This is a genomic window from Asticcacaulis taihuensis (genome assembly GCF_900100255.1).
GTDB classification, from domain to species: domain Bacteria; phylum Pseudomonadota; class Alphaproteobacteria; order Caulobacterales; family Caulobacteraceae; genus Asticcacaulis; species Asticcacaulis taihuensis.
In genome coordinates, this window is sequence record NZ_FMTS01000001.1 from 1,364,902 (window position 1) to 1,471,759 (window position 106,858).

Sequence of the window (106,858 nt, forward strand, 5' to 3'; positions counted from 1 at the left end):
CCGCGCGGCCAAAGGCGGCGATTGCGTCGGCGATATCGGCCTCGCTCATCGGCGCACCGACCGTGCCGCCATTCACACCGATGCCGGAAGGGGAATCCATCGGCGTCGGACGATAATCGGGATTGTTGCCGAACGCCGCGCCCGTATGCCAGATCTGCGGCGCAATCTTGCCGCCCTTGGCATGAACGGCCTCGACGACCCTGGCCCAGCCATCCAGCGCTTCGCCGTAGATATTGGGGATATTGGCTTCGTTCTTGGAGGCCGGACGCTCGATAACCGTGCCTTCGGTCAGGATCAGCCCGACATTGTTTTCGGCGCGACGCTCATAATAATCGGCCACCGCCTGGTTCGGCACACCGCCCGGCGAGAAGTTCCGCGTCATCGGCGCCATGACGATGCGGTTTTGCAGGGTCAGGTTTTTCAGGGTGAAGGGCGAAAACAGGGTATTGAGGGACATGCGGCAACTCCGTAAGCGTATCAGTTGCTGATATGGTTACGGTATGCTGCGGTGCAAGATCACATGGCTCAAGAATGTGCGGCGCCCCCTAATCAGTGACCTTCTTTACGAATTCCGATTTCAGTCCCATCGCCCCGATACCGGGCACCTTGCAATCAATATTATGATCGCTGTCGACCAGGCGGATATTCCTGACCTTGGTGCCGACCTTGATGACATCCGAGGAGCCTTTCAGCTTCAGATCCTTGATGAGGGTGACCGTATCGCCATCCTGCAACACCGCGCCATTCGCATCGCGGACCACGAGGCCGCCCTCATCCGCAGCTTCCGCCGCACCGTCAGCGGTGCGCGGCCATTCATGGGCGCATTCCGGGCAGATCAGAAGTGCCCCATCTTCGTATACATAGGTGGACTGGCATTTGGGGCACGGCGGCATTTCACTCATAACAACACTCACTATTCAGAGGGTGAACAATTCAGGCGGGGCATCACTTCAACGCTTTCAAAACCCGCTCTGCGATATTCTTGAACCGCGTCGCTATATCGCTCTGCGGCGCCAGCGCCGTCACCGGCTTGCCTTCATCGCAGCCCTTGCGCATGGCGGGGTCAAGCGGCACCTCACCCAGGAAAGGCACGTTCAGCACTTCGGCCATGCCTTTCGCGCCGCCCCGGCCGAAAATCTCCATTTCCGAGCCATCCGGCGCCACCAGATAGGCCATGTTCTCGACCACACCCAGCACCGGAATGGCCGTCTTGCCGAACAGGGTGACGGCGCGGCGGGCATCGGCCAAGGCCATTTCCTGCGGCGTCGAGACCACCACCGCCCCGTCGATCAGGGTTTTCTGGGTCAGGGTCAACTGCACATCGCCGGTGCCCGGCGGCAGATCGACCACCAGCACGTCGAGCGGCGCTTCCGCCGTGCCCCAGCGGCTCTGCGTCAGCAATTGCGTCAGGGCCTGCGAGGCCATCGGCCCGCGCCAGATCATCGCCTGATCGGGATCAACCAGGAAACCCACCGAATTGACCTTCAGGCCATAGGCTTCCAGCGGTACCATCAGCTTGTCCGCGCCAAATTCCGGTGGCTGGCGCAGGCCCAGCATGACCGGCGCCGAAGGGCCGTAGATATCGGCATCGAGATAGCCGACGCGTAAACCAAGCTGCGACAGGCCAATGGCCAGCCCCAGCGACACGGTCGACTTGCCGACCCCGCCCTTGCCGGAACCGACGACGATTACCTTCTTCACATGATGCGGCCGCACGCTGGCCACTGGCGCCTTGGGGCGGCTGTCTTCCACTGCGCGTTCGGAAAGCTTGGCGGAGGGCTGCTTTTGCGGCTGCGGATTGGGGGCCAGTTCGGTCGTCAGCACCACCTGCGCCTTGGTTACGCCCTCAAGGCCAGCCAGGCATTTTTCGGCCGCCAGCCGCACCGGGTCATATTGCGTCACCAGATCCTGCGGTACTTCCAGCATGAAACCGACGCGCTCCGGGGAAACGATCAGGCCGCGCACCAGACCGGCATCGCTAAGACCCTGACCGCTCACCGGATCGATGACGGTATTCAGCGCGGCCAGGACGGTTTCCTTGTCAGTCATGGACTATCTTTCAGGGAAGCTTGGTTGTAGAAATCGCGTTCCACATAGGCTCTAAGCGCCGCCAGTTAAAGTCCAAAAGCCTGCATGATGCAAAATGACGCGCCTCTTTACCTGCTGGCCGGCCCGACCGCTTCGGGCAAGTCCGCAAAGGCGCTGGCTTGGGCGGAAAAGACGGGCGGTATCATTCTCAATGCCGACTCGATGCAGCTCTATGCCGATGTGCCGACACTCACCGCCCGGCCGGACGCGGCGGAAGAGGCCCGCGCGCCACACCGGCTGTATGGCCATCTCGATGGCCGCACACTCTGGTCCACCGGCGACTGGCTGCGTGCTGCCCGCCCCTTCATCACCGAAGCGCTGAGCGGCGGTCCGCCCCTGTGCATTGTCGGCGGCACCGGTCTCTATTTCAACGCCCTGGTTCACGGCCTGGCGGAAATCCCGGATATTGACGAGGGCGTGCGCAGCGAAGCACGGGCGGCCTATGACGAAATGGGCGAGGACAAACTGCGCGCCCTGCTTAAAACGCATGACCCACAGGCCGAGGCGCGCATCATGGCCAATGACCAGCAGCGCCTTTCCCGCGCTTACGAGGTCTGGCTGCAAACCGGCCGGTCACTGACCTGGTGGCAGACCCATACCGTGCCGGAACTGGCGCCGGAGACCTACAGGCTCGACATCCTCCATCCCGACCGCGCCTGGCTTTACGAACGCTGCGACCGCCGCCTCCGGATCATGCTCGATCACGGTGCGCTCGATGAGGTCCGCGCCCTGATGGACAAGGGCCTTGAGCCAGACTGGCCGATCATGCGCGTGCTGGGCCTGATGGAGTTTGTGGCCTGTCTGAAAGACGAAACGACGCTGGAAGACGCCCTGACCCTGGCCCGGCAAAAGACGCGCAACTACGCCAAACGGCAATCGACCTGGTTCCGCAACCAGTTCAAACAACCGGGATAAGTCTTCAGCCCCGCTTGCGCCCCTGACGGGAAAGAGATACCATTTCTCCGGACAAAACCTGTGGGGGGTTCCATGACATTGAAACTAGACCGCCGTTCCCTTTTGCGGCTTTCCGGCGCCGTATCCGCACTCGGCTGTCTGCCGCTCACCGCGCGGGCCGATGACAAGGCTGCGCCGGCTTCCAGCGGGCCGCCGCCGATCGAGGTCTATGCCGCCACGCCGCAGGTCGATAACATCGCCCTGTCGCCCGATGGCAAGCGCGTCGCCGTCATCAGTCAGACCGGCGATGACAAGATGCTGATCTATTTCGATGTCGCCGAACCCACCGGCAAAAGCATTCGCCTGGGGCCAGCGAAGATCCGCAACCTGTTCTGGGGCAGTAACGATCACGTTGTCATCGTCGATTCGCAGACCACCTCCCTGCCCCAGTTCACCGGCAGTAAACAGGAACTGAGCCTGGCGCGCGTGCTCGATCTGCGCACGGTCAAGCTGCGTACCCTGTTTGATAAGGAGGATGATTTTTACGGCATCGTCATGGGGCCGGTCTATCGCGTCAAGATCGACGGCGTCTACCAACTGATGGCGGCGAATTACCGTATGCAGGGCGAATACAACTACTGCCTCTATCAATTCTCCCTGGATGCCGGACGCGGCAAGCTGGCCTATGAATCGTCGCGCGATACGGAAGGATATGTCGTCGCGCCCGATGGCTATCTGGTCGCCTATTCCGAATTCGACGACATGCGCAAGGAATGGCGGCTCTATTACAATATGGCCCCGCGCGGCAAGATGGAGAACTTCAAGGTCATCCACCGGATGAAGGAAGCGCTCGACTATCCCTCGCTGGAGGGCCTGGGCCGCGACTGCGCCTCCGTCGTGGTCTATTTCAGCAAGGGTGAGGCCAAGGGCGAATATCACGAGATTTCCGCCGAAGGGGTGCTGGGGCCTTCGCTCGATACCAGCGACTATATCAGCACCTCACCCCTCTACCATCCGGTGACCCGCCGCCTCGCCGGCTTTTCCCATCATGACGACTGGGTGGGTTATGACTACACCGACCCCCTGCTGAAAAAGATAGCCGATGCCCTGCCGGAACTGATGGGCGATGACTACCGGACCGCCATCGTCGAATTTGCCGAAGACCCGCGCAAGATGATCCTGTACGGCGAAAACGCCGAGGACGCCGGCACCTATTATTTCGCCGATCTCTCAACCGGCGCGCTTCAGGTGCTCAGCCAGAATTACGAAGATCTCCCGGTCGAATGGATCACCGAGAAGACCGCCATCACCTACAAGGCGGCTGACGGGCTGGAAATCCCCGGCTACCTCACCCTGCCGCACGGCAAGCCGGCGAAAGACCTGCCGCTGATCGTCCTGCCGCACGGCGGCCCGCAGGCGCGCGACTTCATCGGCTTCGACTGGCAGACGGAGGCCCTCGCCTCGCGCGGCTATGCGGTGCTGCAACCCAATTTCCGCGGCTCCGGCGGTTACAGCAGCAGCTTTGCCAATGCCGGGCATGGGGAGTTCGGCCGCAAGATGCAGACCGATCTCTCAGATGGCGTACGCTACCTGGTCAAGAAGGGCATGGTCGATCCGAAGCGCGTGGCGATCATGGGCGCCTCCTATGGCGGCTATGCGGCCCTTGGCGGTGCCACGCTCAATCCCGGCATCTATAACTGCGCCGTATCCATCGCCGGCGTCAGCGATCCGAAAAGTTTTATCAGTTTTGTGGCCGAAAAAACCGACAGCCGCAGCAGTTCCAGCGTCCTCTACTGGAAGCAGTTCATGGGGGATCCGCATACCTATGATGAAATTTCTCCGGTCAAACAGGCAGCCAGAGCCTCCTGCCCGATCCTGCTGATCCACGGCACCGATGATACCGTGGTGCCGATCGACCAGAGCCGGCGCATGGAAAGTGCTCTGAAACATGCCGGCAAGCCGGTCGAATTCGTCACCTATAAGGGCCAGGATCACTGGGAAACCGTCGGCTCGTCACGCATCGAAATGATGAAGGCGGCATTGGCCTTTATCGAAAAACATAATCCGGCGACTTGAATAGAGGCTGCCATGACTATTTCATTCAACCGCCGGCATTTGCTGGCAGGCGCTGGTGCCGCAACTCTTACGACCATGGTTGGAGCGAATGCTCCCGCGCTGGCCTCCACTCTGCCGCCTGCGCCTAAGCCAGAAGACTGGGCCAAGGCGGAAAATATCCGAAATGTCTGCCTGTCCCCCAATGGTCGCAAGATTGCCTATCTACAGGAAAAGGGGGGCGTCAAATTTATCATCGAACATGACCTGGACATCAAGCAGAGTCAGGCATTCAATATCGGCGTAGCGAAAGTATCTTCTCTATCATGGATAGACGACAGCCACCTGTCCGTAGCGACCTTCGCGACCGGGAAAATGGAACGCTTCGCCGGCGGAAGACAGACCTTCACCATCGTTAGCGTCTATAATATTGCCACCCCGGCTATAAATACGCTCTTTGCGGACCTGCCGGGCTTTGAGAGCTTTGTGACGGGTAACGTCAACGTTATCAATTACAAGGGTAAGGCGCAGATCACAGCGTCGAGTTACAAAACAGGGTTCGAGGATGACGCGCACTATCTCTACCGCTTCAATCTGGATGGCAGCGGTGCTTCGGTCATGGATCGGGGGACCGTTGGCACCCGAAGCTGGATTATGACGCCGCAGGGTGATCTCGTCGCCCGCACAATCTATTCCGACAAGTCAAAAACCTACAGCATCGAATACAATACCGGCGGCTGGACGGAGATATACAGCCTGAAATGCGACATTGACCGCCCCTATGTGGCTGGCCTCGGTCGAGACGGTAAGGCATTGGTTGTCTTCATGCCGACGGACGACGGCGAAGGCATGTATTATGAAATGGCGCCCGATGGCAAACTTTCGGCGCCGCTTGTCAAAAGCGCTGTCAACGAAACCCCAACCTTTGACCCTATAACCTTCCGCTTGAACGGCATCCGGACATATGATGGCTGGTCCCATTACAACTACTTCGCTCCGGTTGATCAGGACATTGTCAAAAAGACCGAAAAGGCCATGGAAGGCTACCGGTTCGTCATAATCGAAAGGGGGATCAATCCCCTTCAGGTGATCCTATACAGCGAAGGATCAGACGACGCGGGCACCTACTATTACATTGATTTTCGTACTGGCGAAGTGGTGACAATCGGCTATGCCTACCCCGACATTCCAATCGAATGGATAACCAGCAAGTCCGAAATTACCTACAAGGCGGCCGATGGTACGCAGATAGAAGCCTATCTTACCCTGCCCCCCAATCGAGAGGCAAAAAACCTGCCTTTGGTCGTTCATCCGCATGGCGGCCCACAGGCACGGGATGGGGTAGGTTTCGACTCAGAAGTCCAGGCCTATGCCTCGCGTGGTTATGCCGTTTTGCAGCCCAATTTCAGAGGATCAGAAGGCTATGGCATCAAGTTTACCGAAGCAGGTTACGGCCAGTGGGGACGGAAGATGCAGACTGATCTGTCAGACGGTGTTCGTTATCTTGCCAGCCAGAGCATTATAGATCTAAAACGTGTTTGTATCAGCGGTGCCTCTTATGGTGGCTATGCAGCCCTGGCAGGCGCCACGCTCGATACCGGCGTCTACAACTGCGCGGTCGATGTGTCGGGCATATCCGATATCCGCGAATTCCTCGACAGCAAACGACCGGCTGACGCCATGTATGTGCCGGCATCTTATCGCTATCTGCAACGCTTTCTGGGTGATGAAAAAACGCTCGATGAGATTTCGCCGATCAAACATGTCGATAAATGCAACATCCCGGTGCTGATTGTTCACGGAAAGGACGACACCGTGGTCGAGTTTTCACAAAGCGCCAATATGGCGAAAGCCTTGAAAGCAGCCGGCAAAGACGTAACCTTCCAGCCTTATGAGCATGAGGATCATTGGCAGACCAACGAAGCCGCTCGAACAGACATGTACAAGACGATTATTGCCTTTATCGAAAAACATAATCCACCAGCATAATAAAAAAACCACCGGATTGCTCCGGCGGCTTTGTTGTTCGAGCTAACGCATCTTATAGTACGTTTACGGCGACCTTCTCCTCGGCGCGCGTGATCAGCGGATTGCGCAGGCCGTAGGCATAGGGCGCGGCGGTGATTTCGAACACGTCGCCGTCCTTCGTCTGGACGCCATCGGCGAACGACGCCGTGGCCGTGCCGAAGCAGTGGACATGGACATCGCCCGGCTGGCGGAACAGGTCGTACTTGAAGTGGTGGTGCTCCAGATTGGCGAAGGTGTGGGACATGTTGTCCTCGCCGGAAATGAACGGCTTTTCCCAGATCACCTCATTGCCGCGCCAGATGCGCGAGGTACCGCGCACGTCCTTCGGCAGTTCGCCGGTCAGGATTTCAACGCCGAGCGAGGCCGGGCGCAGCTTGGAATGGGCCAGCCACAGATAGTTCTGCTTCTCGGTGACGTGGTCGGAAAACTCGTTGGCCAGGGCATAGCCGATACGGTAGGGCGCACCGTCATCGCCGATAACGTAGATGCCGGCCATTTCCGGCTCCTCGCCACCGTCTTCTGCAAAAGAGGGCGATTGCAGCTCAGCGCCGGGGCCAACCAGTTGTGTGCCATTGCCCTTGTAGAACCATTCCGGCTGGGCGCCGACCTTGCCCGCTTCCGGCTTGCCGTCCTTCACACCCATCAGGAACATGCGCATGGAATCGGTCTGTGTCTCCGCAGCCGCCGCGGCCTTGTGCATCTTGTCACGGCCTTCCGCCGAACCCAGGTGGGTCAGGCCGGTGCCGGTGACATGCAGGTGGGCGGCATCCGGATGATCGATCGGCGCCAGCACGCGTCCTTCGGAAAGCGCCAGGGCGACATCGACCTCCTCGCCGAGCCCTTGAACTGCGACCTGCGCATCCAGCGATTTTTTGGCGGCGATCGCTTTGCGTGCCAGTTCATAGGTGGAGGTGACGCCATTGATGGCCCGCGCAGAACCGTCGTCCTGCCCCGCCAGAACGCGGCGTTCGCCTTCCTGGGTAACAATCTGTATTAGGCGCAAGGTCATAACGATTTCCTCCTTTTGCGGGTGTGTTCGATGCCTCACCCGCCATTAACTCAGACAAATAACCAATAACAGCCGCTACTTAGCTTGTAAATTCACTTTGTCAAACAGACAATTCAATGTCATGTGTGAATCATGAGGAAACCTATATCGAACATGCCGCAGGACGAACGGTCTACAGGCAGCCGGTTGAAGATCAGCAGCCCCCGCCCTCTTCGCGGCGAAGCCCATAACCTCGCCACGCACGGCCATACCATGTATCAGGGCCGCCTGCATGGCGCTCTGGCGCACCGGCTGGGCGTCGATATCCTGCGCGGCACGTTCAAGTCCGGCGAGATCCTGCCCAATGAAATCGAATCGAGCTCCAAGCTCGATATCTCGCGTTCGGCCTACCGGGAAGCGATTCGTATCCTGGCCGCCAAGGGCATGGTCGAAAGCCGCCCCAAGACCGGCACCCGCGTCACGGAACGCGAGCGCTGGAACCTGCTCGACCCGGAAGTGCTCGGCTGGATGTTCGAGACCGAACCGAGCCAGGATTTCATCAAGGCCCTGTTCGAGTTGCGCCTGATCACCGAGCCGGCCGCCGCCGAACTGGCCGCCATCCGCCGCACCGACGAACAGGTCGAAACCATGCGGGCGGCGCTGGAAATCATGAAGCGCGACACCCTGCAAACCGAGACGGGCCGCCGGGCAGATCTTGAATTCCATCACGCCCTGATCCAGGCCACCGGCAACGAAGCCCTGGCCTCGCTTTCAAGCTCGATTGAAGCCGCCGTTTCCTGGACCACACGCTACAAGGCCCGTCGTAACGCCCTGACCCGCGACCCTGTGCCCGACCATGAACGCGTTTTCGAGGCGATCGAACGCCGCGACGCCGGCGGCGCGCGCTGGTGCATGGAATCACTGATCCGCATGGCGCACGAAGATACGCAAAAAACGTTTCACCCTTAAAAGAGAGTGGCGACGCGCGCAATCCCTCTGTCCGCGCGGCAGATTTGATGGTTTTTGTGCTTAATTTTGTACGATATATGCTTTTTTTATTGTCCGACTAATGTCCAGGCGATATGACAGGGCACGATAATCATAAGCGCACGTCCGCAATGGACGCCCGCCCTGCAGGAATGAACAACCGGCGCCCCAAGGCGTCACAAAACGGTTTCAGAGAGGATGTCCCGAATGTCAGTTACGAAAAAGATGGTGCTGGTCGCCAGCCTGAGCGCCCTGAGCCTGGGCGCCATGCTCAGTCTGAACGCGTGCAGCAAGCCCGCCAGCAAGGACAGCGCGGCGACGGCCACGGCCGGCGTCACCGCCACCCGCGGCGATTTCGGCAAGCTGTCCGACGGCACGGCGGTGGAAAGCGTCACCCTTAAGAACACCAAGGGCATCACCCTCAAGCTGATCACCTACGGCGCCGCCATGCAGAGCCTGATGGTGCCAGACAAGGCCGGCACCCCGGCCGATATCATCATCGGCTACGATTCGATCGAAGGTTACGAAAAAACCCCGAACTATACCAATGTCACGGTCGGCCGTTACGCCAACCGCATCGCCGGCGGCAAGTTTACGCTTGACGGCAAGACCTACACCCTGCCGCTGAACGACAAGACCAACACCCTGCACGGCGGCCCCAAGGGCTGGGACAAGCACAACTGGGCCATCAAGGACGTGACGCAAGGGGCCGATTCCGCCTCGGTCACCTTTACCCTGACCTCGCCGGACGGCGACGAAGGCTTCCCCGGCACCGTGGTGGCCGAAGTCACCTATACGCTGAACGAAAACAATGACGTCGCCATCAGCTACAAAGCCACGACCGACAAGCCGACCGTCATCAACCTGACCAACCACGGCCTCTATAACCTGGGTGGCATCCCCGCCAAGCGCCTGGCTACCGATGCCGAGCTTAAGATCGAATCCGACGCCATCCTGCCGGTCGACAAGGCTCTGATCCCGACGGGCAAGGAAATGCCGGTCAAGGGCACGCCGTTCGACTTCACCTCTCCGGCCGTGGTCACCGACCGCGTCAAGATGTCCGACCCGCAGATCACCCTGGCCAATGGCGGCATCGACCACAACTACATCATCCGCGGCGGCGTGACCCCGACCCCGAAACTGGCCGTCACCCTGGAAGACAAGACCTCCGGCCGCGGCATGACCATCTCGACCACCGAACCCGGCATCCAGATGTATACGGGCAATTTCCTTGACGGCAAGATCGTCGGCAAGGGCGGCCAGTCGCTGACCAAGTATCAGGCCATCGCCTTTGAAGCCCAGCGCTATCCGGACAGCCCGAACCATCCGGCCTTCCCGACCACGCGCATCGATCCGGGCCAGACCTATACCCAAACCACCGTTCAACACTTCTACACAGTAAAGTAAGCCGTCCCTATGTCCGACTCCGCCACGCCTAAGCTCCGTTCGCGCGCCTGGTTCGACAATCCGTCGAACCCGGACATGACGGCGCTGTACCTCGAACGCTACATGAACTTCGGTCTGTCGCTGGAGGAACTGCAATCGGGCAAGCCGATCATTGGCATTGCCCAGACGGGGTCGGACCTGTCTCCTTGTAACCGCCACCACATGGTGCTGGCCGATCGTATCCGAGCCGGCATCATCGAGGCGGGCGGTATTCCGCTGGAATTCCCGGTTCACCCGATCCAGGAAACCGGCAAGCGCCCCACCGCCGGCCTTGACCGCAACCTGGCCTATATCGGCCTGGTGGAAGTGCTCTACGGCTACCCGCTCGATGGCGTCGTGCTGACCATCGGCTGCGACAAGACCACCCCGGCCTGCCTGATGGCCGCCGCCACGGTCAATATTCCGGCCATTGCCCTCTCCGTCGGCCCCATGCTCAATGGCTGGTACAAGGGCGAGCGCACTGGCTCCGGCACCATTGTCTGGAAGGCGCGCGAACTGCTGGCCGCCGGCGAGATCGACTATCAGGGCTTTATCAAGCTTGTGGCGTCGTCCGCGCCATCCACTGGCTACTGCAACACCATGGGCACGGCCACGACCATGAACTCGCTGGCCGAAGCCCTGGGGATGCAACTCCCCTATTCCGCCGCCATCCCGGCGCCGCACCGCGACCGCCAGGAAATGTCTTACCTTACAGGCAAGCGCATTGTCGGCATGGTCCATGAAGACCTGAAACCCTCAGACATTCTGACCAAGGAAGCCTTCATCAACGCCATTCGCGTCAACTCCGCCATCGGCGGCAGCACAAACGCGCCGATCCACCTCAACGCCCTGGCCCGCCATATCGGCGTCGATCTCAAGGTCGAGGAATGGCAGACCTATGGCGAGGAAGTGCCTCTGCTGGTCAATCTGATGCCGGCCGGCGAGTATCTCGGCGAGGATTATCACCATGCCGGCGGCGTGCCTGCCGTCGTGAAGCAACTGATGAACCAGGGCCTGATCCATGAAAATGCGATCACCGCCAACGGGAAAACGATCGGCGAGAACTGCGGGAATGCGGCCATCGAAGACGAAAAGGTCATCAAGCCTTACGGTCAGCCGCTGAAGGAACGCGCCGGTTTCCGCGTCCTTTCCGGCAACCTGTTCACGTCGGCCATCATGAAGGTGTCGGTGATCTCGCCAGAATTCCGCCAGCGCTATCTGTCGAACCCGAACGATCCGGAAGCTTTCGAGGGCCGCGCCATCGTCTTCGACGGCCCTGAAGATTACCACCACCGCATCGACGATCCGGCACTCAATATCGACGAACACTGCATCCTGTTCATGCGCGGCGCCGGCCCGATCGGCTATCCGGGCGCGGCCGAAGTCGTCAACATGCGCTGCCCGACCTACCTGATCAAAAAGGGTATCCATAGCCTGGCCTGTATCGGTGACGGCCGCCAGTCCGGCACCTCGGGTTCGCCCTCGATCCTGAACGCCTCGCCGGAAGCGGCGGCGGGCGGCAATCTCGCCCTGCTGGTCACCGGCGATCGTGTCCGCGTCGATCTGAACAAGGGCACCGTCAATGTGCTCATCTCGGATGAGGAACTGGCTGATCGCCGTGCAAAGCTGGAAGCCGCCTGCGGCTACAAGTATCCGGAAAGCCAGACACCTTGGCAGGCCATGCAGCGCCGTACCGTCGGCCAGATGGACACCGGCGCCTGTCTGGAAGACGCCATCGAGTTCCAGCACATCGCACAAACGCGCGGTCTGCCGAGAGACAACCACTAATACCGCAACGGCGGTTATTCCAAGGAACTCGCCGATGTCGCTTTTCAAAACCGCCTTGTTGACGGCCGCGCTTTTCATGAGCGCGGCCGTTTCCGCATCTGCCGACAGCTTCCCGGTAAAGATCGAGGTCGATGCTGCGAAGACCACCGGCCCCGTCGAGCCGATCTGGCGCTTTTTCGGCGCCGATGAGCCCAACTATGCCACCATGAAGGACGGCCGCCAACTGATCGGCGAATTGGGCGCCCTTTCACCCGGCCAGGTCTATTTCCGCGCCCATAATCTGCTGACTTCCGGTGATGGCACGCCCGCTCTGAAATGGGGCTCAACCAACGCCTATACCGAGGACGCCCAAGGCCATCCGGTCTATAACTGGACGATCATCGACCGCATTTTCGACACCTATCTGGCACGTGGCGTCAAACCCTATGTCGAGATCGGCTTCATGCCCGAAGCCCTGTCGACGCAGCCGGAACCTTACCAGCATAACTGGCGGCCCGGCAGCGGAAACTTGCGCACCGGCTGGGCCTATCCGCCAAAGGATTACGGCAAGTGGGAGGAACTGGTCTACCAGTGGGTGAAACACTGCGTCGAGCGTTACGGCCATGAGGAGGTGGCGAGCTGGTACTGGGAAACCTGGAACGAAGCCAACCTGCCGCAATATTACTGGGGCGGCACCCGCGAGGAATTCTTCAAACTACATGAGGTGAGTGTCAAAGCTGTGCGTCGCGCCCTGCCCGAGGCCCGCGTCGGCGGCCCTGACATGGCCGGCGCCAATGACGACTTTATGGCCGCCTTCATGGATCACATGGAAAAGACCGGGACGCCGACAGACTTCCTGTCCTTCCATGCCAAGGGTGGGCCTGAATTTGTTGATGGTCATGTGCGCATGGGACTTGCAACCCAACTCAAGGCCGCTGATCACGAATTTCGCGCCATCGCCGCATCCCCTGCTTTCAAGGACAAGCCGATCATCATCGGCGAGTTCGATCCCGAAGGCTGCGCCGCCTGCCAGGGACCAGCCAATGCCTACCGCAACGGCACCATGTATTCGAGCTATACCGCCGCCACCTTTCCGCGCGTCGCCGAACTGGCCCGGCGCCGTGGCGTCAGGCTGGAAGGCGCCCTGAGCTGGGCGTTCGAATTCGAGGACCAGCGCTATTTCGCAGGCTTCCGCCAACTGGCCAGCAATGGCATCGACCTGCCGGTGCTCAATGTCTTCCGCCTGTTTGCCCAAATGAAGGGCCAGCATCTGGCGGCCACATCGGATCATGAAACGCCGCTGGATACGGTGCTTTCGGACAGCGTGCGCGGCGATGCTGATGCCAAAACTGACGTAGGTGTCACGGCAGCCCGTGATGGCGACACCGTGACCGTTCTCGTCTGGCACTATCACGACGACGATGTCGCCGGGCCTGATGCCGCAGTATCGCTGGCGCTGAACCACTTGCCGGCATCTTTCAAAAAAGGGGCGATCGTAACGCGCTACCGCGTCGACAAGGACCACGCCAACAGCTTTGCCGCCTACCAGACCATGGGGACGCCACTGGCGCCGGACAATGCGCAATATGCCGCCTTACAAGCCGCCGCCGAGCTTAAGCCAGACGCACCTATAGCCATAAAGGACGGCCGCCTGACCTTCGACCTGCCGCGCCAGGGCGTCACCCTGCTGGTGCTAAAACCGGCGTCTTAAAGCGAAAGCTCCTCCCCTCTTGGAGGGGAGGTGGCGAGCAAGCGCTGCCGTCAGGCGAAGCGCGTCGAGACGGAGGGGTAAGCCCCTCGCACCGGCTGCCCCGCTCCCCCCAAGAGAGCAAGGTCTTTAGAAAGAATGGCTTCTTAAGCCGTTTCGTCCTGCCGGAGCGTCAGTACCTCCACGCCCGTGACGGTCACCGCCACGGTATGCTCCCACTGCGCCGACAGCTTGCCGTCGCGCGTCACCACCGTCCAGTCGTCGTCCAGAGTCATCGTCTTCGCGCTGCCCTGGTTGAGCATGGGCTCGATCGTGAAGGTCATCCCCTCTTTCAGGGTCTGGCCAGTGCCGGCGCGGCCGAAATGCAGGATACTCGGCTCCTCGTGCATGTCCCGGCCGATGCCATGGCCGCAGAAATCCCGCACTACGCTGTAGCCATGCGCCTTGGCGTATTTTTCGATGGCATGACCGATATCGCCCAGCGTGGCCCCAGGACGCACGGTACGAATACCCTTCCACATGGCCTCCTGCGTCACGCGCACCAGCCGCTTCGCTGCCACAGATACATTGCCGATCAGATAGGTCTTGCTGGAATCGGCGATGAAACCGTCCTTTTCCAACGTAATGTCGAGATTGACGATATCGCCGTCCTTCAGCACATCCTCGGCCGACGGCACACCGTGGCAAATCACCTGATTGATCGAACTATTCAGTACATAGGCAAAGCCGTACTGCCCCTTGCTGGCCGGACGCGCCTTCAGCTCATCGACGATAAAGCGCTCAACCTGATCATTGATACCGAGTGTCGACCGCCCGATCAGGATTTGCCGGTCGAGCATATGGAACACCTCGGCCAGCAGTCGGCCGCTTTGCGCCATCAGCCGCATTTCCTCAGGCGTCTTGATCATGCGCCAACCCATCTATGCGAACACCCGCGCTGCGGAACTGTTGGCGGATAATCTCATTGAAGGTCAGGCCGGGATTGGCCTCGGCGATCATGCCGATGCGAATCCAGAATTCCGCCTGTGCATTGATCGACCGGCACATGACGCTGCCCGCCTTGCGCACCTCCTCATGGAGGTCGTCGTCTATCTTCAGAATGCCCATCAAACGATCTATATATGATTTATATACATACCGTATAAGATTTCCGCCATTTTCGCAAGCCAGGGCCAGCGAACAAAAAGGCTTAAGCGACCGGCGCGCTTGATTTTATTCGACGTACATATTGACACCGGTGTCACATTCGCGCCTATTGAAGGCATAAGTTAAGTAAAGAATACAGGGATATGCCATGACGCCTGCCAGCGCTCCGCCCTCATCCGGCGCTCAGAAACCAAGCCACTACCGCTGGACAATCTGCGGCCTGCTGCTGGCGGCCATCGCCATCAACTATGTCCACCGCCAGATGATCGGCGTCCTGAAAGGGCCGCTTTCCGCCGAAATGGGCTGGACCGAAGAAGGCTATGCCGACGTCGTGTTCTGGTTCCAGGCCGCCTATGCCCTGGGCTTCCTTGCCTGGGGACGCATCCTCGATAAAATCGGCGCACGCATCGGCTATACCCTCGCCTTCTCGGTCTGGACACTGGCCCATATGTTCACTGGCGCGGTGACCTCCGGCCTGCAATTCACCCTGGCGCGCGTCGCGCTCGGCATCGGCGAATCGGGCAGTTTCCCGTCCAGCCTGAAAGCGGTGACCGAATGGTTCCCGCAGCGCGAACGGGCCCTGGCCACCGGCATCTTCAATGCCGGCTCCAATATCGGCGCCATTATCGCACCTTTGATCGTGCCGATGATCGCGCTTTCCGCCGTCAGCCTCAATTTCGGTTTCGGCCCCCTCAATCTGCCGGGCCTCGACTGGGGCTGGCGCGGCGCCTTCTATGTCACCGGCGCGCTCAGCCTGATCTGGGCCGTGGTCTGGTGGATGATGTACCGCCGCCCGACCGAACACGCCAAGGTCAATGCTGCCGAACTGGCTCTGATCCAGAGCGATCCCGCCGATCATGTCGATAAGGTGCCGTGGTTCAAACTGCTGTTCGTGAAGGAAACCTGGGTCTTTGCGCTCGGCAAGTTCTTCATCGATCCCATCTGGTGGCTGTGGCTGTTCTGGCTGCCGGATTTCTTCCAGAAAAACTACGGTCTCGATCTTAAATCCTTCGGACCGCCGGTCATTGCCGTCTATCTGCTGTCCGATGTCGGCTCAGTGGCCGGCGGTTGGCTGTCCTCCACCCTGATCAAGCGCGGCATCTCGGTGAATGTGGCGCGCAAGGTGACCCTGCTCATCTGCGCCCTGTGCGTCCTGCCGGTCCTGCTGGCCCAGGGCACCAGCAACCTGTGGGTCGCCGTGCTGATCATCGGCGTGGCCGCCGCCGCTCACCAGGCCTTTTCGGCCAATCTCTATACCCTGCCGTCAGACCTGCTGCCGCGCTCCGCCGTTGCCTCCGTCATCGGCATTGGCGGCATGGCCGGCGCCGTCGGCGGCATGTTCATGTCGAAATTCGTCGGCTACATCCTCGACAAGACGCATAACTATTCGATCATCTTCATGATTGCCGCCTTCACCTATCTGGTGGCTTTTGCCGTCATTCATCTGCTTAGCCCCAAACTTAAGCGCAACACTTCGATTGGCCAATAGTACTTCTATAATCAGTAGCGCTTCTTTAAAATCTGTGTATTCCTTTAGGTTTAGGGGAGAGTCTCAGGCCGGCGGCGCCTGCGGCATCCCCTGACAAGGCCGCGAAAAGCGGCAGATTACGGAGGGGTTGTCGTGTCTATTCGCGCGCGGATTCTGATCCTGGTCGGCTGTTTCGCCCTGATGGCGTTTACCGTTACCGGCCTTGGCCTCCTGACCATCAGCGACTACAATCGCATGATGAAGGACTATGACCACGCCTATGACAGCACCTGGCGCGGCGAACGCTTCAACCACCTGATCAGCAATGTCGTCATGGAGACACGCGGCATCTATATCGCGGTCGATGACAAGCAGCGCGACGGCTTCCTCAGCAATATGGCCGCCGATCTCAATGAGATGGAAAGCTTCATCCACCAGTGGCAGGTCGATGCGGCACCGGCCGAAAAGGCGCAGATCGATTCCCTCGCCGCCCAGGCAACGGGCTTTATCAGCCTGCGCCGGCATGTGATCGAACTGGCCAGGCGCGGCGATATTAAAGGCGCCGAAGCCCTGAGCACCAGCAACCGCGCCGACCGCATCGGCTTTCAGACCCAGGTCGAAACCCTGGTGCAGAAGACCCGCAAGGATCTGGCCGCCGCCAAAGCCGAGGCCGACCATTTCAACAAACGTCGCGCCAGCGATTTCCTGCTCACCGCCCTGATCGGCATCGCCATTATCATGGCCATGTCACTATGGATCGTGTCGCATTTCATCACCGCCCCCCTGCGCAACCTGGCTTCGGCCATCATCCGGACTTCCAAGGGCGAATATGATCAGGTCATAGAAGAAACCGACGGTCAGGACGAGGTGTCCTCGGTCTGGCGGGCCTTGGCCGTGCTCAAGGAGCGCGCTCAGGAGGCCGAGCGGCTGGCTGCCGCCAAGGCTGCCGAGGAACACGAGAAGGAACTCAAGCTTAGAGAAATCCTTCTCGACTAGCGCGGGCTAGGGCTTGTCGACCACCATCTTGCCGATCGGCGCCAGGGCCAGTTGTGCCAGTTGGATGTCCTTGAAGGCGAAGGGAATCCCGATGATGGTCACCGCCTCGGCAATGGCCACCAGCACATGCGACAGGGCGATATACCAGCCGGCGAACACGAACCAGATGACATTCAGGAAAACGCCCAGGCACCCCGTGCCAAGGTCGCTTTCGCCGGTATGAGCTTCCCGATCGACGATCTGACGCCCAAAAGGCCAGAAAACAAAGCCGGCGATCCGCCAGGCGGCGAAAGCCCAGGGCAGGCCCACTATGGTGCAGGCCAGGACCAGCCCGCCGAAAAGCCACAGGCAGCCCGATATAAAGCCACCGAAAATGAACCACAGGATGTTGAGCAGCAGCGTCACGAAAGCGCCTCCGGGCTGGAAAAATACCGGGTGCAGTATGCCCGCCTGTGCGCGAACGTCATCTTAAATTTCCGTCACTTAAAAGATCGCCACGGCTAGCCTTCCGCGCGCACCCGGTTACCTGTGATCACAGAACCGTGCGATGGACTCCGCACCTGATGAGGCATATACTTAAACGAGACTGATAGCCTTCGCACCCGCAGTACGAAAACCTTGAAAACGCTTCAAAATGCGCACGAAGACTACGGCCCACCCACCTCGTTTACTTGAGTTTGCGAATTAAAGTCTCAAGTAACCGAACAGTACGGTACGGTAATTGGAGATATCCGAATGCCAGATTTTAACATGTCTTTACCGGAGCCCTATGCCCATGGCCGACCTGATCAACCTCAACAAGGTTAGAAAAGCCAAGAAAAAACAAGACGAAAAAAGCAAAGCCGAGGAAAATCGTATTGTGTACGGCATTTCAACCACTGTTAGAAAACAGGAAAAGCTAAGGCAAAAAAGAGATGCACAAAAACTTGGACAGAAACGCCTCACAACCGAGGCTGACAATAAAAAAGGTTGACGACATTCAATAAAAGACCCCAGATTAACTTCACTCACCAGCGTGAGGTTAAATAATACCAGAGGTCATCATGAATAAACTGACCCCAGTGAAAGCCGGAGGCCCATCAGGCGTTTCACACCAAGCGGAGGCATGTCTTCATGAAATCGGAGGAAAACAATGCCTGGTCTAAAAAAACGTTCCGTAAACCTCGCCGGCCATGCCACATCGGTCGCCCTGGAGCCCGAATTTTGGGCGGTTCTGGAGACAATCTCGAAGGACCGTCGAATCAGCCTGGCCGCCCTGATAGCCGAGCTTGACTCCAAGCGCGGGGAGAGCCTGCTGGCTTCCTTCTGCCGTTTGTCGGCCCTCGCCTATGTGCAAAACAAGGGCGGCGCGGCGCGGCGCAAAAAATCTTCCGAAGGCTGAGAAACCGCCAAACCTCACTTCCGTATCGCGGAAAAGTTGAGAACGGCGGTATTTTTAAACTCCGGGGAATAACAAGGTTACGTTAAATGAGGCATCCGCAGCCCGGATATGTCAAAGCCGGGTTATGGGATTGCTGACCACGCGTTCACTTTTTGTGCCAATTCCGGTGATCATGGCCATTTCGCACTTGGCGCGGCCCGCAACTGCGATTAACTGAGGGGCATGACCACATCGCCCCCAAACGTACAAAGCATCAGCCAGATGGCTGCCGCCCACCCCGATTTTTTCACCGGCCTCAACCCGGAGCAGGAGGCGGCTGTCCGCACCGTGCAGGGGCCGGTCCTGGTTCTGGCCGGCGCCGGCACCGGCAAGACGCGCGTGCTAACCACGCGTATCGCCCATATTCTGGCGCAAGGTCTGGCCCGGCCGTGGGAAATCCTCTGCGTCACCTTCACCAATAAAGCGGCGCGCGAAATGCGCGAACGGGCGCAGAAGCTGATCGGCGCCTCGGCCGAGGGGCTGCAAAACCTTGGCACCTTCCACTCGATCGCCGCGCAAATTTTGCGCCGCCATGCCGAACTGGTGGGGCTGAAATCGAGCTTCAATATCCTGGATGACGACGATCAGGTCCGTCTGCTGAAGGCGATCTTCGAGCAGGAAAACATCGATCAGAAGCGCTACACGCCCAAATCCTTCGCCTGGCATATCGACCAGTGGAAGAACAAAGGCCTGACGCCGGACAAGGTGAAAGGCGGGGAGGGCAGCGAATTCGCCGGTAATCGCGGCGTCAAGCTCTACCAGATGTATCAGGACCGCCTGCGCATCCTCAATGCCTGCGATTTCGGCGACCTGCTGCTGCACAATCTCGACATCCTGACCAGACATCCAGACATTCTGGAAACCTATCACCGCAAGTTCAAATATGTGCTTGTCGACGAATATCAGGATACCAACGTGGCGCAGTATCTCTGGCTGCGCCTCCTGACGCCAGCCTCCCGCAACCTGTGCTGCGTCGGCGATGACGACCAGTCGATCTATGGCTGGCGCGGCGCCGAGGTCGACAATATCCTGAAATTCGAGCGCGACTATCCCGGCGCGAAGGTCATCCGTCTGGAGCGCAATTACCGCTCGACCCGGCACATCCTCGCCGCGGCCGCCGGCCTGATCAAGGCCAACACCGCCCGCCTCGGCAAGACACTGTTCACCGATCAGGAAGGCGGCGAGAAGGTCCAGGTCCAAGGGCTGTGGGATGGCGCCGCCGAGGCCCAGTTCGTCGCCGAGGACATGGAGCGCCTGCATAAGGGCACCCGCGACGCCAATCCGCGCAAATGGTCGGACATGGCGGTGCTGGTGCGCGCCTCCTTCCAGATGCGCGCCTTTGAAGAGCGCTTCGTCATGCTGCAAATCCCCTATACGGTGGTCGGCGGCCCGCGCTTCTTCGAGCGCGCCGAAATCCGCGACGCCATCGCTTACCTGCGCCTGATCCAGTCGCCCGACGACGACCTGGCCTTCGAGCGCATCATCAATGTGCCCAAGCGCGGCATCGGCGACGCCACGGTGCAAAAACTGCTGCAACAGGCGCGGCTGGCCGGTGTTTCGGTGATGACCGCCGTGCGCGACCTGATCCAGACCGACGAACTGCCGGCGCGCGCCAAGACGCCGCTGGTCGGCTTCATGCGCGATTTCACGCGCTGGCTGGATTTGAGCAAGGATATGCAGGCCAATGTCCTGCTCGACACCATCCTGACCGACAGCGGCTATTACGACATGCAGCGTGCCGACAAGACCTCCGGCCAGACGCGGCTCGATAACCTGAAAGAGTTGGGCGACTCCATGGCCGCCTTTGACGATCTGTCGGCCTTCCTGGAGCATGTGTCGCTGGTCATGGACCTGGAGCGCGACAATGGCGGCGACAGTGTGCGCCTGATGACGCTCCACGCTGCCAAGGGACTGGAATTCCCGGTCGTCTACCTGCCCGGCTGGGAGGAAGGCATCTTCCCGTCTCAGCGCTCCATGGATGAAGGTGGGCTGAAGTCGCTGGAGGAAGAGCGCCGCCTCGCCTATGTCGGGATCACGCGCGCCCGCGAACAGGCGCGCATCAGCTTTGTCGCCAACCGCCAGGTCTATGGCCGCTGGACCAACCAGATTCCGTCGCGCTTCGTCGATGAACTGCCAATCGATAATGTCGAGGCCACCTCGCAGACCGGCTATGCCTCGCAGGGCTGGCAATCACAGCAAAGCCGCTGGGACAGGGCTGGCTATGAGCCGAACTACACCAAGAAAGAAAAGCCTGCCTATGGTGGCGATCTGGCCGGCGTCGATATGAGCCGGCTGGAGCCCAAGGCCCGACCGACCCCGCATCGCCAGCCCGCGCCGGCCAAGCCTTCCGCCAAGAATTTCAAACTGGGCGAGCGCGTCTTTCACATGAAGTTCGGCTACGGCCTGATCGTCGAGATCGAGGGCAACAAGCTTATCGTTAATTTTGAGACCTCGGGTGATAAAAAGGTCATAGACAGCTTCGTTGAGCGGGCATAAGGAAGAGGTTTGCACCTGCGAAGACGGTACCGGGGGGTACGTCGCTCGCGGAGGCAACGGAGAACCTGATGCCCGATTCACAAGATCCTGGCGCGAGACAACCTGCCCCTCCCCGCTTCCTGCTGTTTGAATATTCCGAACTGAACCCGGCCATGCGCGCCGATCCACACGCGCTTTTCGATCCGCAGCGCCGTGAGCGCCCGGTCGAGCACGACGGCATGATCCCTGCTATGCTGATCAGCGCCTATGGCGTCGGCCGCGAAAGCCTGATGGACCGCTCGCTGTCGCGCAATTTCGATGACGCGGCGCCTGAAAATCCGGTCATCGCCAATGTCCGCCGGCTGAATGCCGCCATGGCTGCCGAATTCGGCAAGCACGATTCCATGCTGACGCTCGATGATCCGGACCACGGCCGCGTGCGCGGTATCGTCGCCGAGGCCTTCCTGAAACGTGCCGCCGGCGCGCAAGGGCTGGTGGCGCAGATCATCGATGCGCAGATAGATGCCCTGGCCGGCCGCGAAACCTTCGATGCCGTCAATGATTATGCCGCCCGCATCCCTATCCAGGTGCTGGGGACGATCCTTGGATCGCCGCCGGAGATGTTCGAGTCGCTCAAGGTCTGGACCGAGGCCGGGCAACTGGCTTTCGACCCGACCAAGTCCGCCGAACAGGAAAAACTGGCGCTTGATGGCCGCCGCGGAATCTTAAGCCACTTCAAGGAACTGATGGAGGCCCGCCGCGCTGCACCCCAGGATGATCTGGTCAGCGACCTGCTGGCGGCGCAGGCCAATGGCGCACCGATCGACGACAACGAAATCCTGTTCAACCTGTTCGCCCTGCTGGTGGCCGGCCACCTGACCACGGCCGACCTGATCGGCAACGGCATCTACCTGTTGCTGACCCACGATGAGGCGCGTCAAGCCATCCTCGCTGATCCGAAGCTGATCACCGGCGCGGTCGAGGAAATCCTGCGCTATGAGCCGCCGATCTCGTTCTCGGCACGCTTCGCCAAGGCGGATGGCAAGGCCGGCGGCTGCCCCTACCACAAGGGCGATGCCCTGGTTGTCAGCCTGATTTCGGCCAACCGCGACGAGGATCGCATCGATGATCCGCACCGCTTCGATATTACGCGCCGGCCCAATCCGCACCTGTCGTTCGGCGCCGGCGCCCATATCTGCGTCGGCGCGCCCCTGGCCCGAATCGAAGGCCAGACGGCGATCCTGAAACTGCTGCAACGCTTCCCGCACCTGCGCAAAGTCGATGACAGCCCGCCCGATTGGCGCGTGGTCCCCGGTGTGCGCGGACTGGCGAAGCTGGATGTGATCACCGAATGATCCGCACGGCCCTTCTGCTAACGGCCGCCTTTCTGGCGTCCCCGCTTCAGGCGGCGGAATCCGATTGGCGGACGGCCGATCCGCAGAATGTGCTGGTCATCGATACCGAAAAGGGTCGGATATATGTCGAACTGCACCCGGAAATGGCGCCGCAGGCCGTCGAGCGCGTCAAGCTGCTGGCCCGGCGGGGCACCTATGATGGCCTCCTGTTCCACCGCGTCATTCCGGGCTTCGTGGCCCAGACCGGCAATCCGAACAATCACGACAGCGGCAAGACCGAACTACCCAATCTCAATCCGGAATTCCGCTTTCGCCTGAATGCCGCCATGCCGCATACCGTGGTGGCGCGCCCGGCGGGGCTCAATGAAGGCTTTATGGGGGCCTTGCCCTATATCTCGGTCGATGAAAGCCGCATGAGCGCCAATCCCGACCAGGCGGTCCATGCCTGGGCCACACACTGCACCGGCACGATGGGCATGGGCCGCGATGATGCGCCGGTCGATTCCGCCAATTCGGAAATATATTTCATGCTGGCGCCTACCCAGCGCCTGGACCACGAATATACCCTGTTCGGACAGGTGATTGCCGGTGGCGAGGTGCTGCAATCCCTGGCCGCCGGTGAGCCACCCGCGCATCCGGATTCGATGATCCATGTCCAGGTGCTGGCGGATATGGCCAGGGCGCCGCGCATTGAGATACTGAAAACCGACAGCGCGGCCTTCAAATCCCTGGCCGATCAGGTCCGCGCGGTGAAAGGCGCGGACTTTGCCATCTGCGACATCGCCGTGCCGGCGCGGGTGATCCCGTGACGGAGTGGATTACGTCAGGCAAGGTCCGGGCGCGGGAAACAACGGACGGCATCGAGATCATGATCGACGGCTTGACCACCCAGGCGAAATATTACAAGCCCCTGGTCTATGAATTCTTCCGCAAGGAATGGCGGGGGTCGCGCGCCGCCTGGGGCGATTACGCCGTCGAAATCCGTATGGAGCATATTGGCGATCCGCCCTGGATGGACCTGGACAATCTCGCCAAGGCCCTGCTCGACGCCATCAAGGGCTTTGTCTTCCACGATGACAGCCAGGTGGCCCGCCTGCTCGTCGAACGTCATCCCGGAGACCGCGAGCAGATTCATATCCGGGTCTACGCGCTCAAGCATCAGGTATGACGACATTATTAAAGTCCTCCCCTCTTGGAGGGGAGGTGACGCGGCGAAGTCCGCGGCGGAGGGGTAAGGCCACGAAGGCCAACGCAGGTTGTTACCCCTCCACCGCTTCGCGGTCCCCCTCCCCTCCAAGAAGGGAGGATTTTGGATATGACTTCAATTACGAATCTTCCGCCTTAAGCAGCCGCGTCAAAGTCTGGGCATTGCGGATCGCATTGGCGTCGTAATCGTTATTGAAATAGGCCCAGATGCGTTTGGCGCCGCTGGCCTTTATGCGCTCTGCCCAATCGGCGAGTTCGGCATCGGAATAGTCGTAACGATACCACTTCTCCGGACCATGAAAGCGGATATAGACATCGTCGGCCGTGCGGATCATGTCATCCGGCAGTTTCGGCCCGCTGCACGAACAGAAGATGACGTCATTGGCACGAAAAGCGGCATAGACCGCTTCGTTCCACCAGCTTTCATGGCGGAACTCGACGACATTGCGCCGGCTGTGATCGAGCTGAGACACGATCCGCTCAAGCCTTTCCGGCGCATAGTGGAAACTGGCCGGAAACTGGAACAGGAAACAGCCCATGCGTTCGCCGAGCAGATCAGCGATATAGCCGAAGTCCTCGATAAGGCCCTGCACATCCTCGAACCGGCGGATATGGGTGATAAGTTCGCACGCCTTGACGGTATAGACGAACTCCCGCCCCTGGGCCTGTCTGAGCAAGGTTTTGACCGTATTGACCGTCGGCCAGGCATAAAAGGGCGCGTTCAGCTCGACCGTATCGAAGTGGTCCATATAGTAGGAAAACCAGTCTTTCGTCGGCATCTGGGTCGGGTAGAACTTGCCGCGCCAGTCCCAGTAAAACCAGCCGGAGCAGGCGATGTTCAGCGCCGGTGGGTGAGACGGAACCGGCTTGATGGCGGTATCGGCCAGGCGCGCTATGCGCATCTTCTCCGCGCGCATGGCATTGGCGGCGCGCTGCTTCGCCCGGCGGTCGGCTTTTCGTGACCGCCGTTCTTTCGGCAACAATTTTGGTTTTTCGGTCGGGCTTCCATCCATGGCGTCAGCATTGGACCACCGCCATCAGATTTCAATTATGACTGCTACCAGCTCCACGGCTCCAGCGCCCCCCAGATGGTCAGGATGAAGATATAGAACAGCCAGTAGAGCAGCATCAGGCCGTGCGCCACCTTCTGCCAGGTCGGCCAGTCGTCGCCGTAGCGCCCGCGGCCGCTGTAGACGAGGTAATAGGTCGCCACCTGATAAAGGGTGCCGAGCATGGCCACGAAGGCCAGCGCCGAGGCCAGGCGCACCTGCCCGGCCGGCCAGTGGGTGAACAGGCTGCCGGGATTATCGGCCAGGGCCTCATGCCAGGTGTGGAAGACGAAGATGGCCGCCAGCCACAGCAGCGACAGGCAGGCCGAAATGACCGTGGCGCGCCCCTGTTCCTCGGTCGGGTGCTCATTGCGCCCCGGTCCCTTGGCCAGCATAATCCAGACAAAGATGCAGGTGGCGATCATGATCGCTGTCAGCAGGGTCACGACCGACGGATTATACCACCAGCCGACACGTTCATAGCGCGCCACATTGCTGGCCGTCTCGAAGCCGGAAACGTGCGTGCCGTTGGCATTGAACAGGAAATGCAGCCCGCCGGTCGCCGATGCCGGACCGGAATCCTCCGCATCCTGCGGTGTGAAGAACCCCGTAGCCGAGGCCGGTACAAAGGCGGACAGACCATTCTGCGTATCCAAGATCAGCCGGCCATCGCCATCGACCGTAACGTCAACCGTATTGAGCAGGCGGGTGACGGCCCCTTCCAGACCGCCATAAGCCCGGCGGGTCGAGACATACTGTCCGGCGATTGCCCGATAATAGTCACGATGCTGGGCATAGGCATTGGCCGGAGAGGGCATCAGCGGCGGCTTGACCGTATCGCCGCTCAGATGATCGAGCAGCAGGTTCGGATAGCTGGCGGTCAGGGCCGCACCGGTCTGGGTATTGGCGGCGATGAAGATGCCGAGGTTCATTTCCGGCACGATCACCATATTGGCATTGAACCACAGGGTCGCGCCGCCATGACCATAGGTGGTGAAGCCCGCCGGCGCCTGGCGGATCATCAGGCCCGACGCCCAGCCATTATAGCCTTCCGGCATTTTCAGCAGGGGCTGGCGGAAGGCACTGGCGGAATCGGCATTGAAAAGCTGAATGCCGTCGATCTGGCCATTGCCGAGCATCATGGCCATCAGCCGCGCCATGTCCTGAGCGGTCGAGGAAGCGCCGAGCGCACCGGAGAGCGGAATGGCGTGCTCGAAGGGCTGCGCCTCATAGGTGGCGCCATCCCAGACAAAACCATCGGAAAGGTCCTGCGTCAGTTCGGCCGATAACGGTGTCGGCAGGTCTTCCAGATCGAGCCCCTGCGAATTGTAGGGCTCGCGCAAGGAGGTGTGGCTCATGCCGAGCGGCTGGAAAATGCGGGTTTCCATCAGGGTGGGCACGTCCTTCGCCCGCGCCGTCTGTTGCAGGGCGCGGGCCGCCAAGGCCGCGCCGAAATTGGAATAGGCGGAAAATTCACCCGGCTGGCGCACGCGCTTTGGCCGGTGAACGCGGAAATAGCTGTCCGCGCCGATCAGGCGCGAGCCATTGAGCTGGAACAGGTGGCCAAGGCTGGTGTCCTCATAGCCGCTGGTGTGATCCATCAGTTCACGCAGGGTGATCGGCTTGAAGCGGCGGTCCTCGCTGTAGACATCGGCCGGCAGGTAGTTGCCGATCGATGAGTCCATCTGGATGCGGCCGGCTTCCAGTTCCTGACGGGCCACGATCCAGGTAAAGGTCTTGGTCACCGAGCCGATGCGGAACAGTGAACTGTTGGGATCGACCCGACGCAAGGGCGCCAGGCGGTCATAGCCATACCCCTTGAGCAGCAGCGGCGTATTGCCCTGAACGACGGCCACCGTAGCGCCCAGCACATGATCGCGCTGCATCAGGGTGCGCACCACGGAGTCGGTAAAGGTTTCAATGTCCTCCGCGCTGATCGGCGTCGCGGCCGTGCGCGGCGGCAGGGCGGAGGCTGCTACCATCGGCGCGGCCGGTTTCACCACGGCGCCGGGAACGGTTGTCTGGTAACCGATGGGACCATTCGCCGGAACCGCCGGCGCGGGCACGGGCGGAGCCGGTGGTGCAACGGGCTTCGGTTTCGGGCGCGGCCTGACCGATGCTGTGGCGCTGGAAGACGCCGCCTCGGAAGCCGGCGCCGGCACATAGGGCTTGAGATCAAGGCCCGGCGGGCTGGCAGACGTAGCGGCTGGCGGCACGGTTTCCGGTGCAGCGGGCTTGACATCGGCGGTGGGCGGCGTGGACTGGGTAACCGCCGGGCCGGCGGCGGCACAAACCAGACCCAGGGCCAGCAGCAAGGCCGCCGTTTTGCTCTTTGGTCCAAATCTGTGAACGATACCCCGAAAAGCCATCTTCGATTCAATCCCGGAACGCGCATTCGTCTGTTATGCGAATTTAGGCGATTCTGGTGACAGGCGTAGCGTCTTTTTCGGTTTGCCCGCTTATTTCTTGCGGAACTGGTCCAGCGAGACGATCTTGGGAGCGTCCCCATCGGGCTCAGAAGCTGCGGCGTCCTTTTTGGGGCGGTCCGCCGGCGGCGCCAGTTCGGTGACGATGTCGCCGATTTCCTCGCTCTCGTCGATATCCTGGCCCAGATCCTGAGACAAGGCCGCCGGATCATCGACCTCGAACTCCAGCATGAATTGCGCGTGCGGATCGTGGAAACGGGTGATGGCGTTATAGGGCACGGTCAGGATCTTGGGCGCGCCGCCAAACGTCAGGGTGACACGGAAGAAGTCATCGGTGACGCGCAGGTCGCGGAACTGGTGCTGCAAGACTATTGTGATGTCGTAGGGATAGCGCGCTAGCAGGTCGGCCGGGATCGAAACGCCGGGCGCCTTGGTCAGGAAGGTGATGTAGAAATGATGCTCGCCTGGCAGACCTTCCACCGAGGCGGCCCGCAGCAGCCCCTGCTTGATCACGCCGCGCAGGGCGTTCTGGGTCAGGTTGGCGTAATCCATCTGGTCGATGATCATCTGATCTTCGGACATGCGTTCGGGGCCTCTGCAAAACTCGTATTGTGCGCTGCGTTCAGCCTTAGCATGACCGTCTGAAAACAAAACCGCAAATTGCCGTGAAGCGGCAAAAAAGCCATATCCACATCTTTCATACGGATTTTATCCCTCCACAACTTTTGGTTAACCATTGGTTGAGTAAATACAACTCAAATATCAGCGTTTTTATAAAAAACGTTAAAGTAAGGAGTACCTCGCAATGGCTAATGACGACATCTATCAGCATCGCCTTGATTTCGCTCGGATTACGCCTGAGGACACCGCCCTGTTGCGACAGATATGGCCCCGCATCGCGCCCGCCCTGCCCCGCATCCTGACCGCCTTCTATGCCCACATTACGCGCGAACCGCATCTGGCGGCGATGATCGGGACGCACGAAAGCCGCCTGCAGGGCGCCCAGAGCCGCCACTGGCACATGCTGTTCACCAGCGGCTCAGCCAGGACTATTTCGACAACGCCCTGCGCATCGGTCAGACGCATCACCGCATCGGGCTGGAACCCAAATGGTATATCGCCGGCTACCAGTTCGTGCTCGATGAGCTGACGGCCACCCTGACCGCCACCTATCGTTTCAAGCCGAAAACCCTGACCAGAGCGCTGATCGCCGTTAACAAGGCGGTTTTTCTCGATCTCGATATCGCCATTTCCACCTACCAGGCCGCCAGCGAAGGCGCCATACTGGAGAAGGCACGCAGAACGGAAACCGCGATCGATCAGTTCCGCGGCGAATTCGAAACCATTGTCAGTCAGGTCTCGGAACGGTCGTCCAGCCTGCAATCGACCTCGCGTGACCTGGGCCAGGTGGCCGACAGCGCGCAGTCGACCTCTGAAACCGTGGCCGATGTCGCCAGCCGCGCCTCAATGGATTCCCAATCGGTGGCCGCCGCCGCCGAGGAACTGACCAAGTCGATCCAGGAAATCAGCAGCCAGATCAGCGGCGCCTCGGCCGGCATTCGGTCCGTGGTCCATATGGCGGAAACCTCCAGCACCGAGGTCAGCCAGCTTTCGGGCGCGGTCGACAAGATCGGCGATATCCTGGGCATGATCCAGGGCATTGCCTCGCAGACCAACCTGCTGGCTCTCAACGCCACCATCGAGGCTGCCCGCGCCGGTGACGCCGGCAAGGGCTTCGCCGTGGTCGCCACAGAGGTCAAGGCCCTGGCCGATCAGACCGCCCGCGCCACCACCGAAATCTCTCAGCATATCAAGGAGATCAGAGGATCGACAGATCGCGCCGTCGCCTCGATCGGCGATATCGTCAATGCGATCACCGATGTCGAAGCTTCCAACACCTCTATCGCCGCCGCCGTCGAGGAACAGAGCACGGCCACCAACGAGATCGCCTCAGCATTCAGCATGTGTCGGACGCCTCGTCCAGCCTGTCGGAGCACATTGTCAGCCTGAACAGCGCCGTCAAACAAACCCAGATGGCCACTGAATCAGTGGATGAATCCGCTCAGTCCCTGGCTGCGCAGTCAGGCGAACTGACCCGGCATGCCGAGCAGTTCTTCGTCAATCTGCGGGCGTCTTAGGGCGCGGACTTAACCAGCCGTCCGACGTCAGCCAATCGATGATTGCCCATTGCCAGCGATCACGCGGCATTAGAAACAAGCCATGCTGGCCTTTCTCAAAAAACCGCGCTTCAACCGGTACGCCCGCATGGCGAAGCGCTTCGAGATAAGCGATACTGTTGTCGATATCCACCAATTGGTCGTCGGCGGCGTGAAGGATCAAAGCCGGCGGCGTTTCGCGCGTCACCTGTTGGTCGTTGGAAAAATCCTTCACCAGCGCGTCGGAGGGCGAAGGCCCCAGAAGCGCATTGCGCGAATCCATATGCGTAATCTTCGCATCCATGCTGATAACAGGATAGACAAGCACCTGAAAGTCGGGACGCAGACTGACATGCTCAGGATTGGCGATATAGGACTTCTGGAAATGTGTCGCCAGTGTCGACGCGACATGTCCGCCCGCGGAATAACCGACGACGCCCACACGCGCCGGATCAAGATTCCACTGGCCGGCGTGCAGCCGGATAAACCGCAGCCCTTGCTGCGCGTCCTGAAGCGGCCCGATGGATTTATCCGCCATCGTCAGATCACTCGGCAACCGGTATTTCAAGACAAAGGCGGCAATGCCATGATCCACGAAATATTTTGCCTGCTCCACGCCTTCATATTCGAAGGTCAACCCCGCATATCCGCCACCGGGGATGATGAGAACGCTCGCCCCCGTGGCCTTCACCTTGGCTGGCAGATAAACCTGAATTGCGGGGTGGGAAACCTTCTGTATCCAACCCGTGTCTGCGCCGGTCTCATTGTCGGGGCCGGGCTTTGAATTGGGAATGGCGCTATCGCCATATAGCGCAAAGGCTTGCATTTTGGCGGGAAATGAAGCGGCGGGATCAGGGGGCGCCGCCGTTGCCGGCATGGCAAAAACCGCCGTAGCCATAATGAAAAACGCTGTTTTCAACCCCATGATCCCTGGCCCTTCGATAGCTGATTATTAGTTTTGGTAAAGGCCACTAATACAGATACGGGTGACGGCATCAAGACAATGCTCATGTCGTTTTTGATAAGGTGGCGGGCAGGTGGCAGCCTTCTGTTGCAAGGCGCCAATTGGAAGCGCCGTGACTGAGCAGGCGCGAGTGGCAGCCTTCTGTTGCAAGGCGGCTGCCGGGCCCCGCCTAGGAGGCTTAGTTCCTAGGAGTTTAGGTGGATTAGATCCGCCGCATTACGCAGCAAGAGCTTGATCCGAAGCGAAGTTATCGTTCGCAGTTATAAAATGAGGCGATCACAGAGCCTCACACTGAGGGAAAGCTTCACCTTTACACGCCTGTCGATGCTGATCGGCCCCATAGTCCCTAAGCCTGGGAGGTAAATGGTGGAGCCGCCGGGAATCGCACCCGGGTCCAGTTCGCTTATTACGTGGGCGTTTATCCCCATAGTAGGGCCGAAACCCGACACCCTCAATATAGGCGCTTCGCGTGGCGAGGGGAAGAGTGTGGCCAGGAAAATTGTCCTTATGGAATTTTTGTCACGGATGCGTGAAGTCGCGGGGCAAATTTATGCGCCCTGCCCTAGCTTCCGGATATCCAAACTCAAGCTGAGGAACTCCATCATGTCCCGTTCTAGCCATCTTCGCGCTGCCGCTGCCTGTGGCGCAATCTTCGTAATGTCCATCGGCGGCCTGGCCGCCTGCAGCAAGACCACCACCGACAAGGTCGAGGACACCACCACCAGCGTGGTCGCCGACGCCTCGGCGGCGGTCAGCAGCATCGGCGCCGACATGGACGCCAACAAGACGCAGGATTTCGTCACCAAGGCGGCGATCGCCAATATGTTCGAGATCAAGACCAGTGAACTGGCGGTGAAGACCTCTAAAAATGCCGATGTCCTGGCCTTCGCCAAAATGATGATCAAGGATCACACCGCCGCCGGTAAAAAGTTTGAAACCGCCGTCGCCGCCACCTCCGGCCTGACCCCACCGGCCGCGCTCGACGACGATCACCAGAAGAAGCTGGACGACCTGGCCACCAAGACCGGCACCGATTTTGATAAGGCCTATGTCGATATCCAGCAGAGCGCCCATTCGGAAGCGGTCAGCCTGTTCGACGACTATTCGAAGAACGGCAAGGACGCAGCCCTGCAGACCTTCGCCACCAACACCCTGCCGACCCTACAGGCGCACAAGGACAAGATCGACGCGTTTAAGGAATAGTGAGGGCGCCCTCTTACCTCTTAAAGTCCGCCGGGCAGCGGCGCCTGCCGATTGACCAGACCGTCTTCACGCAGTTCCCGCCAGAAATCCGCCGGCACCGTCTCGGTCAATGCGGCCCGATCCTCCGCGATGCGGCCGGGGCGGCTGGCGCCTGGAATGACGGCCGCCACCGCCGGATTGGCGAGCGAAAACTGCAGCCCCGCTGCTTTCATGCTCACGCCGTGACGATCAGCGATCGCCTTAATGCGCGCCACCTTGTCAAGAATGGCGGACGTGGCCGGCGCATATTCGAAATTCAGACCGCCCACCAAGGCGCCGGAACTATAGGGACCGCCGACCACGATGCTCATGCCTTTCTCGAGAGCCTTCGGCATGACACGCTGAAGCGCCCGATCGTGATCCAGCAGGGTATAGCGCCCGGCCAGCAGGCTGGCGTCCGGACGCGGCTCTTCCAGTTCCATCAGGAGTTCGATCGGTTCCACCTTGTTGACGCCCAGCCCCCACGCCTTGATCACGCCCTCATCACGCAGGCGATCAAGCGCTTTGAAAGCGCCATTCCGCGCTTCCTCGAACTTCTCCAGCCAGCGGTCGCCCCAGAAGTCCTGCGCCAGGTCATGGACGAAGGCGATCTCGATATGATCGGTCTTCAAACGCTTCAGGCTGTCTTCGATGGAGCGCATGGTGGCGTCGGCCGAATAGTCATTGACGATCCGGTTGGCGCGGCCGTGCTGGAAGACGCCCGCCTTTTCGCCCTGTTCGCGGGCGCTGACGTCCTCAAGTTCATCGAGGATCACCCGGCCCACCTTGGTCGAGATCACATACTGGTCGCGCGGCTTGTCCTTCAGGGCCTCGCCCATGCGGATTTCCGCCAGGCCGGCGCCGTAGAAGGGGGCATTATCATAATAGCGGATGCCGTCATTCCAGGCGGCTTCCACGGTTGCCAGGGCCTCCTCTTCCGGAATGTCGCGGAACATGTTGCCAAGCGGAGCGGCGCCAAAGCCGAGCTTGTCCGGCAAAATGTCTTTGATGGCCATGGAAATATCTCCCTGAGGGACGGTCGTAAGGATTGGCAGCTCCGAAAATGGGGTGCCCACTGGTGCTTTGCCACCGCAGCGGTGCAGATATTTCCATATGGCACACCGACGCGCGCCTATGCCGGAATAAAAGCGCCCGCCTTCTGTTCAGAAAGCGGGCTTCAGTTCTCAGGCAAAGGCGGCGCCCGCCGGGGTGAAGTCAGGGGAGGTTGACGCGGCGGGCGCCATCATGCCGCCTGAGGGGCATCAGGCGGCAGAGGACGTACTGTGGATCAGAAGAAGCCAAGTTTGCCCGGCGCGTAGGAGACCAGCAGGTTCTTGGTCTGCTGATAGTGGTCCAGCATCATCTTGTGCGTTTCGCGGCCGATGCCCGATTGCTTGTAGCCGCCGAAGGCCGCCCCTGCCGGATAGGCGTGGTAACAGTTGGTCCACACACGGCCGGCCTCAATACCTCGGCCGGCGCGATAGGCCATGTTCATGTCACGCGACCAGACGCCGGCGCCCAGGCCATAGACCGTGTCATTGGCGATCTCGATGGCCTCTTCCACCGTCTTGAAGGTGGTGACCGAAACCACCGGGCCGAAGATTTCCTCCTGGAAGACGCGCATTTTGTTGTGGCCCTCGAAGATGGTCGGCTTGATGTAGAACCCGTTATCAAGGTCGCCGCCCAGACGGCTGGCCTCGCCGCCGGTCAGCACCTTCGCGCCTTCATTGCGGCCGATCTCCAGATATTTCAGGATCTTGTCATACTGCTGCTGGCTGGCCTGGGCGCCGATCATGGTGCCGACATCGAGCGGATCGCCCTGGGCAATGGCCTCGACGCGCTTGATGGCGCGTTCCATGAAGCGGTCATAGATCGATTCCTGCACCAGGGCGCGCGACGGACAGGTGCAGACCTCGCCCTGGTTCAGCGCGAAGAAGGCGAAGCCTTCCATGGCCTTGTCAAGGAAGGCGTCGTCCTCCGCCATCACGTCGGCGAAGAAGATGTTCGGCGACTTGCCGCCCAGTTCCAGCGTGATGTTGGTGACGTTGTCGGCGGCATAGCGCATGATCTCCTTGCCCACCGCGGTCGAGCCGGTGAAGGCGATTTTGGCGATGCGCGGACTGCGAGCGAGCGGCGCGCCGGCTTCGATACCGGTGCCGGAGACGATATTGAGCACGCCCGGCGGCAGCAGGTCATGGATCAACTCAGCGACCACGAGGATCGAGGCCGGGGTCTGTTCGGCGGGCTTGAGCACCACGCAGTTGCCGGCGGCCAGCGCCGGGGCCAGCTTCCAGGCCGCCATCAGGATCGGGAAGTTCCACGGAATGATCTGGCCGACCACGCCGAGGGGTTCATGGAAATGATAGGCCACGGTGTCATTGTCCAGTTCGCCGATCGAGCCTTCCTGCGCCCGGATGCAGCCGGCGAAATAGCGGAAATGGTCGATGGCCAGGGGGATATCGGCCGCCGTGGTTTCGCGCAGGGGCTTGCCGTTGTCCCAGGTCTCGGCCTCGGCGATCAGGGGCAGGTTGTCCTCGATACGCTGGGCGATCTGGAGCAGGATGTTGGAGCGTTCGGTGACCGAGGTGCGGCCCCAGCCGTGCCGGGCGCGATGCGCAGCGTCAAGTGCCAGTTCGATATCCTCAGCCGAAGAGCGCGGCACTTCGCAGATCTTGCGGCCATTAACCGGCGAGGTGTTGTCCATGTAGCGGCCCTTGACCGGCTCGATCCACTGGCCGCCGATATAGTTGCCGTAACGGGTCTTGAAAGGCGCGCCGGCCTCGATAATGCGTTCGAATTTGGTCATGTTCAGTCTCCTTGCCTGTTCGGTGGTTATGAACCGAGGCTGCGCGCCTGTGCGGTGCAGCAACAAGCGCGATACAGCGATGGATGGCCGCTCAGACCCGGTTTTGGATCGCATTTCGGAGGGTGTGTCGCGCCGCACGACAGGATTTTGCCGCCTGTCGCAGATTGCGACACCGCCGGCGCGTTTCGGATCAAAACGGACGTGAAAACGCAGTTTGGTCTTGCCTATTGCCGCCAAAAGGCATCTTCTTTCCCTAAAGACAGGGAGTAGAGTTGAGCGCTGCCGACCCATTACAAATCCAGAAAGCCCGCGAGGTCTTCTTCGCGCGCAAGGGCCTGCCTGTCGATCAGATCGGCCATTCCATCCTGCGCTCGTGGATACGCTGCGCCGACATGGGGCTGGACGAACGCGCACCTCCGGCCATCGATGCGCCCAGCGCCTCTGAAATCCGCCTGCTGCATGAAAAGCACGAGGCCCTGCGCCGCATTTCGCGCCCCGAACTGGATGCCCTCTATTCCGAAGCCCGCGAAATTTCCGGCATCGTCATCCTGACCAATGCCAGGGGCGAAATCCTCGATGCCGTCGGCGATCCCGGCTTTGCCGACAAGGCCGCGCAGGTGGCCCTGCGCCCCGGCATATTATGGAGCGAGGATGGCACGGGCACCAATGCCATCGGCACCGCCCTGGCCGAACGCCGCGCCGTGGTGGTCAATGGCGGCGAGCACTATTTCCAGAGCCATCAGGTTTTGACGTGTTCGGCCACGCCGATCATCGATCCGCGCGGCGCCACCATCGGCGTGCTCGATATATCGGTGCCGGCCAGCCAGCAGAGCGGCCATGTGCTCGGCATGGTGCGCATGGCGGTGGAGCAGATTGAGCACCGCCTGTTTCGCAACGGTTTCGATGGCTGCCGCACCCTGCGCTTCCAGACCGACCCAAACCTGCTCGGCGCCGCCCGCGAAGGCATACTGGTGCTGAAAGACGGCATAGTGGTGGCCGCCAACCGGCGCGGCCTGTCCCTGGTGGGCCGCACCTGGGACGGCCTCGACCAGCTCCATGTCGAGGAGATTTTCGACACCAATGCCGCGCATCTGGCGTCCGGCCGCCTGAAGGCGCAGGACGGCCGCGAATTCTTCGCCCAGTTCGAAGGCGAAAGCCTGGGGCCAGCCTTGAGCACAGCCCCGCAGCAGAGCCTGGAAGATATCGAACTCTCCAGCATCCGCCAGGCGCTGGAAGCCCACGGCGGCAATGTCAGCGCCGCCGCCCGCCATCTTGGTATCCACCGCAGCACAATTTACCGCCGCATTCACAGCGTGTAGGCGCCGCTTGAGCGCTTCCCGCCAAATTTCTTCTGAAGTTTGGCAAGCGCGACTGCGCGCCCGCCTTGACGCGTGCTAACGCTTCGCTTCTTGAGCACAGTGCGAGGCAAGCCCGCGCGGCGCCTAAGCGCATACCCAAGCGCGCAAAAAATGTCGCTTAGCCGGTTACATCTCATTCATGAACCCCTTTTAATTTGATTTCAGGGGGGGCTTCCTTCACTTTAGCGTCAAGTTCGATCGCTACTGATCGATATTTTCCGGCTTCGGCTCACCGCAACGGCCCTGTTCTGGCGCTTCTTATTCCGCGACAGTGAATGGGCCAAACGCCGCAGCCTTTGGAGGTTAGAGTATGCGTACCCAGATCATTTACCCGGCCATAGGTGCGGCCAGTCTGATGGCCCTGCTGGTCGCCACCGGCGCCGCCGCCCAGTTGCGCCTCCTGAGCGATGGCCCGCAGATCGAACTGCGCGACATGGTCGCCCGCGTCGTCGTCACGCCGGAAGACCGCAGCGATATCGATATCCGCGTCCGTTACGGCAGCGTGAAAGTGCCGACCCTGATGGTTTCGCAGCGCGGTTCCACCACCGTGCTCAATGGCCACTTAAGCTCCGGCCGCCAGCCGAATTTCAGCTTCCGCATCAATGTCAATGACGATGACCAGGTATCGAGCCGCAACGGCAAGGTCCATATCGCCGGCATCGGCCTGGTCAATGTCTCCGACCTGCCGCTGGTCTTTGTCCGCGTGCCGGCCAATGCCGTGGTCAAGGATTCGGCCTATACATTCGGCCGTGTCTCGCCCAGCAAGAGCCTGGATTTCATCATGAACGGCGGCGGCGAATGGGCCATCGAACCCGTGGCCGGACCGCTCAATATCATCAACAGCGGCCCCGGCCGGATCTCGGTCGCCAGCGCCGGCGACAGCATCGTCGACAATATGGGCTCCGGTGACATCAATCTCGGTACGGTGCGCAATCTCCAGGCCGTCCTGACCGGTTCCGGCAATTTCAATGTCGAGCAGAGCAGCACGACCGCCCTGCAAAATCAGGGCGCCGGCGATGTCAGCATCAAGCGCAGCGGCGCGCTGAAGGTCCAGCTCAATGGCTCCGGCGACCTGACGCTCGGCGATATCATGGGCGGCTTGAGCGTCGTCAATAACGGCTCCAGCGACATCGCCGTCCAGCGCGTCGGCGGCCCGGTCAATCTCGATATTTCCGGCTCCGGCGACGTGTCGATCGCCGGCGGGCAGATACCGGCCTTTGTGCTGCGCGGTTCAGGCTCCGGCGATGTCAGCTATGGCGGCATCACCAACACCGTCAATGTCGATACCAACGGCTCCGGCGATGTCAGCATCATGAAGGCCACCGGCGCTGTGGTCACCAAGGTGGTCGGCTCCGGCGAAATGCACATCGGGCATTAAACCGTTCTGGCCGACAGTCTGCAATGAGGTTCCGTTTAAGAAGGGGAATCCACAGATTGCACAGATGAGCACAGATTAAGGAAGACAGAATTTCCCCGGAAGTCCGCGCTTATGTTCAGACGCTTAAAAGGCGCGAAGCGCTCAAAACAGGCTGGTCCCGGCACACCGGAAAACCAGGCAAACCAATCCCCTTCCTTTCTTAATCTGTGTCCATCTGTGCAATCTGTGGATTCGCTTCTTCTTTACGCCCTTAGGCCACGAGGCCCGCACTCAGGCAACTTATCCCCATATTCCAGCCATGGGATAGGCTATGCCCATGACACAGACACACACACAGACACAGGCGCACCCACACCGCCCCGACGTGCGCCGCCGCGCCGAACGCCTGATCTCCGCGCTTGACGCCACGCCCGCGCCGCAAACCCTGCCTGATATCATGCGCGCCGCCGGCACGCTGATGGTGATTGACCGGCTGCTCAGCCAGCTATGGAAAACGCCCCCGGTCAAATCCGGCCGGCAGCCAATGGCCGAGCCCGTGGACGTGGCGCCAACCGTGCCGGATGACGCCCCCTCGCCTGACATAGCCACCACGCCACCGCTAAACCGACGCCAGCGATGGCTTCAGGCCGCACAGGAACGTAACACCCGCTCGAATGGCAAATCCTTTATCCGCCGTGAAACCAGTTCCTTCCCCCTCTCCCCATGACAATGGGGAGAGGTGGATGCCCCCTTGGATATGCGCCATTCCGTCATCTTCACGGCGCTTAGCCCCCGCCTAGAGGGAAATCAGCCTCGTTGGCACTCATAAAATAAGTCCAAGTGCGACAGCCTGTCGCACACATTTTATCCGAAATTACCGCCTGATTTTCGGAAATTTTCCCAACCCGCGCAACCACACGCATAACTCTTGTTGCGCCGCACAAAGAATTTCAAATATTAACGTTTTGTAATTTTAACATGTTGAATTTGTTCGATTATTACATCTCATTCATGACATGGTATTAATTTGAACTATGCACGTTGAAGGCGCATATGAGGGTCATCGCAGCAAACACACAGGAGATTTTAGCGATGACTGCCCAACTCTACACCGCCACCGCCCTTGCCGCCGGCACGCTCTTCATGATCGCCGCCCTGCTCACCATCGGCCAGTTCTAAACCCTCCCGAAAGGATCACTCCCATGACCAATACCTATGTACCCCTCGCCACCGCCTCCGCCCTCGCTGCCTTCACCCTGTTCATGGTGATCGCCCTGGCCACCGTCGGCCTGTAAGCCCCTCCCCCTCAGATAAGGAAACAGATCATGTCCCTCTCTATCCCCGCCGTATCCGGCCTGGCCGCCTTTACCCTGTTCATGCTGGCCGCCCTTCTCAGCGTCGGTCACATCTAGGCGCTACTGTAATCAAGCGTAAATAAGGCGCGGAGAGCCCAGCTCCCGCGCCTATTTCTTTGCCTGAATGGCAGTTGAAGCCGCCCGCAAGATCAACCCGGATGGACCATGTTTTCCGGACGGACGAACTGGTCGAACTCCTCATTGGTCAGGTAGCCGCCACCGACGGCTTCCTCGCGCAGGGTGGTGCCGTTCTTGTGGGCGGTCTTGGCGATCTTGGCGCAGGCGTCATAGCCCAGCTTGCCATTGAGCGCCGTCACCAGCATCAGCGAGTTTTCCAGGCCGCGTTTGATATTGTCGAGGCGCGGCTCGATGCCAACCACGCAGTTGTCGGTGAAGGAAATGGCTGCATCGGCCAGCAGGCGCACGCTTTGCAGGAAGTTATAGGCCATCACCGGATTGAAGACGTTCAGTTCGAAGTGGCCCTGCGACCCGGCAAAGGTCAGGGCGGCGTTATTGCCGAAGATCTGCACGCAGACCTGCGTCATCGCTTCGCACTGGGTCGGGTTGACCTTGCCCGGCATGATCGATGAGCCCGGCTCGTTTTCCGGCAGGGCCAGTTCGCCCAAGCCCGAACGCGGGCCGGAACCAAGGAAGCGGATATCGTTGGCGATCTTGAACAGCGAGGCCGCCACCGTATTGATGGCGCCGTGCGAGAAGACCATGGCGTCGTGGGCGGCCAGAGCCTCGAACTTGTTCGGCGCCGTGGTGAAGCCGAGGCCGGTGATCGAAGCGATCTTCTCGGCCACGCCTTCGGCAAAACCGATGGGCGCATTCAGGCCGGTGCCGACGGCGGTGCCGCCCTGGGCCAGTTGCATCAGCTTCGGCAGGGTCTGCTGGATGCGCTCGATGCCGTTGGTCAGTTGCCGGGTATAGCCGCCGAATTCCTGACCGAGGGTCAGCGGCGTCGCGTCCTGCGTATGGGTGCGGCCGATCTTGATGATGTCCTTCCAGGCCTCGGCCTTGTCATTCAGGGCATTGCGCAGGGTTTGCAGCGCCGGCAGCAGACGGTGAACGATCTCTTCGGCGCAGGCGACGTGCATGGCGGTCGGATAGGTGTCGTTCGACGACTGCGACATATTGACGTGGTCATTGGGGTGGACCGGCTTCTTGGTGCCCATCTCGCCGCCCAGGATCTCGATGGCGCGGTTCGAGATCACCTCGTTGGCGTTCATGTTCGACTGGGTGCCGGAACCGGTCTGCCAGACGACCAGCGGGAAGTGCTCGTCGAGCTTGCCTTCCATGACCTCGTTGGCGGCGGTGATGATGGCCTGGCCGATGGCGGGGTCGAGCTTGCCGAGCGCCATATTGGTTTCGGCGGCGGCGCGCTTGACGATGCCGAGGGCGCGCACGATCGGCAGCGGCTGCTTTTCCCAGCCGATCTTGAAATTGCCGAGCGAGCGCTGGGCCTGGGCACCCCAGTACTTCGAGTTGTCGACCTCGATCGGGCCAAAGGTATCGGTTTCGGTGCGGGTGGTTTTGGACATCTTGGGGGGCTCCGTGGGAGGTGTCGGATCGGATGGGCCGGCTTGAATGGCGGAGGTGGTTTCCAGTTCCGGCGTAAAGCTGGTGGCGGTGATCCGTCGCTTTTTCTTCGAACCGGACAACCAGTCTAACAACCCCATAACGCCCTCCATAACCGGCAAAAAACGTGCGCCTATCCGTTATGTCCGCAAGGGTCAAAGCGCAACGACTTTATGCGTAACGGGGTATATTTTCGAGTCAATCCTTGTACCTCCCCACCTTTGGTGGGGAGGGGGACCATGAGCCAAAGGCGAAATGGTGGTGGGGTTTCTTACTTTCTTAAGTGAAGCCAGAAGCCCCACCACCATCCGGCTTCGCTGAAGACGCTTCGCCGGCCGGTCCCCCTCCCCGGCATAGCCGGGGAGGTATAAGAATAATACGGGCTCCTACCGATAGCGGTAGCGTGTAATTGCCATGAACATCTGTGTAATCTGTGGATCAAAAAACAAACCTTCGTGCGCGTTCCGGCGCTGGCAAGAAGAGGTATCCACAGATTACACAGATATTCTTTGCCCTCTCACGCTACCGCTATCGCCAGAGTGCGGTTCAGGTCAAACCGTCTCCGCCAAAAACCCGCCCGTCTGCCGCGCCCACAGCCGCGCATAGAGCCCGCCCGAGCGCACCAGTTCGTCATGCGTGCCGGTCTCGATAATGCGGCCACCATCGATCACCACCAGGCGGTCCATGCGGGCGATGGTCGAGAGCCGGTGCGCGATGGCGATGACCGTCTTGCCCTGCATCAGTTCCAACAGGCTTTCCTGGATCGCCGCCTCGACCTCGGAATCGAGCGCCGAGGTGGCTTCATCGAGCACCAGGATCGGCGCATTCTTCAGCAACACGCGGGCGATGGCGATGCGCTGACGCTGCCCGCCGGAGAGTTTGACGCCCCTCTCACCAACATGGGCGTCATAGCCGCTGCGCCCCTGGCCATCATTGAGATCGGGGATAAAGCCCGCCGCATGAGCGCGCGCCGCCGCCCGGTCTATCTCGGCCTGCGAGGCGCCCGGTGAGCCATAGGCGATATTATCGCGGATCGAGCGGTGCAGCAGCGAGGTATCCTGCGTCACCATGCCGATATGGGCGCGCAAACTCTCCTGATTGACCCCGGCGATATCCTGGCCATCGATCAGGATATGCCCGCTTTTCAGGTCGTACAGCCGCAGGAACAGGTTGACGAGGGTCGACTTGCCGGCGCCGGAAGGCCCGACCAGCCCGATCTTTTCCCCCGGCGCGATGGTCAGGCTAAAATCCTGTATTGCCGGCAGGTCGCCGTAAGCGAAGCCGACATGCTCAAAGCGGATTTCGCCCTGGCGCACTTCCAGCGCCGGCGCCGCTTCCACGTCCACCACCATATGCGGCCGCGAAATGGTCTCGATGCCGTTCTGCACCGAGCCGATATTCTCGAACAGGCTGGTAACCTGGAACATCACCCAGTTCGACATGCTGATCAGCCGCTGCGTCAGGGCGCCGATCAGGGCGATGGCGCCGACTGTGATCAGGCCCTGGCTCCACAGCCAGATGGCCAGCGCCGCCATGATGATCAGCAGCAGGGCGTTGATGACGGCCGTGCTGTTATCCAGCCCCGTGATCAGCCGTTCCTGCACCTGCCACTTGCGGCTGTTGGTCAGCAGGCCTTCGCGTACATAGTCGTCCTCATGGCGCGTGCCGGCGAAGAGCTTGACGGTCTGGATATTGGTGTAGGTATCGACAATGCGCCCGACAAGAGCCGAACGTGCCTCCGCCCCTTCGCTAGCCGCAACGCCAAGCTTCGGCACGAAAAAGGCGCAGACGAGGCCGTAGACGACACTCCACACCACCAGCGGGATCACCAGCCGCCAGTCGGCCTGAAAGAACAGCACGATGGCGCTGCCGAAATAGATGACGACGTACAGCAGGGTATCGCACAGGGTCGTCAGGGTATTGCGCACGGCAGACGCCGTTTCGACCACCTTTGAGGCGACGCGGCCGGCATAGTCATTGGTGAAGAAACCGATCGATTGTCGCACCACATGGCGGTGCGATTGCCAGCGGATCAGGTTGGGAAAGTTGCTGGTGATCGCCTGACGCAGGAACAAAGAATGGATAAAGCCAATCAGCGGCCAGGCGATGCCTATGATCACCGCCATGCGGATAAAGTCATGGCCATGCGCGCGCCAGAGGTCAGCGGGCCTGGTGTGGGTCAGGTAATCGACGATATCCGCCATGAAGCGGAAGACCGCCACCTCGGTGATCGTATAGAGAAAGCCGGCGATCAGTATGGCCAGGAACAGCGGCCACGCCTGTTTGAGAAACTGCCAGAAGAAGGGCAGCAGCTTATCGGGCGGCGGACCGTCTTCATGAGGACCAAACGGATCGATCATCCGCTCGAAGCGGCTGTAGAGGGCATTGATCAGGGACATGCCCTGCATATGCGCTTACCTTAGGCAAAAAGAAACCCCGCCGAAGACAGTCGTAAATACTTAGCCTTCCCCCTCTCCCCATAAATGGGGAGAGGACGACAAGCAAGGCGAAGGCGTAGCCAAAGCCTTAGATTGTCGGGTGAGGGGCTGTGCCCGATTGCAAAAGGCCCCTCACCCGGTCGCCCTCACTTCGTTTGGCTCACTTTCCCCTCTCCCCATTTTATGGGGAGAGGGGAAAGTGAGCGAGGAGTTGGAGCCAAAAAGAAACCCCGCCAGAGATACTGACGGGGTAACTTCAAAATTACGGGTGCAGCGCCAATAAAGGCTTGCGACCCTGCTACTTGGCGCCAAAGAGACGAGCCCAGAAGCCGGGCTTCTTCTTGGCGGCGGTGGCCGTGCTGGAGGCGAAATCACTGGCCTTTTGTGTCACCGAGGCGGTGACGTCATCGGCCTTTTTGGCGAGATCATCGATCATCGGCTTGGCCGCTTCAACAGCATCGTCGATCTTGTCCTTGGCAGCATCGACAGCGGCTTCGACCTTGGCGGCCGCGTCCTTGACCGCCGGTTCGGCAGCGGCCTTCAGATCGGCGACCTTTTCAGCCACATCGGCCTTGGCTTCGGCGGCAGCGGCCTTCACAGTTTCGACAGCCTTGGCAACCTTGGCCTTGGTTTCGCTGGCGGTCTTCTTGGCGGCCGGTTTGGCCTTGGCCGGCGCGGCGGCAACCGCCTTGACAGCCTTCGCCTTGGCAGCGGTAGCGGCCGTCTTCACGGTCTTGACGGCGGCTTCAGCCTTCTTCTCGACCTTTTTCGCTTCGGCAACCACCGGCTTCTTCACATCGGCAACCATCGATTTGGTGGCGGCAGCCGCCTTCTTCGGCGCGGCCTTCGCAGCAGCGGCGGTCTTGGTCGCGGCCGTCTTGGTGGCGGCGGCCGCCTTGGCCGGCGCGGCTTTCGCGGCGGCAACGGCCTTCTTGGCGGCCGGCTTTACAGTCTTTTGGATGGGGGCCGCGGCCTTTTCCACCGGCGCCTTGCGCGCCAGGGTCTTCTTCACGCCGGCGTCGGCCGGGATGTCTTTATTTTCACCAGTCGTTGATTTTGTGGTAGCTCTCGCCATCGTCTGTCCTTAAATGCCCCGTTCAGGAGTGCGCACCCAGCGCGCATTGGAATGAAGTTACCCGAATCGGCTGTTCAAATCAAATAAAGCCTATTCCTAATCTTAACGCAGAGCAATATGACCTATAATCCGCAGCAAATCATCGCCCGTGGCCCCCGTCTAGTCTCGGAAAGCGCCGCCGAAGCCATTGATGGCGACGTTTTGCTGGAAGGCGCCACCTATTCGATCCTGGAAGAGGATGAAGACCGCAATATCTGGCGCATCGACGCCTTCCCGACCACCGAGGAAGAAGACGCCCGCCTTCAGGAAGTCCTGGCCGGCTTTCCGGAGCTGACCGTCACCGCCGATCAACTGGCCGATGCCGACTGGCTGGCCATGGCGCTGTCCGGCCTGCCGCCGGTACGCGCCGGGCGCTTCTTCGTCTACGGCATCCATGATCGCGGCCGCGCGCCGGATAACACGGTCAACCTGCGTATCGAGGCCGGTGCTGCCTTCGGCACCGGCCACCACGGCACCACGGTAGGCTGCCTGATCGCCTATAACGACCTGCTGAAATCGAAGCGCTTTGACCGCGTGCTCGATGTCGGCGCCGGCACCGGCGTGCTGGCCATCGCCGCCGCCAAGACCGGCACACGTGTCGCCGTCGGCACCGATATCGATCCGGTTTCGGTCCGCATCTCGAACGAAAACGCCAAGCTCAACAAATGCCATGCGCGCTTTGTCTATGCCAATGGGCTCGATCACCGCCTGGTGCGTTCCGATGCCCCCTATGACCTAGTCTTCGCCAATATCCTGGCCCGTCCGCTGGTCGGCCTGTCCATGGCCATCCGTGGCGCCTTGAAGCCGAAGGGCCTGGTCATCCTGTCGGGCCTCCTGCGCACCCAGGAACGCTTCGTGAAAGCGGCCTATCACAGCAAGGGCTTCCGCACCGTCCGCCGCATCCATCGTGATGCCTGGTGTACCCTGGTGATGCAGAAGGTCTGACTCTCTCCTCCCCTGCGAAGCGGGGGAGGTGGCGCGGCTTGTCCGCGACGGAGGGGGCCTGCCCCTCACATCACATAGCCCCCTCCGTCAGCGACACCGGCTCTTCGAGCCTCGCGCTGCCACCTCCCCCGTACTCTTCGCTACAGGGGAGCATATTTGCTCAAAAACCACAGTTCACGGATCATTTCCCACCGCGCTTGAAATTGTATGATTTTCCGGCAAAATAAATAAATCAAATAAAAGAAACCCGCCAAATGGGTTTTACCGGGAGAGCGCCAATGTTCATGCAAAAAATCATCACCGCCACACTTGCGTCCGCCGCCCTGCTGGCGGCCGTCCCTGCCCTGGCGCAGGAAGCCAAGCCAGCCCCCATGGTCATCTATGACGATGAGCTGAAAAACGACTGGCAGAACTGGAGCTGGGGCGTCACCCTGCAAATGTCCGTGCCCGCCGGCCAGGTCAAGCCGATCAAGGTCGAGGGCACGCCGTGGTCGGCGCTGGACCTGCACCATTCGGCTATTTCGACCAAGGGCTATACCAAGCTGACCTTCTATATCAATGGCGGAACTGATGGCGGCCAGCAACTGATGGTCAAGGTCAAGGCGCCCGGCGGCGTGGCCATCGAATCCAACTATGCCATCGCGCCAAAAGTGAAGACCTGGGAAGTCGCCGAGGTGCCGCTGAAGGATATCGGCGCCGATGACAAGATGATCGAGGACATCTTCATTCAGGGCGGCGCCGATGCCTACAAGCCCTATTACATCACCAAGATTCAGCTTGAGTAGGCTTTAAGATCATTTGAAACGACGCGGCGGCGGTCTATATAGGGGCATCAGATGAAGAGGCCCGACCATGACCGCCGATACCGCTCACTTCCAGCACTTCGATGTCACCACCCAGCCGTCGCAGGGCGTGGCCAATGTGGCTGCCCTGCGTGTCGAAATGCGGAAGATGGGTCTGGACGGCTTTATCGTCCCCCACGAGGATGAGCACCAGAACGAATACCTGCCGGACGCCAATGAGCGCCTGGCCTGGGTCTCCGGCTTTACCGGCTCGGCCGGCGCGGCGATTATCTTCATGGACCGCGCCATCCTCTTCGCCGATGGCCGTTATACCCTGCAATCGCGCGAACAGACCGATCCGTCGGTCTTCTCGGTCGAGGATTTCAATGCCAGTTCGCTGGCCGATACGGTGGCGAAAGCGCCGCGCGGATCGGTCATTGGTTATGATGCGGCCCTCATCAGCCCGTTCAGCCTCCATGCCCTGCAGGCCGCCGCCGACGGCGCGGGCGTGACGCTGAAATCCGTTTCGCCCAATCCGCTTGACCTCGCCTGGGGAAGTGCCCGCCCGGCGCAGCCCATGGCCCTGATCGTGCCGCAGCCGCTCGAATATGCCGGTGTCGCCTCCGCCGATAAACGCGCGCACCTGGCCGCTACCCTGAAAGCCAACGGCATCGCCGCCGCCCTGATCACCGCGCCGTCGTCGCTGGCCTGGCTGTTCAATATCCGCGGCGGCGATGTCATCCGCTCGCCCCTGCCGCTCGGCCAGGCCATCCTGAAAAGCGATGGTTCCGCCGACCTCTTCATCGAGCCCGCCAAGATCAGCGACGGCCTGCTCGAATGGCTGGGCAATGAGGTCAGCGTTGCCGGCCCGCAGGACGTGACCAAAAGCCTGAAAGCCTTCGCCGGTCAAAATGTGCTGATCGACGCCAATCTCTCCTCGGCCTACTGGCTGGAGGCTATAAAGACCGCCGGCGCCGCCCCCCTGACCGCCGATGATCCCTGCCTTTTGCCACGCGCCTGCAAGAACGATGTCGAGATCGCCGGCACCACCGCCGCCCATATCCGCGATGGCGCACTCCTCACCACCTTCCTCTACTGGGTCGCCACCGAGGCGCAGGACACCCTCCCGACCGAGATCGAGGTGGCGCAAAAGCTGGAACAGATCCGCAAGGCCGGCCCAAAGAACGAAGGAACGGATATCCGCGACCTGTCGTTCGACACCATTTCCGGCTTCGGCCCGCATGGCGCGCTGCCGCATTACAAGGTCAATGTGTCGAGCGATCTCAAGACGGCGAAAGGCAACCTGCTGCTGGTCGATTCCGGCGCCCAGTTTCTCGATGGCACCACCGATGTGACCCGCACCGTGGCCATGGGCGCGCCAACCGCCGAACACAAACGCATGTTCACCCTGGTGTTGAAAGGCCATATTGCCCTGGCCACCGTGAAGTTCCCCGCCGGCACCACCGGCACGCATCTCGACGCCCTGGCGCGCCAGTTCCTGTGGGCCGAGGGCTTTGACTACGACCACGGCACGGGTCATGGCGTCGGCGTCTATCTCGGCGTCCACGAAGGCCCGCAACGCATCGCCAAGGCCTTGAACCGTTACGCCCTGCAAACCGGCATGATCGTTTCCAATGAGCCGGGCTTCTACAAGGCGGGCGAATACGGCATCCGAATCGAGAACCTGCAATATGTCACCGAGGCGGAAATCCCCGCCGGTGGCGAACGCCCGATGCACCGCTTCGAGAACCTGACCTGGGCGCCGATCGACCGCAACCTGATCGATGTGTCGCTGCTCACCCCCGCCGAGCGCGCCTATATGGATAGCTACCACGCGCGCTGCGTGGCGTTGCTCAGCCCGCTGGTTTCCGACGAAGTACGCGGCTGGCTTATCGAGGCATGTAAGCCGTTGTAGTATCCTTCTCCCCTCTCCCCATGACCATGGGGAGAGCCGGGCGGCCGGTGCCGACGACAAGCAAGGCGAAGCCGCAGATTGTCGGGTGAGGGGCTTGTAGCCGCCTGAGAAATGCCCCTCACCCGATCGCCTTCACTACGTTCGGCTCTCGTCCTCTCCCCACTATGTGGGGAGAGGGGAATTATTGTTGGCTCACGTCAAATAGAGCGATCCAGATCGCGTTTCATTTCATGCACGATCTCGTCACGCAGTGACGTAAAATCTTGCACGCGATCCTTCTTGTAAAACTCGTAGGCAATCTCATCAATTTTCCTTGGAGAGATCAGCCTCATTACTTAATTGCCAATAGAAACCTTCTGCTTGGTTTCCTCATTAGTGTTGATGACACTATTCTGTAACGCCTCCAGATATCCGGCATAGACGTTCAACTTTTCCCGATATTTGAAGTGCTTACGATCAAACCTGTCTTTCAGATAGGTTGTGAGCAAAGAGCCTAAGCCCAAGCCACCTATCAGCGCTATTCCCGTGCTGAAAATCTGAGATATATCGCCACTCATCAGTCTTCCCCTATCATCGCCAGCCACTCGTCCTCGGTGAGCGTGGTGACGCCCAGTTCGGCGGCCTTTTTCAGCTTGGAGCCCGCGCCGGGGCCGGCCACCAGATAATCCGTCTTGGCCGAGACTGAACCGGCCACCTTGGCGCCGAGGCGCTCGGCCTGCGCCTTGGCCTCGTCGCGCGTAAAGCGTTCCAGCGAACCGGTAAAGACGACCGTCTTGCCGCTGACGGCATGATCGCCGGCCACGGCCTCGGCATCCTGCACTTTTAACTGCTTAAGGAAGCGCTCGTAAATCTCGCGCTGATAGGGATGGGCGAAATAGCTGACCAGAGCACCGGCGACCACCGGACCGATCTGGTCCTGGTGCGAAATGCCTTCGCGGGCTACTTCGTCACCGCCGGCCGCCGCCACCATCACCTCATGGAAATGACGCTCGCTGCCATAGGCCCTGGCCAACAGGCGGGCGGTGGTTTCGCCGATATGCTTGATGCCCAGCGCGGCGATAAAACGGTCCAGCGGCAGATCGCGTCGCGCCTCGATATTATCGAACAGCTTATCGATACCGGCGAAGGCACGATCAGAGTCCGACAGGGCCTTGGCGGAGCTTTCGCCCTTCTTTTCCTGACGCAGGGCCGACTGGCGCTTGCGCTCTTCCAGCACGGCGGCACGGACCTGATCGGCCCGTTCATGCAGGCGGAAGATATCGGCCGGTTCGCTGAGGATTCCGGCGCGGTGAAATATTTCGATATTGCTTTCGCCGAGCCCCTCGATATCGAGCACACGGCGGCTGACGACATATTTCAGGTATTCGATGCGCTGGTGCGGACAGGCCTGGTCGCCGGAACACTTGCGCGCCACGCCTTCCTCGCCCTTGGCATTGGTTTCGCGCACCACCTCGGTTTTCAACGGGCACGGACAGACGGTAGGGAACTCGTATTTCGGGGCATTCGCCGGCCGTTCGTTCAGCTCCACGCCGACGATCTGCGGGATGACATCACCGGCGCGCTGGACGCGGACCATGTCGCCGATATGGATATCCTTGCGCTCGATCTCGTCGGCATTATGCAGGGTGACATTGGTGACCACCACCCCGCCGACATTGATGGGCTCCAGCCGCGCCACCGGAGTGAGCGTACCCATCCGGCCGACCTGGATATCGACGGCCTGAAGGCGGGTCAGCGCCTGCTGCGCCGGGAACTTGTGGGCGATGGCCCAGCGCGGCGAACGCGACACAAAGCCCAGACGGCGCTGCCAATCCAGCCGATCGACCTTATAGACCACGCCATCGATATCGTAGCCGAGCCCGGAGCGTTCCTTGCCGATATGATCGTAGACTTCCAGCAAACCTTTTGCCCCCTCGACGCGCCGTGAGTTGGGATTGACCTGGAAGCCCCATTCGCGGAATTTTTCCAGCGCGTCGGATTGGGTGGTGACAAAGTTTTCGTCGCTGACCTCCCCCCACGCATAGGCGAAGAAGCGCAAAGGGCGCGCGGCCGTAATGCTGGCATCAAGCTGACGCAGTGCGCCGGAGGCCGAATTGCGCGGGTTGGCGAAGGTCTTGGTGCCTTCCTCGATGGCGCGGGCGTTCATCTCGGCGAATTCCATCAACGGCATATAGACCTCACCACGGATTTCGATGCGGTCGGGGAAGCCGGCGCCGTTCAAATGATGCGGCACATCCTTGATGGTTTTGGCATTTTCGGTGATATCCTCGCCGGTGCGGCCATCGCCGCGCGTGGCGGCGCGCACCAGTTCGCCCTTCACATAGAGCAGGCTGCACGACACGCCGTCGATCTTGGGCTCGGCGGCGAAGGAGATCACCTCGTCTTCCGGCAGGCGCAGAAACCGGCGGATACGGTCCTCGAAATCGGTCACATCTTCGGCAGTGAAGGCATTATCCAGCGACAGCATGGGCACGCCATGCTGAACCGGCGAGAACTTGGCCGAGGCCACGCCGCCGACGGTCTGGGTCGGGCTGTCCGGCGTTTTCAATTCGGGAAAATCGGCTTCCAGCGCCCGCAGCTCGGCTTCCAGAGCGTCATAGTCCGCATCGGTCAGTTCCGGCGTTTCCTGGTTATAATACAGGTCGCGGTGATGCCTGATCTGCGTGGCAAGCTCGGCATGGCGGGCGCGGGCGTCGTCGATAGTCATGAAGGGCCTCTGGTCGTTTCGCCCTTTCTACTGCCACACTCACCCCAGATTGTCAGTATTGTTCCACGGTTCATCCCCGCGTGTTTCCAGGCTGCGCCGCGTAAGCAGATAGCAGAGGATGATCAGGCAATAGAGCGCACCGACCACCAGGCCGAAATTGATATAGCTGTGCAGTTTGCCGGCGAACTCCGGCGTGAAGCGGTATTGCAGGCCATAGGTATGCAGGGTGACACCGACGCAGATGCCCACAGTCAGCAAGGCGCTGTAGGCAAAATGAACGACAAGCAGGATAATCTCGCGGATAAACCTGAGCATGGCCGCCTCCTGGCGCTCTTTCAAAAGAGCCCGGCTATTATACGCCTTCCGGGGCCTTAAGTCGAATGGCGGCCGCGCGGGCTTCCGGCGTGATCTCGGCGCCGGAAAGCATCCGTGCCAGTTCCTCCAGCGCGGCATCGGGCTCCAGCACGGTTACGGTCGAGCGCACGCTGTCATTATGCTCGGCCTTGGAGACCTTGAGGTGCTGATCGCCGCGCGCCGCGACCTGCGGCGAGTGTGTCACCACGATCACCTGCTGGTTCTGCGCCAGGCGCTTGAGCCGCAAGCCCACGGCATCGGCCACTGCGCCGCCGACGCCCTGATCGACTTCATCGAAGATCATCACGGGTCCGATGGTATCTTCACCGCCGCGAGACGCCAGCGCCGCCTTCAGGGCCAGGGCAAAACGCGCCAGTTCCCCGCCGGAGGCAATGGCGCCTAGACCACCCCATTCCGCGCCCGGATTGGTCTTGACTTCAAATTCGACCACATCGCCGCCGGTCTGGCCATAGCGCTCCGGCTCCAGCGGCCGCAGGGCGACACGGAAACGCGCCTTGTCGAGCTTGAGCGGCACCAGCTCGCTCATCACCGCCGCCGCCAGCGCCTCGCCGGCCTGTCCGCGTTTGGCGCGCAGAGCCTCGACAGCGGCATGGAAGGTCTTCTGCGCCGCGTGCATGGCGATGGTCAGGCGGCTTAAATGCGCATCCAGATCCTCGATCTGGTTCAGGCTGGCGGCAATGCGTGTGCGTTCTTTCGGCAGGTCTTCCACCAGCACGCCAAGCTTGCGGGCCATGGCGCGCAGGGCAAACAGACGCTCCTCGACGCGATCAAGCTGCCCCGGCTCGACATCGAGGCTATCCGCCGCCTGATCCATCAGGGCCAGGGCCTCATCGGCGGCAATCAGGGTGCGATCGAGCGCATCGGCCGCCGCCGTCAGCCGCGCCAGCACCGAATCTTCCGAAGTAGCCCCGGCCTGCATGGCGCGTGTGCGGGCATGATCGAGCGCCCGGAACGCCTTGACCAGCCGCTGCGACAACTGCTCGCCGCCCACGGCACTGCGTGCCTCGCTGATATCCTCTAGCGCCCGTTCGCCAGCCCCCAGCAGGGCGCGCTCCGAGGCCAGGGTCGCCTCTTCATCAGGCTGCGGATTGAGCCGGTCCAGTTCCTGCAAACGCAGGGTCAGGGTTTCCAGTTCGGCCTTATCAGCGCTGGCGCGTTTCATCAGATCGCGGTGTTCGTCGCGGATCGCCTTCAGCGCCTTCCAGCTATCGGAAACCTTCGCCAGTTCCGGCCCACAGGCACCATAACTATCCAGCATCCCCAGGTGCGAGCGGGCATCGAGCAGGCCCACCGTTTCATGCTGGCCGTGGACCTCCAGCAGGCTGTCGCCCAGCGCCTTGAGCACCGCCACACTGACCGGCTGATCATTGACGAACGCCTTGGAACGGCCATCGCGGCCGACCACGCGGCGCAGCAGCAGGGCCTCACCCGGCTCCAGGGCCAGCCCCTTGTCTTCGAGGAAATCATACAAAGGGTGGGTTGCCGCAATCTCGAATTCCGCCGTCACCGACGCCTGCGGCGCGCCGGCGCGGATCAGGCCGCTATCGGCGCGCGCCCCCGTGGCCAGGCCCAGAGAATCGAGCAGAATCGACTTGCCCGCGCCGGTTTCCCCGGTCAGCACGCTAAGGCCCTGCCGGATATCCAGTTCCAGCCGGTCAACCAGGACCACATCGGCAATCGTCAAACGTGTCAGCATCGGGCACCGAATCAAGAAGGCGACTGCCGATTCACCGGCAGCCGCCCCATACAATCACACAAATGAGAACAATTCAAGAACTCAGATATTTCGTCTTAATTGAACTTCCAGAAACTCAGCCAGCTTTTTTTCTTTTTCAGGTCCGGCGCCTCCGGTCCCTTCTTGCCCTTCGGATCGGGGGCAACGGCCGGCGTGGCGCCCTTTTCCTTCAGGAGCTTGTAGGCCGCCGAATACCAGCGGTCGCCCGGATAATTATAGCCCAGCACGGCGGCGTCACGCGTCGCTTCATCGTGCAGGCCCATCATTTCATTGGCTTCGACCAGGCGATAAAGCGCTTCCGGCGTATGGCTGGTGGTCTGGTAATCGCTGGCCACGGTCTTGAAGCGGCCAATGGCGGCCAGCGGCTGGTTGTCGTTCAGATACCAGCGGCCGACATCCATTTCCTTGCCGGCCAACTGATCCTGCACCATGTCGAGCTTGATACGCGCGTCCTTGGCGTATTCGCTGTCCGGATAGCGGCGCACCACATCGGTCAGCAGGGCCTTGGCGCTATCGGTATAGCCCTGGTCGCGGCCGACATCGACGATCTGTTCAAAGGCGCAGATCGCCTTCATGTAATAGGCATAGGGCGTCAGTTCGCTGCCCGGATAGAGCTTGATGAACTGGTCGGCGGCGGTGGTCGCCTCAGCATATTTATCGGCTTGGTAATTGGCATAGATGGTCATCACGATGGCGCGGCGCGACCATTCGGAATAGGGATGCTGGCGCTGGACTTCCTCGAAATAGGTGACGGCGTCGGACCAGCTCTTTTCGTCCAGCTTCTGCATACCGGTCTGGTAGAGCAGTTCCACCGGACGCTCCTCATAGACCAGATGCTCTTTCGGTCCCTTGCCGGCGCAGGCGGTCAGACCGGCTACGGAGACACTGGCCAGCAGGATAACTATGGCCGATTTCTTGAGAAGCCCCACAACGCTCAACCTATTCATCCTCTTGATGACAGCCGTTCGACCGGCCGTAAAATCTTTGTTCGAGGATACATCTACACGAGCGCAGCGCGCGCGCCAACCGTAATTAACCAGTCAGCCGACATCCGCCAGAGCCGCGCCGCGGGTGACGATGCGGTAGGCATCCGGACGCGACAATAGGGCACGGACCAAGGCATTATTAAGGCCGTGACCGGCGCGGATTCCTTCAAACCTGCCAAGAATGGGCATACCCAGCACATACAGGTCGCCGATGGCATCGAGGGCCTTGTGGCGGACGAATTCGTCGGCGAAGCGCAGGCCGCCTTCATTGAGGATCACGTCGCCGTCGATGACAATGGCATTATCCAGCGAACCACCGCGGGCCAAGCCGGCCTTGCGCAGGGCTTCGACGCCTTCGAGGAAGCCGAAGGTGCGCGCCGCCGACAACTCGTCACGGAAGGACTGCTCGGTGATGGCGAGATCAACGACCTGGTGGCCGATGGGGGTGCCAGGAAAGTCAATTTCAAAACGGACTTCAAACTGGTCGGCCGGCTTAAGCGAAGCGCGCTTGTCGCCTTCGATGACCTCGACCGGCTTCAGAATCTCGATGACCTGTTGCGGCACGGCCTGGCGGCGGAAACCGGCCTGGTCGAGCAGTTGCACGAACGGCAGGGCCGAGCCATCCATGATCGGCACTTCCGGACCATCCAGTTCAACAATGACGTTATCGATGCTCAGGGCGGCGAACGCGGCCATGACGTGTTCGATGGTCGAGACGGAAACGCCGGCGGCATTGGTGATGACGGTGCCCAGGGTCGTCTTGGTGACATTGTGGGCCAAGGCCGGGACGCGGTTATCGCGGTCGGTGATATCGGAGCGCACGAACACGACACCGGCGCCGGCAGGCGCCGAACGCACGACCATACGCACAGGCACGCCCGTATGCACGCCGATGCCGGCGATGATGGCCGCATGGGCCAGGGTCTGTTCGTTCTGATCAGGTAACATGACGCTCACCTTCTTGCCGCCCCCGCGTACATAAAATCCGGCGCAAAAAAAATGCGGGCGCATTTCTGGCCCGCATTCGATATCTCATTTTTGACGCCCGTTCACAAACGAACTTCTATTTCCGTTTGTAACGCCTTGCTTAACAAGCTTTTAATTAGCGAGGCGCCTTAAGAAAGAAGGGATTTCCAGATCGTCCTCCGTATCCATCGACGGCTGGACTTCCGAGCGCGTGGCCGGATTGAGATTCGTCTTGGCCTGAGCCTGGCCGGGCACATAGCGATCGGCTTCGTCCTGGACAGGCGCGGATTGGGCCACCGGCGCGGCCGGAGCGCTCTGGCGTTGCGGGAACAGGCCGCGCCAGAAGGATTCACGGCCTTCGTCTTCGGTGTTCAGACGCGGCGCGGGGGCCGGCTGGCTGGGGCGCGGGGCGGCAGTATGGGCGTAAGGGTTCGGGCGCTGGATCTGCGGTGTCACAGCAGGGCGCGGGGCGGGAGCCGGCGCTGAAACGGCCGGTGCTTCCTCATCTTCAACCATCGGATCGACGATCCGGCTGATGACGCGCGGTTCCTGTGACTGGACCGGGGCCTGAGCGGGCGCAGCCGCCGGCGTGATGGTCGGCTGCGTCGGACGCTCTTCAAACAGGCTTGAGCGCGCGGCTGGCTGGACAGCGACAGGTCTCACCGGTGCCGAGGCGCCGGGTGCGGTACGAGCCTCTGCCGCCTGGACAGGAGCCGGTGCAGGGGCTGACGCCACAGGCGCAGCGGCCGGCGTTTCGGTGCGCGAACCATAGCCAAGGCCGAAGGTCGGCGGCGGCGTAGTGGTTTTCGGGGTCGAATTGGCGTTCGTCAGCGGCGTTTGCAAGGCCACGCCGTCCATACCGGTGGCGACGACCGATACGCGCAGCTTGCCTTCCAGGTTCGGATCGAAGGCGGCACCAAAGATGATATTGGCTTCCGGATCGACTTCCGAAGAAATGGCATTGGCAGCTTCATCGACTTCATGCAGGGTCATGTCGAGACCGCCGGTGACGTTCACCAGCACGGCCTTGGCGCCCTTGAGCGAGGTTTCGTCGAGCAGCGGGTTCTGGATGGCGTTCTGCGCCGCCAGCAGGGCACGGTCTTCGCCGGAGGCTTCGCCGGTGCCCATCATCGCCTTGCCCATGTCGGACATGACCGAACGGACGTCGGCGAAATCGAGGTTGATCAGGCCCGGCAGAACCATCAGGTCGGTGATCGACCGCACGCCGGCGTGCAGCACCTGGTCGGCCATGCCGAAGGCTTCGGCGAAGGTGGTGCGCTCATTGGCGATACGGAAAAGGTTCTGGTTCGGAATGACGATCAGGGTATCGACATAGCGCTGCAACTCGGAAATGCCGGCATCGGCCAGGCGCATCCGGTGACGGCCCTCGAAGGTGAAGGGCTTGGTGACCACGCCGACGGTCAGGATACCGCGCTCGCGGGCGCATTTGGCGATGATCGGGGCCGCACCGGTGCCGGTGCCGCCGCCCATGCCGGCGGTGATGAACACCATGTGCGCCCCTTCGAGGTGCTCGGTGATCATGTCGGCGGATTCTTCGGCGGCGGTCATGCCGACTTCGGGATGCGCACCCGCGCCCAGCCCCTGGGTAATACCGACGCCAAGCTGAATGCGCGCCTCGGTGCGCGAAAACTGGAGCTGTTGGGCGTCAGTATTGGCGACGACGAACTCCACGCCTTCGAGGCCGGCTTCAATCATGTTGTTTACGGCGTTGCCCCCGGCTCCGCCCACTCCAAACACGACGATACGCGGCTTCAATTCTGTTGCGCGCGGCGCAGAAAGATGAATTGCCATGTTATCCAGTGAACCTTTCATGATCTCTCCCATTCGGTTCTCCGTCCGGGACGAACGAATGAGTTTTCCGATCCCCGATGCCAGGGTCTTATGAGACTACAACTATGCTTAACGAATAGTTACCCGATAACTTGAGTCGGCTAAAAAGGAACCTGTTTTGGTAAGATTTTTTAACCAAAGTTACCGAAGTATGACTTTTTACACAGGCATTGAGTCAGAAAGGAGTCACGCGGGTTGCGTTTTTCGCGCGGAGGGTGAGCGCCCCTTTCCAGAGGATTAACGCATCACCTCTGGAGACGGTATCCGCTTAGTGATTTGCCCGTAAGTTCATACGCCCCGCCACCAGGATGGGGAGGTACAAAAGGATGGGGGAATACGATTTCCTTTACGCCCCCAGCAGGCGCTCCAGCCGGGCCGCCGCGTCGGTTATGGCGAAGGCCGCCTTGCGTTCCATTTCATGCGCACCGGCATTCATGCGGGCATTGGCGGAATTGGCCTCGTCCAGTTGCAAGCGCAGGTCCTGCATTTCATCGATCATCAGCAGCGCGGCCATCAGGAACAGCCGCACCTCGCCGATCGAACCGACATCCGACACCACCATCTCGACATGCTCGTCAAACTTGCGCGCCAGTTCCTGCACGCGGCCTTCCTGGCCGTCGGCGCAACCGACCGTATAGGGCTTGTTGTTGACGCGGACCGTGACCTCTCCCATTACATCACCCCACTGACAAGCTGACGGATATTGGCGGCGGCGGCACCCAGAGCGGCATGGGCGGCGGAAGCCGCGGCCGCCAGTTCGGCATTGGAGGTGCGCGCCTCTTCCAGTTCGGCCAGCACCCGCTCATACTCGTCATTGGTGCCGGAGCCGGTGAATTCCGGCAGCGGTTCGCCGGATTGCAGCGCTCGCACACGCGCTTCAAGAGCCTCCAGCGCCCGGTCGAGCCGATCAACGGCGATACTCAGGCTGCTGCCCGTCTGATTCGGTGCCAAATGACTCTGAGAATGCTCCATAACCGCTTTCCTCCGATATGCGCCGCGCTTTCTATCGATTCGTCCGTTTCCGGACCAAAACCGGTAAGAATCGTGCGCAAAACGCATTAAATTCTACACTTAGCCGGCAAGTTCGGCTAAAGGCACGGCAAATCTCCGTACTCGTTAACACTTTAATAGAGACTCACCCATGTCCACAAGCGCTGTTGCAGCCGCTCCCACAACAAAGCCCTCCGGTGTTCTTATGGCGGATGCCATCCGTGTCCTGTCGATGGAGGCGGTGCATAATGCCAAATCCGGCCATCAGGGGATGCCGATGGGCATGGCCGATGTCGCCACCGTCCTGTGGACCAAGTTCCTGAAGTACGATCCGAAGCATCCCGACTGGGCCGACCGCGACCGCTTTGTGCTCTCCGCCGGCCACGGCTCGATGCTGCTCTATTCGCTGCTTCACCTGACCGGCTTCAAGTCGGTCTCGATGAAGGACATCGAGAATTTCCGCCAGTGGGGCTCCACCACCGCTGGTCACCCGGAATACGGCCATACCCCCGGCGTCGAATGCACCACCGGCCCGCTTGGTCAGGGCCTGGCCACCGCCGTCGGCATGGCCATGGCCGAACGCCATCTTAATGCCCGCTTCGGTGACGATCTTGTCAACCACAGGACCTGGGTCATCGCCGGCGACGGCTGCCTGATGGAAGGCGTGTCGCACGAAGCCATTTCGCTGGCCGGCCGTCTGAAGCTGAAGAACCTGATCGTCCTGTTCGACGACAATAATGTCACCATCGACGGTTACGCCACCGTAGCCGAAACCGGCGACCAGCTCGCCCGCTTCAAGGCCGCCGGCTGGGCCGTGAAGGCCGTTGACGGTCACGATCACTCGAAGATCGCCGCCGCCCTGCGCTGGGCCACCCAGCAGCAGAAGCCGGTCATGATCGCCTGCAAGACCGCCGTGTCGCGCCGTGCCGGCCCTAAGGAAGGCGACAAGCACGGCCACGGCTATAACCTGATGGACGATGAGATCAGGGCCGCCCGCGAACATATGGACTGGCTGGCCGCGCCCTTCACCCTGCCGGAAAACATCAGCAAGGCGTGGCTTGCCGCCGGCCGCAAGGGCACGAAGGTCCGCAAGGACTGGGATGCCCGCGCCAAGGCAAACCCCAAGGGCGCCGAACTGGCCGCTGTCATGAAGGGCGACCTGCCCGCCAACGCCTTCGAAGCGCTGGATGCTCACATTGCCGATGCCATCGCCACCAGGCCGGCCGACGCCACCCGCTCCTGCTCCGGCAAGGCGCTGGCAGCGCTTACCCCAACCATCGACACCATGATCGGCGGCTCGGCCGACCTGACAGGCTCGGTCAATACCCTGGTCAAGGGCATGACCGCCTTTGATATCGACAACTACGCCGGCCGCTACGTCCACTACGGCGTGCGTGAATTCGGCATGGCCGCGGCGATGAACGGCATGGCCCTGCACGGCGGCATCCTGCCCTATGCCGGCACCTTCTTCGTCTTCTCCGACTATAGCCGCCCGGCCATCCGCCTTGGCGCCCTGATGGGCGCCAAGGTCGTCCATGTCATGACGCACGATTCGATCGGCGTCGGCGAAGACGGCCCGACTCACCAGCCGGTCGAGCACCTGGCCTCCTACCGCGCCATGCCCGGCCTGCACGTCTTCCGTCCGGCCGACATGGTCGAGGCCGCCGAATGCTGGAAGGCTGCGGTGAAGGCCAAGGGTCCGTCCATGCTGGTCCTGTCGCGCCAGAAGGTGCCGGCGGTGCGTACGCAAGCGGGTGATCTCTCCGCCAAGGGCGCTTACGAACTGGTCGCCGCTTCTGGTGAAGCCCGTGCCACCATCTTCGCCTCGGGCACGGAAGTCTCCATCGCCGTCGCCGCCCAAAAGCAACTGGAAGCCGACGGCATCCCGACCCGCGTCGTCTCCACGCCGTCGTGGGATGTCTTCGACGCGCAACCGGCCGCCTACCAGGCGCAGGTCATCGGCAAGGCGCCGGTGCGCATCGCCGTCGAAGCCGCCGCCCGCTTCGGCTGGGAACGTTTCATCGGCGAGGACGGCCTGTTCGTCGGCATGTCGAGCTTCGGCGCCTCGGCCCCGGCCGACCGCCTCTACAAGGAGTTCGGCATCACGGCTGAAAACGTCGTCGCCAAGGTCAAGGCCGCGCTGTAAGCAGTTACACAAACAAATAAAAAAGCCCCGTCCGGAATTCGGACGGGGCTTTTTTATTTTCTGCTTTCCATAAGGCGCCGATTGATGCCTCCGAAACAGGGCGACCTGCCCTGTTTCGGCAAGCGCGACTGCGCGCCGCGCACGTTTGCGCGTAAACTTCTTTCGAAAGAAAGAGCCGTGACAGCGGCGGCTGTCACGGCTCCGATCTGTCATGTCCGCTCCGGGGAGATACGGACATTACAGAAGCCTTTTAGCGTCCCTGCTGGGGCGCCATATCCTGACGGTGATGGCGCCAGCCCTTATGGCCCTGCGACAATTCCGTGGCGTCAAGGAAGCCGTCATGGTTGGCGTCGGCCTTGTCGAAGCGGGCTTTCGCCATGGCTTCGCTTTCGGCCCACGACACCTTGCCGTCCTTGTCGGTATCGATACGGGCGAGCATTTTAGCCTGGCGTTCGGCGCGATGCGCCTGCCAGCCGGCCTTGAGTTCGTCCTTCGTTACCTTGCCGTCCTTATTGGCGTCGATCTCGTCAAAAGTCTTGGCGAGGCGGCCTTTAGCCTCGCTCTTATCGAGCGCGCCGTCCTTGTTAACATCGAGTGCATCAAAGCGTTGGCCGTGATGCTTATGGTTAGTCGTATCCGTAGCGGTCTGCGCCAGCGCGCCGCCCACAAGGGCTGCACCAAGCGCCATGATAGAAACAAACGTCAGTGTACGTGACATGAGTTGAGTTCCTGAGTGGATAGAACGAACAGTCCCCATTCGTGCCGTTATCCAGTCAAACGGAAGCGGTGATATTTTCCGTCGCAAAAATTTTTGCGGAATTTTTTCATAAAAAAAGACCGGAGCTTTCGCTCCGGCCAGGTGTGCCATCCACGGCAACTTTTTCACCGCCCAGCGGCGAAATTACAGGACTATCTTTCCGGCGGTGGGACCGGCGGACCATCTCCCTCAGGCCCGCCTTCAGGCGGCGGGGGCGGCGCCTTCAATTCGGTCTCATCGAGATAACCATCCTTATTGGCATCCATCCGAGCAAAATGGGCCTTCATCGGCGCGCTGAATTCCTCAAGGCTGATCCTGCCATCCTTGTCCGTATCAAGCTGTTTGAGATCAGGCCCATGGAAAGGCATGGGACCGCCCCTGCCTCGGGGGCCGTCATGTTCACGACCGCGCCAGTGATCGCCATCGGGTCTTTTCGGACGGAAAGCGTCGAATTCGGCCTGACTGATCACGCCATCCTTATTGGTATCGATATCGCTGAAGGCCGGCCTGGCCGGGCCATCGGTCTTCGGGGCATCCATTCCGTCCGCCAGAGCCGGCAGGGCGCATATGCCGGCGAGTGTCAGGGACAGGCCCAACCAGTGAACAGGCTTTAACATGCTGTTTCTCCTCGTCATTTCATCAAAGAGCGAAATATCGAACGCTCTTCACAGATCGTCAGAATGCGCCCGACATATTGCCCGCCGATGTCAGGCACGGCCCGAAATCAGGCCAAAATAAGATTTATTATGACAGCGGCGACATCGGAAAGCCGTAAGCCTGCGTCATTGCGGTCACAGGTCTTTTTCCTTATCAGCGCCCGCAATCACGAGTATCGTCGCCATGTCATCAGCCATACAGTCCGCCATGCCCCAGACCGTCACCGCTGCCCCCACGCGCATCCTTGTCGTCGATGATGACGCCGACCTGCGCGAACTGATCAGCGGTTTCCTGAGCCAGAATGGTTTCGAGGTCCAGACGGCCGCGCAAGGCCGCGATATGGAAAAGATCCTGGCGCGCGGCGATATCCAGCTGATCGTGCTTGATTACATGATGCCGGGTGAAGACGGCCTCAGCATATGCAAGCGGATCAACGAACAGGGTGGCCCGCCGGTCATCATGCTGTCGGCGCGCGGCGAAGAGATCGACCGTATCGTCGGCCTCGAACTCGGCGCCGATGACTACATGGCCAAGCCATTCCATCCGCGCGAACTGCTGGCCCGCATCCGCGCCGTCATGCGCCGCCGCGAAGCCCGCAACGGCTTGAATGGTTTTGGGGGAGAAAAGTCGCCGATCACGCATTTCTTCAACTGGCAACTCGACAATATCAAGCGCACGCTTGTCCGCCCGGATGGCATCCAGGTGGCGCTTTCCAATGCCGAATTCGAACTGCTGCGCGTCTTCCTCGATCGCCCCGGTCGGGCGCTTTCCCGCGACCAGATTCTCGACTACCTGCACGGCCCCAATACCGACAGCTTCGACCGCGCCATCGATGTGCAGATTTCCCGTCTGCGCAAGAAGCTGAGCGACGATGCCAATGAAGACATTATCCGAACCATCCGCGGCATCGGCTACATGTTCAAGCCGTTAAAGTAACCGGAACCACCTTTGAGCCCCTTGTCCGCCGCCCCCTCGCGCACACAGCTTATCTCCCTGCCAATCTTCTGGCAGGTGATGGGCCTTTCACTCGCCGTGCTGGTACTGGCACTGGTCATCCCCGTGCTCGTGGTGCTGAAGGCGCCCGAACCGCCGCCCTCCGGCTACAGCCTGACGGAGGCGGTGACCGCGCTCAAGACCGGCGAGGTCCGGCTGCAGAACGGCCACCGGCTGAAGGCCATCACCGTCTCCGCGCGCCCGGCCTTTATCGACAAGGCGCCGGACGCGACGGATTCCCGCGCCCTGCGGACCTATAATTTCCAGGCCGGCATTGCCCAGAAACTGGCGGCGGAACTGCATGTGCCGACGGATACGGTCTTCGTGCATATCCAGCCGCATCGCCGCTTCGATGGCGGCCCAAGAACCTTCGCGTTTCAGCGTGACGGCTTCCCGGCCGCCGGTCCGAACGTCATGACATCGCAGGCGCCGCCCAATGACTTCCCGCGCCTGGATCAGGGCCCGGATCAGGCACAGGGTGCGCACGAAGGGCCGGCCAGCGATATGCCGCCCGCCGACCGTGCTTTCAATCCCGGCTTTGGCGGCAATCGTGTGGTGACCTTCAACGGCGAGACCCGCGCCGATATCTTCTATCCCGCCTTCAGCGCCGCCTGGCAACTCAAGGACGGCACCTGGCGCGTCATTACCCCGCCCAGGGAACTGATCGCCCCCTGGCAGGAGCGCCTCCTGCTCGGCTTCGTCCTGACGGCCCTGCTGATCCTGCCGCTCGCCTGGTGGCTGTCGCAGCGGCTCTCCCGGCCGATCATCGCCTTTTCCGAAGCTGCCTCCAAGCTGAGCGTGGAGGACAATGCGCCGCCCGTGCTTTCCGTCGGCCCGCGCGAGGTGCGCGCCGCCGCCGAGGTGCTCAATGAAATGCAGGCGCGCATCCGCAAGCAGGTGGAAAGCCGCACCATGCTGATGGCGGCCATCGCCCACGACCTCAAGACGCCGCTGGCCCGGATGCGCCTGCGCATCGAGGATGTCCCCGCCCCCCTGCGCGAAAAGCTGAATAACGACATCGCCCACATGGATGGGCTGATCCGCAGCGCCATGAGCTTCACCAGCGCCCACAAGATGAACGAGACCCTGCGGCCGCTTGATTTCTCGGCGCTGGTCGACTCCTTGAGCGACGATCTGTGCGCCGTTTGCGATATGGACCCGGCACGGATCGAGGATAATATCATGGTCCGGGGCGACGCCGTGGCGCTGAAGCGTATCCTGATCAACCTGGTCGAAAACGCCGGACGCTATGCCGGCGGCTGCCGCATCGAACTGGCGCGGCGCGGCAACAAGGCGGAACTGCGCGTCATCGATAACGGCCCCGGCCTGCCGTCCGAAGCCCTGGAAACCGTCTTCGAGCCTTTCTACCGGCTGGAGTCCTCGCGCAACCGCGATACCGGCGGCACGGGCCTCGGCCTTTCGGTGGCGCGCGCCCTGACCGAAGCGCAAGGCGGCACACTGACGGCCACCAACCGCTATGAGGGCACAGACATTGTCGGGCTGGAACTATTGATGGTCCTGCCGATATTGGCGCGCTAAGTCGTTTCAAATCCGACTATAAAAATGTCGCTTACGACCTTGATTATAAGGCCCTGATCTGGAATTTCTGTGATAACGTTACCATATCCTGGTCAGCGCGAAATAAGGCTTGACTTCAAAGCCTTGAGGCTAAAAAACCACCGCGCAATTACAGCGATTGGTGCTGCTATCTCATAAAAGGATTTCCCCATGGCTTTACGTGTCGCCATCAACGGTTTTGGCCGCATCGGCCGTCTGGTTCTGCGCTCGATCATTGAGCATAACCGCACGGACATCGAAGTGGTTGCGATCAACGACCTGGGCCCGGTGGAAACCAATGCGCACCTGCTGCGCTACGATTCGATCCACGGCCGGTTCCCGGCCAAGGTGGCCGTCGAGGGCGACAGCCTGGTCATCACCGCCAATGGCAAGACCTATGCGCCGATCAAGGTGACGGCGATCCGCAATCCGGCCGAACTGCCGCATAAGGATCTCAAGGTCGATATCGCCTTCGAATGCACCGGCATCTTCACCAAGCGCGACACCGCCGCCGCCCACCTGGAAGCCGGCGCCAAGCGCGTCATCGTCTCGGCTCCGGCCGACGGCGCCGACAAGACCATCGTCTACGGCGTCAACCACGATGTCCTGACCAAGGATGACCTGGTCATCTCCAACGCTTCCTGCACCACCAACTGCCTGGCGCCGGTCGCCAAGGTGCTGCATGACCTTTGCGGCATCGTCAACGGCTACATGACGACGATCCACTCCTACACCAACGACCAGCCGTCGCTCGACCAGATGCACAAGGATCTGTATCGCGCCCGCGCCGCCGCCCTTTCCATGATCCCGACCTCGACCGGCGCCGCCAAGGCCGTTGGCCTCGTCCTGCCGGAACTGAAGGGCAAGCTGGACGGTTCCTCGATCCGCGTGCCCACCCCGAACGTCTCGGCCGTCGACCTGGTGTTCAATGCCGGCCGCGACGTGACGAAGGAAGAGATCAACGCCGCCATCAAGGCCGCCGCTGACGGCCCGATGAAGGGTGTTCTGGCCTATACCGACGAGCCGCTGGTCTCGCACGACTTCAACCACGAGCCCGCCTCCTCGACCTTCGCCCTGGCCCAGACCCAGGTCATCGAAGGCAAGCTGGTGCGCATCCTTTCGTGGTACGACAACGAATGGGGCTTCTCCTCGCGCATGGCCGACACGGCCGTCGCCTTCGGTAAGTTCCTCTGATAAGATTAGCCCCGCCGGATCGTCTCGGCGGGGTTTTTCTTCACGGACCAGGTCATGGCAATCAAAGAGCAACTGTCAAAGGAGGACCAGGCCCTGCCCTGGCTGATCGGAGCTTTTGTTGCCGGTGTGGTGACCATGTTCACTCTCGTGATGCTTGCTCTCAGGTTATATGTTGATATTGACCACCCGTATGTGGTTGTCGCCATTGTCCTTTGTCTATTTTCGGTCCTGACCTGGATTTGTCGTAACCGGGCTTCCGTTAAACCCTCAGTCGCATCACAGGTTCTGATCGTTATCGGCCAATCCTTACTTTTGACAACCGGCGCCGCCGGTACTTTTTACTTTCTAATGTCCATTTACCCGCCGAATTAATACCGGCGACGGCACATCCAGAGGAATCTGCCTTCCATGACCTTCAAGACTCTCGACGACGTTTCTGACCTCAACGGCAAGACCGCGCTGGTGCGCGTCGATTTCAACGTGCCGGTCGAGAATGGCCGCATCACCGATGACACCCGCTTGAAGGTCGCTCTGCCGACCATTAAAAAGCTGCTCGACAAGGGCGCCACGGTGGCCCTACTGGCCCACTTTGATCGCCCCAAGGGCAAGGTCGTACCGGAAATGTCGCTCGGCTTCGTGGCCCCGGCGCTTTCCGCCCTGCTCGGCCAGGATGTTGCCTTTGCCGGTAGTCTTGATCAGCGCTATGCCGGCCCGGCCAGGGTTGTGCTTTATGAAAACGTCCGCTTCCATCCCGGCGAGGAAAAGAACGACGCCGGCTTCGCCAGGCAACTGGCCGCGCTCGGTGATATCTATGTCAACGACGCCTTCTCCGCCGCCCACCGCGCCCATGCTTCCACCGAAGGCGTGGCCCACCTGATCCCGGCCTATGCCGGTGAATCCATGCGCCGCGAACTGACTGCGCTCGATGCCGCCCTGGGCAATCCGCAGCGCCCGACGCTCGGCATTGTCGGCGGCTCCAAGGTCTCCACCAAGCTCGACCTGCTGAAAAACCTGGTCAGCAAGCTGGACTACCTCGCCATCGGCGGCGGCATGGCCAATACCTTCCTGTTTGCCCAAGGCTACGATGTCGGCGGCTCTTTGTGCGAAAAGGATCTGAAGGACACCGCTCTTGAGATCATGGCGGCAGCCAGCGAGGCCGACTGCCGTCTCCTGCTACCGCTCGATGTCGTGGTGGCGCAGGAATTCAAGGCCAATGCCGCCAACCGCACGGAGGATATCGGTTCGCCACTCACCGATGCCGACAAAATTTTCGACGCCGGCCCCAGGACGGTCGATGAACTGTGCAAGATCATGGCCGGCGCCAAGACCCTAATCTGGAACGGCCCGCTCGGTGTGTTTGAATTGCCACCGTTCGACGCCGCAACCGTCGCGGCCGCGAAATTTGCTGCGGAGCAAACCAGATCAGGTAAGCTGGTCGCCGTGGCCGGTGGCGGCGATACTGTTGCCGCGCTGAACCACGCCGGCGTGACCGACGACATGACGTTTGTCTCGACCGCCGGGGGCGCCTTCCTCGAATGGATGGAGGGCAAGGTTCTGCCGGGCGTCGCCGCGCTGGAAGCGTAATTGGAACAATAGTTGCAGGGCTATTGTCGCATTTAAAATTTATGTCCGGACGGTTCAAAACAGGTCAAAGACCACGCCGTTCGGGCAGTTTACCGGCCCCGCCACAGGGCCATTTCACAACTAGCCAAAAAAGGGAAAATAATGGCTCGTATAAGTTTGCGTCAGTTGCTCGATCACGCCGCCGAAAATAACTATGGCGTGCCGGGCTTCAACATCAACAACATGGAACAGGGCATCGCCATCATGGAGGCGGCGCGCAAGACCGCGTCACCGGTGATCCTCCAGGCCTCGCGCGGCGCCCGTGCCTATGCCAACGACCTGATGCTGAAGCGCATCATCAATGCGCTGGCCGAAATCTACCCGGAAATCCCGCTCTGCATGCACCAGGACCATGGCAACTCCTTGGGCACCTGCGCCTCGGCCATCCAGCACGGCTTCACCTCGGTGATGATGGACGGCTCCCTGAAGGCCGATGCCAAGACCCCGGCCGACTACGACTACAATGTCGATATCACCCGCAAGGTCGTCGAGATGGCCCATGCCTGCGGCGTCTCGGTCGAGGGCGAACTGGGCGTGCTTGGCTCGCTGGAAACCGGCATGGGCGAAGCCGAAGACGGCCACGGCGCCGAGGGCGTCCTGTCGCATGACCAGCTCCTGACCGATCCGGATCAGGCCGTCGATTTTGTCGCCAAAACCGGAGTCGATGCGCTCGCCATCGCCATGGGCACCAGCCACGGCGCTTACAAGTTCACGCGCAAGCCGGATGGCGAAGTGCTGGCCATGCACGTCATCGAGGCCATCCACAAGCGCCTGCCCAATACCCATCTCGTCATGCACGGCTCGTCTTCCGTGCCGCAGGAATTGCAGGACGAGATCAACGCCTATGGCGGCGCCATTCCGCAGACCTGGGGCGTACCGGTCGAGGAACTGCAAAAGGCCATCAAGATGGGCGTGCGCAAGATCAATATCGATACCGACCTGCGCCTGGCCATCACCGCCGGTATCCGCAAGACCATGTCGGAAAACCCGGCCGGTTTCGATCCGCGCAGCTATTTCAAGCCGGCCTATGCCCTGATGCAGAAGGTCTGCGAAGACCGCTTCGAGCAGTTCGGCACCGCGGGCAATGCCCCGAAGATCAAGCCGGTCTCGCTGCAGAATATGGTGCAGTTCTATTTGTAAGGATCACTGGCTTTAAGCCTACGAAAGGCCACCGCATCGCGGTGGCCTTTACTTAGGTTTGCGACAAGGCCGCTATGGCGCTACAGGGTGGACATCAAATGTGCAACTTGGGCGCCTTATCGAAAGCGGACATTACCGACTGGCTGCGATCGAAAACATCGAACTCGGCCTTACAGGTCATAATGCCTAATTTGGCGAGTTGTTTACCAAGCAACCTTTGCAGGCAGAAACTCGGCGAACAGATCGTCGTAATAGGGCTTTAGCTCTGCCAGATTCGGCTTGGCATGACCTTTCGAGTACAGGTCGTACTTGTTGAATTTCAACACCCATTCCAGCATGGCGCGATCCTTGTCATTGCACAGGTGATCGTAAGCGCCATGCTTGTGCCAGGGATAGAAGGAATGGAAGCGCAGCATATAGAGCGCTTCATCCGGCAGATAAGGCTTCATCACCTCGGCAATATAGCCATCGTGGCCGAATGACATGTGCACAGTCTCAAGACCGCAATTGGGTTCGTAAATGCCATATTTGGTCTGGTATTCCGGCACATTACGATCCGGGTTGCCGGCAAAATATTCGTGAAAGACAATGTGCTCCGACCAGGCGCAGCCCACGGGATAGGTATCCCCAACCACGCCCCATTGCGGTTCACCCCACAGGCAAAGGCATTTGCCCAGGTCGTGCAGAAAGCCGGTCAGGATCATCCAGCGTGGCAGTCCGTCACGGCGCATGGCCTCCGAGGTTTGCAAAAGATGATCGGTCTGGGTCAGATCGGTGTCCGGATCGCTCTCATCGACCAGAGCATTGAGAAATTCCGCGGCCTCCCATATCGACTTCTGCCCCCTTGTCAGGCCGAAATATTCGGCCTCCTTGCGCAGAACATAGTCAACCGTCATCTGCTCGTGATTATGGCGATAAAACTGAGCGACGCCAGGCACGGCCGCCGCGTCATATTGACGAAATTCGTCCTCGCTCCTGCCTTCCTTATAGCGGCTGTCATCGGCAGCCTGTGTGGCGTTTGCACCCATAATTACGTCTCCTCTGATCTTATCCGGTTTTGTCTACGTTATCGCTTACGTATTTTAATTTCGCAAGGTGTGATAAATTTCAAAAGCCTCTTTGTGCGTTACTAATCACGCCTTGACACACCCTACGTAATGGGTAACGTTCCGTGGGTGCCCAAACCTTCCCACTGAGAGAACGGACGGGCCACAGGAAATGAGGAAACTGATGAACGAACAGCAGACGACCAGGTCGTCCATAGCGCGCGCGGTATTCACCGATATTCAATTCTGGGTTCCCGTACTGGTTCTGGCCTGCGGCATCCTTCTCCTGGCGCTCATCCACTGAAACGTGCCCCCTGAATCCGTATAAAAACTTGGGAAAGAAAGGACCGCCATCATGGCGTCTTCACAAAAGACGGCTGCGGGAGCGGCCAATCCGCAACACATGCTGGGCGTCTTATGCGGCCTGGCGGCCGGCGCCTGGCTTGGCGCGGCGGAAGCGCCGACCAAACTGGTCACGGCGGGTTTCTCTCCTTTCGCCATCTCTCTGTGTATGGTGGCCGGCGTCTTCGCCGCGCGCTGGACTTTCCCGACCCTGATGAAAGGCACAGGCTTTGTGTTTTCGGACATCGCCAGCAAACCTCACCTTATCGTCTGGGCGCTTCTGGCGGGTGCGCTATGGGCTGTCGCCAACACCCTGACCGTATTCGCCATTCGTGATGTCGGCCTCGCTACGGCCTTTCCTTTGTGGAACACCAATTCCCTGATCGGTTTGTTATGGGGCTGTCTGCTGTTTCGTGAAATGCGGGGGGCAGGCGCGCGCACCGCCGGCAAGGTGATATTCGGCACCCTGGCCATTATCGCCGCCGCCATTATGCTGGGCTTCAGCACGCTTCACGATCCGGGCGCGTCACCACACGCGATCCGTGGCCTGGCCGCGGCCGCAGGCGCCAGCCTGATGTGGGGCACCATGTATGTGCCTTACCGCAAAGCCTATCTGAGCGGCATGAATCCTCTTTCCTTCGTCACCATTTTCACCTTCGGCGAGTTGGGCACCATGCTGGCCCTGACCTGGTTTTTCGATCGCGGCTCGCATTCCTCGGCCATGCAGCTTATTCATAGCCGGCAGGTGCTGTTTTGGCTGTTCCTGGGCGGCTTTGTGTGGGTGATTGGTGATCTGTTTCAGCAATTTGCCACCAAATATCTCGGCATTAGCCGTGGCATTCCCTTGTCCAACACCAATCAGCTATGGGGACTGGCCTGGGGCGCGCTTGTGTTCGGAGAACTGGCCGGCGCCGATAAATTACATCTTGGCCTCGTCGCCGGCGGTTCGCTGCTTATGATCTTCGGGGCGCTGGCCATCAGCACGGCGTCGGCCGGCACGAACGAGATGAGCCGCCGCGACGAAGCCTTGCGACGCGAGTGCGACCGCTATGGCCTTGATTACCAGGAAACGCTGAGGGCGCAAAATGGCGACGAGACCAAGGGGCCGCGCGCCCGGCGCTGGTGGGACTGGGTCATAGTGACTGCCGCTGTCGGGCTGTTTGCCTGGCTGGCCGCCGATGCGGTTGTACCGCCTTTGGCGATGAATTGGGGCTGGGTAGCGGTCCTTTGCGCCATCCTGCTGGTGGCGCTGGCGGCAGGCTGCTGGGCACTGTGGACGCGCACGCGTTTCAGTTAGGCAATTCTGGCTCTGGCTCCTGGCGTCTGGACGCCGTTACCGAAGCGTGTGAATAGACCTATCAACAGGTTCAACACACTTTAAAAGTTCCCTCAATGGTGGTCAGGCTCAAAGACATAGCCCGCGATCTCGGCGTTTCTACGGTTACCGTCTCAAAGGTATTGCGCGGCCGGACCGACATCGGTCAGAAAACCCGTGAGCGCGTTCTGAAGCGGATGGACGAGCTGAACTACCAGCCCAATATGCTGGCGCGCGCCCTGGCGGGTGGCCGTTCCTATGCGGTCGGGTTGGTGGTGCCGGACCTGGTCCACCCTTTCTTCGGCGAATTCGCCCGATCACTGGCCGGGGCGCTGCGTTCGGAAGGTCTGGTGCTGGTTCTGGCGTCTTCCGAAGAAGATCCAGATATCGAGGAACAGGAAATCCAGACCCTTTTGACGCGCGGCGTCGATGTCTTGCTGGTCGCTTCCTGCCGCCCGTCAACGCACCCCCCCAAGGCTTTGACCGAAACCACCACGCCCGTTGTGCTCATTGACCGTCATTTTCCAAAATTGCCAATGGATTTCGTCGGCACCAATGACCTCATGGTGGGTGAAGTGGCGGGGCGCCATCTGGCCGGCATTGGCCGCAGACGGATCGCCCATATTGGCGGGCGCGGCATCAGTCCGACCGCAGACCGGCTCAAAGGCTTCCAGCGCGCCCTGGCCGCGGTGGGTATCGAACTGCCCAAAGAGTATGTCGTGACTCGTGAACGCTTTGAAGAAAGCGGCGATGCGACCGGCTACCATGCCATGCAGGAATTGCTGTCCTTGCGCGAACCGCCTGACGCCGTCTTCTGCTACAATGATCTGTCAGCCATTGGCGCCATGGACGCGGCGATGCAGGCCGGTTTGCGCATTCCGCACGATATTGCCTTCATAGGCTGCGGCAACCTGCGTTATGCCGATTATCTGCGTGTACCGCTGACCTCCGTTGACCAGAGCAGTCACCGGCTTGGAGACATGGCGGCGAAACGCGTTCTAGAACTGAGCACAGGCGCCGGCGGCGCGCCGCAAACCCTTCGCCTAGAACCGCGGTTGATTGTCCGTAAGTCAACCGTTGTCTGAGTACGATTTTTACAATTATAGGGCCTCTCAGGAACTTGACGGACCGGACCCAGCCGGCTTGCCGCGCGTTTCGGACAGGCGTACACTCCGGCAAAAGTTCCGCACTCCCTTTCCGGCGCATAGACGAAGTGGTCCATTCACAAGGAGCACAGTCATGCGTCAACCCGATCCTCAAAAACTCGATGCGCTCGTTGGCCGGATGGTCGGCGAGTTGGGCGCCGCCGTCACCGGCGCTACTGTCCTGCTGGGCGATCAGCTCGGTATCTACAAGGCCATGGCCGATGGCGTGCCCGTCACGCCCGAAAGCCTGGCGCGCAAGACCGGCTACAAGGAACGCTACCTGCGCGAATGGCTTTCCGCCCAGGCCGCGGCCGAATATATCGATTATAATGACGAGGACAGCACATTCAGCCTGTCCCCCGAACAGGCCATGGCCTTCGCCGATGAAGACAGCCCCGCCTTTTTCGGCGGCGCCTTTGAAATCATGCAGTCCATCTGGCTCGATGAACCGAAGATCGCCGAAGCCTTCCGCACCGGGGCGGGCGTCGGCTGGCACGACCACAGCCAGTGCCTCTTCCGCGGCACCGAACGCTTCTTCCGGCCGGGCTACAATGCGCACCTGATCGAGGAGTGGATTCCGGCGATCGACGGCCTGAAAGACAAGCTCGAACACGGCGCCAGGGTGGCCGATGTCGGCTGCGGCCATGGCGCTTCCACCATACTGATGGCCAAGGCGTTCCCGACCGCGAAACTGACCGGCTTCGATTATCACGGCCCCTCCATCGAACGCGCCAGGGCCGCCGCTAAAGAGGCCGGGGTCGATGATCGCGTCACCTTCGAGCAGGCGTCGGCCAAGGACTTCCCGGCCCGTGACTACGACCTCGTCGCCATGTTCGACTGCCTGCACGATATGGGCGATCCGGTCGGGGCCGGCAAGCATGTCAGGGAAACCCTGGCGCCCGACGGCACCTGGATGATCGTCGAGCCCTTCGCCCACGATACGCTGAAGGAAAACCTCAATCCGGTCGGCCGCATCTTCTATGGCGCCTCCACCATGGTCTGCACGCCGGCCTCGCTGTCGCAGGAAGTCGGGCTTGGCCTGGGGGCGCAGGCTGGTGAAATCCGCCTGCGCAAGGTGGCGATGGATGCCGGCTTCTCGCACTTCCGTCGCGCCACCGAAACGCCATTCAACATGGTTTTCGACGTGCGCGCCTGACCTAGCGATTGACTCCGGGGGCTCTATGGGATTTAGCAGGCATGAGTTTTCCATAGGCCCCTTCCGTGCAGCTTCAGTTCAAACGCCGCTTTTCCATGGCCCATCGCCTGCGCTTCGATGCCAATTCGAAGTGCCTGACGCCGCATGGCCATAACGAATTTGTCGTGGTCAGCCTGCAGGCGCGGGATGCCGGCGCCATGCGCTGGGGCAATGCCAACTACGCCGCCAGCTTCGCCGATCTGAAGCGCCACTGGCACCGCTTTGTCGATGACAGCCTGGACCATGCCTTTCAGCTTGGCCATGATGATCCGATGATCGGCTATTTCCGCCAGCACGAGCCGGACCTGCTGCCGCGCCTGCTGGTGATCGAAGGCGACCCGACCACCGAGGCGGTTTCTGCTGCGCTCTATATGAAGCTCAACGCCATACTGGCGGCGCACCTGCCCGATTTCGAATGCGTGCGCTTCGAGATCGAGGAAACCCCAACCAACAGCGTGGTGCTTGGTCCGGCCGATATCGCCGCCTGCCCGATCCGGCTGGGTGAATGGTGCCATCGCGCCGATATGAGCCTGAATGATCTGTTATCCCCTGAAGCCTGGGATCACTTAACATGAGCCTCACCTCCCGCCGCGTCTTCGTCAAAGGACTGAGGGTCGAGGCCGCTATCGGCATCTATGACCATGAGCATGGCCGCACCCAGCCTTTGATCATCGATGCCGTTTTTGATCTCGGCCTGCACGCTATCCACGGCCTGAAAGATACGCTGAACTATGAGCTGGTCGGCCAGATTGCCCGTGAGTTCATCGATCGCGGCCATATCAAGCTGGTCGAGACCCTGGCGGAAGACATGGCCCGTACGCTGGTGGCCCTGCCCCATGTCCGCCGCGTCGAGGTGTCCATTTCAAAACCGGAAGCCCTGGCCGACGCCGATCAGGCCGGCGTCTGCGTGGTGTATCAGAATGACTGAACTGGCCTACAAAGATCACCTGCGCCTGATGGCGACCTATAACAGCGTCATGAACCAGCGCCTGATCGCGGTCATCTCACCGCTGCCGGATGCCGAACTGCTGGCGCCGCGCGGGGCCTTCTTCGGCTCGATCCTTGGCACGCTGAACCATCTGGTCGTCGCCGACCTGATGTGGCTCAACCGTTTCCGACCGCAGCCCTATGGCGAGGTTCTGGCGCCGCTCGACGCCCTGCCGAAGCCAAAGGTGCTGGCCGACCTGCTTTACCCGACGCTTGCCGAACTGAAGCCGGTGCGCGAAGAACTGGACGCCCTCTATATCCGCTTTATCGATCAGTTGAGCGACGCCGATATCGCCGCGCCGCTCAGCTATCGCAACAGCAGTGGCCAGCCCTTCACGAAACCGGCCGGCCTGCTTCTCAGCCACGTTTTCAACCACCAGACCCACCACCGCGGACAAATCACCACCCTGCTCAGCCAGATGGGCCTGGATATCGGCGTCACCGACCTGGCGCCGCTGGTGCCGAATATCGAGATTTGAATATTGCATTGCGGTATGTTGCGGGCCGTATTAGGCTCCAGAGAAAGCCAGCCGGAATAGACCACAATGACCGCCAAGCCCCCTGCCGAGACGACCCTGAGCGGCCTGAAAGCCTTTCTGGCTGATCCGCGCCTGACCGCCTACCTCAACTATCTACTGATCCTCTTCACGATCATGACCTTTGGCCTGACCGCGCTTCTGGCCATGCTGGTGGCCAATTTCGCCGAGGACAAGGCGCCGGAGTGGATCAGGAGCCATTACGAATTCCAGAAGCGCACCTTCTGGTACGGCATAGGCCCGGTCCTGCTGAACGCGGTTGCTTATACCTTCGTGCAGAAGAACCATATCACCGCACCGGCGATCACGACTATCATGCTGCTACTGCTGTTGTTCTGCCTGGGCTATACGGTCGGCCGCGCCGTGATGGGGTTCAACCACCTGCTGCATCAGCGCCCGATCCCGAACCCGAAAGCCTGGCTGGCTTAAGTTCGGAAAACGCTTAATCCACCACATCCGGCGGCGGCGTTTCCGACGCCGGCGCTTTCGCACCACCGCGATCGACGCCCGCCATGCCGAAGAGATTCATCTTGACGCCGTCATTGATCACGTCACCCGGCTTCTGATCGGCGGCACAGGCGCCCAGACGCTTCGAACTGACCACATAATTGGTGACCCGGTTCATCTGGCTGCCGCCCGTGGTTTGCGAGCGGACAGTCATGTCATAATGGCTGTTGAAATCACCGGTGACCGAACCGGAATATTCGGTCACGACACCGGCGCCCATGGCGCATTCGGCCAGCACGCCCCAATTGCCCTCACCTTGCGGACTGAAGGTCTTGGTGGTGCAGGTATCGCCTGACAGGTCAGTGCCAAGGATGCCCAGGTGCTGGTCGGTGACCGCATCGATACATATCTTGAGCACCTGCGGTTTTTCCGGGCTGCCTTCTTCCGAAACGGTCGTCTGCCAAAGGCCTGGCTTACGTGCCGGCGGAGGCGGCGGCGGTTTAGGGGCCACAACCGGTGCCGGTGCAACCACGGGCGGCGGCGGCGTTTCCGGTTTCTTGTGACAGCCTGACAGCAAGGCCATACCCGCCAGCAGGATGAGACGGCTCATAACGCCTGCATTGACCTGGAACATCTTTTCGCTTTCCCGTCCGTCTCATAGGATTGCACAAGGCAACCGCTCGGCGGGCAGGACACATCAGCTTTCCGCCCGCGGAAGGAGAAAGACTATGGGAAAACCATCCCTTGCACCAGTCTTATAAACGGTGCCTGGGGAATTTTATTCGATGCTTAGCGCTGCTTTTAGCGCTTCCGGGAAATGACCTGGAGGGTTTGCAGGGTGCGCGGCAGTTCGTCTGCCAGACGCCGGCAGATTTCGCGGGCGCCGATCGAATAGACCTCGCCGCCATCGGCGATTTCGAGCGCCGCCTTGGCAGTGGCGTCGAGCAAGACTTCAAACTCGGCGATCTGTTCGCGGGCAAGCGCGCGGGCTTCTTCCTGCAAACGCCGGACACGCTGGGTGCGGGTTTCGCGGACCTGCGCCATGTCTTCGGGGAAATTGGCCTTGTGAGTGACCGGCGTAGGCAGGCTCATCACCTTGTCGCCATCGATCATCTGACCGAGGGCGATTTCCTTAGGCGCCGGATTTGCCCCTAAAGCGACCTCCTTGGAGACCGGCGGCACCACATTCAATCTAGTCCTACGCATCTCATTAACCCCATTTGACAAACGCAACACGAGTCAGTGTTCAAAGACAACCATATGTCTCAAGCGTCAGGCTGTGCAAGAAGAATGCCAGCCCGAACTGTCCATTATTGCGCCAATCGACCGGCACGCACTGGCAGCCCACAATGAAGGGTCTCTCGAAATCAAATAAAAATCCAGTGGGAATGTGGCGTGAATGCGTCAAAAGCGCATGATTTGTCCACAGGCGTTGCTCTTATATAACGCTATTCAGAGTGGAAAATTCCACATTTCCGGTATGAAAGAATTACTCGTTATCCAGCATGTCCTTGGCAAATTCCAGATCGAGCGTCTTGAGCCGCTTGATCTCGTCGCGCAGACGGGCGGCGGTCTCGAATTCGAGATTGCCGGCGGCCTCGCGCATCTTCGCCTCGAGATCGCGCAGGGTCGCCTGGAAGTTGGAACCGAGGAACGGCTTGGCATCCTTTTCCGCCACGCCCATCGGCACCTGGACGCGATCGCCCTTCTCATACGGGCTGTCCAGAATATCGGCGATGCCGCGCTTGACCGATTCCGGCGTGATGCCATGCTCGGCATTGTAGGCAAGTTGCTTTTCGCGGCGGCGATTGGTTTCAGCCAGTGCCCGCTCCATAGACCCGGTCATCTTATCGGCATAGAGGATCACCCGGCCATCGACATTGCGCGCCGCCCGGCCGATGGTCTGGATCAATGAGGTTTCCGAACGCAGGAAGCCTTCCTTGTCGGCATCGAGAATGGCGACGAAGCCGCATTCCGGGATATCGAGGCCTTCACGCAGAAGGTTGATGCCGACCAGCACATCGAAAGCACCGAGGCGCAGGTCGCGGATGATCTCGATGCGCTCCAGGGTATCGATATCGGAGTGCATGTAGCGCACGCGGATGCCCTGCTCGTGCATGTAGTCAGTCAGGTTCTCGGCCATCTTCTTGGTGAGCACAGTGACCAGCGAGCGATAGCCCTGCTTCGCCACCTCGCGTACCTCGGCGATCACGTCATCGACCTGGCTGAAATTGTCCTTATGAACCGGACGGATCTCGACCGGCGGATCGATCAGGCCGGTCGGGCGAATGACCTGCTCGGCGAAGACGCCCTGGGTGCGCTCCATCTCCCATTTGCCCGGCGTGGCAGACACATAAATCGACTGCGGCCGCATAGCGTCCCATTCCTCGAACTTGAGGGGACGGTTATCCATGCAGGAGGGCAGGCGGAAGCCGTATTCGGCGAGGATCGACTTACGTGCGAAGTCGCCGCGATACATACCGCCGATCTGCGATACCGAGACGTGGCTTTCGTCGACAAACAGCAGGGCGTTTTCCGGCATGTATTCAAAGAAGGTCGGCGGCGGTTCGCCGGGGCCGCGTCCGGTCAGGTAGCGCGAATAGTTTTCGATGCCGGCACAGGCGCCCGTCGCTTCGATCATTTCCAGATCGAAGGTGGTGCGCTGCTCCAGCCGTTGCGCCTCCAGCAGCTTGCCCTCGCCATGAAGTTGCTCCAGCCGCTGTTTCAGTTCGGCCTTGATGCGGTTGACGGCCTGGTTGAGCGTCGGGCGCGGCGTGACATAGTGGCTGGCGGCATAGACGCGGACCTCCTTCAGATCCTGCATCTTCTTGCCGGTCAGCGGGTCGAATTCCTGGATACCCTCGATCTCGTCGCCGAACATGTTGATGCGCCAGGCCCTGTCTTCATAGTGGGCCGGGAAGATTTCGATGACATCGCCGCGCCGGCGGAAGGTGCCGCGCTCGAACGCCTGGTCGTTGCGCTTGTATTGCAGGGCCACCAGGTCGGCACGCAACTGGCCTTCGTCGATCGTCTGACCGACCGTCAGGTCGAAGGTCATGGCGGTGTAGGTTTCCACGCTCCCGATACCATAGATACAGGAGACCGAAGCGACCACGATCACATCGTCACGTTCCAGAATGGCACGCGTAGCCGAATGGCGCATCCGGTCGATCTGCTCGTTGATCGAGGAGTCCTTCTCGATGAAGGTATCGGTGCGCGGCACATAGGCTTCCGGCTGATAATAGTCATAATAGGAGACGAAATACTCGACCGCATTATCCGGGAAGAACGCCTTGAACTCGCTGTATAGCTGGGCCGCCAGGGTCTTGTTATGCGCCATGATCAGGGCCGGACGCTGGGTCTGCTCGATGATCTTGGCCATGGTGAAGGTCTTGCCGGAACCGGTAACGCCGAGCAGCACCTGATCGTGCTCGCGGGCATTGATCCCCGCCATCAGGTCGGCGATGGCGGTCGGCTGATCGCCGGCCGGTTCATAGGGCGCGGCAAGACGGAATTTGCGACCACCTTCCGATTTTTCCGGCCGTTCCGGCTTATGCGGCACCCAGGTCACGGGCGTATTGGCGAAGTCGGCAACGAAGGCGCCAGAATTGTCGGAAAAACCGGGAGTTTGGGGAGAACGGCTCATGAACGTAACATAAGGGGAGACAAAAAAAATGAAAGGGGCGCATAAAAGTTTTGCGGCGCGTCAAACGGCCGGCCGATAACGGCGTTTTGCCGCATTACGGCGCCAGAACTTGTCAGCGGAGTCATCATACAGGCGTCATTTTTTGTGGGATTCCAGCCGGTTATTTTGGCGGTCCATCTTTACGCGGACGGAAAGGCGCCCGAAAATCTGTTAAGACGGTGTTTTAATGTTTCGTTAAATTAAGCTTTTCTGAATATGAATTTGACTATAAAGCAATTCCAAATAATAAAGATTTCATATTACCGATAATCTATCGGAAAATTACTTGGCTTTTCCTGTCAATAAAAAGATTTTAAGCTGCAATCAATTCGCATGATTTTCTTATAAGCCTCGGAGCATAACTGTTGCCCGCCAAGCATCCGCACAAAACGAACACATTTCCGCCACAATTGCCTCCTAGATAGCGGCCTGCCCAGCGGGTCCTATCTGTCCTGCTGGCGTGAGTCTTTGGTCTGTTAATTGCATTGAGTTAAGCGTGCATTCCTAACACCACAGGGCTTTCCCGGAGGGCACGTAACGCCCTCGTCACAGAGGACCAGATAGTCTTGATACCCATTTCGATTGCGCGCTATCGTATGCGCGCCCTCATGGCAGCGAGTGCAGTGGGCCTCCTGGTTGGCGCGTCGGTCGGCGCGGCTTGCCTGGGCAGCCACCTGGCTCACGACGGCAGCGCACCGAAGGACGCTGCCCGCCTGATGATGGCGGCACGCGACGGCAAGCTCGATATGCAGACGCTCGATGCGGCCGGAAAGGTCGATCAAAGCGCGCTCAATATCGCCATGCGTTTTTCGCAGTATGCCGGCACGGGCACCGATAACAGCCTGCTCGCCCAAAACCTGACCGCCATGCGCATCTCCGACGATGCCCGCAACCAGCGCGATCTCCCTGACGCCAAAATCGTCCTGGCCAGCAATATCGCTCCCGCCTCGCCCCTGGATGTCCCAACCGTGAGCGCACCTGCGGTCCGCGCCGCTGCGGCCATGAAATTCAAGAACGCCAACCGCAGCGATTCCGATTGCCTGACCCAGGCCGTCTATTATGAGGCGCGCGGCGAAGGCGTCGACGGAATGCGTGCCGTTGCCCAGGTCATCCTGAACCGCGTCCGCCACCCCGCCTACCCCAAAACCATCTGCGGCGTCGTCTATCAGGGGGCCTACCAGCGCACCTCCTGCCAGTTCAGCTTCGTCTGCAATGGCGCCATGGGCGCGCCGGTTGAAAGCTGGGCCTGGCGCCGCGCCAAGACGGTGGCTGACGCCGCGCTCAATGGTTATGTCATGACCTCGGTCGGCACCTCGACCAGTTTCCACACCACCGGCGTCAAGCCGGGCTGGGGCAGCACCATGGAACGCGTGGCCCAGATCGGCTCGCACATCTTCTATCAGTTCCGCGGCCGTGGTTCGCGCATCGCCAACACGCTCGACGCCGTCCGGCCTTCGGATGCGCCGGCAACAGCCGCCGAAACGCCGCAGGCCAACGCCAAGGCACAGGCGCTCGACAGCCAGACCGTGGCCATGCTGAACGCCCAGTCCCTGAATACGTCCGCCAAGGCCCAAGCCGATGCCGCCCAGAAGCCGGTGCAGGTTTCGGCGCAGATCCATGGCAAGTCGGCCCAGGAGATCATCGCCGAGGTCGCCACCACCAAGGCGCCCGCGCCAGCAGCTTCTGCCAAGAGCCCTGCCAAGGAAACCGGCCAGTAAATACAGCCCAGTGTATCCGAAAAGCGCGCCAATCAGAACGGTTGGCGCGCTTTTTTTGTCTTTTCTGTGTTCCCGGACAGGCCGTTAGGATTTCAACAACCTTAATCTGACAGGTTGGCCCAAAGGCTCATCTTAACCATGAGTCGCGGCCGGCGTTTGCGCGCCTGTACGCGACGAATGGATGAGACAGTCTGAAAGAAATTCAACGCCTTAATCCTATTTAAAGTTTGTCAGGGGCCAAAAATGACGAAACCCAGTACCGCTAATCCGACCGGCGGATTCAAGCTCTCGAACCTGTCGTTTACCGTAAAATTCATGGCGCCGGCCGCCGTCGCCACCGCTCTTATGGCCGTACTGGCCTTCGGCGCCATCTATGTCATGAACGGCCAGGGCAAGACCATCGACGATATCAACACCAAAGCCCTGCCGCAGGTTGTCGAACTGGGCGACATCAAGTCCTCGATCAAGGAAGCCAATGGCCAGCTCTATAACGCCCTGACCAAGAAGGCCACCGACCCGTCGGCCAATGCCTCGGCCACCGTCACCAAGGTCACCGAGGATCTCGGCAAGATCGAAACCCGCGTCAAGACCGATGGCGGCAAGGCCACCGATCCGGCGCAGAAGAAGCTGCTCGCCGACCTGGCCAAGGAAGTGAAGACCTACAAGGAAGCCGTCGAATTCGCCGGCTCGGTCATGGATGTCGACTTCACCTCGGTCGGCCCGATGATGGCCCAGTTCGATGACGGCTACGCCAAGATGTCCGATATCAGCGACCAGTTGATCAAGGCCAATGTGGCCGCCGCCACCAAGGCCGCCACGGACGCCAAGGCCGCCCAGACCGCCGGCATCAGCTTCCTGACCATCTTCGCCGTCATTATGGCCTGCGTCTCCGGCGCGATCGCCTTTGTCTTCTCGCGCGTCACCGTTACCGGCATCAACCGCATTGCCAAGACCACCGAGGAACTGGCCAACGGCAACCTGAATGTCGACATTTCCGCCCTCGCCCGCCGCGACGAGCTGAAGTCGGTCGTCGACAGCCTCAATGTTTTCAAGTCGAACGCCGAGGAGAAGGAACGCCTGATGGCCATCGAGGCCGCCACCTCCAAGACCCGCGAGGAACGCGCCCGTCAGATGGCTGAACTGGCCGAACGCTTCCGCCACGAAGCCCAGGACATGCTCGACGCGCTCAGCAATGCCGCCTCCGACCTCGACGCCAACGGCCGCACCCTGCTGACCATCGCCCAGGAAAACGAGCGCCGCTCTCAGGATGCCGTGGGCTCGATCCGCAACTCGGCCGATAACGTCCAGAACGTCGCCTCGGCCACCACGGAACTGTCGGCCTCAATCGGCGTCATCGGCGACCAGGCCGTTCGCTCGGTTGAAATCGCCGCTGAAGCCGTTTCGGAAGCCGACCGAACCAACGATTCCATGGCCGAACTCAGCCGTGCCGCCGACCAGATCGGCGAAGTGGTCGACCTCATCAACGCCATCGCCCAGCAGACCAACCTGCTGGCCCTGAACGCCACGATCGAATCCGCCCGTGCGGGTGAAGCCGGCAAGGGCTTCGCGGTCGTCGCCTCGGAAGTGAAGTCGCTGGCCCAGCAAACGGCCAAGGCCACCGACGAAATCCGCGAGCGCATCAAGGACATCCAGGCCGCCGCGCAAAACGGCGTCAATGCCATCAAGGGCATCGGCGAAACGATCAAGCACATGAACGAGATCGCCTCCTCCATCGCCGACTCGGTCCATCAGCAGGGCGACGCCACCAACGAGATCGCCCGCAATGTCAACGAAGCCTCGGATGGCACCTCGATGGCCTCGTCTTCGGTGTCGCAACTCTCCGCTTCGGCCGCCGATACCGAAAAGGCGTCAACGGAAATGCTGGGCGCCGCCAACCAGTTGACCCAGCGCACCGAAGCGATGAGCGAGAATATCCGCCGCTTCCTGGCGGAACTGACCGCCGCCTAAACCACGCCAAAGCCTGCATGGCCCGCAGGCTGGACGCTGAAAAATAAAACGGAGACACTGAAAAGTGTCTCCGTTTTTTAATGGAATTTTAACCATATCGCTTTGCGGCATGATTCACGCGATATTAAACCTTCGGTCGTATACAGTTTGCACGGGCCTGACAGAACCTCCTCCTGGCCCCTCAGAACCCTGTTGTAAAAACCTGCGTGAAAGTTGCAAAATGCAAACCTCGACCTCCAAGGCCCTCCTGGCCGGCGCCCTCGCTCTCTCCTTCGCCCTCGTCACCACCCAAGCCTTCGCGGACTGCGATGAAGGCCAGGAAACCATGGTCGGCAAGGCCATCGCCACCGCCGCCAGCGCCAAGATCGCCCCGGTCGTGCCGACGCAGACCAAGAAGATGATCAACCTCGAAACCTGCGACGCCGCCGGCGGCGCCCTGGTTTCGGAATTCAAGTTCAACGTCATCGGTTCGGACGGCCTGTACTGGGTCACCGGCACCGCCAAGGTCTCCGGCGGTCAGGTCGCCGACATGAAGTTCAGCGGCCTGAGCCCGAACCTGGCTGCCGCCTCGACCAAGGCCGGCGTCAAGCTCGCCGCCAACTAAAACGAATAGGAAGGCTTTGGGCCTTCATATTTGCGGAAAATGAAAAAGATGCGGATTTTTTCCGCATCTTTTTTTGTGCCTCTTTGGTCGCTCGCCGGCCATTAACCTTCGCCTGTTTGACCTCAAGGCATCACGGCCGTTGCCGTTAAACTTCCTTAAGAAAGGCTTTTCGCCTGATTTAACTTAATGTTTTCCTCTCTCGTATAACATTGGTCTTACCCTGAAGAACCTCAAGGAGAGAAACAAAATGATAAAGAAGACCCTTTTCGTGGCCGCCGCCATCCTGACCCTGTCGGCCGCCGCCGCCCACGCTGCCCCCTGCACGGATGACCAGGAAGCCACTGCAGGTATGCTGGCCGCCGGCATCGGCAAGACCGCCGTATCCAAGGTCGTCGCCGTCACCGGCAAACAGATGGTCAATATCGAAGCCTGCGAATTCCGCGCCGGCAGCTACCAGGTCGATTACAAATATAATTTCCTGGCCGCCGACGGCCTCTACTGGGTCGAACTGTCGGCCAAGTTCGGCGCCGACGGTTCGGGCGCCACCACGAAGGTCAACAGGTCCAGCCCGAACATGGCCGCCGCCGAGGCCAAGGCCGGCGTCAAGCTGGCCGCCAATTAAAACCTGGCCAAACGGCCTGAAGATTTTTTAACTTCAGACAAAACCCCTCGTGATTGCTCACGAGGGGTTTTGTATTTCGGATTCGATAAAAGGCGCATCGCCTTTTATCTACTTCCGATTGATCGGCTTGAAGTCCTGCGGACGACTGACCGCGCGGGATTCCTTGCTGCGCGGACTACCGAAAAGCCCGCCGAACAGGGCGAAGGAAGTCATGGCGTGTTGCTTCTTGTCTTGGTCTTGCATGGGTTGCGTCTCCTTTTCCAAATGCATGAATGGACCAGAAGACGCGGCGCAGCTCGCAGGGGTTTTCACCCTCTCAGTCGTCGTCGCGTCGTGAATTAACTATGTCAGAAAATTCTCCCATTGCAAGAACTAATCCGAACACGGAACAAAATATTTTTATAAATAAATATAATATATTGATTTTATGTCTTTTAATGTCGATGCGAGCGATTCAAGTTTACTCATTTTAACAAATATCGCCTTTTCATTTGATTCATCATAAAGCAACCCTCTTTGGATAGGATGCGCAAAGGGTCAAAAGGACTCTCCGGTCGCTTCAGGCCGGAATGGCGCGGAGTGTCAGTTTCATGTTCAAGTCAGCGATCGTTTTGGGCAGCGCCGTCTTCTGCGCCGTCCTGGCCGGCACAGGGGTTCTGTCGCTGGGCCAGCACACACCCCAGGCTGATTTTGCCGCGACCGAGGCCACCAGCTCTATTGACGTGAACACAACTACCAATACCCATGTCACCGCCATCCCCAAGGCGAAGGACGGCCATTTCTGGGCCAATGCGACGGTTAATACCCGTGCCGTGCGCTTCCTTGTCGATACTGGCGCCACGGTCGTGGCCCTCACCCCGGCCGATGCCCAGCGCCTCGGTTTTGACGCCAAAAGCCTGACCTATGATCGAGAAGTCACCACCGCCAACGGCAAGACCTATGCCGCAACGGTCAATCTCAGCGTAGTCGGGATCGGCCAAAGCACGGTGCGCAATGTCGATGCCATGGTCGTCAAGGACGGGCTGACAACCTCCCTGCTCGGCATGAGCTATCTCGGCCGGCTGTCACGCTTTGAAGCCACGCCGTCGAGCCTTATCCTGCATCCCTGATCTGTTCGTAAGCTTCGCGGCGCGCCTCGACCGCCGCCAGCGCCTCGCGCACTGCGGCAATCGCCCGGTCCAGCACCTCAAGACCTGCCCCCGGCGCAATCGACTCCACCGTCATGATGCGGCGGAAAGCCCTTGCCCCCGGCAGGCCATGCATCACGCCCAGCATGTGCCGCGTCATGTGCGACAAAGGCACCCCAATGGCCAGTTGGCCGGCCATATAAGGGCGATAGGCATCCAGCGCCTCGAAGGGCCCCACATCCGTTTCAGCACCAAAAAACAGCCGATCCACCTGGCCGAGCAGGGCCGGTTCATGGTAGGCGGCGCGACCGAGCATGACACCGTCAACGCCGTGCGTCAGATGGGCCCGCGCCTCTTCCAAAGTGCCGATGCCGCCATTGATGGCGATAGTCAGATGTGATTTGGCGCGCTTCAGCTCATAGACCAGTTCATAGTCGAGCGGCGGGACATCGCGGTTTTCCTTGGGCGACAGACCCTTCAGCCATGCCTTGCGGGCATGGACAGCGAATGAGGTGACACCGGCCTTTTCGCAAGCCTCCACAAGGGCGAACAGGCTGTCGCGCGGTTCCTGGTCATCGACACCGATGCGGCACTTGACGGTCACCGGCAAGTCTGTCGCCTCGATCATGGCCTGCATACACTCGGCCACAAGTTGCGGCTCACGCATCAGGCAGGCGCCGAACGCCCCGGATTGCACCCGGTCAGACGGACAGCCGCAATTCAGATTGACCTCTTCATAGCCCCAGTCCTCGGCGATTTTCGCGCACTGAGCCAGTTCATCCGGCTCTGAACCACCAAGCTGCAAGGCGACGGGGTGCTCAACTTCACTATAACCCAGCAGACGTTCACGGTCGCCATGGATCACCGCCTTGGTGGTGACCATTTCCGTATAGAGCAATGCGTGACGCGTCAGAGTGCGATGGAAGGCACGGCAATGCCGGTCCGTCCAGTCCATCATCGGCGCAACCGAAAATCGGTTATAATTACTATCTATAAATTTTTCTTTTTTATCAGTCATTTAAAAATGCATTGACGAAAATTATTCAAACCAGTTCTGACTATTTTCGCCCGTTTTTATGACGCCAGGGACATCATTTATGGATTGTTGTGTCGTATGATGTACCGGCCGATGTACTCTAAAATCAATAATAATGAAATGAAAACCCTTCAAACACGCAGTCGAAAGGTTTGAAGCAAGGGGTTTTATGCATTGGGCATCAGCGCAAGGCCAGCGCGCCGTGGCCAAACCAGGCGCGCTGGACTTTGCATGATTATGCCAGTTTATACTCAAACAGCGTAATGCTGGTGGCCGGAAGGGTCAGCGTGCCGGCACGCGGATTGAACTGACCTTCCTGTATGGTCACCTGGGGGGCGGCCCCGACCTTGTTTTGCGCATCCAGTCCCGGCGCGGCCAGGCGCCAGGTTCGGCCCGCTTTTGCGGGAGACACGCCATTGATCGTCATTTTGAGGGTCTGAACCGCCTCGTTTGCATTGACCACTGAGACAATCAGCGACTTGCGGTCGGCGGTCAGCGCCGCGGAGACATCCACCGGCCAGGTGGCGCTGCCGGTATTGACGCTCGGCTGATCGCCGCCGATCGGATACTTCGGCGGCGGAACGGGCGATGTGCCGGTGACGGCCACGGGGATGACGCCGAAATGCTGGTTATAAAGCTGGAACACCCGCCCGGTGGCACTGATGACCGAATCCGTGGGCGAAATATCGAGCCAGCCTGTCGCCATGGTGTATCCGGCCGCTTCGATGAAATCGGTGTGGCGGAAAAATTCATGGAATCCGGAGGCGATGGCGAGGCATCCCTTGTAGTCCGCACCAAAATGATAGGCCCATTCGTCGAAGAAGACCTTAATCTTGCCGTCATTCAGCACCGGGAAGGCTTTCTTGTAAGCGTCCCAGCAATCCGCCATGGTCTGGATGCGCTGCGCCATGCCGCGCGACCATTCATTGAGCGACGGCTGAATATCGACCAGCTTGCCGGTCGAGAGGTCGTAGTGCTTGTTTTCCGGTGGATAGGCATGGGTCTGGAGGGCATCGAAGCGGCCCATACAATTCTTTAACATGCCATAGGCCCAGTCGCGTTCAGAACCGATGGCGACCTGCGGCTGGCCTTCAATAAAGATGCCCTGGCCGGTCGTCATCTCGTCGGCAAAGCCGCCGGGCGCCGCGATATAGATGGTCGGGTCTACCGCGCGCATGGCATCGACGAACAGATTGTGCTTTACGTAATACTGTTCGGGCGCGATGTGTCCCATCTGCCAGTGACCATACATCTCATTGCCGACATCCCAATACTTGACACCCCAGGGTTCGGGATGACCATTGGCCGCCCGCTTGGCGCCCCATTCGGTCGTGGCTGCGCCGTTGATATATTCGACAATTTCAGCGCCCGACCGCGGTGAGTCGAAGCCGGTGCTGATGCACCAGTAGGGTTCCGCCTTGATAAGCTGCGCCATGTAGAGCAGTTCATCAATGCCCACATCGTTGGGCTGGGCGAAATTCCACACCGGATCAAGGATCGGCGGACGCTTGTCGCGGTCACCGATCGTAAAGTGCCAGTCATAGGCGGAGATAAAGTTGCCGCCGGGCATCCGCATGATCTTGCAGTCCATCTCGCGCAGGCGCGCGATGACATCCGGACGGAATCCCGCGATATTGTTGGCCGGCATCAGGGAGACGGCGCCGATGCGGAACCTGCCCGTGCCCGTACCGGTGATTTCCAGGCGGCCATCCAAGGTAGCAGCCCCGCAATCGAAGGCGAGCGGCACGGTCGCCCAGTCGCCAGACGTCGCAATGCTGACGCTCTGCCGCTGGGCCGGACCATCGCCCCAGATCAGGGTCGCGGTCACTGCCACGCCCGGATCGGCCGCCACGACGACGCGACCGGTATAGGCCTGTTTGCCAAGTCCCAGACCAGACTGGAAGATACCCAGAGCATTGTCCCCGTCCAGATGAATCACGGGGCTATGCGCGCCGACATAGGCCCCCTTGGGGTCCATACTCACGGTTTCGTCACTGCCCGTCGGGTGCCACTTCCGGGCCGGGCTGCGCCGGCGGCCACCGGCGGCAGCCGGTGCAGGCTCCGGCTTGACCACCGGCCAGTAGAACTTGCGGTCATCCAGGACCTCGCTCCACAGGCTGTCATTGATCAGGTCGGCGATGTGCTCAATGAAACCGCCATAGATGAAGGGGGAAATGGGCGCCCCGAGACGGCCGGTATCAATCGTGGCACCGATCGCAGATCCGCTGGCCGCGTAGGCGGGCACGGTGATGGCAAAACTCAGGGCACCCAGGCTGGTTAAGGCGCTGCGGCGCGACAGATCCGTCTTTTTCATAGTTACAATTCTTTCCCTGTTTTTTGATTTTACTGTCTTTGACCCCGGAATTGCGGATTGCGCTGGAGCGGGATGCATTTTGATAGAATCAAAACGCCCGCTCCAGGCTTTTGTTTGTCGCGCAATTTATCCGATAAAGTGGTTTCCACTTTATCGGATTGCGCTAAGGCGCCAGCGTCAGGTGAGAGGTCACCGTGACGGTAGCGGAAGCGCCGGCGGCTTTCGCCAGCCCCTTGCGGTTATCGGGCTGGCCGCCGCCAACCCAGATATTGACCTTACCGGCCTTGACCGAACGCGTGCCATCCGCCTCAACCGTGCTCAGGGCGCGGCTGTCGAGCGTAAAGCTGACCGTTTTGGTCTCCCCGGCTTTCAGGTGAATGCGTTCAAAGCGTTCCAGCGCGCGGATCGGCGCATTGGCAATATCAGGGTGGCTGAGATAGAGCTGAACAACTTCGTCGCTATCCACGCCGCCGGTATTGCTGACCTGCGTTGACACGGTCAAGGCCTGGTCGGCGCGCACGCGGCTGGCGGAAAGCTTGACCGGCGCATACCGGAACTGCGTATAGGACAGGCCGTAGCCAAACGGATAAAGGGCTTCACCCTTGAAGTACCGGTAAGTCCTGCCCTTCATGCTGTAATCATTGAAGGCCGGCAACTGGTCAACCGAGCGGTAGAAGGTCATCGGCAGGCGCCCCGCCGGGCTGTAATCGCCGGCGATGAGGCGAGCAACGGCCGCACCGCCCTGACCGCCGGGATACCAGGCCTCAACAATGGCTGGCACATGTTCGTCCGCCCAGTTGACACCCAGCGCGCTTCCATTAACAAGCACCAGAACAACGGGCTTGCCGACGGCGCTCACCTGCTCAAGCAGCTTTTGCTGAACGAGCGGCAGGTCAATACTCGTCCGGTCGCCCCCGGAGAAGCCCACCGCATCAACGTGCATCTCTTCGCCTTCGAGGCGTTGAGACAGACCGGCCGTGAATACGACCAGGTCCGAATCCTTAGCTGCCGCCACGGCGGCCTGAGCACCTGTGTCGGACGGGATGCTCCATAACAGCTTTTCGTCGCCTTTCGCCTCACGCTGGAAAGATTCCACGCGGATGGAATTGCGGCTGCCGGCTTCAAGGCTGACCTTGCCGGTGGCTGTGGACGGCCGCCAGTCGACGCGCCAGGCATCGACCACCAGCTTGTCATTGACCCAGATGCGATAGCCGCCGTTCGCGTCATAGCGGAAGCGATACTCGCCGCTTTCAGGCGCGGTCAGATAGCCTTCAAAACGTATGGCGCCGCTGCGTTGCTCGCCGCTCCAGGCCTGATGAACGCCCGTGTCCGTTGAGGTCGCGGCCGGCGTTCCCGAAACGTCGTGGGAGTTGAAGCGGCTGACATTTACGCCTTTTGCCGTGCAATCCTTATCCCGGCACAGGACATCGTCCGGTACGACGGACATCATCGGATCAATCAGGCCAGACCCTTGCGCATAGTGTATTTCCGCATTGGGGAATCGCGCCCGCAAACCCGCCAGAACCGTCACGGGATGGGACGGATCGCCATTATAATTCCCGACCAGGGAGTCGATGGAGTCCGCATTCGGACCGATCACGGCGATCGAGCGCGGCTCGGACTTGAGCGGGAGCAGATTGCCTTCATTCTTCAACAGAACCATGGCGGATTCTGCCACGCGTTGTGACAGGTCGCGATTGGCCTGGGTATCGTAATCTGCCGCGGTAATTGACGGGAAAACCTTTGGCGCCGGATCGAACTGCCCCAGTTTGAAGCGCGCGGTGAACAGGCGCACCAGAGCCGTATCCAGGGTCGCTTCTGGCAGCAGTCCCTTGCGCACGGCGCTGGTCAGGTGGTCGGCCTCATTGGCGTTGCCGCAGATAAGATCCGTGCCGGCCTTGAAGGCGGCGGTGACGCCCTCTTCGGGCGTGGCGCTGTAATGATGGGAGGTCTTGTAATAGATGTCACCCACCGCGTCGCAGTCCGAAACCACATAGCCCTGGAAGCCCCAGTCCTTGCGCAGGTGCGTGACGAGCAGATCGGTATTGGCGCAGGCAGGCTCGCCATCGATGGCATTGTAGGCGCACATGATCGACCCGGCCTTGGCTTCGGTGATCGTGGCGCGGAAGGCAGGCAGATAGGTGTCTTCCAGGTCGTAACGCGAGGGGTTGACATTATCCCGGTGACGGCCGGATTCAGGTCCGCTGTGGACGGCATAATGCTTGGGCGTGGCCACGGTACGGTAATAGACCGGATCGTTACCCTGCAGCCCTTCGACGAAAGCGACGCCCATACGCGAGGTCAGGTATGGATCTTCGCCATAGGTCTCCTGTCCCCGGCCCCAGCGCGGATCGCGGAAGATGTTGATATTGGGGGACCAGACGGTCAGCCCGCGGAACCAGTCCGAGCCGCCAAAGCGATGAAGATGTTCCAGGTTCTTGGCGCGAAATTCAGTGCTGATCGTATCGGCAACCTGATGGATCAGCGGCGTGTCGAAGGTAGCGGCCAGCCCCACGGCCTGGGGGAAGACGGTGGCATTGCCGGCGGCGGCCACACCATGCAGCCCCTCGTTCCACCAGTTATATTCGCGGATTCCCAGGCGCGGTATGGCCGGTGCGTCATTGATGAGCTGGGCGGTTTTTTCTTCCAGAGTCATGTGCGAGACCAGATCGGCGGCCCGCTGTTCCGGAGACAGAGCCAGATCATGATAACCTTGCCCGTCGAGTGGATTTTGCGCCTGGGCCGGCGTCTGTGCGACGACCGACATAACAAGGGCGAGTGCGGTTAAGGCAATGTTGCGGCCACGACAAATGCGCGCCGGTTGGGCATAGTTCATATTGGACTCCCTGTTCGCAGTTTTGCGGACTTTATTATTGGTCAAGCCGTCTTTCTGATAGCGCTACCATAGAAAAGCGAACTTGAAAAGACGATTTGTCTGACTTTACAAACGCAAAAATGCGGTCACGGAGAGGTATTTTGATGCCGCCACGGCATCGCAAAATCAAATATAAGAGAGCCACCTGACCTTATCTCAGGCAAAGACAGCGAATTACAGGTTCGCGATTGCCTTTAATACCTTGCCCTGGTTCTCGATCAGTTCCTTGATTACCACCGGTGTATCCGTCAGATCAAAATTGTGCGTATTGAGAATGCGGCTGGGGATTTCGCCCGAGCGAATTTTCGAGATCACGTGATCGAAGTCCTCTTTCGTCGCATTGCGGCTCCCGAGGAGTGTGGTTTCCCGTTTATGGAATTCCGGGTCCGAAAAGGAAATTGTGTTTTTCACCACACTGACCAGAACATATCGGCCACCGTGGGCGACATAGGAAAAACCCTTTTCGATCGCCTGGCCACTCCCCGTCGCATCAAACACGACATCAAAAAAGTCGCCGTTTGTTTGCGCTTTAAGGAAGTCAGGCAGCCCCTCTCCAAGCGCCCTCACATGTTTGATCCCGACTTTAAGATGCGCGTAATCCAGACGCTCAGAACTTGTGTCAATCAGCGTCACCGCCGCACCGGTAAACTGGCAGAAAAGCGCCACGCCGATGCCGATTGGGCCCGCGCCCACGACCAGCACCCTGTCCTGTTCGGTAACCGCGCCACGCCTGACGGCATGTGCTCCGACGGCGAGAAATTCTACCATTGCCGCCTGATCCAGTGAAAGGCCGTCCGCCGGAATCACGGCATCAGCGGGGACACAGAGGAACTCGGTCATGCCGCCATCGATGTGGACGCCAAGCACCTGAATATTAACGCAACAATTTGGCTTGTCCTTGCGACACGCCACACAGGTACCGCAGGGCAAGTAGGGATTGATGGTGACCACCTGCCCGACCTGCAAGGGCGAGCCTGCATCCACTTCCGCCACTTCTCCGGCCAGTTCGTGTCCCATAACGCGCGGATAGGCGAGGAATGGCTGATTACCCGCGAAAATATGATAGTCGGTGCCACACAAACCGACGCGCCGGATGCGGATCTTGGCCTCGCCAGGTTTGCGCTGTGGCAGGGGCCGATCCTCAATGGCCAGAGCGAAAGGCTTTTCACAGACTACAGTTTTCATTGGGTAAGACTCAACTCATCAAATTTTCTATAAGGCAGCAATTATCATATATGACAATTGACGTACAAGGCTCATCTTGTCCTCATGCGCGTGAAGCTGAGTGAAAATCCAAATCCCGCCCGAAATATACATAAGGCCGGCGCCGTGCCTCACCGGCCATCGCCGTCTCCGGAAAAAGCAGGATCGCACGCAGGCATTGCTTTCTTCGGAAAGGCAAAGGAGGCGTGTTACCGCCCCCCGCCGCCATTTCCTGACGCCTTATGCCAGCCGAATCTCACCCCATCCGTGCCATCCGGCAGGGGGCCGGCGCTATCGGCGATCACCTGAAGCGTCGCGGGATCAATTCGCAGGAAGCGGTCATTGGCCAGGGACATGAGGGTGAGTTCGCCTGTCAGGGTCTCGATCCACTGAAAGGTCTCACCTGGCCCCGGCGGTCCCTTTTTCAAAGAAACCTCACCAGCCCCGTTCACGCTGACAAACCGGTCGCCGGTCTGAAGGGCAACCCGGCCAGTCCCCATATTCAGCACATCAAATTCGCCGGGCGCCCCAGCGGCCAGTGCGTTGTCCTTGACGCCCAGCCCCTTGCCGCTGCCGAGTGAGGTCAGTTGGATGCGGCTCTTATACGGGATCGGCGTCATCGTGCCATGCGGGTGTTTCTGATAGAGATCGAAACGGTCAAAATCCGCATACCCGCCTGCCTTGCCCTGGTCATTGAAGCTGAACAGGGCATAGCGCACGCCCTGGAAGGTGGTGAGTTGAAAGACCATGGTGAAGGGATCGCCCAGGGGCGTAAAGGTCTTGCCGTCAACCGAGTAGCTGAAGCGGGCCTTTTCCGTCATGAAGTCGCAGTCCGCCCGCAACAGAATCTGGGCGGCCGGCGCCTTGATGCGCGTATACTGCCCTGAGGTCTGATCGAATACGGTCAGATTCAGCCCCTCCGCCGTCTTCTCGAGTCCGATCCAGGCATAGGGGTAGTTCAGCAAGGCCAGGCCCGCCGTATCTCCGGTCTGAAGATGTGCGCCATCAAGCGAGACCGTGGGTTCCGACTCAGGGCCAATGGCGCGCTGGGTCAGGCTGTTGCGGGCCTCCCAGAAGGATTTGGCCGGCAGGGTATGCAGCCGGAGGAAGCCTGGACGCTCCGCCAGCGACCATTGGCCATCGACCGGCACATGGTTCCATTGCCAGATGGGTTTGAGTGTACTTTCCGCAAAGCTGTCACTCCGCTCGAAAGGTACTTTTACGGGCTGAGGCGTATCCACCCTGGGCTTTTGCCAGGTCCTGGGCGTCCGGCCGAGATTTCCAGGCAAGCCGAAATAGGGCCAGCCGTCCTTCCATGTGACTGGCGACAGATTGACAAGCCGTCCGATGGAATTGGAATCCATCATCGACATGCCCCACCATTCACCTTTATCCGTCTGGACAATGCCGCCCTGATGCAGCGACAGGCTTTCACGCGCCGATGGGTCCGGCGGAGACAGGACAAAAGGAGGTGGCTTGCCGTTCAAACGATACCCCCGCACCAGGCCATAGTCCTCGCCCTGGCTGATCGACCGATTGACTTCGTAGGGGCCGTAAACCGAATCCGCTCGCGCAGCCGACATCCGCATCTGACCGGCATAGTTGGCGCTCAATATGTAGTATTTGCCGTCAAACTTGTAAAAATGGGCGCCTTCACCCATGCCGGCCTCCTTATCGAACAGGACCTTTTCCGTGCCCGGCACGATATCGGTCAGGTCATCGGTCAGCTGCGCGATGTGCATGGCCTGGTAATCCCAGACTACATAGGCTTTCCCGTCATCATCGAACAAGACGGACAGATCATGCAGCGACCGCTTCATCTCCCGGTGCGTCCACGGCCCACGCGGGTCGGTGGCCGTAAATATCTGGGTCATCCGGCCATTGACGTTGGAGAAGATATAGAAGGTGCCGTTATGATAACGGAAGCTCGGCGCCCAGATACCGCGTCCGTAGATATTGCCGCCTTCGAGCCGGTATTCGGGGCCGAGATCGAGTTTGTCCACCGCATAGGAGAGGAATTCCCAGTTGACCAGGTCCTTGGATCGCAACACCGGCAGGCCGGGCATGGTGTGCATGGTCGTGCCGGTCAGATAGAACCAGTCGCCGACCTTAATCACGTCCGGATCGGAAAATTCGTCATAGAAGATGGGATTGGTGTAGCTGCCATCGCCGTTATCAGCGGTCCAGGTTTCGGTTGACAGCGCCGCCGATGTCCCGGCGGCATTTGCGCCAGTAGCGGCGATCAACAAGGACGCACCCAACGCCGTACTGCCGATCAGGACGGCTTTCAGCAGACTTTCAACGGATATGGTCTTCATCATGTTCGCTCGTCGTTTCAATTTCAATTCGGCTTCGCGGAAACCGCTGGGTTAAACCGTCAGACGCGCGGTCCCGTCAGGACCGAGCGTCAGTGTTTTTTTCTGGTCTCGATAAATCAGGCGGGCGGTCTGTCCGGGCGTTCCCTTAAGCATGCAGGTCGTCAAAGCGCCGTCGCGCCACGCCAGATCAACCGTGAAAGCGCCGCGAGCCTTGAGCCCGCGCACTTCGCCGGTCGGCCAGGCGGATGGCAGGGCCGGAAGCACCCGGATATCGCCACCCCACGATTGCAGCAGCATTTCCATGATGCCGGCCGCGCCGCCGAAATTGCCGTCGATCTGGAACGGTGGGTGGGCGTCGAATAGGTTGGGATAGGTGCGCTGCGGCCCCACCAGATCCTTGAGAATGCGATAGGCGTGATCGCCCTCGCCCATCCGCGCCCACAGGCAGAGCCGCCAGGCGGTGCCCCAGCCCGTGGCCATATCACCGCGAACGGCGAGGGTTTTTTCCGCGGCGCGGATCAGGTCCGGCGTATCGCGGACATTGATCTGGTCGCTCGGATAGACGGCGTACAGATGTGAGACATGGCGATGCTGCTGTTCCGGCGCCCCCGCATCCCAATCCTCCAGCCATTCCTGCAACTGGCCGGCCTGACCGATCCGGTCCGGCGCCAGACGATCGTGCGTCTGCTTCAACTGAGCGAGAAAACCACCGTCTTCGCCCGTCAGTTGCCCACAGACGATCGTATGGGCAAACAGGTCGCGGATGATCTGACGGTCCATCGCCGGCCCGGCGCACAGGGAGGAGCCGAACGGATGCTGATTTTCAGGCGAAAGCGACGGCGAGGTGATCAGGCCGCGTCCTTTCGGGTCCTCGATCAGGGTATCAAGGAAGAACAGCGAGGCCCCCTTCATCAAGGGGTAAAGACGTGCCGGCAAGGCGCTTTCGCGGCTGTAATCGTAGTGATCCCACAGGCTGTTGCACAGCCACGCCCCGCCGCAAGGCCACAGCCCCCACATGGGGCCATCGATAGGCGCGCTGGCCCGCCAGATATCGGTATTGTGGTGCGCCATCCAGCCACGGGCATTGTACATCGCCCTGGCCGTTTTCGCGCCGGTCACCGCCAGTTCCTCGACCAGCCGGATGAGCGGCTCGACGCAAACACCAAGCCCCGCCGGATCGGCCGGCCAGTAGTTCATCTCGGTGTTGATGTTGATAGTGTATTTGCTGCCCCATGGCGGCGTGGTGGATTCGTTCCATATGCCCTGCAGGTTCGCCGCCTGCGTGCCCGGACGCGATGAAGAAATCATCAGGTATCGTGCATATTGGAAATAGAGCGCGTGGAGCCCCGGATCATCGGTCGTGGCGGCCTTCTGCACCCGCTGGTCTGTCGGTTCCAGATCGGCCGCGCCATGCCCCAGATCAAGCGTAACCGTCTGGAAAAGGGGTTGATAGTCCGCCAGATGCGTACGTTTCAGAGCCTCGTAGGATTTCAGCGCGGCCGCGGCCGTCTGTTGCCGCACCCTTGCCACCGGATCACCAGTGACGTCGTGGTCATTCACGAAGCTCGTAGCCGCGGCAATCAACAGGGTCACCGTTTTCGCTCCGCGCACCTGTAACCTGCCGTCCTGGAAGGTCACCTGACCATCGGACAGAATCTTCACCCGGAAGGCATAGGTTAGCGCCGCTGGTATCGTGTCGCCTTTTTCATTGCGCCCGGTGCACAGGATCGCCCCGGCGCCGTCAGAGGCGAGCGCGACGCCTTCCGGCAAAGGTTCGGCAGGCTCCGTCATTATCCAGTCGGTCGTCACCGGCGGCGTCAACTTGGCATCATGACCGGCATAGACGGGGCCGGGAATTTGGACCGAGCGCGGGCCGCGCCAGGTCACATCGAAACCAATGTCGGGTGACTTTCCTTCCATGCGCATGACCACGACCTGATCCGGTGACGATACGAAGGCTTCACGCCGAACCTTATGACCTTTGCCGTTGGAATAGGTGGTCGTCGTTATGGCGGTGGCCAGATCAAGCCTGCGTTCATATTGCGCCGGTTTTACTGCTCCTTCAAAGGTCAGCAGCACATCCCCCAAGGTGCCGTAGGCCATCTGGGACAAGGGGCGGCCCATCATCTTCTGGCTGGCGAGATCCGTCGCCGCCTTATATTCCCCCTCAGCAATCAAACGGCGAACCTCAGGCAGTGCGGCGTAAGCCTCGGGATTATCCGCCGAGTAAGGCCCGCCCGACCACAGGGTATCCTCATTAAGCTGGATACGTTCCTGCGCCACCCGGCCAAAGATCATGGCGCCCAGTCGGCCATTGCCCAGCGGCAGGGCCTCCTCCCAGAAACGGGCCGGCTGTTTATACCACAGCGCGTTGTTATAGCTGTTTTTTACCGGCGGTTTCGCGGTGGCGACGGATGAAGCCATGGCCAGCGCGGCCGTGGCCGACAGCACATCGCGGCGTGACAGGTGTTCGGATCGTGGTTTCATAGGTGTCACTTTGCGACGGGGGTTTCAAAGGTGCTGACCGGCAACTGCGCCGCGTCGAACAGATTGACAACCGGATAATCGGCCCAGGCATATCGAACCCGCGTGACCGGCTGGCCGTCTCCGCTCAGTCGAACATTAGCCCCGTCCACAACTCCCGTCGCATACCGGCAGGTATCTGGTGCATCCCCGCAGAGTTCAAAGCCGATCGCCACATGGCTGCTGCGCGTATTGAGCACACCGGTAACATCCGTGAAGCGGACAATAACCTCATTGCCGTTCAGGGTGGCGGTAGCAATCCGCGGCCCGGAGGCAGGGGTAGCGGCACCATAAGCCAGGGCCCGCATGGCCCGCGCCATGCGCCGCCCGACCTCATGCTTTTCTCCGGGGTGAATATCCAGCGGGTCGCCGAGATCAATCGTCGAGACAAACGCGGCATGGCCGTCATTTTCCGTCATCCGGCGCTGGGCGTCGCGCACATTGGCCCAGCCGCTCTCGCCGGGTGTCACGGCGGGCGGGCCATAGCCCGACAGTTCGATGATGACGAACGGCAGATCGGGTTGCGCAAACTGGCGGCGCCAATCCGTCGCCATCGCGCTCAGCCGTTTTTCATACCCCGGAAAATCCGTGTCGGATTCGCCCTGATACCAGGCCACGCCCTTCAGGCCATAGGCACCCAGCGGCGCGATCATGCCATTATAGGCCGTACCGGCGCCGCCCATATCTTCCCAAGGCGTGTGCGGCGGATTTTTAGGCGTCTGCCGGGCGATCGAATAAAGCCATCCCTCGGCCAGTGGCAGGGCATGGCCGTTGTCGAGCGCCAGCTTCATGGCATCGGCCGGTCCCCTCATGCCGCCATCGGCATAGGTGTTGTTGATATTGACGATAATGACATTCCGGCCGGGCTTGAGAATGCCCTTGGGCACGGTGAAAGCCTTCATTGGCCCGGTATCGGCCGTATTGCCCAGCGATTTGCCATTGATCCAGGCCATACCGAGGTCATCAAGCCCACCAAGGCTAAGCACGGCCGCCTGTCCGGCATCTGCGGCGCTCACATCAATGTCACGGCGAAACCAGACCATGCCGACATAGCTGGCCAGCGCCGGATCGCTCCACTTTTGCCAGACGGATATCGCCGGCACCGGCTTCCAGGTCAGTTGCGTTTGGGGCTGCCAGGGTTCACTCCCCGTCTTGTCACCGGTATTCTGGCGCCACCAGGTCTCCCATATGCCGTTTGCCACCAGGGCGGCCGCGCCGGGATCGTGACTGTAGAGCCTGAGCAACTCCGACCGCGCGCCCAGGCCTGCGGCCGCCTGCGCTCTCTCGCCCATCCACGGACTGATCTGGGTGCCGCCCCAACTGCTGTTGATGGCGCCGATAGGCACGCCTTCGCTTTTGCGCAGCTCTTTGGCCATGTAATAGCAGTTTGCCGAGAAATCCATGACGCTCTGGGGACCGGCCACCTGCCACGCGGCGGGACGGGCGAATGTCTCATCCGGCGCGTAAGAGACTTTCTTTTCGATCGTCATGAGCCGCAGGTCCGGATCGGCCGATGAAAACGCCTGGCCAAAGGCATCCTGCGCGCCCCTGACCGGCATTTCCATATTCGATTGCCCCGAGCACAAAAACACATCCCCTATTCGGACATCCTCGGAGGCGGCTTTTCCGGTGGCGCTTTCGACGCTCAGGGCAATCGGCCCCGCCGCTGAAATCGGATCAAAGCGGGCTGTGAACCGCCCTGCGCCGTCAGAAACGACCGCAGCACTTTTCTCTCCCAGCTTGACGGTGACCGTCTCACCGGACGTTGCCGAGCCGGTAATCGATACCGGTCGGCCACGCTGGATAACGGCATGATCCCCATATAACAGATCGAGCTGAGGCGCTGCCATTGCCGTGATCGGCAAACCGAGCATACCAGCCGTCAGCCACAAAACCGTCCTGTTCATCGCGCCGTTTCCCTTGCTTATGGCCCGGTCAGGCCATGTCCTCAGACGTTTATTGTTCCAGCGAGACAACCGTCACCGAAGCGGGCGCCACGGTGATGGCGAAGTGTCCGCCAGACGCCTTGACCGTAACCGGCTTCGGCGAAACGGTATTCGGCTTGTCAAACGTATTGGCGCTGGTGATCTTGGCCGCCGTAAGGGTCTGCCCCACGGCCTTGCCCGCCTTCAGCCCCGCCGCCGACAGATCGAAGGTCGCCGGCTTTTCCGGGTCGATATTGGTGATCGCCACCCAGGTCTTGCCGTCCTTGCCCTTCGCCGCGATGGCGTCGACACGCGGCAGGGTGACGCCGCCATAGGCATAGCTGCCGGCATCGAAGTTGACCGGAATAAAGGTGGCATCCTGGAACGGCACATACATGTGGAAGACATGATAGGTCGGGGTGAGCAGCATCTTGTCCTTATCGGTAATGATCATGGCCTGAAGCACGTTGATCATCTGGGCGATATTGGCCATCCGGACACGATCGGCGTGACGGGCGAAGATATTCAGGTTGAGCGCCGCCAGGACCGCGTCGCGCTGCGTATTCTGCTGCATCAGGAAGCCGGGATTGGTGCCGGGTGTGGCCGCATACCAGGCGCCCCACTCGTCCACCACCAGGGCGATCTTCTTTTCCGGGTCGTACTTGTCCATGATCGCGCCGTGCTTCTTGACAAGATCCTCCATACCCAGGGTGTCCTTGAGCATCACGGCATATTCCTTCTCGCCGAAATCAGCCGAATTCTGCGACACCGGGAAACCGCCGCCCGTTGTGTAGGAGTGCAGTGACAGGCCTTCGATGTTCCACGCCCAGCTATGATCCTTCCAGGCCTTCATGACGGCTTCGGTATAGGGCGTATCTCCGCCACTGGGGCCAACGGCGATGCGGCTCATGGTCTGGGCCGGATTATAGTTGCGCACGAAGCGGGCGTGCAGCTTCATCAGGTCGACATAGAAATCCGGCGTCATCGCGCCGCCGCAATCCCAGCTTTCATTGCCAAGACCCACAAACGCGACCTTATAAGGCGCCTCATGACCATTCTTCGCCCGCTCGGCCCCAATGCCGTCGGCCTTGTCGGCGGTCATGTATTCCATCCACTCCGCCGCCTCGCCGGGCGTGCCTGAGCCGACATTGACCGAAACATAGGCTTCGGAGCCGATCTGACCGATAAAATCAAAGAACTCATCGGTGCCAAAGGTGTTGGGCTCGATGACGCCGCCCCAATTGGCGTTCATAGATGGCTTGCGCTCCGGGCCGATGCCGCGGCGCCAGTGATATTCGTCGGCGAAACATCCGCCCGGCCAGCGGACGTTCGGCACATGCAAGTCCTTCAGCGCCGCTACCACATCGTTACGAATGCCGCGCGTATTAGGAATGGACGAGTCCTTGCCGACCCAGATGCCGCCATAGATGCCCTCACCGAGATGCTCAGCGAACTGGCCAAAAATGTGACGATCGATCGTCGGCCCCGCCTTGCTGACGTCGAGCGTCAGGGCGATTGGCGCCGGTTTTTCCTGGGCGAACGCCCCTGAGGCGGGCACGGCGGATAAGATGGCAAGGGCGCAGAGAAGCGTATGACGCATGACTTTCCTCTAGGGTCTGTTAAGTCTGTGCCTCGACGTCGACATAACCGCTCGGCGTCGAGGGACAGACTTAACGGATCAGTTGAAAGGATGGGACTGGAAGCGGTCAGCATGCCCTGTCGTCACGCCTGGCGAAACCGACCCCTTAAGGGTCTCAGCCTTTTGCGAGCTTGCACTATTGGCCTTTGCAGCCGGCCTGAAGCCTGCTGGCAAGCCAGCCCATAACCCTGTCGCGCCGCGGCGCGATTTGTAAGACATTTTAATCTCCCTGTACGACTCTCACGTCGCTTATTTTTTGAGACAGGTGAGGGGCCACTCAATCGCTTCCTCATGAAACCTACCGGTATTTCTTCGCCCTAAAGCGCGGGCACAAACCGAAAGCATTTCAATCCCATCAAGCCCGTCCGGACTGTTTTAAGGTTGAATATCGCATCTGTCAGACAATTAAAAGCATTTTTATAAACGGAAATCATTGTCCAAAACTCCCGACCAACAATGCCTTTTACCCGCCTTCCTTACCCCCTCCTGCGGATCACAGGCCGTGCGCCTTGCATCCTTAAAATTTTATGATAGCGTTACCATCGCCAAAAGTGCCACCTTTGCGTGATCTTGTCACCAACAAAATGAAGCGCGGAAAACCGATTGGCCAATCACGGATAGCCTGCCCCATGTTTTACATGCGGCTGTGCTTTTCATAAATAAATTTGGAGGAAATGTCATGGAATTGAGAATTAGCCCTTACATAAACAGGCTGTTACGAGCGGCGAGTGCCTGTTTTGCTACCGTTTTAATCGGCGCATCATGCCTGGCCTCATCGTCGGCGAACGCGGCAGATGACAAGATGGTGCCGATCGCCACGCCGGCACAGCCAGGCGCTATCACGCTCGACACCGGCCCCTTGCCCGGCGCCACCGCCAAGGAAGCCTGGCACAGCCAGTACGGCAGTGTGTTTGCCCGGAACGTAACGGTGGCCACCCTGACGCCCTTTCTACCCGATCCGGCGAAGGCGACTGGCGCGGCTGTTATTGTGGCGCCTGGCGGCGGTTTCCGCACACTTTCCATGGAAAACGAGGGATGGGATGTTGCCAAGGCCCTGGCCGACAAGGGCGTAGCGGCCTTCGTGCTGAAATATCGCCTCAATCCGACTCCCGAGGACATGCCGGGTTTTGAGCGCTCCATGACGGAAATGTTCTCGGGAGCCGCCCGGCCGCGACCGGCTTCACAAGACCCGTCCGTGATGCTCGCGCCTCAGATCGCTGACGCCCGCGCGGCGTTCGCCCTGGTCCGCGCCCGCGCCGGCGAATGGCATGTCGACCCTGACCGTATCGGCATGGTCGGCTTCTCCGCCGGCGCCATGCTGACCCTGTCGACCGCCCTTTACGGACAGGACGCCAAGCCCGCCTTTATCGGCGATATTTACGGCCCCCTGACCGCCGTCACCGTGCCGGCCGACGCCCCGCCCCTCTTCATTGCCCTGGCGTCTGACGATCCCTTCTTCGCCAACAATGGATTCGGCCTGATCGATAGCTGGCGCGCGGCCAAGCGTCCGGTTGAGTTTCATCTGTATGAGCAGGGCGGACATGGCTTTGGCATGTATCAGAAGGAAACCACGAGCACCGGCTGGTTTGACGCCTTTGCCCGGTGGCTGGGGATGCACGGTTATCTGAAACCCAAGGCTTAAGTCTTGTCCCGGCACGCCTGCCTGCCGCGGGCGTGCCGGGCCTATCTTACGACAGATCGACGGCTATCGCCTGGCCGTGATACGCAATCAGGCGACCTTCAGATAGAGCCGCGAGTGTATTCCCGCCCCCGGCAAGGCGGATGTTGAACTGCCGCGCGGCCGGCATCCCCTTGAATTGCCCCTGACGGGCACCAATCCTTAAGCGCTGCCGAGTATTATCCCATGAGATGTCAATGCGGCTGCAGGCCTTCTGCTCGTATGCGTAGGTCAGGCCGTCATCTTCATACAGCGTAAAAGCGCCATCCTGCCCGGGACAGACCAGCAGATCGAGCGTCTCGCGCCTGATATCCGCTGTAGATTGAATCACAGAGCCGAGCGGTATGATCGCGCCGGCTTTCAAATGCAGGGGCAGTTGAGACAGCGGCGCATCAACCTCATGCGACCTCCCCCCCTCGCGTTTTTCACCGCTCCACGCATCGACCCAGCCTCCGGCGCTTTGGGGCAGATAAACCTCCCAGCGCGCCACATCAGGCTTCAGAACCGGGGCCACGTGCAGGGCCGAACCGAACATATAGGTATGCGTCTCATCGAGCGCCTTCGGGTCATGGCCGAAATCGAAAACCAGCGGCCGGATGATCGGCAGCCCCTTGCGGTTACTTTCGGCCGCCAGACTGTAGGTATAGGGCAGGAGCCGATAGCGCAGTTCCAGGAATTTTCTTGATATGGCTTCAACCGTTTCGCCATACCGCCAGAACTCCGTATCGGTCATGTAACCATGGACCCGCAGCAGGGGCAGGAAGGTGGCGTACTGGAACCAGCGGATAAACCGCTCATGATAGGCCGGATCGGTATATTGACCGTCGCCGGGCCGGAAGAAGCCGCCCGCGTCCACCGTCCAGTATGGATACCCGGCCGCCGCCATGTTGAGACCGGCCGGAATCTGCCGCTTCAGTGTCTCCCAGTCGTTGCCAATGTCGCCTGACCAGGTGGCGGCGGCGAAACGCTGCTGACCGATGAAGGCCGAGCGTGTCAATACCATCACCCGGCGCTGCGGATAATCGCGTCTCTGACCTTCATAAACCGTTCGCGCCACCTGAATCGGATAGATGAGCCGCACCCCTTCCCCCGCACCAGCGGCCGTATCGCGGCCATCGAGATCGTCATTTTCCGGCTCCGTGGCGTCCTGCCACCAGGCGTCTATGCCCAGGGCGGCCAATCGCTGGCTTTGGTTCTGCCAATAGAAGGCGGCTGCCTTCGGATTGAAGAAATCGACCCAGTCCGTATCCGGAATATAGTAACCTCTCTGCGCGAACGCCTTGCCCAGTTCGGTGTCACGCGAAATCTTCGACCAGACGGACAGCATAAAGCGCATGTTCAAGGCGTGAAGATCACGAACCAGTTCGGCGGGATCGGGATAATTCGCCTCGTCGAATTGCATGGCGTTCCAGCCATGTTTGCCCCAGTATTGCCAGTCCTGAACCATGACATCGACCGGGAGCTTTCTTTTCCGGAATTCCGCCGCGGTTGCCAATATCTCCTTGGAGGAATGAAACCGTTCCCTGCAATGGATATAGCCATAGGCCCACACCGGCATCATCGGAGTGCCCCCCGTCAGATCGCGATAGCCAGCCATGACCTCTGGGGCCGTGGGGCCGGCTATCACCACATAATCAATCGCTTCGGCGACCGGCGATTGCCACAGGGTCTGGTCGGTGACGGCGTCAAAGCGGATCGAGGGTGCATCGGTCTCGTTAGCGACCACACGGATCTCGTGTGATCCCGCTGATAGCTCGGTAATGAAGCTGGTCGTTGGCGGCAGCCAGAGATTACTGAAATCGCTGCAGGCGACACCATCGATCTCGACATAATGGCGCGACGCCATCTTGCGGCCGATATCGAGCTGAAAGGCGAATGGCCCGGCCTTTTCGATATCGAAACGGCCCGTATAGGTGGCCATGCGGCGCGTCACCTGGGCATTGCCGCCTGTTGTCGTGACATTGGCCTTTTCCGCCTGGCCGTCAATCTGCGACCGTTCAAGCGTGACGGCCCTGTCCGGCCGGTTATATTCGCTCAGGCCGGTATTGTGCCACAGCAGTCCATATCCCTTGCTGGACAGGACAAACGGCAGGCTGATCTGGGTATTCACCTGGGTCAGCCGCCTGGGAAGCCCCCGGATATTCAGGTGTCCGTCCTGGAAACAGCCCGTGCCATAAAGCCGCTCATCCTCCGGCGAAAGAAAGGCCTGAGATACTGCAAGCGTGGACCGCCCCCTGACCTGAGCCGCCGTGATACGCCTTTTCCCCGGCGCTTCACTCAAAAGCAGGTTCCCGGACGCATCATGAAAACTCAGGGTTTCGCTGGCATTATCCCAGTCACAGCGGATATGCGCCAGGGCTATACGGTGTCCTTGTGCCGTTCTTGTCAGCCGGGGTTGTGCCGGCTGCACCTGCGGCAAGAGTATGGCGCTTTCCGGCGGTCTCAGACTGGCGGCGGGGACAAAGCGCACCCGCACGGCCCGGTCGGACAAGGCGAAAACTTCGAGCGTTCCGTCGGCTACAGGGGCTGTAAAATCCGGTATCGTCTTTGATCGGGCCAGCGCCCGGCCGCATGAGATACCCGAGGCCGCCGTGGCCGCGCCCGCGAGCAAAAGATGTCTGCGATTAACGGCGAAATTTTTCGTTGAACCCATGCGATTATCCCTGTTTTTTCGGCGCTAAACCTGGCTCCGCTTTTTTATTTGAGCGGTCAAAGCACAATATGGCAACAGGTACCAAATATGAAAGCTTATTTATATCTGACCCGCAACACTGCCGGAAAAAGACGCCCGCGATGATGCGCCTCGCGCAAATGCGCCTTTACAAATATAAAATGTCTGAGTTAATTTGATACCGCTTTATCCGTGCCCCCGACCAGGCAGAGACCTTTGGTCGCGTCGCCGCATTAAAACGCAGACTTACCAAAATAACAGGCCCGAACAGGGCGAATGAAAAGGGAGACCCCATGCTATCCAGGACATTACGGCACCTGCTCGCCACAACCGCAACCTCATTATGTTTGGTCATGCCCGCCTTGGCCCAGCAACCGTCGCCTCCTCCCACCGTCGTGCCCCCGGTCGTGGCCGGCGCCCCCAAGGTGATTGTTGAGAAGATAAAAGTTCACAGCGCTGCTCTGGAAGGCAATCTGGAGGGAGAATCGCCGGACCGCGATGTCATCGTTTATTTGCCGCCCGACTATAACAGCCATCCTCAAAAGCGATATCCGGTCGTTTATGCCCTCCACGGCTATTCGATCAGCAATGAAATGTGGACGAATGAAATCAAGACGCCCCAGACGATCGAGGGCGCTTTTGCCAATGGCGCGAAAGACATGATTGTCGTATTGCCTAACTCGCGCACGGTTCACAATGGCTCGATGTATTCGAACTCGGCGACCACAGGCAATTTTGAAGGCTTCATCGCCCATGACCTGGTCGCCTATATTGATGCCCATTACCGCACCATACCGAACCGTACCAGCCGCGGCCTTGCCGGACACTCGATGGGCGGATACGGCACGACGCGCATCGGCATGAAATATCCAGAGGTCTTCGGCGCGCTCTATATCATGAGCCCCTGCTGCATGTCGGCGCGCGGTGCCCCACCTGCCGAAGCGCTGAAAGCCATCGAAGCCGTCAAATCCCTGGATGAGGCCAGCAAGCTGGGTTGGGGCGAACGCGCGACCCTGGCCTCGGCGGCAGCGTGGTCACCGAATCCGAAGAACCCGCCACTCTATCTGGATTTGCCGGTGAAAGACGGGCAGCCGCAGCCGGACGTTATCGCCAAATGGGCCGCCAATGCCCCGCTCGCCATGATAGATCAATATATCTCAAACCTGCGGCAATACCGCGCCATTGCGATGGATGTCGGCGACCAGGACGGCCTGAAAACCGACACGGTCAAACTGCATGAAACGCTCGAAAGCTATGGCATTGCCAATGATCTGGAGGTCTATAGCGGCAACCACGTCAGTAATGTGGCCGACCGCTTCCAGAATCACCTGATGCCCTTCTTCAGCAAAAACCTGTCTTTCGGGCAGTAGGGCCGGGATTTCCGGCTAATCACTCCGTTCCGAGGTGAAGACACAAGACATGGTGTCTTCACCTCGGATATCGGTCCTACCTTGCCGGATTATTCGCGGCGAGGAAATCAACCACGGCCTGCGCGGTTTGCAGGCGGCAGGCTTCGGTGGCGAGGTCGTGGCCGCAGTCGGGCAGTTCGGTATAGCTGGCAGTCTTGCCGGCCTTTTGCAGGCGATCGCGCAGAGACCGGCTCTGGTCGGCGGGCACGGCCTTGTCGTAGTGACTGGCGACCAGCAAAACCGGCGCTTTGACCGAGGGCGCCGATATGGCCGCCGGTGTCTGGCTGCCGTAATAGCCCTGCACCAGCGCCGGTGAACGGGCATCAGCCATGAAGGCCCGCTGCGCTTGCGGATCGGCCCTGAGCGCGGCAATTTCGTCAGCCACGGCGTTCTGTTTCGCCGTCTTCAGATAGTCCGCCGGGTCGGAGATGCCGTTGATGGCGATGGCGCAGCGATAGGGCCCGCCTTCTGCACCCTTGAGCGCCGCATAGCCGCCATAGCCCTCACCGGCGATGCAGACCCGCTTCGGATCGATTATCCCCTGGGCCGCCAGATAGCGCACGCCATCAGCCATGTCGCTCAAGCTGCGCCCGGCCCACTGGCCCTTGCCGGCTGCGGTCAGTGCCGCACCATAGCCCTCCGAGCCGCGGTAATTGGGTTGCAGCACCACATAACCGCGCGACGCCAATACCTGGGCCAGCCAGTTGAAACCGCGTCCGTCGTGCCACAGTGGGCCATCATGCGGCAGCACGACCAGCGCCCGGTGCTTCGCTTCGCCCTGCGGCGGCAGGGTCAGTTGCGCCGATATCGCCAGACCGTCGGCGGCGGTGTAGCGGACCTGCCGCTGCGACGCCACCCATTCGGCCGGCACCGACGGATACTGGCTGCCGATATCGACGCGCTTGCCGGTGGCGAAGTCATAATAGTGCCACGAGCCGGGATCGTCACCGCCCTGGGCGAACAGGATCATCTGCGCCGGATCGCGGCCCATGGCAGCGACACGCACGGACTGGCCCGGCGCCGTATCGAGCGCGTGCCGGTAGATATCCGCCAGGTCAGGATCGAAGAAGGTGTAGGTGGTGATCTCGCCATCATGGGCAAAGCCGGACAGGGCGCCGCTCTCCGGATTGAAGATCGGCCGGTCCTGCGCGGCGTCTTCGTCGAGCGGCGCCGACAGCTTGCCATCGGCCGCCAGTTCGTAATAGCGGAAGCGGCGCGGGCCGTCCGCGCCGGGATCGGCGGCATCGAGGATCAGCAGGGACTGGCCGTCGCGCCCCAGACCGGCCAGAAACGGCGCGAAGGTATGCGCCTTGGCGTCGATCTTGCGCGTCAGGATCGGCGTCCATTTGCCGTCCTTGCGCATCTCGATGCGGAAGGTTTCAT

At 60.4% G+C, this 106,858-nt stretch carries 87 protein-coding genes, 1 other RNA gene and 1 pseudogene (1 of these 89 cut by a window edge); 46 read left to right on the forward strand and 43 right to left on the reverse strand.

Features of this window, described 5'->3' with window-relative positions; translation table 11 throughout:
• The 3 genes from BLO49_RS06445 to BLO49_RS06455 all read right to left on the reverse strand — a co-directional run.
• Positions 1-457, reverse strand: the beginning of a protein-coding gene (locus BLO49_RS06445; RefSeq protein ID WP_090645692.1) for an NADH:flavin oxidoreductase. It extends 638 nt beyond the left edge of the window; only the first 457 of its 1,095 coding nucleotides appear in the window; the start codon lies at positions 455-457; the stop codon falls past the left edge of the window.
• 88 nt (positions 458-545) lie between these two features.
• Positions 546-902 (reverse strand): zinc ribbon domain-containing protein YjdM, encoded by a 357-nt coding sequence (locus tag BLO49_RS06450; RefSeq protein WP_090645694.1) that lies wholly within the window; start codon positions 900-902, stop codon positions 546-548.
• Between the two features lie 43 nt (positions 903-945).
• Positions 946-2,049, reverse strand: coding sequence for an Mrp/NBP35 family ATP-binding protein (locus BLO49_RS06455; RefSeq protein WP_090645697.1), 1,104 nt, complete (start codon positions 2,047-2,049; stop codon positions 946-948).
• Positions 2,050-2,133: 84 nt separating this feature from the next.
• On the opposite strand from BLO49_RS06455, the gene miaA reads away from it, so the two are divergent.
• The 3 genes from miaA to BLO49_RS06470 all read left to right on the forward strand — a co-directional run bounded on the left by miaA (position 2,134) and on the right by BLO49_RS06470 (position 7,023).
• Positions 2,134-3,003 carry a tRNA (adenosine(37)-N6)-dimethylallyltransferase MiaA gene (miaA, locus tag BLO49_RS06460; protein WP_090645700.1) on the forward strand — a complete coding sequence of 290 codons (870 nt, stop codon included), beginning with the start codon at positions 2,134-2,136 and terminating at the stop codon, positions 3,001-3,003.
• A 72-nt stretch (positions 3,004-3,075) separates the two neighbouring features.
• Positions 3,076-5,058: an alpha/beta hydrolase family protein gene (locus tag BLO49_RS06465; RefSeq protein ID WP_090645702.1), complete on the forward strand. Its 1,983-nt coding sequence runs from the start codon at positions 3,076-3,078 to the stop codon at positions 5,056-5,058.
• Between the two features lie 12 nt (positions 5,059-5,070).
• Positions 5,071-7,023: an alpha/beta hydrolase family protein gene (locus BLO49_RS06470; protein WP_090645705.1), complete on the forward strand. Its 1,953-nt coding sequence runs from the start codon at positions 5,071-5,073 to the stop codon at positions 7,021-7,023.
• A gap of 52 nt (positions 7,024-7,075) precedes the next feature.
• Here BLO49_RS06470 and araD1 read toward each other — a convergent pair whose 3' ends face one another.
• Complete coding sequence (gene araD1, locus BLO49_RS06475; protein WP_090645707.1) at positions 7,076-8,071, reverse strand: AraD1 family protein; 996 nt, start codon at positions 8,069-8,071, stop codon at positions 7,076-7,078.
• A 132-nt stretch (positions 8,072-8,203) separates the two neighbouring features.
• Here araD1 and BLO49_RS06480 point away from each other — a divergent pair, with 132 nt between their 5' ends.
• The 4 genes from BLO49_RS06480 to BLO49_RS06495 all read left to right on the forward strand — a co-directional run bounded on the left by BLO49_RS06480 (position 8,204) and on the right by BLO49_RS06495 (position 13,940).
• The gene (locus tag BLO49_RS06480; protein ID WP_090645710.1) at positions 8,204-9,019 is read left to right on the forward strand and encodes a FadR/GntR family transcriptional regulator; all 816 of its coding nucleotides are present in this window, start codon (positions 8,204-8,206) and stop codon (positions 9,017-9,019) included.
• 225 nt (positions 9,020-9,244) lie between these two features.
• On the forward strand, positions 9,245-10,444 hold the full coding sequence (locus BLO49_RS06485) for an aldose epimerase family protein (RefSeq protein WP_170828220.1): 1,200 nt from the start codon (positions 9,245-9,247) through the stop codon (positions 10,442-10,444).
• 9 nt (positions 10,445-10,453) lie between these two features.
• A complete protein-coding gene (locus tag BLO49_RS06490; RefSeq protein ID WP_090645715.1) occupies positions 10,454-12,250 on the forward strand; it encodes an IlvD/Edd family dehydratase in 1,797 nt (598 codons plus the stop codon).
• A 34-nt stretch (positions 12,251-12,284) separates the two neighbouring features.
• Entirely contained in the window at positions 12,285-13,940 is a 1,656-nt protein-coding gene (locus BLO49_RS06495) for a GH39 family glycosyl hydrolase (RefSeq protein ID WP_090645718.1), read from the forward strand.
• Positions 13,941-14,083: 143 nt separating this feature from the next.
• On the opposite strand, the gene map is transcribed toward BLO49_RS06495, so the two are convergent.
• Both map and BLO49_RS06505 read right to left on the reverse strand, forming a co-directional pair.
• On the reverse strand, positions 14,084-14,845 hold the full coding sequence (gene map, locus BLO49_RS06500; protein ID WP_090645721.1) for a type I methionyl aminopeptidase: 762 nt from the start codon (positions 14,843-14,845) through the stop codon (positions 14,084-14,086).
• A complete protein-coding gene (locus BLO49_RS06505; RefSeq protein WP_090645723.1) occupies positions 14,829-15,044 on the reverse strand; it encodes a ParD-like family protein in 216 nt (71 codons plus the stop codon). Before BLO49_RS06505 ends, map begins: the two co-directional genes overlap by 17 nt.
• Before the next feature lie 187 nt (positions 15,045-15,231).
• Here BLO49_RS06505 and BLO49_RS06510 point away from each other — a divergent pair, with 187 nt between their 5' ends.
• On the forward strand, positions 15,232-16,572 hold the full coding sequence (locus tag BLO49_RS06510) for an MFS transporter (protein ID WP_090645725.1): 1,341 nt from the start codon (positions 15,232-15,234) through the stop codon (positions 16,570-16,572).
• A gap of 132 nt (positions 16,573-16,704) precedes the next feature.
• Positions 16,705-17,547, forward strand: a complete 843-nt coding sequence (locus tag BLO49_RS06515) for an MCP four helix bundle domain-containing protein (protein WP_245678882.1) — start codon at positions 16,705-16,707, stop codon at positions 17,545-17,547.
• A 6-nt stretch (positions 17,548-17,553) separates the two neighbouring features.
• Here BLO49_RS06515 and BLO49_RS06520 read toward each other — a convergent pair whose 3' ends face one another.
• Positions 17,554-17,952, reverse strand: coding sequence for a YccF domain-containing protein (locus BLO49_RS06520; RefSeq protein ID WP_090645728.1), 399 nt, complete (start codon positions 17,950-17,952; stop codon positions 17,554-17,556).
• A gap of 370 nt (positions 17,953-18,322) precedes the next feature.
• Between BLO49_RS06520 and BLO49_RS06525 the strand changes: the two genes are divergently transcribed.
• The 6 genes from BLO49_RS06525 (at position 18,323) to BLO49_RS06550 (ending at position 23,965) form a co-directional block, all read left to right on the forward strand.
• Entirely contained in the window at positions 18,323-18,520 is a 198-nt protein-coding gene (locus BLO49_RS06525) for a DUF4169 family protein (protein WP_090646213.1), read from the forward strand.
• A 159-nt stretch (positions 18,521-18,679) separates the two neighbouring features.
• Positions 18,680-18,928 carry a ribbon-helix-helix domain-containing protein gene (locus tag BLO49_RS06530; RefSeq protein ID WP_090645730.1) on the forward strand — a complete coding sequence of 83 codons (249 nt, stop codon included), beginning with the start codon at positions 18,680-18,682 and terminating at the stop codon, positions 18,926-18,928.
• 222 nt (positions 18,929-19,150) lie between these two features.
• Positions 19,151-21,463: an ATP-dependent helicase gene (locus BLO49_RS06535; protein ID WP_415499572.1), complete on the forward strand. Its 2,313-nt coding sequence runs from the start codon at positions 19,151-19,153 to the stop codon at positions 21,461-21,463.
• A gap of 68 nt (positions 21,464-21,531) precedes the next feature.
• Complete coding sequence (locus BLO49_RS06540; protein WP_090645736.1) at positions 21,532-22,797, forward strand: cytochrome P450; 1,266 nt, start codon at positions 21,532-21,534, stop codon at positions 22,795-22,797.
• Positions 22,794-23,606, forward strand: coding sequence for a peptidylprolyl isomerase (locus tag BLO49_RS06545; protein ID WP_090645738.1), 813 nt, complete (start codon positions 22,794-22,796; stop codon positions 23,604-23,606). Before BLO49_RS06540 ends, BLO49_RS06545 begins: the two co-directional genes overlap by 4 nt.
• A 59-nt stretch (positions 23,607-23,665) precedes the next feature.
• A complete protein-coding gene (locus BLO49_RS06550) occupies positions 23,666-23,965 on the forward strand; it encodes a RusA family crossover junction endodeoxyribonuclease (protein ID WP_245678914.1) in 300 nt (99 codons plus the stop codon).
• A 157-nt stretch (positions 23,966-24,122) separates the two neighbouring features.
• Here the strand turns inward: BLO49_RS06550 and BLO49_RS06555 are convergent, their stop codons facing one another.
• The 3 genes from BLO49_RS06555 to BLO49_RS06565 form a co-directional block, all read right to left on the reverse strand.
• On the reverse strand, positions 24,123-24,986 hold the full coding sequence (locus BLO49_RS06555; RefSeq protein ID WP_220083700.1) for a DUF72 domain-containing protein: 864 nt from the start codon (positions 24,984-24,986) through the stop codon (positions 24,123-24,125).
• A gap of 74 nt (positions 24,987-25,060) precedes the next feature.
• Positions 25,061-27,421 carry a serine hydrolase domain-containing protein gene (locus BLO49_RS06560; RefSeq protein WP_090645745.1) on the reverse strand — a complete coding sequence of 787 codons (2,361 nt, stop codon included), beginning with the start codon at positions 27,419-27,421 and terminating at the stop codon, positions 25,061-25,063.
• A 90-nt stretch (positions 27,422-27,511) separates the two neighbouring features.
• On the reverse strand, positions 27,512-28,060 hold the full coding sequence (locus BLO49_RS06565) for an SspB family protein (protein ID WP_090645747.1): 549 nt from the start codon (positions 28,058-28,060) through the stop codon (positions 27,512-27,514).
• A 223-nt stretch (positions 28,061-28,283) separates the two neighbouring features.
• Between BLO49_RS06565 and BLO49_RS18485 the strand changes: the two are divergent.
• Both BLO49_RS18485 and BLO49_RS18580 read left to right on the forward strand, forming a co-directional pair.
• Positions 28,284-28,690 (forward strand): annotated as a pseudogene (locus tag BLO49_RS18485) (protoglobin domain-containing protein); the annotation flags it as partial.
• Positions 28,691-29,125: 435 nt separating this feature from the next.
• A complete protein-coding gene (locus tag BLO49_RS18580; RefSeq protein WP_245678915.1) occupies positions 29,126-29,488 on the forward strand; it encodes a methyl-accepting chemotaxis protein in 363 nt (120 codons plus the stop codon).
• 108 nt (positions 29,489-29,596) lie between these two features.
• On the opposite strand, the gene BLO49_RS06575 is transcribed toward BLO49_RS18580, so the two are convergent.
• Positions 29,597-30,559: an alpha/beta hydrolase gene (locus BLO49_RS06575; protein ID WP_090645754.1), complete on the reverse strand. Its 963-nt coding sequence runs from the start codon at positions 30,557-30,559 to the stop codon at positions 29,597-29,599.
• 168 nt (positions 30,560-30,727) lie between these two features.
• Positions 30,728-31,084: a transfer-messenger RNA gene (gene ssrA, locus BLO49_RS06580) on the reverse strand.
• A gap of 117 nt (positions 31,085-31,201) precedes the next feature.
• Between ssrA and BLO49_RS06585 the strand changes: the two genes are divergently transcribed.
• Positions 31,202-31,801, forward strand: coding sequence for a DUF4142 domain-containing protein (locus tag BLO49_RS06585; protein WP_170828221.1), 600 nt, complete (start codon positions 31,202-31,204; stop codon positions 31,799-31,801).
• A 20-nt stretch (positions 31,802-31,821) separates the two neighbouring features.
• Here BLO49_RS06585 and BLO49_RS06590 read toward each other — a convergent pair whose 3' ends face one another.
• Together BLO49_RS06590 and exaC are read right to left on the reverse strand one after the other, a co-directional pair.
• Entirely contained in the window at positions 31,822-32,835 is a 1,014-nt protein-coding gene (locus BLO49_RS06590) for an aldo/keto reductase (protein WP_090645759.1), read from the reverse strand.
• Between the two features lie 272 nt (positions 32,836-33,107).
• Positions 33,108-34,625, reverse strand: a complete 1,518-nt coding sequence (gene exaC, locus BLO49_RS06595) for an acetaldehyde dehydrogenase ExaC (protein ID WP_090645763.1) — start codon at positions 34,623-34,625, stop codon at positions 33,108-33,110.
• Positions 34,626-34,897: 272 nt separating this feature from the next.
• Between exaC and BLO49_RS06600 the strand changes: the two genes are divergently transcribed.
• From BLO49_RS06600 to BLO49_RS18660, 4 genes are all read left to right on the forward strand, one after another.
• A complete protein-coding gene (locus tag BLO49_RS06600; RefSeq protein ID WP_090645766.1) occupies positions 34,898-35,944 on the forward strand; it encodes a sigma-54-dependent Fis family transcriptional regulator in 1,047 nt (348 codons plus the stop codon).
• Between the two features lie 349 nt (positions 35,945-36,293).
• Positions 36,294-37,361, forward strand: coding sequence for a GIN domain-containing protein (locus BLO49_RS06605; RefSeq protein WP_090645769.1), 1,068 nt, complete (start codon positions 36,294-36,296; stop codon positions 37,359-37,361).
• 316 nt (positions 37,362-37,677) lie between these two features.
• Positions 37,678-38,067 carry a hypothetical protein gene (locus tag BLO49_RS06610; protein WP_139159628.1) on the forward strand — a complete coding sequence of 130 codons (390 nt, stop codon included), beginning with the start codon at positions 37,678-37,680 and terminating at the stop codon, positions 38,065-38,067.
• Positions 38,068-38,393: 326 nt separating this feature from the next.
• Positions 38,394-38,519, forward strand: coding sequence for a hypothetical protein (locus BLO49_RS18660; protein WP_281187211.1), 126 nt, complete (start codon positions 38,394-38,396; stop codon positions 38,517-38,519).
• 325 nt (positions 38,520-38,844) lie between these two features.
• Here the strand turns inward: BLO49_RS18660 and fumC are convergent, their stop codons facing one another.
• From fumC to BLO49_RS18380, 3 genes are all read right to left on the reverse strand, one after another.
• On the reverse strand, positions 38,845-40,239 hold the full coding sequence (fumC, locus tag BLO49_RS06615; RefSeq protein WP_090646218.1) for a class II fumarate hydratase: 1,395 nt from the start codon (positions 40,237-40,239) through the stop codon (positions 38,845-38,847).
• Positions 40,240-40,827: 588 nt separating this feature from the next.
• The gene (locus BLO49_RS06620) at positions 40,828-42,684 is read right to left on the reverse strand and encodes an ABC transporter ATP-binding protein (protein WP_090645774.1); all 1,857 of its coding nucleotides are present in this window, start codon (positions 42,682-42,684) and stop codon (positions 40,828-40,830) included.
• A 328-nt stretch (positions 42,685-43,012) separates the two neighbouring features.
• Positions 43,013-43,789: a hypothetical protein gene (locus BLO49_RS18380; RefSeq protein WP_170828222.1), complete on the reverse strand. Its 777-nt coding sequence runs from the start codon at positions 43,787-43,789 to the stop codon at positions 43,013-43,015.
• A 117-nt stretch (positions 43,790-43,906) separates the two neighbouring features.
• Between BLO49_RS18380 and BLO49_RS06635 the strand changes: the two genes are divergently transcribed.
• The 3 genes from BLO49_RS06635 (at position 43,907) to BLO49_RS06645 (ending at position 47,470) form a co-directional block, all read left to right on the forward strand.
• Positions 43,907-44,773 carry a 50S ribosomal protein L11 methyltransferase gene (locus tag BLO49_RS06635; protein WP_090645779.1) on the forward strand — a complete coding sequence of 289 codons (867 nt, stop codon included), beginning with the start codon at positions 43,907-43,909 and terminating at the stop codon, positions 44,771-44,773.
• 278 nt (positions 44,774-45,051) lie between these two features.
• On the forward strand, positions 45,052-45,558 hold the full coding sequence (locus tag BLO49_RS06640; protein ID WP_090645782.1) for a hypothetical protein: 507 nt from the start codon (positions 45,052-45,054) through the stop codon (positions 45,556-45,558).
• Between the two features lie 67 nt (positions 45,559-45,625).
• Complete coding sequence (locus BLO49_RS06645; protein ID WP_090645784.1) at positions 45,626-47,470, forward strand: aminopeptidase P family protein; 1,845 nt, start codon at positions 45,626-45,628, stop codon at positions 47,468-47,470.
• Between the two features lie 335 nt (positions 47,471-47,805).
• On the opposite strand, the gene BLO49_RS06650 is transcribed toward BLO49_RS06645, so the two are convergent.
• From BLO49_RS06650 to BLO49_RS06690, 9 genes are all read right to left on the reverse strand, one after another.
• A complete protein-coding gene (locus BLO49_RS06650; protein WP_090645787.1) occupies positions 47,806-48,027 on the reverse strand; it encodes a hypothetical protein in 222 nt (73 codons plus the stop codon).
• Positions 48,027-50,177: an NAD-dependent DNA ligase LigA gene (ligA, locus tag BLO49_RS06655; RefSeq protein ID WP_090645790.1), complete on the reverse strand. Its 2,151-nt coding sequence runs from the start codon at positions 50,175-50,177 to the stop codon at positions 48,027-48,029. Before ligA ends, BLO49_RS06650 begins: the two co-directional genes overlap by 1 nt.
• 39 nt (positions 50,178-50,216) lie before the next feature.
• Entirely contained in the window at positions 50,217-50,492 is a 276-nt protein-coding gene (locus tag BLO49_RS06660) for a hypothetical protein (protein WP_139159629.1), read from the reverse strand.
• A 37-nt stretch (positions 50,493-50,529) separates the two neighbouring features.
• Positions 50,530-52,248 (reverse strand): DNA repair protein RecN, encoded by a 1,719-nt coding sequence (gene recN / locus BLO49_RS06665; RefSeq protein WP_090645795.1) that lies wholly within the window; start codon positions 52,246-52,248, stop codon positions 50,530-50,532.
• Between the two features lie 95 nt (positions 52,249-52,343).
• On the reverse strand, positions 52,344-53,234 hold the full coding sequence (locus BLO49_RS06670) for an outer membrane protein assembly factor BamD (protein WP_170828223.1): 891 nt from the start codon (positions 53,232-53,234) through the stop codon (positions 52,344-52,346).
• Between the two features lie 93 nt (positions 53,235-53,327).
• Positions 53,328-54,221: a UDP-3-O-acyl-N-acetylglucosamine deacetylase gene (gene lpxC, locus BLO49_RS06675; RefSeq protein ID WP_090646221.1), complete on the reverse strand. Its 894-nt coding sequence runs from the start codon at positions 54,219-54,221 to the stop codon at positions 53,328-53,330.
• A 150-nt stretch (positions 54,222-54,371) separates the two neighbouring features.
• Positions 54,372-56,051, reverse strand: coding sequence for a cell division protein FtsZ (gene ftsZ, locus BLO49_RS06680; RefSeq protein ID WP_090646223.1), 1,680 nt, complete (start codon positions 56,049-56,051; stop codon positions 54,372-54,374).
• A 385-nt stretch (positions 56,052-56,436) separates the two neighbouring features.
• Complete coding sequence (locus tag BLO49_RS06685) at positions 56,437-56,763, reverse strand: cell division protein ZapA (RefSeq protein WP_090645799.1); 327 nt, start codon at positions 56,761-56,763, stop codon at positions 56,437-56,439.
• Positions 56,763-57,062: a hypothetical protein gene (locus BLO49_RS06690; protein ID WP_090645802.1), complete on the reverse strand. Its 300-nt coding sequence runs from the start codon at positions 57,060-57,062 to the stop codon at positions 56,763-56,765. Before BLO49_RS06690 ends, BLO49_RS06685 begins: the two co-directional genes overlap by 1 nt.
• A gap of 169 nt (positions 57,063-57,231) precedes the next feature.
• Here BLO49_RS06690 and tkt point away from each other — a divergent pair, with 169 nt between their 5' ends.
• Positions 57,232-59,226 carry a transketolase gene (gene tkt, locus BLO49_RS06695; RefSeq protein ID WP_090645804.1) on the forward strand — a complete coding sequence of 665 codons (1,995 nt, stop codon included), beginning with the start codon at positions 57,232-57,234 and terminating at the stop codon, positions 59,224-59,226.
• Between the two features lie 250 nt (positions 59,227-59,476).
• Here the strand turns inward: tkt and BLO49_RS06700 are convergent, their stop codons facing one another.
• A complete protein-coding gene (locus BLO49_RS06700; RefSeq protein WP_170828224.1) occupies positions 59,477-59,944 on the reverse strand; it encodes an EF-hand domain-containing protein in 468 nt (155 codons plus the stop codon).
• Between the two features lie 191 nt (positions 59,945-60,135).
• Positions 60,136-60,600: an EF-hand domain-containing protein gene (locus tag BLO49_RS06705; RefSeq protein WP_170828225.1), complete on the reverse strand. Its 465-nt coding sequence runs from the start codon at positions 60,598-60,600 to the stop codon at positions 60,136-60,138.
• Positions 60,601-60,823: 223 nt separating this feature from the next.
• On the opposite strand from BLO49_RS06705, the gene BLO49_RS06710 reads away from it, so the two are divergent.
• From BLO49_RS06710 to fba, 6 genes are all read left to right on the forward strand, one after another.
• Complete coding sequence (locus tag BLO49_RS06710) at positions 60,824-61,576, forward strand: response regulator (RefSeq protein ID WP_090645812.1); 753 nt, start codon at positions 60,824-60,826, stop codon at positions 61,574-61,576.
• 12 nt (positions 61,577-61,588) lie between these two features.
• A complete protein-coding gene (locus BLO49_RS06715) occupies positions 61,589-63,172 on the forward strand; it encodes a HAMP domain-containing sensor histidine kinase (RefSeq protein WP_245678883.1) in 1,584 nt (527 codons plus the stop codon).
• A 189-nt stretch (positions 63,173-63,361) separates the two neighbouring features.
• Entirely contained in the window at positions 63,362-64,384 is a 1,023-nt protein-coding gene (gene gap, locus BLO49_RS06720; RefSeq protein ID WP_090645815.1) for a type I glyceraldehyde-3-phosphate dehydrogenase, read from the forward strand.
• Between the two features lie 54 nt (positions 64,385-64,438).
• Positions 64,439-64,756, forward strand: a complete 318-nt coding sequence (locus BLO49_RS06725) for a hypothetical protein (protein ID WP_090645818.1) — start codon at positions 64,439-64,441, stop codon at positions 64,754-64,756.
• A gap of 36 nt (positions 64,757-64,792) precedes the next feature.
• The gene (locus tag BLO49_RS06730) at positions 64,793-65,968 is read left to right on the forward strand and encodes a phosphoglycerate kinase (RefSeq protein WP_090645820.1); all 1,176 of its coding nucleotides are present in this window, start codon (positions 64,793-64,795) and stop codon (positions 65,966-65,968) included.
• 141 nt (positions 65,969-66,109) lie between these two features.
• Positions 66,110-67,147: a class II fructose-bisphosphate aldolase gene (fba, locus tag BLO49_RS06735; RefSeq protein WP_090645823.1), complete on the forward strand. Its 1,038-nt coding sequence runs from the start codon at positions 66,110-66,112 to the stop codon at positions 67,145-67,147.
• A gap of 203 nt (positions 67,148-67,350) precedes the next feature.
• On the opposite strand, the gene BLO49_RS06740 is transcribed toward fba, so the two are convergent.
• Positions 67,351-68,175 carry an inositol oxygenase family protein gene (locus BLO49_RS06740; protein ID WP_090645827.1) on the reverse strand — a complete coding sequence of 275 codons (825 nt, stop codon included), beginning with the start codon at positions 68,173-68,175 and terminating at the stop codon, positions 67,351-67,353.
• A gap of 373 nt (positions 68,176-68,548) precedes the next feature.
• Here BLO49_RS06740 and BLO49_RS06745 point away from each other — a divergent pair, with 373 nt between their 5' ends.
• The 7 genes from BLO49_RS06745 (at position 68,549) to BLO49_RS06775 (ending at position 74,142) form a co-directional block, all read left to right on the forward strand.
• Positions 68,549-69,832, forward strand: coding sequence for a GRP family sugar transporter (locus BLO49_RS06745; RefSeq protein ID WP_090645830.1), 1,284 nt, complete (start codon positions 68,549-68,551; stop codon positions 69,830-69,832).
• A gap of 95 nt (positions 69,833-69,927) precedes the next feature.
• Entirely contained in the window at positions 69,928-70,935 is a 1,008-nt protein-coding gene (locus BLO49_RS06750) for a LacI family DNA-binding transcriptional regulator (RefSeq protein WP_090645832.1), read from the forward strand.
• A gap of 154 nt (positions 70,936-71,089) precedes the next feature.
• Positions 71,090-72,151 carry a class I SAM-dependent methyltransferase gene (locus BLO49_RS06755; RefSeq protein WP_090645835.1) on the forward strand — a complete coding sequence of 354 codons (1,062 nt, stop codon included), beginning with the start codon at positions 71,090-71,092 and terminating at the stop codon, positions 72,149-72,151.
• A 65-nt stretch (positions 72,152-72,216) separates the two neighbouring features.
• Positions 72,217-72,765, forward strand: a complete 549-nt coding sequence (locus BLO49_RS06760) for a 6-carboxytetrahydropterin synthase (protein WP_170828226.1) — start codon at positions 72,217-72,219, stop codon at positions 72,763-72,765.
• Positions 72,762-73,118, forward strand: a complete 357-nt coding sequence (gene folB, locus BLO49_RS06765) for a dihydroneopterin aldolase (RefSeq protein ID WP_090645838.1) — start codon at positions 72,762-72,764, stop codon at positions 73,116-73,118. The genes BLO49_RS06760 and folB overlap by 4 nt, the downstream gene beginning before the upstream one ends.
• Positions 73,111-73,656, forward strand: coding sequence for a DinB family protein (locus BLO49_RS06770; protein ID WP_090645840.1), 546 nt, complete (start codon positions 73,111-73,113; stop codon positions 73,654-73,656). Before folB ends, BLO49_RS06770 begins: the two co-directional genes overlap by 8 nt.
• 66 nt (positions 73,657-73,722) lie before the next feature.
• Positions 73,723-74,142 (forward strand): hypothetical protein, encoded by a 420-nt coding sequence (locus tag BLO49_RS06775; protein WP_090645844.1) that lies wholly within the window; start codon positions 73,723-73,725, stop codon positions 74,140-74,142.
• A 13-nt stretch (positions 74,143-74,155) separates the two neighbouring features.
• Here BLO49_RS06775 and BLO49_RS06780 read toward each other — a convergent pair whose 3' ends face one another.
• The 3 genes from BLO49_RS06780 to uvrB all read right to left on the reverse strand — a co-directional run bounded on the left by BLO49_RS06780 (position 74,156) and on the right by uvrB (position 77,806).
• Positions 74,156-74,770: a DUF3617 domain-containing protein gene (locus tag BLO49_RS06780; protein WP_090646232.1), complete on the reverse strand. Its 615-nt coding sequence runs from the start codon at positions 74,768-74,770 to the stop codon at positions 74,156-74,158.
• Positions 74,771-74,961: 191 nt separating this feature from the next.
• A complete protein-coding gene (locus BLO49_RS06785) occupies positions 74,962-75,366 on the reverse strand; it encodes a hypothetical protein (protein ID WP_245678884.1) in 405 nt (134 codons plus the stop codon).
• A gap of 283 nt (positions 75,367-75,649) precedes the next feature.
• Positions 75,650-77,806 (reverse strand): excinuclease ABC subunit UvrB, encoded by a 2,157-nt coding sequence (gene uvrB / locus BLO49_RS06790; RefSeq protein ID WP_090645845.1) that lies wholly within the window; start codon positions 77,804-77,806, stop codon positions 75,650-75,652.
• A 647-nt stretch (positions 77,807-78,453) separates the two neighbouring features.
• Here uvrB and BLO49_RS06795 point away from each other — a divergent pair.
• From BLO49_RS06795 to BLO49_RS06810, 4 genes are all read left to right on the forward strand, one after another.
• Positions 78,454-79,563, forward strand: coding sequence for a cell wall hydrolase (locus tag BLO49_RS06795; RefSeq protein WP_245678885.1), 1,110 nt, complete (start codon positions 78,454-78,456; stop codon positions 79,561-79,563).
• Positions 79,564-79,806: 243 nt separating this feature from the next.
• Entirely contained in the window at positions 79,807-81,531 is a 1,725-nt protein-coding gene (locus tag BLO49_RS06800) for a methyl-accepting chemotaxis protein (protein ID WP_090645848.1), read from the forward strand.
• A gap of 220 nt (positions 81,532-81,751) precedes the next feature.
• Entirely contained in the window at positions 81,752-82,135 is a 384-nt protein-coding gene (locus BLO49_RS06805; protein WP_090645850.1) for a hypothetical protein, read from the forward strand.
• A gap of 247 nt (positions 82,136-82,382) precedes the next feature.
• Entirely contained in the window at positions 82,383-82,757 is a 375-nt protein-coding gene (locus tag BLO49_RS06810; protein ID WP_090645853.1) for a hypothetical protein, read from the forward strand.
• Between the two features lie 108 nt (positions 82,758-82,865).
• Here the strand turns inward: BLO49_RS06810 and BLO49_RS18665 are convergent, their stop codons facing one another.
• Positions 82,866-83,000 (reverse strand): hypothetical protein, encoded by a 135-nt coding sequence (locus tag BLO49_RS18665; protein WP_281187214.1) that lies wholly within the window; start codon positions 82,998-83,000, stop codon positions 82,866-82,868.
• A 347-nt stretch (positions 83,001-83,347) separates the two neighbouring features.
• Between BLO49_RS18665 and BLO49_RS06815 the strand changes: the two genes are divergently transcribed.
• Positions 83,348-83,866, forward strand: coding sequence for a TIGR02281 family clan AA aspartic protease (locus BLO49_RS06815; RefSeq protein ID WP_090646240.1), 519 nt, complete (start codon positions 83,348-83,350; stop codon positions 83,864-83,866).
• Here BLO49_RS06815 and dusA read toward each other — a convergent pair.
• The 8 genes from dusA to BLO49_RS06855 all read right to left on the reverse strand — a co-directional run bounded on the left by dusA (position 83,850) and on the right by BLO49_RS06855 (position 99,678).
• Entirely contained in the window at positions 83,850-84,902 is a 1,053-nt protein-coding gene (dusA, locus tag BLO49_RS06820) for a tRNA dihydrouridine(20/20a) synthase DusA (RefSeq protein ID WP_090645855.1), read from the reverse strand. The two genes, BLO49_RS06815 and dusA, sit on opposite strands and share 17 nt — an antisense overlap.
• Before the next feature lie 253 nt (positions 84,903-85,155).
• Entirely contained in the window at positions 85,156-87,234 is a 2,079-nt protein-coding gene (locus BLO49_RS06825; RefSeq protein WP_090645858.1) for an alpha-L-arabinofuranosidase, read from the reverse strand.
• 163 nt (positions 87,235-87,397) lie between these two features.
• Positions 87,398-90,070: a glycoside hydrolase family 3 protein gene (locus tag BLO49_RS06830; RefSeq protein ID WP_342670330.1), complete on the reverse strand. Its 2,673-nt coding sequence runs from the start codon at positions 90,068-90,070 to the stop codon at positions 87,398-87,400.
• A gap of 213 nt (positions 90,071-90,283) precedes the next feature.
• Positions 90,284-91,294 carry a zinc-binding alcohol dehydrogenase family protein gene (locus BLO49_RS06835; protein ID WP_090645860.1) on the reverse strand — a complete coding sequence of 337 codons (1,011 nt, stop codon included), beginning with the start codon at positions 91,292-91,294 and terminating at the stop codon, positions 90,284-90,286.
• Positions 91,295-91,521: 227 nt separating this feature from the next.
• A complete protein-coding gene (locus BLO49_RS06840; RefSeq protein WP_245678887.1) occupies positions 91,522-93,633 on the reverse strand; it encodes a glycoside hydrolase family 43 protein in 2,112 nt (703 codons plus the stop codon).
• A 48-nt stretch (positions 93,634-93,681) separates the two neighbouring features.
• Positions 93,682-96,117, reverse strand: coding sequence for a glycoside hydrolase family 95 protein (locus BLO49_RS06845; RefSeq protein WP_090645863.1), 2,436 nt, complete (start codon positions 96,115-96,117; stop codon positions 93,682-93,684).
• 5 nt (positions 96,118-96,122) lie between these two features.
• Positions 96,123-98,060: a sialate O-acetylesterase gene (locus BLO49_RS06850; RefSeq protein ID WP_245678888.1), complete on the reverse strand. Its 1,938-nt coding sequence runs from the start codon at positions 98,058-98,060 to the stop codon at positions 96,123-96,125.
• A 49-nt stretch (positions 98,061-98,109) separates the two neighbouring features.
• The gene (locus tag BLO49_RS06855; RefSeq protein ID WP_090645865.1) at positions 98,110-99,678 is read right to left on the reverse strand and encodes an alpha-N-arabinofuranosidase; all 1,569 of its coding nucleotides are present in this window, start codon (positions 99,676-99,678) and stop codon (positions 98,110-98,112) included.
• Between the two features lie 841 nt (positions 99,679-100,519).
• Between BLO49_RS06855 and BLO49_RS06860 the strand changes: the two genes are divergently transcribed.
• Entirely contained in the window at positions 100,520-101,359 is an 840-nt protein-coding gene (locus tag BLO49_RS06860) for an alpha/beta hydrolase (protein WP_245678889.1), read from the forward strand.
• A gap of 46 nt (positions 101,360-101,405) precedes the next feature.
• Here BLO49_RS06860 and BLO49_RS06865 read toward each other — a convergent pair whose 3' ends face one another.
• Positions 101,406-104,048, reverse strand: coding sequence for a glycoside hydrolase family 31 protein (locus BLO49_RS06865; protein WP_090645871.1), 2,643 nt, complete (start codon positions 104,046-104,048; stop codon positions 101,406-101,408).
• Between the two features lie 371 nt (positions 104,049-104,419).
• Between BLO49_RS06865 and BLO49_RS06870 the strand changes: the two genes are divergently transcribed.
• Positions 104,420-105,436: an alpha/beta hydrolase gene (locus BLO49_RS06870; protein WP_090646251.1), complete on the forward strand. Its 1,017-nt coding sequence runs from the start codon at positions 104,420-104,422 to the stop codon at positions 105,434-105,436.
• Positions 105,437-105,512: 76 nt separating this feature from the next.
• Here the strand turns inward: BLO49_RS06870 and BLO49_RS06875 are convergent.
• Positions 105,513-106,858 (reverse strand): alpha/beta hydrolase family protein (locus BLO49_RS06875; protein ID WP_139159631.1); only part of this gene is annotated, 1,346 nt, incomplete at its 5' end.

Coding starts and splice junctions, on each gene's coding strand:
- BLO49_RS06620 (WP_090645774.1), bottom strand. CDS start 42,684: ATGCAGGGCATGTCCCTGATCAATGCCCTCTACAGCCGCTTCGAGCGG.
- BLO49_RS06640 (WP_090645782.1), top strand. CDS start 45,052: ATGTTCATGCAAAAAATCATCACCGCCACACTTGCGTCCGCCGCCCTG.
- BLO49_RS06835 (WP_090645860.1), bottom strand. CDS start 91,294: ATGAAAACTGTAGTCTGTGAAAAGCCTTTCGCTCTGGCCATTGAGGAT.
- BLO49_RS06485 (WP_170828220.1), top strand. CDS start 9,245: ATGTCAGTTACGAAAAAGATGGTGCTGGTCGCCAGCCTGAGCGCCCTG.
- BLO49_RS18380 (WP_170828222.1), bottom strand. CDS start 43,789: ATGGCGAGAGCTACCACAAAATCAACGACTGGTGAAAATAAAGACATC.
- BLO49_RS06530 (WP_090645730.1), top strand. CDS start 18,680: ATGCCTGGTCTAAAAAAACGTTCCGTAAACCTCGCCGGCCATGCCACA.
- BLO49_RS06565 (WP_090645747.1), bottom strand. CDS start 28,060: ATGTCCGAAGATCAGATGATCATCGACCAGATGGATTACGCCAACCTG.
- BLO49_RS06850 (WP_245678888.1), bottom strand. CDS start 98,060: ATGAACAGGACGGTTTTGTGGCTGACGGCTGGTATGCTCGGTTTGCCG.
- BLO49_RS06540 (WP_090645736.1), top strand. CDS start 21,532: ATGCCCGATTCACAAGATCCTGGCGCGAGACAACCTGCCCCTCCCCGC.
- BLO49_RS06645 (WP_090645784.1), top strand. CDS start 45,626: ATGACCGCCGATACCGCTCACTTCCAGCACTTCGATGTCACCACCCAG.
- gap (WP_090645815.1), top strand. CDS start 63,362: ATGGCTTTACGTGTCGCCATCAACGGTTTTGGCCGCATCGGCCGTCTG.
- BLO49_RS06635 (WP_090645779.1), top strand. CDS start 43,907: ATGACCTATAATCCGCAGCAAATCATCGCCCGTGGCCCCCGTCTAGTC.
- BLO49_RS06685 (WP_090645799.1), bottom strand. CDS start 56,763: ATGGGAGAGGTCACGGTCCGCGTCAACAACAAGCCCTATACGGTCGGT.
- BLO49_RS06740 (WP_090645827.1), bottom strand. CDS start 68,175: ATGGGTGCAAACGCCACACAGGCTGCCGATGACAGCCGCTATAAGGAA.
- BLO49_RS06495 (WP_090645718.1), top strand. CDS start 12,285: ATGTCGCTTTTCAAAACCGCCTTGTTGACGGCCGCGCTTTTCATGAGC.
- BLO49_RS06780 (WP_090646232.1), bottom strand. CDS start 74,770: ATGAGCCGTCTCATCCTGCTGGCGGGTATGGCCTTGCTGTCAGGCTGT.
- BLO49_RS06660 (WP_139159629.1), bottom strand. CDS start 50,492: ATGCTCAGGTTTATCCGCGAGATTATCCTGCTTGTCGTTCATTTTGCC.
- uvrB (WP_090645845.1), bottom strand. CDS start 77,806: ATGAGCCGTTCTCCCCAAACTCCCGGTTTTTCCGACAATTCTGGCGCC.
- recN (WP_090645795.1), bottom strand. CDS start 52,248: ATGCTGACACGTTTGACGATTGCCGATGTGGTCCTGGTTGACCGGCTG.
- BLO49_RS06750 (WP_090645832.1), top strand. CDS start 69,928: ATGGTGGTCAGGCTCAAAGACATAGCCCGCGATCTCGGCGTTTCTACG.
- BLO49_RS06845 (WP_090645863.1), bottom strand. CDS start 96,117: ATGAAACCACGATCCGAACACCTGTCACGCCGCGATGTGCTGTCGGCC.
- BLO49_RS06535 (WP_415499572.1), top strand. CDS start 19,151: ATGACCACATCGCCCCCAAACGTACAAAGCATCAGCCAGATGGCTGCC.
- BLO49_RS06755 (WP_090645835.1), top strand. CDS start 71,090: ATGCGTCAACCCGATCCTCAAAAACTCGATGCGCTCGTTGGCCGGATG.
- BLO49_RS06795 (WP_245678885.1), top strand. CDS start 78,454: ATGGCAGCGAGTGCAGTGGGCCTCCTGGTTGGCGCGTCGGTCGGCGCG.
- BLO49_RS06870 (WP_090646251.1), top strand. CDS start 104,420: ATGCCCGCCTTGGCCCAGCAACCGTCGCCTCCTCCCACCGTCGTGCCC.
- exaC (WP_090645763.1), bottom strand. CDS start 34,625: ATGACCAAATTCGAACGCATTATCGAGGCCGGCGCGCCTTTCAAGACC.
- BLO49_RS06700 (WP_170828224.1), bottom strand. CDS start 59,944: ATGTCACGTACACTGACGTTTGTTTCTATCATGGCGCTTGGTGCAGCC.
- BLO49_RS06860 (WP_245678889.1), top strand. CDS start 100,520: ATGGTGCCGATCGCCACGCCGGCACAGCCAGGCGCTATCACGCTCGAC.
- BLO49_RS06785 (WP_245678884.1), bottom strand. CDS start 75,366: ATGCGTAGGACTAGATTGAATGTGGTGCCGCCGGTCTCCAAGGAGGTC.
- BLO49_RS06830 (WP_342670330.1), bottom strand. CDS start 90,070: ATGAACTATGCCCAACCGGCGCGCATTTGTCGTGGCCGCAACATTGCC.
- BLO49_RS06550 (WP_245678914.1), top strand. CDS start 23,666: ATGATCGACGGCTTGACCACCCAGGCGAAATATTACAAGCCCCTGGTC.
- BLO49_RS06455 (WP_090645697.1), bottom strand. CDS start 2,049: ATGACTGACAAGGAAACCGTCCTGGCCGCGCTGAATACCGTCATCGAT.
- map (WP_090645721.1), bottom strand. CDS start 14,845: ATGATCAAGACGCCTGAGGAAATGCGGCTGATGGCGCAAAGCGGCCGA.
- BLO49_RS06650 (WP_090645787.1), bottom strand. CDS start 48,027: ATGAGTGGCGATATATCTCAGATTTTCAGCACGGGAATAGCGCTGATA.
- BLO49_RS06840 (WP_245678887.1), bottom strand. CDS start 93,633: ATGATGAAGACCATATCCGTTGAAAGTCTGCTGAAAGCCGTCCTGATC.
- folB (WP_090645838.1), top strand. CDS start 72,762: ATGAGCCTCACCTCCCGCCGCGTCTTCGTCAAAGGACTGAGGGTCGAG.
- BLO49_RS18660 (WP_281187211.1), top strand. CDS start 38,394: ATGAGGGTCATCGCAGCAAACACACAGGAGATTTTAGCGATGACTGCC.
- BLO49_RS06510 (WP_090645725.1), top strand. CDS start 15,232: ATGACGCCTGCCAGCGCTCCGCCCTCATCCGGCGCTCAGAAACCAAGC.
- BLO49_RS06465 (WP_090645702.1), top strand. CDS start 3,076: ATGACATTGAAACTAGACCGCCGTTCCCTTTTGCGGCTTTCCGGCGCC.
- BLO49_RS06770 (WP_090645840.1), top strand. CDS start 73,111: ATGACTGAACTGGCCTACAAAGATCACCTGCGCCTGATGGCGACCTAT.
- BLO49_RS06865 (WP_090645871.1), bottom strand. CDS start 104,048: ATGGGTTCAACGAAAAATTTCGCCGTTAATCGCAGACATCTTTTGCTC.
- dusA (WP_090645855.1), bottom strand. CDS start 84,902: ATGACTGATAAAAAAGAAAAATTTATAGATAGTAATTATAACCGATTT.
- tkt (WP_090645804.1), top strand. CDS start 57,232: ATGTCCACAAGCGCTGTTGCAGCCGCTCCCACAACAAAGCCCTCCGGT.
- araD1 (WP_090645707.1), bottom strand. CDS start 8,071: ATGACCTTGCGCCTAATACAGATTGTTACCCAGGAAGGCGAACGCCGC.
- BLO49_RS06545 (WP_090645738.1), top strand. CDS start 22,794: ATGATCCGCACGGCCCTTCTGCTAACGGCCGCCTTTCTGGCGTCCCCG.
- BLO49_RS18665 (WP_281187214.1), bottom strand. CDS start 83,000: ATGCAAGACCAAGACAAGAAGCAACACGCCATGACTTCCTTCGCCCTG.
- BLO49_RS06815 (WP_090646240.1), top strand. CDS start 83,348: ATGTTCAAGTCAGCGATCGTTTTGGGCAGCGCCGTCTTCTGCGCCGTC.
- miaA (WP_090645700.1), top strand. CDS start 2,134: ATGATGCAAAATGACGCGCCTCTTTACCTGCTGGCCGGCCCGACCGCT.
- BLO49_RS06810 (WP_090645853.1), top strand. CDS start 82,383: ATGATAAAGAAGACCCTTTTCGTGGCCGCCGCCATCCTGACCCTGTCG.
- BLO49_RS06800 (WP_090645848.1), top strand. CDS start 79,807: ATGACGAAACCCAGTACCGCTAATCCGACCGGCGGATTCAAGCTCTCG.
- BLO49_RS06805 (WP_090645850.1), top strand. CDS start 81,752: ATGCAAACCTCGACCTCCAAGGCCCTCCTGGCCGGCGCCCTCGCTCTC.
- ftsZ (WP_090646223.1), bottom strand. CDS start 56,051: ATGGCAATTCATCTTTCTGCGCCGCGCGCAACAGAATTGAAGCCGCGT.
- BLO49_RS06525 (WP_090646213.1), top strand. CDS start 18,323: ATGGCCGACCTGATCAACCTCAACAAGGTTAGAAAAGCCAAGAAAAAA.
- BLO49_RS06560 (WP_090645745.1), bottom strand. CDS start 27,421: ATGGCTTTTCGGGGTATCGTTCACAGATTTGGACCAAAGAGCAAAACG.
- BLO49_RS06605 (WP_090645769.1), top strand. CDS start 36,294: ATGCGTACCCAGATCATTTACCCGGCCATAGGTGCGGCCAGTCTGATG.
- BLO49_RS06710 (WP_090645812.1), top strand. CDS start 60,824: ATGTCATCAGCCATACAGTCCGCCATGCCCCAGACCGTCACCGCTGCC.
- BLO49_RS06855 (WP_090645865.1), bottom strand. CDS start 99,678: ATGCGTCATACGCTTCTCTGCGCCCTTGCCATCTTATCCGCCGTGCCC.
- BLO49_RS06705 (WP_170828225.1), bottom strand. CDS start 60,600: ATGTTAAAGCCTGTTCACTGGTTGGGCCTGTCCCTGACACTCGCCGGC.
- BLO49_RS06585 (WP_170828221.1), top strand. CDS start 31,202: ATGTCCCGTTCTAGCCATCTTCGCGCTGCCGCTGCCTGTGGCGCAATC.
- BLO49_RS06610 (WP_139159628.1), top strand. CDS start 37,678: ATGACACAGACACACACACAGACACAGGCGCACCCACACCGCCCCGAC.
- fba (WP_090645823.1), top strand. CDS start 66,110: ATGGCTCGTATAAGTTTGCGTCAGTTGCTCGATCACGCCGCCGAAAAT.
- ligA (WP_090645790.1), bottom strand. CDS start 50,177: ATGACTATCGACGACGCCCGCGCCCGCCATGCCGAGCTTGCCACGCAG.
- BLO49_RS06725 (WP_090645818.1), top strand. CDS start 64,439: ATGGCAATCAAAGAGCAACTGTCAAAGGAGGACCAGGCCCTGCCCTGG.
- BLO49_RS18580 (WP_245678915.1), top strand. CDS start 29,126: ATGATCCAGGGCATTGCCTCGCAGACCAACCTGCTGGCTCTCAACGCC.
- BLO49_RS06775 (WP_090645844.1), top strand. CDS start 73,723: ATGACCGCCAAGCCCCCTGCCGAGACGACCCTGAGCGGCCTGAAAGCC.
- BLO49_RS06575 (WP_090645754.1), bottom strand. CDS start 30,559: ATGGGGTTGAAAACAGCGTTTTTCATTATGGCTACGGCGGTTTTTGCC.
- BLO49_RS06745 (WP_090645830.1), top strand. CDS start 68,549: ATGGCGTCTTCACAAAAGACGGCTGCGGGAGCGGCCAATCCGCAACAC.
- BLO49_RS06730 (WP_090645820.1), top strand. CDS start 64,793: ATGACCTTCAAGACTCTCGACGACGTTTCTGACCTCAACGGCAAGACC.
- fumC (WP_090646218.1), bottom strand. CDS start 40,239: ATGTCCAAAACCACCCGCACCGAAACCGATACCTTTGGCCCGATCGAG.
- BLO49_RS06690 (WP_090645802.1), bottom strand. CDS start 57,062: ATGGAGCATTCTCAGAGTCATTTGGCACCGAATCAGACGGGCAGCAGC.
- BLO49_RS06480 (WP_090645710.1), top strand. CDS start 8,204: ATGAGGAAACCTATATCGAACATGCCGCAGGACGAACGGTCTACAGGC.
- BLO49_RS06450 (WP_090645694.1), bottom strand. CDS start 902: ATGAGTGAAATGCCGCCGTGCCCCAAATGCCAGTCCACCTATGTATAC.
- lpxC (WP_090646221.1), bottom strand. CDS start 54,221: ATGTTACCTGATCAGAACGAACAGACCCTGGCCCATGCGGCCATCATC.
- BLO49_RS06590 (WP_090645759.1), bottom strand. CDS start 32,835: ATGGCCATCAAAGACATTTTGCCGGACAAGCTCGGCTTTGGCGCCGCT.
- BLO49_RS06505 (WP_090645723.1), bottom strand. CDS start 15,044: ATGGGCATTCTGAAGATAGACGACGACCTCCATGAGGAGGTGCGCAAG.
- BLO49_RS06470 (WP_090645705.1), top strand. CDS start 5,071: ATGACTATTTCATTCAACCGCCGGCATTTGCTGGCAGGCGCTGGTGCC.
- BLO49_RS06825 (WP_090645858.1), bottom strand. CDS start 87,234: ATGAAAAAGACGGATCTGTCGCGCCGCAGCGCCTTAACCAGCCTGGGT.
- BLO49_RS06490 (WP_090645715.1), top strand. CDS start 10,454: ATGTCCGACTCCGCCACGCCTAAGCTCCGTTCGCGCGCCTGGTTCGAC.
- BLO49_RS06670 (WP_170828223.1), bottom strand. CDS start 53,234: ATGAATAGGTTGAGCGTTGTGGGGCTTCTCAAGAAATCGGCCATAGTT.